Here is a 114,421-nt window from a genome sequence, read left to right on the forward strand (position 1 = left end):
GTCTCTCGGTTCGGCGCTGGCCCGCCCGTGTATCTTGGGGGGGGCGCCGGGTGATCACGGGGAGCCCCTCCTCGTATCCACGCATCCGCCCCGGACTCAGGCGATGTGGTCCTCCTCCAGCTCCGCGTTGAAGCGGTTCTGGAAACGGCTCATGTAGCGCTTCAGCTCACTGTCGGTCAGCGTGACGCCCCAGGTGGCCTCGACGTTGTTGCCGAACTCGCCTTTCGTGGGCAGCCCCTGGCCGTTTATCGACTGCCGGAACACCTGGTAGAAGCTCTCCTCGCGGGACTTCTCGTCGCCGAGCGGCGCCTGCTCCTCCCGCGGCCCGGGAATCGGCAGCTGCTCCGGCTCCGCAGCCGCGCCCTCGCCCAGCTGACGGGTGCGGCCCGGACCCGCCGGGATCGGGAAGCTCCCCGTCTCCTCGGGACCCGGCTCGAACTGCTGCGACTGCTGCTCCTCGTACCACTGCTCGTACTGCTCCTCGGGCACGTACGTGGGGTCGTAACCGCCCTCGTAGACGACCTCCTGCGGAGCCTGCGCCGAGAACCACGGGCTCTCCGGCCCCGCGTCCTGCTGCTCCTGCCCGTACTCCGTCTGCTCGGCGTACTGGTCGGCCTCGGGATCCCGGCGCTGCTCGACGGGAGACACCGCCCCGGCGCGTACGGGCTCACCGCCCGCCGCACGGGTGTCGGTGGCCGTGCCGAGCTGCGGGTGCCGCGGGGCCGGCGGCAGCAGCGCCGGCTCGATACCGGCCGCCGCGAGGCCCGCCGGGGCCGTCTCGGCGAGCGGGACACCGTACCGGGCGAGCCGCAGCGGCATCAGGGACTCCACCGGCGCCTTGCGGCGCCAGGCGCGGCCGAAGCGGGAGCGCAGCCGGGCCTGGTACACCAGACGCTCCTGCTCCAGCTTGATGACCTGGTCGTAGGAACGCAGCTCCCACAGCTTCATCCGGCGCCACAGCAGGAAGGTCGGCACCGGGGAGAGCAGCCAGCGGGTGAGGCGGACGCCCTCCATGTGCTTGTCCGCCGTGATGTCCGCGATCCGGCCGATCGCGTGCCGCGCGGCCTCGACCGACACGACGAACAGGATCGGGATCACCGCGTGCATCCCGACGCCCAGCGGATCGGGCCAGGCCGCGGCGCCGTTGAACGCGATCGTCGCCACCGTCAGCAGCCACGCCGTCTGGCGCAGCAGCGGGAACGGGATACGGATCCAGGTCAGCAGCAGATCCAGGGCGAGCAGGACGCAGATACCCGCGTCGATGCCGATCGGGAACACGTACGAGAAGTTCCCGAAGCCCTTCTTGAGGGCGAGCTCACGGACGGCCGCATACGAACCGGCGAAGCCGATGCCGGCGATGACCACCGCTCCCGCGACGACCACGCCGATGAGAATGCGGTGCGTCCGAGTGAGCTGCACTGGCGCGGCCACCGGTAATCCCCTCCCCTTGCGTGTTGTTGCGCGCAACAGGGTGGCACATGTGTACGGCGTACGGGTGGCCGGTCCGTCAGGAGCCCGGCTCGCGCGGCACCGGGCTCCTGCAAGTGGCCTGACTGGCAGGCGAGTTGAGCGACGGCTCGGCCGTCAACTCGCCCCGGCGCCGGCCCTCGGCCGGAGCCTCGTCAGGCCTTCTTGGCGGACTTGGACGGCGAGGCGGACTTGGCCGGCGAGGCACTCGCCTTGCCGGACTTCGACGGCTTCGACGAGGGCGACGACGACTTGGCCGCCGACTTCGACGGGGAGGCGCTCGCCTTGCCGCCGTCCCCGTTCGCGGCGGACACCGCGGCCACCGCCTCCTTGGCCGCCTTCTCCGTGGCCTTCACCAGATCACCGGCGTCGGGAGACTTCTCACCCGCGAGACCCGCGCCGTTGTAGTCGACGGTGATGACGACGTTCTCGACGCGCGTCACGACCGACTGCTGCTTGAAGGTGCCTTCCTTCTTCTTCAGTTCGTAGCGCACGGCCGTCGCCTCGTCGCCCGTCCCGGACACCGGCTCCGACTTGGTGTTCTTCGCGCCGGTCACCGCCTGCGCGCCCTTGACCTGCTTCTCGTAGTACGCGTGCGCCAGCTTGTCGCCCGCGCCACGCGAGTCCGAGTCGAAGCGCAGCATCGCCACGTTCAGCCAGCGGTACTGCGAGCCCTTCACGCCATTGCTGTCGAGGCTGTCCCAGTAGCAGTTGCCGCGCGTCGCGATGTCGTCGGACTTGCCTTCTTTGCCGGACTTCTTGGCCTTCGGGACCAGATCGCCCAAGGTCTTCTTCGACACCACCGAACACGGCTCGGGCAGCTTCGCGTACGCGGCCGCCGCGATCTTGCTCGGCGAAGCACTCGCCGACGCCGCACTCTCGTCGGCAGCCTTCTTCGCGTCGTCACCGGAGCCGGAGTCCGAGGAACAGCCGGCGACGACGAGCATCGCCGGGACGGCGGCGGCGCACACAAGGATGCGGTCGCGTCGCCGTACTCGCTGGTCTCGCTGGGCTCGCTGTGCAGGTCGGTGCATGGTTCCTTCACTCAAGACGGCTCGTGGGTCGGGCGCACACGGCACGTGCGACCGGTCGGTCCGAGGGGCCACGGTACGCGGTGAGCGCACGGAGCGTTTCCGGTTCAGGGGGTTCGGCAGGGCGGCCGGGGCGGCCCCGCGGACCCCCTACGCGTTGAACGCCGCGACCAGGTCCTGAGCCAGTTTCAGGGCCCTGTCCTGCGATTCCTCGCTGTCCGGGACGGCGCCGGCCTGAGCCGGCTGCTCCTCGTACTCGATCGTCACGACCACATTGGACGTGCGGAACACCACAGTCACCGTGCGCTGCTGGGCGGTCGAACCGGACGTGCTCAGCTGGTCGTCGAGGAACGCCTCGTCGCCGAGACCGTCGAGCGTGCGGGGCTGGAGATCGGCCGGGGTCCCACTCGCCGTGGCCGACCCGGAGGGGGTGCCCTCATCGGAGCCCGTGTCCCCGGCGGAGCCGGACGGCGTGCTCTGAGGCGTCGAACCCTCCGCCGAGGAGCCGGAGCCGGCGGTGTCCGACCTGGAGGGCTCGGGCAGATCCGCCGCGTCCTCCTTGGCCGTGTACACCTTCGACGCCCTGGCGGCGTCGCTCACGGAGTTGTCGTACGACACCACCCGCTCGAAGTCGACGAAGAGATGGTCCGTCGCGTCCGTCGACTCCACCTTCCAGCGGCAGCCGACCTTCCGGTCCGTGTCGTACGTCTGCGTCGCCTCGCCGGCGTACGCCTTCTCGCGCTGCTGCTCGTCCGTGAGCTGCTCGATCCCGGGCAGCAGCGAGTCCAGCGAGCTGTGGTCCACCGCGGCGCACGCCTCGGGCAGAGTGCGGTACTTGCCGGGCTGGGCCGCGGTCGCCGACGCGGTGGTGTCGCCGGCCTTGGAGTCGCCCTCCTCGCCGCCGTTGCCCGAGCTGCCGGTGCAACCGGCCAGCAGTGCCGCGAGGAGCACGGTGGCGCCGGGTACGTACGCCTTCCGCTGCATGCTGAGGCTCCTCTCGACGGGGCCCACGGTTCGGTCCTGGGCTGGTGTCCTGTGGTTATTCGCTTGCCGCACGAGGGCGGCCGCTGGGAACAATGTGTATCGCACGCACTGCCGTGACCGCTGGTCCGTTGTCCTATACGTCGACCTTGGCGCCGGATTTGCGATGTGAGACTTCTGTTGGTTTTCCGGGGGAATGAGGACGAAATGTCGTACGTGGAAGTGCCGGGCGCGAAGGTTCCCATCCGTATGTGGACCGATCCGGCCTCGGTCGAGGACGTCGCCCTGCGCCAGCTCCAGAACGTCGCGACCCTGCCCTGGATCAAGGGCCTCGCCGTCATGCCGGACGTGCACTACGGCAAGGGCGCGACGGTCGGTTCCGTCATCGCGATGCGGGACGCGGTGTGCCCGGCGGCGGTGGGGGTGGACATCGGCTGCGGGATGTCCGCGGTCAAGACGTCTCTGACGGCCAATGATCTGCCGGGGGACCTTTCGCGGCTCCGGTCGAAGATCGAGGAGGCCATTCCGGTGGGGCGGGGGATGCATGACTCTCCCGTCGAGCCGGGGCGGTTCCATGGGCTCGCCACGGCGGGGTGGGACGACTTCTGGGGGCGGTTCGACGGGGTTGCGCAGGCGGTGAAGTTCCGGGAGGAGCGGGCCGTGAAGCAGATGGGAACGCTCGGCGGGGGAAATCACTACATCGAGCTTCTCCTCGATTCCGAGGGTGTCGTGTGGCTCACGCTTCATTCCGGGTCCCGCAACATCGGCAAGGAACTGGCCGAGTACCACATCGGCGTTGCGCAGCAGCTCCCGCACAACCAGGGCCTGGTCGACCGCGATCTCGCGGTGTTCGTCTCCGACACCCCGCAGATGGCGGCCTACCGGAACGACCTCTACTGGGCGCAGGAGTACGCCAAGCACAACCGCACCCTCATGATGGCGCTCCTCAAGGACGTGGTCCGCAAGGAGTTCAAGAAGGCGAAGCCGGTCTTCGAGCAGGAGATCTCCTGCCACCACAACTACGTGGCGGAGGAGCGGTACGAGGGGATGGACCTGCTCGTCACCCGCAAGGGCGCGATCCGTGCGGGCTCAGGCGAGTACGGGATCATCCCCGGCTCGATGGGCACGGGTTCGTACATCGTGAAGGGTCTCGGCAACCAGAAGGCGTTCAACTCGGCGTCGCACGGCGCCGGCCGGCGCATGAGCCGCAATGCCGCGAAGCGCCGCTTCACGACGAAGGACCTGGAGGAGCAGACGCGGGGTGTGGAGTGCCGCAAGGACTCCGGCGTCGTGGACGAGATCCCGGGTGCGTACAAGCCGATCGAGCAGGTGATGGACCAGCAGCGTGACCTCGTGGAGGTCGTGGCGAAGCTGAAGCAGTTCGTCTGCGTGAAGGGTTAGCGGGTCAGCCACCGGGGAGCCCGCTCCTCGGTGGTCAAGCCCTTGGCCGGGACGGGGCGCCTACGTGCGGGTGCGGGTGTGCCGGTGCCGGTGCGGGTGTCGATAGGGGAGCCGGTAGGGGCGTCGGATCCGCCGTCACAGGTCTCGGTGGATCTTCGTGTTCGACGCCTGGGCCCGGGGGCGGACGATGAGGAGGTCGATGTTGACGTGGCTGGGACGGGTGATGGCCCAGGTGATGGTCTCGGCGACGTCGTCCGCGGTGAGCGGCTCGGCCACGCCCGCGTAGACCTTCGCCGCCTTCTCCTCGTCCCCGCCGAACCGCGTCAGCGCGAACTCGTCCGTCCTGACCATGCCGGGTGCCACCTCGACGACCCGGACCGGCGTACCGACGATCTCCAGCCGGAGCGTCTCCGCGAGGACGTGCTCCGCGTGCTTGGCGGCGACATAGCCGCCGCCGCCCTCGTACGTGCCGTGGCCGGCGGTCGAGGAGAGCACGACGACCGTTCCGTCGCCGCTCGCCGTCAGGGCGGGGAGCAGGGCCTGGGTCACGTTCAGGGTGCCGATGACGTTCGTCTCGTACATCTGGCGCCAGTCCGCCGGGTCGCCGGTCGCGACCGGGTCGGCGCCGAGGGCTCCACCCGCGTTGTTGACCAGGACGCCGACCGTCTTGAACGCGGAGGCGAACTCGTCGACCGCCACGCGGTCCGTGATGTCCAGCGCGTACGCCGTCGCCTGGCCGCCCGCAGCCGTCAGCTCCGCCGCCAGGGCCTCGATGCGGTCCTTGCGGCGGGCGGTGAGCACGACGCGGTAGCCCGCCGCGGCGAGCTGCCTGGCCGTCGCGGCGCCGATGCCGCTGCTCGCGCCGGTGACTACGGCGATGCGGGAGGCGGCTGAGGGGGTCATTGCGGCTGCTCCTCGGTGCGGTTGGTGCGGTTGGTGCGGTGTCTTGGGGTGCGTGTGGGGCGTGCGGTGTCTCTGGGGTGCGGTGCCGGCGTGCGTGGTGCGTGGGCGCGCCTTGCGGCCAGGATAAGTGGCGGTCCGGAGGGACGGCTTGTCGGCCGGGGTTGGGCCGTGGCTCAGTTGCCGCCTCGCGGGGCGTACATGATGACCGCCATGCCGGCGAGGCAGATCAGCGCGCCCGTCACGTCCCAGCGGTCCGGGCGGTAACCGTCCGCGACCATGCCCCAGGCCAGCGAGCCGGCGACGAACACTCCGCCGTACGCGGCGAGGATGCGGCCGAACGCGGCATCCGGCTGCAGCGTGGCGACGAAGCCGTAGGTGCCCAGGGCCAGTACGCCGGCGCCGGTCCACAGCCAGCCGCGGTGCTCCCGTACGCCTTGCCAGACCAGCCAGGCGCCGCCGATCTCGAACAGTGCGGCGAGGAGGAAGAGGGCGCAGGAGCGCAGGACGAGCATGAGGTCACCCTCGCATGCGGTACGTCCCGGCGGGTTCGCGTGTCTCACCTGATGGGCGGCGCCTGGGGGGCGTCGTGGGTGGGATACATGCGGTGACGTGACAGGTGGACTCGTGAGTGGTGGTGGCGGTGGCGACGGTCTGGGTCGCCCGCGCCGCCGTCGTGGAGGAGGAGCGGGCGTATGCGGAAGTTCTGTGCGGCGGGTGCGGGCGTGGGTGCGGGTGGAGTGCTGCTGGCCGTGGCGGGCGGGAGTGCGGCCGCCGGTGCCGCTGCCGCGCCCGAGGCGGATCTCGCCTATCACGGGTACGTCGCCATGGAGGGCGGCCGTGTCGATGTGCGGATGACTCCCCGGAACCACGGTCCCGCCGACGTCACGGACGCGACCGTACGGCTGCGGTGGTCGGCGCCGCTCGCCGATCGGCAGGAGCTGCCCGAGGGGTGTGCTCGGGCGGGGGCGCGGGCGGTGCTGTGCCGGACGGGGGCGTTGGCGGCGGACGATGTGGGGGCGGAGATTCGGCTGCGCGTGCGGTTGGCGGGGGCCGGGGTCCGGGTGCCGGCCGAGGTGACCTTGGTGATCGACACGGTGTGGAGCGGGGGTGCGGTGGACCGGAATCACCAGAACGACCGGCGGCAGGTGCTGGCGTTGGATACGGGGGATGCGTACGCGTTCTAGGGGGTGCGCTGCCGGTGCGCTGTCGCGGTTCGTCTTCCGGCCGTGGGTGGGTCGGGTCCGAGCCGGCACATCCACCCGTCGCCCTACCGGCTGTCTTGTTTGCTGGGGGCGCTCGGTTGGTTGTTCTGACGCATGGCGACGGGCATGTGATGTACCGGCACGGCCCCTTCGGTGCGTGGGCGACTGCGGGTGGGTGGGGGCGGGCGCAGGGGCACTCCGCAGCGCCGGGCCCGCCGAGCCGCGCCGGCACCCGCGCCGGGTGCCCATGCAGGAAGGGGACCGGACCTGCCTGGGCGGCACTCCGTACGTGCCGGGTTCGTCGGCCCACCCGGGCGTCGGCACCCGCTTCGGGGCCCGGCACCCGGGGACGGGGTAGTTGCGTCGTACGATTTCTGCATGGCGCAGAGGAGAGACGCGGGGGAGAACAAGAGGACGCGGCTGCTGGACGAGCTGTCGTCGGAGTCGCGCCGGTACATGGCCTCGTACGCCCTGTTCAACCAGGCGGTCGCCGACCATCTGGATCTGCATCCGACGGACCTGCAGTGCCTGAACCTCCTCAGCCTGGAGGGTGCCCCGGTGACCACGGGCCGGATCGCCGAGCTGACGGGCCTGACGACCGGGTCGGCGACCCGGCTGGTGGACCGGCTGGAGCGCGCGGGCTACGTCGTGCGGGAACGGGACGCCACCGACCGGCGTCGCGTCCTCGTGGCGACCGTGCCCGAGAAGGCGGCCGAGCTCGGGCGGATGTGGGACCGGCTGAGCGTCGGCTGGCACGAACTCTTCGACGGGCTGGACGAGGGCGAACTGGCCCTGATCATCGGGCACATGCGCCGCACCGTGGAATTCAGCGCGGCCCAGGTCACCCGCCTCCGCGACGGGATGCTCGACACCCCGGAGGCGTAACCGGGGTTACGACGCCTCGTCGTACCGCCCCCGCGCCTCGTTGACCTCCTCGATGTGCAGCTCCGCCCAGTCCTTCACGGCGGACAGCAGGCAGCTGAGGCTGTGCCCGAGCGGGGTGAGCTCGTAGTCGACGCGGACCGGCACGGACGGGGTCACGGTGCGGGCGAGGATTCCGTCGCGCTCCAGTGAACGCAGCGTCTGCGTCAGCATCTTGGGGCTGACGCCCGCGATCCTGCGGCCGAGGTCGCTGTAGCGCATGGGGCCACCGGCGAGCGCGCACACCACGAGGCTGACCCACTTGTCGCTGATCCTGGTGAGGAGCTGGTTGGTGGGGCAGTTCTTGATGAACGCGTCGTACTCGACGCGTGCCTGCTCGCGCCGCTGGGCCGCCGTCGTGGTCGCCATGCTCACCTCCGGGTGACGTACGCACCTTCAGGTGCCTACTTACCGAAGGATAGTAACTCTTCCTAGGGTTGTCGCTGCGGAAAAGAAATCGGTAGCAGCGAAGAGCAGTAGCAATCCTTTGAAGCGGGAGAAATGCCATGCGAGCTGTAGTGGTGACGTCCTTCGGTGGGCCCGAGGTGGTCGCGGTCGTGGAGACCGCGGTGCCGGAGCCGGCCGCCCGGCAGGTGCGGATCAAGGTCTCCGGCGCCGCGCTGAATCCGGTCGACGCCGGTGTGCGCGCGGGTGTCTTCGGGGGCGCGGGCAAAGCACTGGGCCTCGGCTGGGATGTGGCGGGGACGGTCGACGCGACGGGCGTGGCGACCGGCTGGACCGTCGGTGACGAGGTGGTCGCCCTGTCCTACGGCACCGCCAAACCCTTCGGCACGCACGCCGAGTACGTGATCGTGGACGCCGACGCCGTGGCGAAGGCGCCGGCCTCGGTGGACGCCGTGCACGCCGCGACCATCCCCCTGAACGCGCTCACCGCCGCCCAGGCCCTGGACCTGCTGGCCCTGGAACCGGGGCAGAGCCTGCTGGTGAGCGGGGCGGCGGGCGCGGTCGGCGGCTATGCCGTGCAACTGGCCGCGCACCGCGGGATATCCGTGACCGGGCTCGCCCGGGCGGCCGACGAGGAGTTCGTCCGGTCCCTGGGGGCGGACCGGTTCGTGTCGGGGGCCGTCGCTGCGGGCAGCGTGGACGCGGTGCTGGACGCCGCGGTCCTCGGGGAGAGCGCGCTGGAGTGGGTGCGGGACGGTGGCACGTACGTCGGCGTGATTCCGCAGGCGCACCCGGCCTCCGTGCGGGGCGTGCGGACCGACGCGGTGGAGGTGAGCGCCGACGGTGCGCGGCTGGCGGAGCTGGTGGCCCTCGTCGACGCGGGGGTGCTGACCGCGCGAGTCGCCGAGACGTACGCCCTGGACGAGGCGGCCAAGGCGCACGCACGGCTGGCGGAGGGCGGGCTGCGGGGCCGGCTGGTGCTGGTCCCCTGAGCCCACCCGGTGCGCGCTCAGTGGTGCTGTTCCTGTGCCGTGCGCGGCAGCAGCCGTACGAGGGGGCAGCACACGAGGGCGACGGCGGCGACCACGGTGAGGCTCACGGCGGTGGCGTGGGCCTCACCGCCGCCGGTCTTGAAGTAGACGGTGGTGACGGTGGCCGCCCCGACCGCGTTGCTGAGCTGCTGCACCGCGCCGAGTGAGCCACCGGCGCTGCCGGCCTCGCTCGGGGCGATGTCGCCGATCGCGACGTCGTACATCGAACCGAAGCACGTGCCCATGCCGAGACCGGCCACGAGCAGGGGCGGGACCAGGGCCCACCCGCCGGTGTCCGTGCCGGAGGTGGTGACCAGGGCGAGCAGCCAGGCCGTCCCGGCGAGCGTGATCAGCAGACCGGCGAGCACGAGCCGGCGCCCGAACCTGCCGATCAGCCGGTAGCAGGCGACGGACGCGATGACGATGCCCGCGGACAGCGGCATGAGAGCGAGGGCGGCACCCGTGGGGGAGCGGCCGAGTCCCTGCTGGAGGAAGAGGGAGATCACGTAGAGGAGTCCGGCGACGGCGGCGAAGAACACGGCGCCGACGAGGAGTCCTGAGGTGAAGCCGCGGTTGTGCAGCAGGGAGGGCTGGATCAGCGGGTTCGCGGCGGTGCGCTGACGGTGGCAGAACGCGGCGAAGAGGGCGAGCCCGGCGAGGAGAAGCAGCACGGGACTCGCGGACCAGCCGTGGGCGGAGCCGTCGATGAGCCCGGCGAGCAGGCCGAACATCGCGCCGGCGAGCAGGGCGGAGCCGGGACCGTCGACGGCGATCGTGCGGTCGCCGTCGTCGCGGGGCAGCAGCCTGGCGGCGGCGAGGAGGGCGGCGGAGCCGAGCAGCAGGTTGATGAGGAACATCGGACGCCAGCCGAGGCCGCCGAGGTCCGCGTCGACGAGGAAGCCGGCCAGGATCGGGCCGCCGACCGCCGAGAGCCCCATGACGGGCCCGAAGAGGCTGAACGCCTTTCCGATCTGGTCGCGGGGCCAGGTCGCGCCGAGGATGCCGAAGCCCTGGGGGATGACGAGGGCGCCGAACGCGCCCTGCGCCAGCCGGGCGACGACGAGTGTGCCGGGGTCCGCGGCCAGGCCGCAGGCGACCGAGGCGACGGTGAATCCCGCGAGCCCGGCGAGGAAGAGGCGGCGGCGCCCGTACTTGTCGCCGAGCCGGCCGCCGAGGACGAGCAGCACACCGAGCGCGAGGGCGTACGAGGCGCCGAGCCACTGGATCAGGGCCGCGCCACCGCCGAGGTCCTGGGCGATGGTCGGGGCGGCGATGTTGGTGATCGTGGCGTCGAGGAGGTCGAGGACGTCGGCGGCGAGGACGACGCCGAGGATCGCCCAGCGGGTCCGGGCGGGCGGATGCGAGGTTTCTTTTGTGTCATGCAGTATCTGTGTCACGCAGATAAATGTGAGGCATGAGGGGAGCGGCGTCAACCCGGTTTGCCGGTCGGGAATCCGCGATGCCCTGTGCCCGTGCCGAACCGCACGAGTGCGGCGCCCCCGCGGAGGGTGCGGCTACGGCCGCTGGTTCCCGCCCGCGTACGCCGTCGGCGGCACTCCCACCGTCGCCGTGAAGTCCCGTACGAGATGGGCCTGGTCGGCATAGCCGAGGTCGGCGGCGAGGGCTGCCCAGTCCACCTCGTGGGAGGTCTCCGCGTGCTCCAGCGCCTCGTGGATGCGATACCGGAGGATGATCCACTTCGGGCCGACGCCGACGTACGCGGAGAAGAGGCGCTGCAGAGCGCGGACCGACATGCCTTCCGCGCGGGCGAAGTCGTCGACTCGGCGGATCGCGCGGTCCCGGCGGATGCGGTCGGCCAGCGCCATCGCCAGATCGGCCTGCGGGTCGGGCGCCGGTCCGAGGCCCAGGAGGAACGCGTCGAGGGCCGCCACGCGCGCGTGCTCGTCGTCCGGAGTCAGTACGGCGTCGACGGCGGCCCCCTCCGGGGAGGGGAACACGGCCCCGAGCGGGACCCGCTCACCCGTGAGGGACGTCAGTGGCCGCTCCGGCGCGAACGGTCGGAAGCCCCCGGGCCGGAACTGGATCCCGCACACCCGCCCCCGCCCCTCCAGCTTCTGCGTGAACAGCTCGAGCCCGATGCCCGACACCTCACCGGACGGCGCCCGGCCCGCGTACCGCTGGAAGACGATGTTCACGGACGGGTGCGGGACGACATGGGAGGCGTACGGCTCCGTGAGGTCCCAGTCGATCAGCCAGTAGTGCTCCAGATAGGGCCGCAGCGGCTCGGCCGGTTCATGGCGGCGGAAGCGCACGCGCGCGAAGAGCTCCGGGGCGTCGACGATGCCTCGGGTGTCACGGCGTGGGGCGGCCATGACGGGATCGTAGGCCGGGGCACCGACAATCGGCGATGGGCCGTTGCGGCGTGTGCCCTGCGTCCGCCGTACTGCCGTACTGCCGTACCGCCGGCCGCACGTCGCACGCCACCCGGTGCACGCCGCAAGCTGCCCGCCGTAAGCCGCCCTCCCTGCGCCGCGCGCCGCCCGCCGGCGACGGCGGAATACTCGCGGCCGCCTCACCGTTTGCCGGTATAGTTGAATCGTAAACAACCTGGAGGGTGAGCGACCATGCAGTTCGGGATCTTCAGCGTCGGTGATGTGACACCGGACCCGACCACGGGCCGGACGCCGACCGAGCACGAGCGCATCAAGGCCATGGTCGCCATCGCGCAGAAGGCCGAGGAAGTCGGCCTGGACGTCTTCGCGACCGGCGAGCACCACAACCCGCCGTTCGTGCCGTCGTCCCCGACCACGATGCTCGGCTATGTCGCGGCCAGGACCGAGAGGCTGATCCTCTCCACCTCCACCACCCTCATCACCACCAACGACCCGGTGAAGATCGCCGAGGACTTCGCGATGCTCCAGCATCTGGCGGAGGGCCGGGTCGACGTGATGATGGGCCGCGGCAACACCGGTCCGGTCTACCCGTGGTTCGGGCAGGACATCCGCCAGGGCATCAACCTCGCCGTCGAGAACTACGCGCTGCTGCACCGGCTCTGGCGCGAGGACGTGGTGACCTGGGAGGGCAAATTCCGTACGCCGCTGCAGTCGTTCACCTCGACCCCGCGGCCGCTGGACGGCGTACCGCCGTTCGTCTGGCACGGCTCCATCCGCTCGCCGGAGATCGCCGAACAGGCCGCTTACTACGGCGACGGCTTCTTCCACAACAACATCTTCTGGCCGGCCGACCACACGAAGAAGATGGTCGAGCTGTACCGCGAGCGGTACGCGCACTACGGGCACGGCACCGCCGAGCAGGCGATCGTCGGGCTCGGCGGCCAGGTGTTCATGCGGCGCAACTCGCAGGAAGCGGTACGGGAGTTCCGGCCCTACTTCGACAACGCGCCGGTGTACGGGCACGGGCCCTCCCTGGAGGACTTCACCGACCAGACACCGCTGACCGTCGGCTCGCCGCAGCAGGTGATTGAGAAGACCCTCTCCTTCCGGGAGTACGCCGGTGACTACCAGCGTCAGCTGTTCCTGGTGGACCACGCCGGGCTGCCGCTGAAGTCGGTCCTCGAACAGCTCGACATGCTGGGCGAGGAGGTCGTCCCCGTCCTGCGCGAGGAGTTCGCCAAGGGCCGCCCGGCCGACGTGCCCGACGCGCCCACCCACGCGGCCCGCGTGGCCGCCGACCAGGAGGTGACCGCCGTATGAAGCTCGTCGTCGTCTCGGCGGGGCTGAGCGTCCCGTCGTCCACCCGGCTGCTGGCCGACCGGCTGGCCACCGCGACCGCCGGGCGGACCCCGGCGGAGGTCGAGGTCGTCGAACTGCGCGACCTGGCCGTCGAGATCGCCCACAACCTCACCAACGGATTCCCCGGACGGGCGCTCGGTGCCGCGCTCGACGCGGTGACGGCCGCGGACGGACTGATCGTCGTCACGCCCGTCTTCTCCGCCTCCTACAGCGGTCTGTTCAAGTCCTTCTTCGACGTGCTGAGCGTCCGTGAGAAGGACGCGCTCGCCGGAAAGCCGGTCCTGATCGCGGCGACCGGCGGCACGGCCCGGCACTCGCTGGTGCTGGAACACGCGCTGCGGCCGCTCTTCGCGTATCTGCGGGCCGTCGTCGTGCCGACCGCGGTGTACGCGGCCTCGGAGGACTGGGGCGCGGAGGGGCTGGCCGAGCGGATCGACCGGGCGGCCGGTGAACTCGCCGCCCTCATGGGGGCCGTTCCGGTCCGGACCCGGGAAGCCGGGCCCGCGGCGGTGGTCCCCTTCGAGGAACAGCTCGCCGCGCTGCGGCGGTGAACGGAGCCGGGGCCGTCAGGACGGCGTGGTGCGCGGGGCGCGCCACGCCGTCCAGCCGTGCGTGCCCGGAAGCTTGTACGGCCTCCAGTCGCGGGCGTAGTGCGGTGGCCGCCCGCCACCGGCCGTGAGGACCGCGGTGGGCTCCCGCTCGGCGCGTTGCACGATCGAACCCGCCGTCGTGGAGCGGTTGTTGCCGCTGGTCTCCGCGGACGCGCAGCCCGCGTCGTATCCCACCGGAAGCGCGTGCGGGCCCGCGACCAGACAGGGCGCGCGCAGCCCGAGCGCCCGCAGCCCGTCGGCGGCGGCCCGGTACCGCTGGTCGGTCGCGGCCACGTTCGCGACCTCGTGCCGCAACACCACGTACTGGCTGGCGAGTTGCAGCGCGAGCACCAGACCGACGGCCAGGGCGAGCGGCCGCCCGGCCCGCGCCACCCGGACGAGCACCCCCGCGACGGGCAGCGCGAGCAGCGCGTAAGCGGGCAGCAGGAAACGCGGCGCGGAGTAGCCGAGCAGCAGCAGATACGGCACCGAGAGGAAGACCGCGGCGGCCGCCGGTACGGCCGTACGGGCGCAGCCGCGCTCCCGGTCCCGTAGCCCGAGGGCCAGCGCGACGGCCGCGAGAAGCGGCAACGCCAGCCACCACAGGGTGAGTTCGGGGTGATGCGGCTGCACCGTGCACGGCCGGCACAGTTCGGGACCGTTCAGGCTGCGCCACGCGTTGTAGAAGTTGAGGTGCGGCCGCATCCCGCCCTCGGTGGCACCCGAGACCTGCAGCCGCTGCCCGATACCGCCGAAGCGGACGTACGCCTCCGCGACCCACTCGGCCGCGCCCACCGCCGGCCCCGCGAGCAGATACGGCAGGACGCGCCGCCGGGACCGTACGAGCAGGGCCGTCGCCAGCAGCGGGAGCGCGAGCCACCCCGCGTCCGGGGCCCGTACGAGCGCGACCGCCGCGAGACAGGCAGCCGTCCACCAGCCGGCGTACGGCTCCGCGGGCGCCCGGAGGAACCAGCCCGTCGCCGCCACCGCGCCCAGCGCCACCCACAGGTTGGGCATCGCCTCGGGCCCCGACAGCTCCGTGATCCACAGGCCCGCGAAGAGCAGGGCGGCGAGAGCGGTCGTCGTGCGGCCGGTCAGGGGGCGCCAGATCCGGTACACGGCGTAGAGGGCAGCCGCTGACAGCAGTGCCAGCGTCACCCGCAGCGCGAGCACCGAGTCCGTCAGCGCCAGCACCGGCGCCACCAGCACGCTCGTACCGCGCGACCGGGGCGCACTGAAGTAGGCGGCCGGGGTCCGGGGATCCACCTGCGACACGTAGACGGTCTCGTCCCAGCCGAGGTCATGCGCCAAGTGCGGCACGACGAGCACCAGTTGGACGAGCGCATAGGCGATCGCGACAGCCGCGAGGGCGAACTGCGCACGCCGGTCCGGCCATTGCGGCGGTACCCGGCCGGGGGGCGCGGGCCGCCCGGCGCGGGGGAGCGGCGCCGGGCGGTGGTCCGACCTGCCCGGAGCCGCGGGCGCGAGCCGCTGCGCGACCGGGGCTGGGCGCCGGCCCACCCCGGTGGTGCCGTCCGTCGCATGAATCGTCATCGTTGCCCCCTGGGACTGGTGCCTGCGCGGATGTGCGGCGGGTGCGGGTGCGGGTGCGGGTGGGGACGTGCGGTGGTGGTGCGGCGGGTGCGGGTGCGTGTTCGGACGTGCGGTGGCTTGCGTGTGCGGACGTGCGGTGGCTGTGGCGGGCGCGGGCGCGGGTGCGGGTTGCGGGTGCGGACGTGCGGTGGCGGGTGCGGGTGCGTGTGCGGGCATCGGGTGCCGGCCTGGGGTCGGCCACGCGCGCGTGGCCCTCGGTCAGGTCTCCCGGGCCAACGGCCACGCGCGCGTGGCCCTCGGTCAGGTCTCCCGGGCCGCCCGGGCGCCGGACCAGGCGGGCCGTACCCACGCGCGCACCCGGCGCAGTACCGCACCGGCCAGTCGGCGTGCCCAGCGCAGGACGCGGGCCCGCTCGCGGGCCCAGGCCCGCTGCTGCCGGGTGGCGCGCAGCTCGGCGAAGAGCAGCTCGTAGCGGGCGACGATCCCGGCCGCGTCGTAACGGTGGGCGCTCTGCAGCGCCGCCCGGCCCATCGACCGGCGCTGCCACTCGTCGGAGACCAGTTCGAGCATCACGTCGGCGAGGGCCCGCGCGTCACCGACGGGGACGAGCCGGCCGTCGACCCCGTCCGTGATGATCTCGCCGGGCCCCAGCGGACAGTCCGTGCTGACCACGGCCACCCCGCAGCGCATCGCCTCCACCAGCGTCATCCCGAACGACTCCGCGTCCGAGGCGCTGACCACCAGCGACGCCTGGGCGAACTCGGCCTCGATGGGCGTGCGCGCTCCCATCAGCCGTGCGTGCCCGGCGAGCCCGAGACCGTCGATCATCCCTTGCAGGTGCTCCCGCTCCGCCCCGCCGCCGTAGATCCGCAGCTCCCACTCCGGCTCCTTCGCCGCGACCGCCGCGAACGCCTCGATGAGCAGGTCGAAGCGTTTTCCGGCGACGAGCCGTCCCGCCGCCGCGATCACCCTGGCGGTGCCGTCGGACGGTGTCACCCCGGCCTCCGGCACGATGTTCGGCACCGACTCCACCCGCACCCCGGGCAGCGCCATCCGGTTCCGGTACACCTCGGCGTCGGCCGCCGTCATCGTCACGACCGCGTCCAGCCCCCGGTACTCCTGGGCGAGCACCGCGCGCAGCCGCTTGCCGTGGGCGTCGTGGCGCAGATGCTCCTGGCCGATGAGCAGGGCGCGCCGCGGTGCGAAACGGGCGACGTAGACGTTGATGCCGGGGCGGGTGCCGATCACCACGTCCGCGGTGGACCGCGCCAGATGGGCGCGGACCCGCAGGTCGGTGAGCCGGGTGTACTGGCCGTGCCGCTTGTCCGCCGCGGGAAAGTCCACGGCCGGCTCCGCGAACGCCGGGTCCGCCAGGTCCGCACTGCCCTCGCGCGTGTCCACCAGCGGTACGAGCGTGATCCGCGGGTCGATGTCGAAACGCGGGGTGTCGCGGTGCCGGGACATCGAGACGATCTCCACCTCGTGCCGGTCCGCCAGGGCCGCCGCGAGGTTGAGCGTCGTCCGGACGGTGCCACCGATGGCGTACGCGTTGTGCAGCAGGAACACGATCTTCCGGCGCTCGCCGCGGGCCCGCTCCGGTGCATCCGTGCTGTTCCTCACACGTGCGCCCGTGCTGCTCCTCACACGCTTCATGGGCTCCATGCCCTTCGTACGCTCCCAACCCGTCATGCCGTTCATGCACTGCCTTTCCCGGCGGCATTCGGCCGTCCACGCGACCTCACATACGGCTCACAGTGACCCGGCGAGGTAAGTCCGTTGCCGGGCCGGGGTGAGAGCCGGGTAAGAAGCCCGTTCGGACCGTCCTCGGCGGGCGGTTCCCGGTCGCCCTCTTGGCAGACTGGTCGGGTGCCCCACAATGTGCTGCTCGCCGAGGACGATCGCGCCATCCGTCATGCCCTGGAACGCGCACTGACGCTGGAGGGTTACGAGGTGACGGCCGTCGCCGACGGGGTGGAGGCTCTGGCCCAGGCCCACCGCAACCCGCCGGACGTGCTCGTCCTGGACGTGATGATGCCGGGAATCGACGGCCTCCAGGTCTGCCGGGTGCTGCGCGCGGAGGGCGACCGGACGCCGATCCTGATGCTCACCGCGCTGGTCGAGACGGCCGACCGCATCGCCGGCCTCGACGCGGGCGCCGACGACTACGTGGTCAAGCCGTTCGACGTCGAGGAGGTCTTCGCCCGGCTCCGCGCACTGCTGCGCCGTACCGGGACCGGGACCTCCCTGTCCGGCCCGGGTACCCCCGGCGGCGGCGACGTACCGCCGGCCGCGCCGGGGCAGGTGGCCGCCGCCGGACTGCGCATGGACGTGCAGGCGCGGCGCGCCTGGCGCGGAAAGCGCGAGCTGGAACTCACCCGCACCGAGTTCGAGCTCCTGGAACTGCTCGTCCGCAACGCGGGCATCGTCCTCGACCACCCCACGATCTACGACCGTATCTGGGGCTACGACTTCGGCCCCGGTTCCAAGAACCTCGCCGTGTACGTGGGATATCTGCGGCGCAAGCTCGACGAGCCGGACGCGCCGGCGCTGATCCACACCGTCCGGGGCGTGGGATATGTCCTGAGGGAGGACTGAGTGCCGCCCGGCGCCCGCCCCCGGCCGCGGCTGTTCCAGCGGCTGGTCCGCCGCCCGTGGCTCCGGGCCCGGCTGCGGCCGATGTCGTCCCTGCGGGCCACCTTCACCGTGTCGTTCGCGGCGGTGGCCGCCGCCGTCACCGTCCTCGTCGGCTTCCTGAGCTACGGCGCCGCCGCCCGTCTCGTCCGCGTCGACCAGCAGACCGTCTTCGAGCAGGTCGTCCACGATCTGCGCGAACAGGTGCGGCACGAAAAGCTGACAGCCGCGGATTTCGCGTCCTCCGACCCCGATCACGACGGCCCGCGCGACGAGATCATCCGCACCAGCCGTACGGCCGTACAGGTACTCGGCCCCGGCGGCACCGTCGTCGATCGCGGCAACCCCCGGCTGCCCGCCACCGCCGACGACCGGCGGATCGCCGGCTCCGCCAAGGCGGGCGAGCTGCTGGAGCGCAAGGAGGTCGAGGTCGCCGGCGACCGCTACCGCGCGGCCACCGTCTCGCTCGGCGACGGACGGGGAGCCGTCCAGGTCGCGCAGGAGTTCAGCGACACCGAGGATCTGCTGCGCCAGCTCCAGCAGCGCACGGTCCTGCTGGTCGCGGCGGTCGTGGTCGCGGCGGGACTGTTCGGCTGGTGGCTGGCCCGGCGGATCACCCGCCGCCTGGTGCGGCTCGCCGGGGCCGCCGAGGACGTGGCCCGCACCGGACGGCTCGGCATCCAGGTGCCGGTCACCGGATACGACGAGGTGGCCCGCCTCGGGCGTTCCTTCGACCGCATGCTCGGCCGGCTCGCCCAGTCCGAGGAGGACCAGCGCCGGCTGGTCCAGGACGCCGGCCACGAACTGCGTACGCCGCTGACCTCGCTGCGTACCAACATCTCCATGCTGCGCCGGATCGACGAACTGCCGCCGGCCGCCCGCGAGGAACTCGTCGCCGACCTGGCGCTGGAGTCACGCGAGCTGACCGACCTGGTCAATGAGCTGGTGGACCTCGCGGCCGGCCAGTCCGACACGGAGCCGGTGCAGCCCCTGGACCTCGCCGACCTCGCGGCGGACGTGGCGACGCTGGCCCGCCGCCGCACCGGCCGGGACGTCACCGTCCGGGTACGGGGCGACGCCCGGGTCGACGGCCGCCCCTCGGCCCTGCAGCGGGCCCTGTCGAATCTGGTCGAGAACGCGGCGAAGTTCGACCTGACGGGCAAGGCGCCCATCGAGATCGCGGTGCTGGGCCGCCCGTTCGGCGCGGACGGTGAGGCGGACGACGGGCCGGGCGGTCTGGGGGCCGGCGGGGGCGCCGCCGGGCGCGGGCCCGCCCTCTCCCGGCGTATCGCCGGTGCCGGTCGTGGGGCCGAGGGTGCCGGGCGTGGGGGTGGTGCCGGTCGTGGGGCCGAGGGTGCCGGGCGTGGGGGTGGTGCCGGTCGTGGTGCCGAGGCCCGTCGCGGCGCCGAGGGCTCCCGGCGTACGGCTGGGGCGGGTCGTGATCCCGAGGGTGACGGTGGCCCCGACCTCGGGCGTGGGCCGGTGCGGGTCGAGGTGCTCGACCGGGGGCCCGGGATCGCGGACGGCGACCTGGTGCGTATCTTCGACCGCTTCTACCGGACCGCCGACGCCCGCAGCCGCCCCGGCTCGGGGCTCGGCCTCTCCATCGTGCGCGAGGTCGCCACCTCCCACGGCGGGGAGCCCTTCGCCCTCCGGCGCGAGGGCGGCGGGTCGGTGATCGGCTTCACCGTGGACACGGGCGGCCCGGAGACCGACAACCGTGGCTGAAGCAACCGCCGCGCCGTCCGCCGGCCCGTTCTCGTCTCTTCTCGTCTGCTCTCGGCGAGCGGGGCGCCCGGGCGTGGCACGGGTGCCGAAGGGCTCCGGCGTCAGCGGGAGCCGTTCGATGAATCCGCGGCGGCGCGGCGGTACTCGGCGTTGATGCGCTGAGCCTCCTCGAGCTGGTCCTCGAGGATGACGATGCGGCAGGCGGCCTCGACGGGCGTGCCCTGGTCGACGAGCTCGCGGGCACGGGCGGCGATCCGCAGCTGATAGCGCGAATACCGGCGGTGGCCGCCCTCCGAGCGGAGGGGGGTGATCAGGCGGGCCTCTCCGATGGCACGGAGGAACCCAGGGGTCGTGCCGAGCATCTCGGCGGCCCGGCCCATGGTGTACGCGGGGTAGTCGTCGTCGTCCAGACGATCGCCCAGCGGGTTGTCTGCTGTCATCTCACCTCGTAGTGCAACGCCGTCGAGGGGCCCTGGTGCCGTACGGCACCAGGGCCCCGAAGGAAATTCAACACCATCTGCCGGCTCTACTGCAGTGCCGACCTTCTGTGTCCGCTGTCCGGCCCGGTCGAGGGGCGGGAGAGCGGGGATCGCGAATGCGTGACCGGGGACCACCTTCCAATCCGGGGTCTTGCGGTACCCGGGCCGGTTCCTGCACGTGCCCGGGCGATCCTGATGGCGTCAGGTCCCTCCGTTCTCTCCGCTGTCGTACCTGTACAAGTCACTGCTGCTACCCGGCGGTTCGTCTCCGCCAGGTCTCGTCGGACTGCGTTTACGAGAGAAACGCTAGCCACCCAGAAGCCAAATGTCTACTCTGGCGAGCACAGGTTTTGCAGGGTTGGTGCCGATGATTATGTGCGGCCCGCGTGATCATGACCTCCGGAGGGGCGGGCCGCCGGGCCTGCTGCATAGAATCCGCACTCATGTCGAACCCTGACGAACTGCTCGTTGGCATTGCCGCCACGGTGGAGTCCGAGCAAAGCACTCAGATGTCCTTGACCGTCGTCTCGGGCGGCGCCGTCATCACCGGCCGCCTGGCCCCCGAAACCGTGTGGAGACAGCGGGTGGCGGAGGTCCTGCTGGACTCCGACCGGCTGGGTCCGTTCTCCGGCATCTTCACCGCCGAGAGGGAACCGGACCGCACCGCCGGCGGCGGGGCGCCCACCCATCTGCACTTCCACGTCGCCCGGATCCTGCAGGGCACCATGGGGATTCCCGAAACCGGCGGGATGTACCGCGTGGCGATCGACGACGTCACCGCCTGGACCATGGGCGACTTCAGCTACTCCGACCAGTGAGACACCCGGGCACACGATGAGGGCCCCTGCCGGCGCACACCGGCAGGGGCCCTCATCGATCCGAACGGTTCAGTTCACGCTGTACGTGTGCCAGTGCCGGGTCACGCTGTACGCGTGCCAGTCACCGGCGTCCGAACGCTTGGTGCCCGCTGTACGCGAGCCGGTCCCGGTCACGCTGTACGTGAGCCGGTCACCGGGCGTCCTCAGGCCGCCGCGTCGAAGGCGGACGGGCGCTGGGCCGGGCGGTGCGCCACCTGGCCGGTGCGGCGGTCCTGGCCGGTGCGCCGGTCCTGGCCGGACCGGCTGCGACGGCCGCGGGACGAGGTGGCGGGCCCGCCACTGCGTCGGGGGCGTTCCGAGACCGGCGCGGTGATGACGACCGGGACGCCGGAGGGGGTCTGCGCGCCCGTGATGCGGTTCAACTCCGCCTCGCCGGAACGCACTTGAGCCGTGTGCGCGACGACGCCCGCGGCGACCATCAGCCGGCTCATCTCACGGCGCTGGTTGGGCGTCACCAGAGTGACGACGCTGCCGGACTCGCCGGCCCGGGCGGTACGGCCGCCACGGTGCAGATAGTCCTTGGGGTCGCTCGGCGGGTCCACGTTCACGACCAGGTCGAGGTCGTCGACGTGGATGCCGCGCGCCGCGACGTTGGTCGCCACCAGCACCGTCACATGGCCGGACTTGAACTGGGCCAGGGTGCGGGTGCGCTGGGGCTGGGACTTGCCGCCGTGCAGGGCCGCGGCGCGGACACCGCTGTTGAGCAGGTGCCCGGTCAGCCGGTCCACCGCGTGCTTGGTGTCCAGGAACATGAGCACGCGGCCTTCGCGGGCCGCGATCTCGGTGGTGGCGCGCTGCTTGTCGGCGCCGTGCACGTGGAGGACGTAGTGCTCCATCGTGGTGACCGCGCCCGCCGACGGGTCGACGGAGTGGACCACCGGGTCGCTCAGGTACTGGCGGACCAGCAGATCGACGTTGCGGTCCAGGGTCGCCGAGAACAGCATGCGCTGCCCCTCGGGCCGCACCTGGTCGAGAAGCGCGGTGACCTGGGGCATGAAGCCCATGTCGGCCATCTGGTCGGCCTCGTCGAGGACCGTGATGGCGACCTGGTCCAGGCGGCAGTGGCCGCGGTCGATGATGTCCTTGAGCCGTCCCGGGGTGGCGACGACGATCTCCGCCCCCGACCGCAGCACATGGGCCTGCCTGCCGATCGACATGCCGCCGACGACGGTGGCCATCCGCAGCTTCACGGAACGGGCGTACGGCGTGAGGGCGTCGGTCACCTGCTGGGCCAGCTCGCGGGTGGGGACGAGCACCAGGGCCAGCGGCTGCCGGGGTTCGGCGCGCCGGCCTGCCGTACGGGCCATCAGGGCGAGGCCGAAGGCGAGCGTCTTGCCCGATCCCGTGCGGCCCCGGCCGAGTACGTCACGTCCCGCGAGGGCGTTCGGCAGCGTCGCCGCCTGGATGGGGAACGGAGTCGTCACACCCTCGGAGCCGAGCGCGGCCAGCAGGGGCGCCGGCATGTCGAGGTCGGCGAATGTGTCGGCCGCGGGGAGCGCGGGGGTGACGGTCACCGGCAATGCGAATTCGCCACCCGGCGCGGTGCGCGAACGCGCGGACCGATTGCTCGGGCGGCTGCTGTTCGTGCGTGTGCGGTAGTTCGTACGTGTGCGGTTCATGCGGAACCTCCTTGGTGCGGCACGCAACAAGGAATTCTCGGCAGCTGAGCAGCACAGAGAACCGCGAGGACGCGCCAGTGAAATGCGAAAACGCGGATCTGGCAGCGGAAAATACTCGCGGACCGCGTCATGGAAACGCGCTGGGGCCCGCACCCCAAGGTGCGGGCCCCAGCTGCGATGAAAGCGTTGGGCGTCAGGCGGGAACGATGTTCTCCGCGGTCGGGCCCTTCTGGCCCTGCGCGATGTCGAAGTTCACCTTCTGGCCTTCGAGCAGCTCGCGGAAGCCCTGGGCGGCGATGTTCGAGTAGTGGGCGAACACGTCCGGGCCGCCACCCTCCTGCTCGATGAAGCCGAAGCCCTTTTCTGCGTTGAACCACTTAACGGTGCCACTAGCCATGTCAATTCTCCTTCTGGGCAGTCCCGGAACCCGCACTGTGCGGATTCCGATTGGTCGCGATTGCCCTCTCCGGAAAAGACCGGCGACACAAAAGCACGCCCAGCGGTATGGAAGCCGCCGGGGCGCTTGAAGTTCTGGGAATCACAACTGCAACTTTGCCGACAGTAGCACGGTGCGCTCGCCGGTGCACGATAAGCAATTACGCTCGCCCCGATACGCGCGAAACCCTCATTGGGCGTTGCGCCCATTTCTGCTCCGGCGAGCACAGATATTGTTTTCGGGAGTGCTCCGCCGCTGACTCATGGCCGCGTACGCCGCGGCCCACGTGCCGGAATTGAGGGCTTCAGGGACGCCCGGTGCGGGGTCACAGGCGGCTTCGGCCCCGAGGTGCGGGTCTGTGTCGCGGAGGCCGTCCGGGAGCACCTCGGCAACTGGTTCGAGGAGCACCCGGCGCGGGCCGCGGAGATCATCGACCGAATGGTCCGGTGCCTTCACCAGGGCTGAACGGCAGCGGACGGCCCGGTCAGAAAGCCGTGCGGAAGCGTGCAAATGACGGGGGTCCGCTCGTCGGGCAGGGCACATCGCTGCCGTCGCTCAAATCCATGTGCCCTGGCCGTCCGCCCCCGCACATGAAAAGGGCGAGGTCCGAAGACCCCGCCCGCTACCAATGAAACCCCAGGTCAGGGCCACACCAGACAGTACGGCTGATGCCCCGCCTCATGCAGCCGGTGGCTGAAGTCCTGCCACTCGTGCAGCAGCTGGTAGACGTTGAACGCGTCGCGTGGGCCGCCGCGGTCGGGGACCGTGGACCAGATGAAGGCGGCGGCGCCCACCGCCTCCTCGCCGATGCCGCGGAGGGGGTCGACGACGGTCATGGGGAGCTTGACGACGGCGTAGTCGGGGTGGAGGACGACCAGCTCCAGCGGGGGCACCTTGTGGAGGGGGACGCCCTCGATGCCGGTGAGGACCATCGCGGCCATCGTCTCCGGCTTGATCTTGGTGAACATGCCGTTCATCCCGAGCTCGTCGCCGCCGAGTTCCTCGGGGCGCATCGAGATCGGGACGCGGGCCGCCGTCGCTCCGTCGGGCGCGCCGAAGTATTTGTAGGTCACCCCCACCCGGCCACCATTCCCGCTCCCTGCCCCGAGCCGGTCTGCCCTGCGGTCCATGTAGTCCATACCGTCCATACGGGCCGACTGGTCGATTCGCTCAGGCTCACTCTGTGAACCCTGTACCTGCCGTGTCTCGGCAGCTTCCTCCGCCTCGCGTCGGTGCTTCCCCCGCCGGGCACGCCGAGGGCCGAGGTCATCGGTCCCCTCGCCCAGTCCGCCACCGCGATGCATATCTCCACCCGACTGCTTTTCTAGGACGCGCAGGCCCCGCCGCGCAACCCGATCATCGTGACAGTGACCTCCCCCACGGCCGCACGCCGAAACGTGCGCTGAAACACCTGTCGGCAGGATCTTCGCAGCCTCTGACACCATGGCTCGTGTGAGCTATCCGTACGAAGCCCCAGTTTCGCAGACTCTTTTCGACCGTGCGGCTGCCGTCACGCCCGGCGGCGTGAACTCTCCCGTGCGCGCCTTCCGCGCCGTGGGCGGTACGCCCCGATTCATGGTGTCCGGCAACGGCCCCTATCTGACCGACGCCGACGGGAGGGAGTACGTCGACCTCGTGTGTTCATGGGGGCCGATGATTCTCGGGCACTCCCGGCCGGAGGTCATCGCCGCGGTGCAGGAGGCCGTCGGGCGCGGCACCTCCTTCGGGACGCCGGGGGAGGGAGAGGTCGCGCTAGCCGAGGAGATCGTCGCGCGCGTCGGGCCCGTCGAGCAGGTACGTCTCGTCTCCAGCGGGACGGAGGCGACCATGTCGGCCATCCGGCTGGCGCGGGGATTCACCCGTCGCGCCAAGGTGATCAAGTTCGCCGGCTGTTATCACGGGCACGTCGACTCCCTGCTGGCCGCCGCGGGCAGTGGCGTGGCGACCTTCGCGCTGCCGGACACCCCCGGGGTCACCGGCGCGCAGGCCGGCGACACGATCGTCCTGCCGTACAACGATCTCGAATCCGTGCACGCCGCCTTCCATGCGCACCCCGGTGAGATCGCCTGTGTGATCACGGAGGCCTCGCCCGGGAACATGGGCGTCGTGCCGCCGCGGCCCGGCTTCAACCAGGGGCTGAAGGACGCGTGCGCGAAGAACGGCGCGCTGTTCGTCTCCGACGAGGTGATGACCGGATTCCGGACCAGCAAGGCCGGCTGGTTCGGTGTCGACGGGGTCCGTCCCGACCTGATGACCTTCGGCAAGGTGATGGGCGGCGGCTTCCCGGCCGCGGCCTTCGGCGGCCGGGCCGACGTCATGGGTCACCTCGCGCCGGCCGGGCCGGTCTACCAGGCGGGCACGCTGTCCGGGAACCCGGTCGCGACCGCCGCCGGCCTCGCGCAGCTGCGGCTGCTCGACGACGCCGCGTACGACAAGGTCGACGCCGTGTCGTTGCAGATCCGCACGCTGGTGACCGAGGCACTCAGCAAGGAGGGCGTGGCGCACCGGCTGCAGAACGCGTCCAACATGTTCTCCGTCTTCTTCACCGAGCGGGAGGTGCGGGACTACGAGGACGCGAAGAAGCAGGAGTCCTTCCGGTTCACCGCGTTCTTCCACTCGTTGCTCGCGCAGGGCGTCTATCTGCCGCCTTCGTCGTTCGAGTCGTGGTTCGTGTCCACGGCGCATGACGAGCGGGCAGTCCAGCGGATCGCCGACGCCCTTCCGGCGGCGGCACGGGCAGCGGCGGAGGCCACGGCATGACCGAGCAGGGAACCGAGCGGGCGGACGACATCACCGTCGTCCATGTGATGCGGCACGGCGAGGTGGCCAATCCGGACGGCGTCCTCTACGGACGGTTGGCCGGATATCACCTGTCGGACCTCGGGCGGCAGATGGCCGACCGGGTCGCCGAGCACCTCTCCTCGCGGGACATCACACATGTCGTCTCCTCCCCGCTGGAGCGGGCGCAGGAGACGGCGACGCCCATCGCCAAGGCGCACGGTCTCGACCTCGCGACCGACGGGCGGCTGATCGAGGCGGAGAACGTCTTCCAGGGCAAGACCTTCGGGGTCGGTGACGGCGCGCTGCGCCGGCCGGAGAACTGGAAGCACCTCGTCAACCCCTTCAAGCCGTCCTGGGGCGAGCCGTACCTGGAGCAGGTCGTACGGATGATGGGGGCACTGGACGCGGCCAAGGACGCGGCGCGTGGGCACGAAGCGGTGTGCGTGTCCCACCAGTTGCCGATCTGGATCCTGCGGTCCTTCGTGGAGCGCCGCCGGCTGTGGCACGACCCGCGCAAGCGGCAGTGCACCCTGGCGTCCCTGACGACCTTCACCTACCGCGGCGACAAGATCGTCTCCGTCGGCTACAGCGAGCCCGCCCGGGATCTGGTGCCGGCTCATCTCCTCGCGGGCGCCAAGCCGGTGAAGGGGAAGGACAAGGCCTTCGGGGCCTGACAGCTCGGCGTGCGTCCGTCGTGGAGGGGTGCGTGCGTCCGTCGCCGAAGGGTGCGTGCGTCCGTCGCCGAAGGGTGCGTACGAACCGTCACAAAGCGTACGCAGACGTGTCATCCGAGCGTTTCTTCGTAAAATCATATAAATATGTGCGAGTCAGACGGAACCCCCGTCTTCGTCGCGCCCTCTCCTTGTGTACCGGCTGGGAGCCAGCTGAGAGGGCGCGACGAATGGGGACGGAATGCGGGAGTTCAGCCGACGCGGAATGATCGGGACGGGAGCGGGCGCCGCGGCCGCGCTGGGACTCGCCGCCTGCGGTACTGCCCAACAAGAGGGGGGAAGCACCCCCGGGGGTTCCCGCAGCGGAAAGCCCGGTGCCCCCAAGACCCCGGCGCGCCCCCTCGGCGACGGGTCCACCTCCTTCACCGGCAAGCAGCCCAACCAGCCGAAGCGGCCCGTCCCGCTGGAGCCCGGCGAGACCCCGCCGCAGTTCGTGGTCTTCTCCTGGGACGGCGCGGGAGAGGTCGGCACCGGTCTCTTCGAGCGCTTCCTGCAGCTCGCCGAGGACCACGACGCGCACATGACCTTCTTCCTGTCCGGGCTCTATCTGCTGCCCGAGTCGAAGAAGCGCATGTACCGGCCGCCGAACAACACGCCGGGCGCCTCCGACATCGGCTACCTGACCGACGACCACATCAAGCTGACGCTGAAGTCCGTGCGCCGCGCCTGGCTCGACGGCCATGAGATCGGTACGCACTTCAACGGTCACTTCTGCTCCGGCTACGGCACCGTCGCCAACTGGACGCCCCAGCAGTGGCGCAGCGAGATCGACCAGGCGAAGTCCTTCGTGAAGGAGTGGCGGACCAACAGCGGCTGGACCGATCTGCCCGCGCTGCCCTTCGACTACGACCGCGAACTCATCGGCGGCCGCACCCCGTGTCTGCTCGGCCAGAACAACCTGCTGCCCACCGCCCGCGAGCTGGGCTGGCGCTACGACGCCTCCTCGCCCGGCGGGCGTCAGCGCTGGCCGCAGAAGAACCAGGGCGTGTGGGATCTGCCACTGCAGGCGATCCCGTTCCCGGGGCACAGCTTCGAGGTGCTCTCGATGGACTACAACATGCTGGCCAACCAGTCGGTCAACTCCACCAGGGCGCCCTCGTACAACTACCCGGGCTGGCGCAAGCAGTCGGCCGGGGCGTACATCGCCGGATTCAAGCGGGCATACGAGACAAACCGCGCACCGCTCTTCATCGGCAACCACTTCGAGGAGTGGAACGGCGGCATCTACATGGACGCGGTCGAGACCGCCTTCAAGCGCATCGCGCGGGAGAGGGAGAAGGGCGGGGACGTACGCCTGGTCTCGTTCCGGCAGTTCGTGGACTGGCTCGACGTGCAGAAGCCGGAGGTGCTGGCCAAGCTGCAGTCGCTGGACGTGGGCGTTCAGCCGGACGGCGGCTGGAAGCAGTTCCTCGCCGGGACCGGCAAGGGCTCGTCCACCGGGTCCTCCACCAGCACGTCCACCGGGTCCTCCACCGGGACCTCCACCGGGTCCTCCACCCGCTCTGCCGCGCACTCCTCCGGCCGGTCCTGGACGGCCGCCTGAAATGCGGGTTTCCGCCCGCAAGGGGGGTGCGCAAGATCCCCAGAACGGGCATGCGAAACTTTTCACATGAGTGCCGCCTGCCGCGCCCCCCAGCGCCTCAACCGCACGAACCGCACCGACCGCACCCGTAGCCGCGCCGCCCTGGTCACCGCCGGGGCCGCCGTCGCGGCACTCGTCCTGGCCGCGTGCAGTTCCGGGGGCACCTCCGGGGGCTCGGGGAACACCAACTTCGTCTCCGGCAAGGACGGCATCGCGACCGTCGCGAAGGGCTCGCGGGCCGCCGCCCCCGACCTCTCGGGCAAGACGGTCGACGGCAAGCAGCTCGACGTCGCCGATTACAAGGGCAAGGTCGTCGTCCTCAACGTCTGGGGCTCCTGGTGCCCGCCGTGCCGTGCCGAGGCGCCGAACTTCGTCAAGGTCGCCAAGGACACCGAGGCGCAGGGCGTGCAGTTCGTCGGCATCAACACCCGCGACTCCAGCACCTCTCCGGCCAAGGCGTTCGAGAAGGAGCAGGGCATCACCTACCCGAGCCTGTACGACCCCACGGGCCGGCTGATGCTCCGCTTCAAGAAGGGCACGCTCAACCCGCAGCTGATTCCGTCGACGCTGATCATCGACCGGGACGGGAAGGTCGCGGCCCGCTCGATGCAGGCCCTCAGCGAGGAGAAGCTGCGCGAGATGCTCGACCCGATCCTCGCGGAGAAGTGACCTGAGGTGTCCCTTCTCGCCGCGTCCACGGACATCGCGACGTCCGCGCACCTCGCCACGTCCGCGCACCTCGCCACGACCCTCGCCGAGTCGACCGGCAGGAACGAGACGGTCTTCAGCGGGGCACTGCTGATCGCCCTGCCGATCGCCCTGCTCGGCGGGCTCGTCTCCTTCTTCTCGCCCTGCGTCCTGCCGCTCGTGCCGGGTTACCTCTCGTACGTCACCGGAGTCACCGGCACGGATCTGGCCGAGGCCCGACGGGGGCGGATGGTCGCGGGTGCGGGGCTGTTCGTGCTCGGCTTCACCGCCGTGTTCGTCTCCGGCGGTGCGCTCTTCGGGTACTTCGGCTCCACCCTCCAGGAACACCAGAGCACGCTGTCCAAGGTGCTCGGCGTACTCATGATCCTGATGGGCGTCTTCTTCCTGGGCCTGATGCCCTGGCTCACCCAGCGCGAGTTCCGCTTCCACAAGCGGCCGGTGGCCGGCCTGGTGGGCGCGCCCGTGCTGGGCGCGCTCTTCGGTATCGGCTGGGCGCCCTGCATCGGCCCGACCCTGGCGTCCGTGAACGCGCTCGCCTTCAACGAGGCGAGCGCGGGCCGAGGGGCCATACTGACCGTCGCGTACTGCGCCGGCCTCGGCATCCCCTTCGTCCTCGCCGCGGTCGCCTTCCGCAAGGCGCTCGGCGCCTTCGGCTGGGTCAAGGCCCACTACGCGTGGGTGATGAGGATCGGCGGCGGCATGATGATCGTGACCGGCCTGCTCCTGCTCACCGGTGCGTGGGACAGCATCGTGCAGTCCATGCAGACCTGGTCCGACGGCTTCACGGTGGGGATCTGATCCATGAGCGAGACCGAGACCGGGACCGGTTCCATGCGTACGACTGACACCGGCGAGCCGACCGACACCAACGGGACGACCGGCACGACCGGGACGACCGGCACGACCGGGACGACCGGGACGACCGGCACGGCCGGGACGGCCGGCGCCGAGGGCACCGCGGGAGACGAGCGCACGGAGGCCGCGCGGGACGCGCGGGAACTCGGCGCGGCCGGCTCGCAGTTGTCCACCGCCCCGACGGAGACGGCGATGCCCGGCTCGTTCGGCGGGACGCGGGCTCCCGGCGTCGCCGGGTGGCTCGCCTGGACCGGCCGCGAGGTCATCGGCTGGACCCGGTGGTTCTGGCGGCAGCTGACCTCCATGCGGGTCGCGCTGATCCTGCTCTTCCTGCTGTCGCTGGGGGCGATTCCCGGATCGCTGATCCCGCAGTCCGGGACCGACGCGACGAAGGTCGCGGAGTTCCTGAAGACGCACACCACGCTCGGGCCGCTCTACGAGAAGCTCGGCCTGTTCCACGTGTACAGCTCGGTGTGGTTCTCCGCGATCTACATCCTGCTGTTCGTCTCGCTCATCGGCTGCATCGTGCCGCGGACCTGGCAGTTCGTGGGGCAGCTGCGCAGCCGCCCGCCGGGTGCGCCGAAGCGGCTGACCCGGCTGCCCGCGTACACGACCTGGCGCACCGAGGCCGCGCCCGAGCAGGTCCGTGCGGACGCGCTCCGGCTGCTGAAGCAGCGCCGCTTCCGCGCGCACGCCGCAGGGGACGCCATCGCCGCGGAGAAGGGCTATCTGCGCGAGACCGGCAACCTGATCTTCCACATCGCCCTGATCGTGATGCTGGTCGCCTTCGCCTGGGGCCAGCTCTTCAAGTCCGAGGGCGACAAACTGATCATCGAGGGCGACGGCTTCTCCAACACCCTCACGCAGTACGACGACTTCAAGTCCGGCAGCCTGTTCAGCAACGACGACCTGACGCCGTTCAGCTTCGACCTCGACAAGTTCACCGGCACGTACGAGCGGACCGGGCCCAACAAGGGCACCCCGCGCACGTACCGGGCGGACATCAGTTACCGCGAGGGCGCCTACGGCAAGGCGAAGAAGACCTCCGTCCAGGTCAACGAGCCGCTGGTGATCGGCGACTCGAAGGTCTACCTCGTCAGCCACGGCTACGCGCCCGTCGTCACCGTCCGGGACGGCAAGGGGAACGTCGTCTACAGCCAGGCCGTGCCGATGCTGCCGATCGACTCCAACGTCACCTCGCAGGGCGCGATCAAGGTCATGGACGGCTACAGGAACGCGCAGGGCAGGAGCGAGCAGCTCGGCTTCGCCGCGTTCTTCGTGCCGACCTTCGCGGGCGCCGGCAAGGGGACGATGTTCTCCCAGTTCCCCGCGCTGGACTATCCCGTGCTCGCCCTGTCCGGGTACCACGGCAGCCTGGGGGTCGACTCCGGTCTCCCGCAGAACGTGTACCAACTGGACACCTCCGAGATGAAGCAGTTCAAGGACGCCAAGGGCGACATCCTCAAGAGCCGGCTGCGGCCGGGCGAGACCATGAAGCTGCCGAACGGCGCCGGCTCGATCACCTTCGAGAAGGACATCAAGGAGTGGGCCGGCTTCCAGGTCACCCAGCAGCCCGGCAGCAGCTGGGCGCTGGCCGGCGCGTTCGCCGCGATCTTCGGGCTCGCCGGCTCCCTGTTCATCCAGCGCCGCCGCGTCTGGGTGCGCGCCACCACCGGGGCGGACGGCGTCACCGTCGTCGAGATGGCCGGGCTCGGCCGCAGCGAGTCCGCGAAGCTTCCCGAGGAACTCGGCGATCTCGCCGGGCTCCTGCACGACCGGGCGCCCAGCGCGCCCGAGCCCGATACGGTCACCCCCGGGCCCGATCCGGACACCTCCGAACCTCACGCCGTACCTGCCGCCGAAGGGGCTGAGAAGCAGTGACTCTCGCCGCCGCAACCAACGAACACCTCGCCAGCATCAGCAATACGCTGATCTACTCGTCGATGGCCGTCTATACCCTGGCCTTCTTCGCGTACATCGCCGAATGGCTGTTCGGCAGCCGCAGCAAGGTCGGCCGCACGGCCGCCGCGCTCACGCAGAAGCCCGGCGCGAAGGCGCCCGCGGTCACCGTCCAGTCCGCCGGTGGCACCGCTGTCCTGGAGCGGCCCAAGGTCGTCGTCCGCTCAGCGGCCGGCGCCCGTGACGTCCCGGACGGTCCCGGCGCGCACGGCGGTGACGAGCAGGGGGACCTCTACGGCCGTATCGCCGTGTCCCTCACCGTGCTCGCGTTCGCCGTCGAGGCGGGCGGTGTGGTCGCCCGTGCTCTGTCGGTGGAGCGGGCGCCGTGGGGCAACATGTACGAGTTCAACATCACCTTCTCCACCGTCGCCGTCGCTGTGTACCTTTCGCTGCTCGCGCTGAAGAAGAACATCCGCTGGCTGGGCCTCCCCCTGGTCACCACGGTCCTCCTGGATCTCGGTCTCGCCGTCACTGTCTTGTACACCGCGAGCGACCAGCTGGTTCCCGCTCTGCACTCGTACTGGCTGTACATCCACGTCTCGACCGCGATCTTCTGTGGCGCCGTCTTCTACGTCGGCGCGGTCGGCACCCTGATGTACCTCTTCAAGGACAACTACGAGAACAAGCTCGCGAACGGCGGGCAGCCCGGCCGGTTCGCGACCTCCGTCATGGAGCGGCTCCCGGCCTCGGCCTCGCTCGACAAGTTCTCCTACCGGGTGAACGCGGCCGCCTTCCCGCTGTGGACCTTCACGATCATCGCGGGCGCGATCTGGGCGGGCGACGCCTGGGGCCGCTACTGGGGCTGGGACCCCAAGGAGACCTGGGCGTTCATCACCTGGGTCGCGTACGCCTGCTATCTGCACGCCCGTGCGACGGCCGGCTGGAAGGGCCGCAAGGCCGCGTACATCGCGCTGATCGCCTTCGCCTGCTGGCTGTTCAACTACTACGGGGTCAACATCTTCGTGACCGGCAAGCACTCCTACGCCGGCGTCTGATCCCGCCCCGGGACGGCCGGGAACGCCGGCTCCTCGCGGCGTGCGGAACCCTCGGCTCCGGGTGAGGCTGGGGTCATGAGCGGATCCATCGAGGAGGGCCCCACCGAGACCCGCGGGGACGGGGCCGGGGCCGTCCGGCACTTCCTGCTGCGCCTGCCCCAGCCCGTGGCCGGGGCCTGGCGCGCGGTGGCCAGTCCCGAGGGCCTGGCGGAGTGGCTCACCGCCGCCGAGGTCTTCGAGCCCCGGCTCACCCGGTCCCGGCCGAAGGCCGTCGGGCCCGCCGTGCCGCCTCAACCCGTACTGGGCGGCAAGCACTCCGTCTCCGGTGGCCTGCCCTCCGGCCAGGCGATCTTCACGAAGCGGGAGCTGCCTTCCGGGGTCAGTTCCACGATCGGTACGGCCTTGTCGTACGGATTGCCGTGGACGTCCAGGCAGATCCAGCCGCTCGCCCCGTTCACCCGCAGCTGCTTGCCCTTCACCTGCGGCCACTGGAGCCCCACGTCCGCCAGGGCCGGGATCCGCTTCCCGTCCGGCGTGGCCGCGCGGATGCCGTGCACGGCGAGCCGCAGGGCGTCGTAGGCGATGATCAACTGGCCGTCGTCGAGGGCGACCGGACCGATGGGTCCGACGGGCTCGCGCTTGCTGCGGCGCAGCATGCCGTCGAGCTGCTCCGCGTCCGCGGCGCTCCCGCCGGTCTTCGCGGTGTCCTGCACCCAGGCGTCCGGGTGCGCGAGAGCCGTGTAGCGCACGGACAGGTTGTGCTTCAGGGCGCTGCGGTCCAGGTCCTTGTCCCCGGTGAGGTACGAGCCCTCGTCGCCGGTGAGCAGGGTGAAGCGCCGGTCCTGGCAGCCGCGGTCGCCCAACGCGTTGATGAACTGGCGCAGTTGGGTGTGGCGGCCGGCGAACAGGACGGTGTCCGTACCGCGTGCCGTGTCGCACAGGACGTGGGTGATCTGCTCGAAGGTGTTGGCGGTGGTGCCCTCCTTGCTGCGGTCGTCGGGCGGGGTGTACGGCTGCGGCTCGTACGGCGAGCCCTTGAGCAGCTTTCCGAAGGAGCTCTGGAGGGTGCGCGTATAGGGGTCGCCCGGCTTGTCGTAGACCAGGAACGCCTTGCCGGCCGAGACCTTGGCGAAGGAGGCGAGGGCGCGGGCCTCGTCGGTGTTGGTGGGGGAGACGCGGGCGAGCCCGGGGTAGGGGTCCTTGCCCTGGCGCCCGTTGGCGAGATCGTCCGCGGTGATGGAGGTGCCGATCACCGGGATGCCCCGCCGGGTCAGCTCCGCGACGGCCTTCTTGTTGTTGTCGGTGCTCAGCCCCACGCCGGTCACCGCGCGCAGCCGCTCGGGCCCCTTCGTCATCCGCTCCAGCTGGTCCACCGTGTGCTCCCAGTGCGCGCCACTGGCACCGGGGTTGGCGAGCACCAGCCGGATCTTCGGGGTCTGCTCGTTGGAGTCGTGGTTGGCCTGGTACTGGGCCAGATAGGCGCCCTGGAGCTCGTGCTGCACATCGCGGAGGTTGTCGGCGTCGGTCGCGGTGAAGGGTTCCAGCAGGGCGACGGTCACCTGGCCGCCGGGTGCCAGCCGGTGGTTCTCGCGGTTGATCGCCCGTACGGTGTCCGCGAGTTGGGGACGGCCGAAGGCGTACGTGGTGCTGGAGACGCCCACGCATTCGGTGCTGCCCTCGGGCTGGACGACCCCGGGCGCGCAGCTGCGGTCGTCGTGGGCGAGCGTCCGGCCGCCCCAGACCCCGAAGGTCACCAGGACGGCCGCCAGCGACAGGGCGACGTACCTCCGGAAACGTATCTCCCAGATGTCCTCGCGCAGCCACACCCAGACGTGCGCCATCACGCGTCCCCCTCGCCTTCCTCGTCGGACCCGCCCGGGATGCGGAGGGGCCGGCCGGCCAGGGCGTCCGCCGGCCAGTCCCGCGAGGCCCGCCACAGCAGGGCGGTGCCCGCGGGCCGTGTGTTGGACAGCTGCTCCAGCTCGAACCGCAGCCGCTCGCTCACCTTCGGATCCGGCAGCACCAGCGGGTCGGTCAACTGCCAGACGGCGTGCAGCAGTCGGCGGATCCGCAGGTGCAACGCGGCGTCGACCCCGTCCGGCGACCGCACCGCGGCGTCGGTGTGACCGAGGGCGACCGGGACCCGGTGGTCGTGGCCGTCGAAGTCACGGCCGTCGGGGTCGTGCGGGTGGTAGTACGGCGCGGAGGCGATGAAGACCAGCGCGGCGAGCCAGTCGTGCGGGTCGAGTCGGTGGAAGGCGTCCCTCAGATACGCGATCGCGGATTCGGCTTCGCCCAGGGCGAGTTCGTGGTGCAGCCGGTAGCGGGCGCGGCCGGGTTCTTCCACGCCGCCGGGCACGTCGGTGTAGTGGCCGATGAGCGCGCGGTGGGCGGCCCGCCACTGCTCGTGGTCCGGATCGAGGTGGTGCAGCCGCAGCAGCAGCAGCGCGCGCAGGAACGGGTCGCCGACGAACTGCCCGGCGTTCGCCGGCCGGCCCTCCCGGGCGAGCCGCTCCTCCAGGTCGAGGACACCGGAGGCGCCGAAGTCGTCCGGCAGCCGCTCCTCGGCGAGGACCCGGGCCGAGTCGCGGTCGTGGGCCGCCGCGAGCACGGTGAGTTCGTCGAGCCGGCCGCCCGGCACCAGCCGGGCGAGGAGTTCCCGGTAGGCGGGGCGCCCGTCGTGGTCGTCGTGCAGGGCGAGGTCGGCGGTGAGCAGCGCGCCCAGCGAGGCGGCGGCGGGCAGGTTCTGCCGGGCGGAGGCCGCGAGCAGGGCGACGCCGAGCGGGCTGCCGCCGGTCAACCGGTGGGTGGCGTACGGGAGTTGCGGTGGCGCCGGCAGCTCCCGGCAGGCGCCGCCCACGATGTGCAGGGTGTCGTCGGCCGTCAGCGGCGGGAGCGAGACGAGCAGCGCCCGCGAGGACGGCGAGGTGCCCGGCGTCCAGCCGCTGTGCCGGGCGGCCTCCGGGAGCGTACGGCGCACGGCGTTGCGCAGCGCGGGGTGCGCCGTGCCGCGCAGGGCCGTGAAGAAGGCGGTGTGGTCGGCGATGCCCTCGGCGCGGTCGCGCAGCACCGCCTCCATGAGGCCCCGGCCGGCCGGCGCCTGCACGTTGTCGATCAGGACGACGGGCCGGCCGATCCGCTTCGAACGCTGCAACGGGCTCGCGTACGCGTCGTCGAGATCGGCCAGCAGGGCCCGTACGAGATGGCGTTCCGCGTGGGAGCGGGAGTCGCCGCCCGCCCGGAAGTGCCCGGAGAGCAGGATGAGTCCGAGCTTGGGGTTGCCGCCCGCGTTCGGGTAGTCGCGGTACCAGGTCGCGCCCTTGCGCAGCCGCAGGTGGGTGGGCGACATCCCTTCGGAGAACGCCTCCAGGGTGGCCTCGATGATCGGCTCGACCACCGGCCCGGTGCCCGACATCGAGGCGATCATCTTGGCGACGACCTTGCCCACCCAGCGACCGGCGAACCCGGACAGCCAGGAGCCGGAGTCGTTCAGCAGCAGGATCCGCTCGGCCTCCTGGCGGATGCGCGGCAGATCGCGGTCGCTCCAGCCGCCCGCCGCCACCGCGAGCAGACCGGACGCGAGCCGCGGGAAGCTGATGCGTCCCGCGCCCGTCACCGGCTCCGCGAGCTGCTCGGCGATGGTGGTGAGGGCGTGCGCCGGCGGCGACCACGCCTCGGGCGGCCGCTCCGTCGGCGGGGCGCCGAACTGCGCGTCCTCGCCGTCGATCAGCGCGACCGGCGTATGGCCCTTGTAGGCCTCCCGGAGCTCACCGAGCACCGTGCTCTTGCCGAGCCCCCGGGCGCCCGCGAACACCACGAACGGGAGCTCCTTGGCATGCTCCAGTGGTGCCGAGCGGTGCTGGTACGGGCGCAGGCCGATGAGCCGTGGGGCGAGCCCGGGCGGATCCGTGTCGAAGAGCGCCCCCCGCCCGTGCAGCCCTCTGTGCACCGCATCTCCCCCTGTTGCGGTCCAAGCCCCACCCGCTGCCGTCGATCCCGCTGCTGTCTCTGTCATGGTTGAGGTGAGGTGTATCAACCACAGTGTAAAAAGGGGGAGTTGGTTCGGACTAGGGCGCGCGATGTCCGTTGGGTTACGAAACGCGTTCGCCTGTCAGCCGACTGTGATCGAGTCCAGCTTCTCGCGCAGGTACTCATGAGAGTCCACGGGCGGGTAGGCGACACGGCCCACGGGGGCGGGTACGGACTCCACCAGCGTGCCCGGGGTGCACTCGCCGAAGTAGACCAGGGAGATCAGCTCCTCGGCCGGGGCGTCGGCGGGCGGGGGCAGCACGCGGTGCCGGCCCGAGCGCCACCGGTCACCCGTCCAACGGGCCATCAGATCACCGATGTTGATGGTGAAGGCCGCCGGGTCGAAGGGCGCGTCCTGCCAGCCGTCCTCGTCCGTGTAGACCTGCAGACCGCCCTTGCCGGCCTGCCGGTCGAGGATCGTGACCGTGCCGAAGTCGGTGTGCGGGCCGATGCGGAACTGCCCAGGCTGCGGCTCGCCGACGACCTCCGTGCCCGGATACCAGTTGATGTTGAAGCCGTACGTCGGATGGTCCATGTGCCTGGTGAAGAAGTCCGGGGCCAGTCCCAGGGCTTCGCCGAGGAGAGCGAGGAGATGGTTCTCCAGCTCCGCCATCCGCGCGAGGTACTCCTCGCAGAGCGCCCGCAGTCCGGGTGCCTCGGCCGGCCAGACGTTGGGCGCGTACCACTCGGCATTGACCTCCGGGTCCTCGAACGGCTCGTGCGTCGCGAAGGTCAGCGACTCCTTGAGGTCCGGCGGGGTCTCGGTGCCCTCCGAGTAGCCGTTGGCCTCGGCACCCGGACCGAGCCAGCCGCGGCCGCCGACCTTCGCGGTGTACGGCTGTTTGGCCGCGGCGGGCAGGGCGAAGAAAGCGCGGGCGGCCGTTCGGATGCCGGTGCGCAGGGCGGGGTCCACGCCGTGCCCGGTGACCAGGAGGAAACCGGCGGTGCGCAGCGCGTCGTCGACGGTACGAGCGGTCCGGGCGCGGGCGCCGGGGTCCCCGGCGAGCCACGGGCGCAGATCGATCGTGGGGATACGGGGGCCGGTCGGGGCGCCCGTCCGGGCGTCCGGCTGGGGGTCACTCACCGATGTCCTCATTCCACAGTGCCGGCTGGTCCTTGATGAAGTCGCGCATCATCGCGACGCACTCGGAGTCGTCGAGGAGGACGATCTCCACGCCGTGCTCGGCGAGCCAGTCGTGGCCGCCGTGGAAGGTCGCGGCCTCGCCGACGACGACCCGGGAGATCCCGAACTGGCGGACCAGGCCGCTGCAGTACCAGCACGGCGACAGCGTGGTCACCATCGTCGTACCGCGGTAGCTTCGCCGGCGTCCGGCGGCACGGAACGCCGCCGTCTCCGCGTGCACCGACGCGTCGTCGTCCTGCACGCGCCGGTTGCGGCCGCTGCCGAGAAGGGTGCCGTCCGCGCCGTACAGGGCGGCCCCGATGGGGATGCCGCCCTCGGCGAGCCCGGCCCGGGCCTCGGCGACGGCCGTGGCGAGCCACGCGCGTGCCTGTGCCTGATCGATGCGCTCCATGACTCCACTCTCCTGTGGCCGGACCACCGGGGCAACGTGCGGAAAATACCCTCCCGCCGGCCCGCGCCCGCAGGGACGCGCTTCAGCAGCGCCGCGCCCGCGCGTACTGCCGGGCCAGCGCGTGGAAGGACTCCTTGGGCTCCCAGTGCCGGCCGGAGGACGGGTCGTCGGGACGGTCCCTGATCGTTTTCACGATGCTGTAGCTCGCCATGTCGAGGTCGAGGCGGCGTTCGCGCCGGTGCGGGGCTTCGGCGTTGACGAAGGTGTACGCCAGCGCCGCGTACAGGCCCATCGACTCGAACACCGACAGCACGTCCGTCAGATAGGCGGCCTGCGTCCGTTCGCTGCGCACCAGGTCGCCCTTGATCTCCGGCGGTTCCTTCGTGTAGTCGACGACGTCCCAGCCCATGCCGCCCTGTTCCGGGGCGCCTTCGAAGGTGCAGCAGCCGAACTCCATGATGGCGAGCGGCTTCCCGAAGCGGGTGTACTTGCGCAGCTCGCGGACGTGGCCGGACCGGCGCCGGTAGAACGAGTAGTAGTCGAGGCCGACGATGTCGAAGAGGTTCCAGTCGACCTCCTCGTCCTGCGCGGCCGCGTACGTCAGCCGCCCGTGGAAGACGGACCGGCCGACGGCCGCCGCCCGGGCGGTGAAGCGGCGCAGCCGGCGCATCATCTGTACGGGGTCGAAGTTGCCGGAGAGCAGGTTCGCGATGCGTTCCTCCGCGGTGGCGCCGGGCACGATCCCGGGCACGAAGAGCACGAACTCGCAGCCCACGCTGAGGTGGACCCCGGCGCCCTGCCGCCGCAGCCGCTCGGCGAACCGGCCGCACTCCGCGAGATGGTCGAGGATCTCGCGCTGCGGTACGTCACCCAGCGTCGGTTCCAGCCAGACGTGCAGTCCGCGCTCGGCCGCCTCGGCCGCGGTGGAGGTGAGCCGCTCGACCCCGTCCCCGGTGACCTTGACGGACTCGGCGTGCAGGTCGTGCCGGATCGCCCGCAGGTCCGCGCGCATCCGGGCGGCGCTCCAGGCGGTGGCGGGTGTGTCGCCCGCCGCGACCTCGTAGACGACTCCCCGGTGCGCAAGTCCGGGGCGCCCGGCCCCTGTTGTCGCCGCGGCCGGTGCCCCGGGCAGCAGCAACGCGCTCCCGGCCCCCGCGGCCATGCCCAGAAAGCGTGCCCGACTGATGTCCCGCATCGTGCCCTCCCATGCCGTTGTCGCCCCAGTCTGGGAACCGGCCGTGGGTCGCGCCGTCCGCCGTTGGTCTACGGCGGCCCGCCGAAGGGATGAAGCAGGGGGCTGCTTACGGCTCCGCCATGCATCCCCGCCACGCCATCCGGCTGCGATGTGAGGTACCGGGCTGCGACGTGCGGTGTCCGGCCGCGACGTCAGGTCTCGCGCTCAGACGTGCGGTGTCGGGCCACGACGTCACGTCCCCGGCTACGACGTCAGGTCGCCCACCCGCAGCAGCAGCTTGCCCGTGCTGGTGCGGGCGCCCATCAGGCGGTGGGCTCGTCCTGCGCGGGATCCGGGCGCTCAACAGCCGTCCGCCGGCTCCATGACCGCGTAGTCCGCGAAGTTGCGGCGGTAGCGGGTGTGCCGGGTTTCCTGGGTGTGTCTGCGCTGCCACTCCTCGACCTCCGCCGGGCCGTGGCAGGGGCCGGACGCGGCATCGCAGTCGGCCTCGTCGCCCGAGACGCACCGTGCCTCGTACTCGGGTTCCGCCGTCGTGTCCTGAACGATCGAGTAGGGCACGTAGCGGAAGAGCCGACGGCGGCTGCTGCCCGGCATGTTGTGGCCTGTCCGCAGATGCCGGCGCAGCAGCACGTTGGCGTCGGTCTCCTCGGTTCCGTCGCACCGGGCGCGGGCTTCGTCACGCCGTACGGCGAGGTCCTCGCACGTCGCGCAACCGGCGAGGGGCTCGGGCGGGCGGCTCACGTCGTCGCCCTGGGGCGGGGTCACGCCAACTGCCTGCCCGGAACGGCTGTTGGCGGCCCGCACTCCCGCGCTGAGCCGTTCCTCCGCTGTGGCCGGGCGGATCAGCGCCGGGTCGGCCTGCCACTCCCGGCCGCCGCCGACGGGGCGCAGCATCGCGTACGGGCCTGCCGCGTCCCGGAACTCGCCGACCTTGTCCGTCCGCGGGTCGTAGACCAACGTCCCCTTCTCCCACTGCTCCGCCATGCTCACTCCGTACGTTCGCCATCACTCTGGGTGTATCGAGCGTGGCTCAGGGGAACGGTCGGTATCAATGGCGGACGCGTGACAGTGGCCCACTGTCACGGAGGGGGTGCGGTGAGCCGACGTAATGCCGACGGGGGAGCGGCCGTCACGACTGCGGCCGTGTTCGGGGAGGTGCTGAAGCACTACCGCGAGGCGGAGGGCCTGACGCAGGAGGACCTCGCTCGCCGGATCCCCTGCGACCGCTCTCAGGTGGCCCGCGTGGAGGCGGGCGCGCGGGTCCCCCAGGACACCTTCGCGAAGACCTGCGACGAACTACTCGATACCGGTGGGGTGTTGCTGCGGCTGTGGAGCCGGATCGACTGGTATCCGCAGGTGGAGCATCCGGACTGGTTCCGGCGGCGGGCCGAGATGGATGCGGTGGCGGTGGCTCTGCGGGCGTATCAAGAGCGCGTTGTCCCAGGGCTGTTGCAGACCGAGGACTACGTGCGGGCGCTGTTCAGCCGTCGTCTCACGAACTCCGAAGAGGTGGAGGAGCGGGTCCGGGCCCGACTGAGTCGGCAACAGCGCTTCCTTGACGCCGACGGCCCGTTCTACGCCGTCGTGCTGGACGAGAGCTGTCTGCGCAACGTGGTGGGGAACCCGGCCATCATGCGTGAGCAGTGTGCGCACCTGCTGCGGGTCGGCCGGCACGCGAACATCCACATCCAGGTCGCCCCGGCCGACCTCCCCGAAGTCGTCCGTCCGAACGCCTCCATGTCGTTGATCAGGCTGCCCGACGGGCATGAGTGGGTCTACTCGGAGTCCCTGGACCGGGGCTATTTCAACGACGATCCGGCCGTCTACGGGCGCCACAGCCAGACCTATGATGTGCTCAGGGCGGACGCTCCGTCAGCCCGCGAATCCGCCGCTCTGATCAGCGACGTGATGGAGGGGTACGGGCATCATGGACAGGCACGAGCTGAGCGCGGCGACCTGGATCAAGAGCAGCTACAGCGGCGACAACGGCGGCGACTGCATCGAAGTGGCCCCCGGTTTCCCCGCCGTCGTCCCCGTCCGTGACAGCAAGAACCCGCACGGCCCGGTACTGGTCATCGACCGCGCGGCCTGGGCGGCGTTCGTGTCGGCCGTACGGCGGTAGTCAGCCTGCCTCCGGCTTCCGGGCCAGGATGAACGCCTGAGCTGTCTTCTCCGGCGCCTCAGCCTCGCGCACCAGCCAGGCGAGGGCTCCGGCCAGGGAGTCGTCCTTGATGCTGTCCAGGGCCATCTGACAGCGCCGTCGCCATATTGGATTCTGTATGCCATCCTGTGGCGATGACCTATGGCGACGACGCGACAATCGACGACATCCTCACCGGCGCCGGGGACATCTGGGCCGTGGTCGGACTGTCCAGCAACCCCGAAAGGGCCGCCTACCGTGTGGCCGAGAAGCTGCAGCGCATCGGCAAGAAGGTGGTGCCCGTGCACCCCAAGGCCGAGACGGTGCACGGCGAGCAGGGCTACGCCTCGCTCGCGGAGATCCCCTTCCCGGTGGACGTGGTGAACGTGTTCGTCAACTCCGCCCTGGCCGGCGACATCGCCGACCAGGCGGTGACGCTCGGCGCCAAAGCGGTCTGGTTCCAGCTGGGCGTCATAGACGTGGCCGCCTACGACAGGACCCGCGAGGCCGGCCTGCGGATGGTGATGGACCGCTCCGCGGGACGGGAGATCACCCGGCTGGGACTACTGGGCTGAGCCATCGGCGGATCGGTCCACGGCCTCCGCGGATCGGTCCACGGCCTCGCGGATCGGCCCACGGCCTCGAGGATCGGTCCACGGCCTCCGCGGATCGGTCCACGGCCTCGCTGAAGGGCATATCGGGCTCAGGCCTCGTCCTCGCGCTCGCGCCGCTTCAGCTCCTCCTCGCGGCGCCGCAGATCGGCCTCCCAGTCCTTCAGGAGCGCCTCGTCCTTCTTCCTGTTCTCCGCCTTGAGCGAGTTCAGGAACTCGGGGTTGTCGTCGGGCGCGAGCTGCTGGGTGCGGTGGTTGCGGTGCCACTCGGAGGGCGTGGCGCCGCCCCCGGCCGAGTGGCGGACCTTGCCGGCCACCAGCCAGGCGACCGGACCGACCAGTACCTCGCCGAAGAGCAGGATGATGATTACCCACACGACCTTCGGCAGGCCCCGGACCTCTTCCTCCGGGGTGTTCAGGCAGTCGATGAACGCGTAGATCCACAACGCCAGGACCAGCAGAAACGGCAGATACCTGAGCATGGCCGAACGATCCCCCAGTGAACGACGGCGGGGCGACGTGGGACCCCGGTGACGCGCACAGGGTAGCGGGTGCTGAATCCAGCCCCTCCGGCGTTCGAGGAGCGGGGGTCCGGGGGCCGGCCCCCGGGACGGGACGGGTAGGGGCGGCGGGGGCGAGAACCCCGCACGGGCCCCCGCCCGGGTGGGGCGCGCGCAGGCGGCGGGGCGGGCTCGGCGATACTGGGTCGCATGGCTTACGACGATCTTCGCTCCCTGCTCCGGGCGCTGGAGCGCGAGGGCGACCTCAAGCGCATCAAGGCCGAGGTCGACCCCTATCTGGAGGTGGGGGAGATCGTCGACCGGGTGCAGAAGGCCCAGGGCCCCGCGCTCCTCTTCGAGAACGTGCGCGGCTCCGCGATGCCCCTCGCGATGAACGTCTTCGGCACCGACCGCCGCCTCCTCAAGGCCCTCGGCCTCAAGTCCTACGGCGACATCTCCGAGAAGATCGGCGGCCTGCTCAGGCCCGAGCTGCCGCAGGGCTTCGTGGGCGTGCGCGAGGCCTTCGGCAAGCTCGGCGCGATGACCCACGTACCGCCGAAGAAGGTGAAGGACGCCCCGGTCCAGGAGGTCGTGCTGCGCGGCGAGGACGTCGACCTCGACCAGCTGCCCGCGCTGTTCACCTGGCCGCAGGACGGCGGTTCCTTCTTCAACCTGGGACTGACCCACACCAAGGACCCGGAGAGCGGCATCCGCAATCTCGGGCTCTACCGGCTCCAGCGCCACGACAAGCGCACCATCGGCATGCACTGGCAGATCCACAAGGACAGCCGCAACCACTACCAGGTCGCGGCGCGCAGGGGCGAGCGGCTGCCGGTCGCCATCGCCTTCGGCTGCCCGCCCGCCGTGACGTACGCCGCGACCGCTCCGCTGCCCGGTGACATCGACGAGTACCTCTTCGCCGGGTTCATCCAGGGCAAGCGGATCGAGATGGTCGACTGCAAGACGGTGCCGCTGCAGGTGCCGGCGAACGCCGAGGTCGTCATCGAAGGCTGGCTGGAACCGGGCGAGATGCTCCCCGAGGGGCCGTTCGGCGACCACACCGGTTTCTACACCCCGCAGGAGCCGTTCCCGGCGCTGACGATCGACTGCGTCACCCTGCGCAAGCGGCCGCTGCTCCAGTCCATCGTCGTCGGCCGGCCGCCGACGGAGGACGGGCCGCTGGGCCGGGCCACGGAGCGTTTCTTCCTCCCGCTCCTCAAGATCATCGTCCCGGACATCGTGGACTACCACCTCCCCGAGGCGGGCGGCTTCCACAACTGCGCGATCGTCTCGATCGACAAGAAGTACCCCAAGCACGCCCAGAAGGTGATGCACGCCGTCTGGGGGGCACACATGATGTCCCTGACGAAACTGATCGTGGTCGTCGACGCCGACTGCGACGTCCACGATCTGCACGAAGTCGCGTGGCGCGCGCTCGGCAACACGGACTACGCCCGTGACCTCTCCGTCGTCGAAGGCCCGGTCGACCATCTCGACCATGCGTCCTACCAGCAGTTCTGGGGCGGCAAGGCCGGCATCGACGCCACGAAGAAGTGGCCCGAGGAGGGCTACACCCGGGACGGCGGCTGGCCCGAGATGGTGCTGTCCGACCCGGAGACGGCGGCGAAGGTCGACCGCCGCTGGAAGGAGTACGGGCTGTGAGGTCCCTGAACAGCATGAGGGAGTACGCACGGTGAGTTCAGCTTCAGCGGCACTCCCGCAGCCGGGCCGCACCAAGGCGTTCCTGCGCCTCGTCATGATCGAGCACTCGGTGTTCGCGCTGCCCTTCGCCTACATCGCCGCGCTGACCGCGATGTTCGACTGGGACGAGAACATCCACTGGGGCCGGCTGCTGCTGGTCACGGTCGCGATGGTGGGCCTGCGCACCTTCGCGATGGCCGCCAACCGGATCATCGACCGCGAGATCGACGCCCGCAACCCCCGCACCGCCCACCGCGAACTGGTCACCGGCGCCGTGTCGGTCAAGCACGCCTGGACCGGCGCGCTGGTCGCCCTGGTCTTCTTCCTGGGCGCCGCGGCCCTGCTCAACCCGCTGTGCCTGGCGCTCGCGCCGATCGCGGTCATCCCGATGGTCGTCTATCCCTACGGCAAGCGGTTCACGAACTTCCCGCAGGCCATCCTGGGTCTCGCCCAGGCGATGGGCCCGATCGGCGGCTGGCTGGCGATCTCCGGCGAGTGGTCCTGGAACGCGGTGATCCTCGGTCTCGCCGTCGGCATCTGGATCGGCGGCTTCGACCTGATCTACGCCTGCCAGGACGTCGAGACGGACCGCGAGATCGGCGTCCTGTCCGTGCCGGCCCGCTTCGGCATCCCGGCCGCGATCTGGGGCGCCCGCGCCTGCCACGCCGTCACCACCGCGCTGTTCGTCTGGTACGGCGTGGTCACCGGCGCCGGCGCCTTCTTCTGGCTCGGTCTGCTGATCGTGGCGGGCGCGTTCCTCTACGAGCACTCCCTCGTGCGCCCGCACGACCTGTCCCGCCTCAACCGCGCGTTCTTCCAGGTCAACGGTTTCATCGGCATCGCGCTCTTCCTCTGCGCGCTGCTTGATCTGCTGGTGCGCGGGTTGTCGGTGTGAGCAACGGTGCGTAGCCAGCGTGACCACGTAAAGGACGCCCGACCCCTGTGGGCACGCGACAGCGCAGGTCAGCCCCATTCGTGAACGCCCCTACGAAGCTACGCAGCACCCCATAGACAACCGCATCGTCCCGGATGAGAGGCCGCGCTGACGGCCGACTCTGTCCACCATCACGGGGTGATCAAGCACCTTTTCCTGTGAGCTTGTGCACGGCCTCGGTCGCAGTTGGGCCGCCCTCGGTGTGGTGCGCTGCGGCTTGCAACGCTTCGACCGCGGCTGCGCGATCAGCCTCTGTATCGATGGCGACCAGGGCCAGGACGCCGGGCACCAGGAGGGGGAATCGGGGCAGAGCAGTCAGCAACTCGGGGAGCGCGGAGCGTGCAGAAGGTCCCCAGTGTCCAAGGAGTCCCAGGAGGTGTCCGGCCTCCTCCTCGCTCACATCCACCTCGACAAGGCGTGCCCGGATCGCATTGAGGAGTGTCGGGTCGCAGGCCATGGGACGGACATAGCGGATCCGGCCGCCGGCTTCGGACATGGATGTGGCCGCCAGGGCACGGGGCCGTTGCGGAAGGTACCGGGCGAGCAGAGACGGTGCCTGGGGAGCGTCCGTGCTGATCAAAAGTGCCAGCGCGCGATCCGCGGCTACGGGGTCTTCCTGGGACGCGAAGTCCACCAGGGTCTGGTCAACGGCGCTGTCGTGCTTCCTCCATCGGGTCACAAGGCCTACCACCGCAGTCTCGGGGTCGTCCACGAGAGGGAGCATTGCAGGCAACAAACGGACGCGAACCTCCGGATGCTGGTCTCCGATCAGTCGAGCGCCCCAAAGGCCTTCTTTTCGAGCATCCGCGTGCCTCGGGCCGGTGAGGTTCAGTGCGGCGTTGGCTAGATCGATGGCGTTGTTCAGTTCGCGGCGCGCGAGGAGACGTTCGATGATTTCGGGAAACGGGTCGTAGAGCCACGGGGTCCGGCCGATACGGTCACTCGCCGGCAAAAGGGATACTGCTGCCGTGGCCGACTGCCGAGTCCACGCGAGCCCAGCATCCAGGCCGGCAATGAGAGCCGCGATCCGAACTTGGTCGTGCTGGTCCGCACGGAGAGCCTCAGTTACGAGGGGTCGAGTCGCCATCGGATCCAGCAGCACGCAACCGAACAACAAGTCAGCGCGCACTGCTGGTTCACGTTCCACCGCCCAGCGAGTGGCCATCGCCTCCCAGGACGCCTCCGGCTTGCGGCAGTGAGCCACCGCCCAGACGGCAGGCTGCCGCACTTCGACGTCACTGTGTTCCAACAGGGGCAAGAGCAGAGGGAGTTGCTCGGCGACCGCGTCGCGTGCAGCCCCGGGAGGAATGTCAACCTCGTTCTCTATCGCAGCGATGCGCCCAAGCAGGTACAGCAACCCGGAAGTCCGGAAACCGGCTGCAGCCAGCCGAGCAATGAACGGAACTACTTGCACCGTAGCCGCAGTAGCAGCCTCTTGATCCAGTAGCAGTCCATAGAGCTCTTCGACGGCCTCGTCAGATCGATCAGCGTCCGCAGATGACAATGCGTGCAGCACTGCGGGAATTTCGACACAGCCGTACCGCCCCCACGGAACGCGGTCAAGCCCTTCCAGTTCCCGAACCAGGTTCATTGCCCCAGGGTACCATAAACGGAGTTCTCCCTTAACTTTCCATTCACGGCGAGCGAGGCCCGATGAGTAGACTCTCGAGACCTTTACTGTTCCTCCTCGGATCTCCCCTCCTCCATTCCGAAACTTCCGAAAAATGTTCCAGCTCTCATTACCTGTTGAAAGACTCGTCGAGTGCCAAGTTGATCGTTGAGTCGATCCTTCATGGCCTTGTCATAAATCTGCCCTTCGATAAGTCCGTTCGTACCTTTTGGAATGCGCGTCCCACTGAATTCAGTTAGGTCTTCACTGCATGCATCCGAACAGATCGTGTTAGGTGACAATGCTGTTGACACCTCACCCAGTTGGCCCCCAAGGAACTGTTCCTGCATCTCCGGACTCTTACGTAGGGACGCTCCGGCACCTTCCGAGTGCCCCTGACCTTTTCGCCCGGCAGTCGCTCTCACCTGAAATACAGGGATTCCCGCTTTGCCGAGCACCTCCAATGCTCCCTCAGGCATCTTCCCTTTGCTCAGCAGGACGATGACTCGCTGCACAGTCGCGCCATCCTCCCCTGTCACTTCAACGCGGGAAACGATGGCATTGAATCGCGCATACTGAGAATCCCAGCCAGTTCCGCCCTTCTCGTATTCGCTGTTGATTACCTGAAGGGCTGTTTCGAACTGGGTGGAGGCGCGGAGGTCACGCAGATCCTTCGGAAGATCCGGGAGCTTCGCGGGGTCATTGATGACCTTGAGGCCGTCCGGATTTCCTGTTTTGTTGCTCGGGGTCCCGGATGGCTTGTTGGGAATTCCATCTCCGTTTGGGTCGCTCTTCGGGCACGGAGTGTCCGAACCGTTCCCGCCACATGCGAGATGCAGACCCGACGGGTCACTGTAGGAGATGGGGTTGTTGTCGCTGTAGCTGTAGGAGGACAGGTTCTGCGGGCTGTAAGGGGTGTTGATGGGATCGGGGCTGAGGAAGCGGCCGAGGACAGGGTCGTAGGCGCGGGCTCCCAGGAGGGAGAGGCCGGTGCTTGTGTCCTCGCTTTTGCCGAGGAAGCCCCGATCGGTCCCCGTGGGCAGGGTGCCGCTGCGTTCGTCGCCGAAGGGGGTGTAGCGGCGTCGGGTTGAGGCGCCGGAGGCGGCGTCGACCGCGAGCTGAGTGGAGGCCTGGGTGTCCCCCATCAGGTAGGTGACCTTGCCGTTGCTGGAGGTGTTGCCGTCGGTGGTGCGCATGGCGACTGTTGTTGCGCCGACTGTGTAGTAACGCGTCCCGGTGATGTTGGTGCCGTCAGTTGTGTGCAGTTCGGTGCCGCCGAGGTAGGCGACAGTCTCGTGTGGAGTGGTACGGACCAGAAGACTGCCGTCGCCGTCGTAGGCGTAGCGGGTCAGGTCGCTGCCGCTGGTCTTGGTGGATTTGACGGTGGCGAGTTGTCCGAGCTTGGTCCAGGTGTAGTCGGTCGTCGTACCGGCCTCGACGCGTTGCTTCATGCTCCCGTCGGAGTAGTACGTGTACGTGCCAGCAGTGGTAGTGGTGCCTGCGCTGATCTTGTTGACCTTGCGGACTCCGTGTGGTTGATCAGCGTTGGCTGCGGTCCAGGTGCCGGAGTCGTCGTAGCCGGGGTAGAGATAGTCGCGGGTGACGGTGTTGTTGGCTGAATCGGTGTCGCTGACCGACTGGAGGTTGCCGAGACGGTCGTAGGTGTAAGCGGTCTGATACGGGGTGGTGCCCCTGAAGTCCGAGGTGGTCTTCGTCGTGTCGGCGCAGATGCCGGCGGTGGTGTGCGTGTAGGCGAGCGTTAGGCGGGATTGGTCGTCGTACTGAAAGCACTGGGACTGAGCGGTCTGGCCGCTGGCCTGTTCGCGCAGTTCGGTGAGCTTGCCAGTGAGGTCATAGGTGTAGCTGTCCTTCTGTGCCTCACTGACTAGGTCGTGGATGCTGGTGGTCGTGGCGATGGACTTCAGCCAGCGGGTGCCGTTGTTGTCGTCGTAGGTGTACTGACGCTTGGCCTGAATGCCATTGCCGCCGGATGCCGCTCCGTAATCACGCTCGCCCAGTCGGCCGTAGGCGTCGTAGGCGGTCTTGTCGACGTAGACAGTGCTGCCCAGGCTGCTGGTGAGCCGGCTGGGGTGGCCGTATTCGTCGTATGCGGTGGTCACCGTCTCCGCGTCGAGGTGGCCCGCCTGAGGGTAGGTGACGGAGGTGACGTGGTCGGCTGCGTCATAGGTGAGGGACGTGGTGTAGTCGCCGGCGAGGCCGTTGACGGTAGCCGGAAGGGTGATCGTGGTGTTCAAGGCCCGGCCCCGGGCATCGAACCTACCGACCTTGGTCGTGAAGGCGTTGCCGCTCGCGTCGCGATTTACTACCGAGGTGATGCGCCCCTTGCTGCCGGGGATTGCAGGGTCGTCCCAGACCCAGGCAGTCAGCTCGTCTGCGCCGCTGCGGACGGACGTCTTGCGGCCTAGATTGTCGTAGTTGTAGGTACGGGCGGTCTGTATTCCGTTGACCGTGAGGGTGGTCTGGCTGACCTGCCCGTTCTCGTCGTACGCGGTACTGGAGAATCCAGCGTCCGGGTCATCCACGCTCGTGCGCTGTCCGGCCCAGTTATAGGTGTAGAGAGTGGTATTGCCGCGTGGGTCGGAGATCTGGGCAAGTTCGCCCGTGCCGGTGTATTCGTATCCGGTGCTGTAGGCCGAGCTCTTGGTGTGCTCGACGGTCTTGGATACCTGCCCGTACACGTCGGTGTAGGTGTCGGTGGCTGTGCTGCCGAGCGGTGTCATGCTCGTGTAGTCACCTAGGTATGCGGTGTCGACGCGGCCTGCGAGCTGGGCTGTGCCGTTGACCTGGATCTGTGACGAGACAGTGCGGCCGGCCCAGTCCAGGACCAGGTCGTTGTAGGAGGGCAGGTCCGACGGCTCCGGGCTGGAGGGGCCACCGGAGCCGGCAGTTCCTTGATTGCGGAAGACTGCTGAAGTCCCAGTGAGTTGGCCGGCTGAGTCATATCTGGAGACCGCGACCTGTCGAAAAGGAACGATCTGACTGGTCCCTGCATCCAGGCCGGACGGCAGTGGGACCTGGGTTTCCCGGTCCCGGCCCAGGCCGTCGGTGTAGGAATGGGAGTTGATGTATGTCGTCCCCGACTGCAGAACGTGTGTGGCCACGTGCGGGTAGCCGTCGACCGAATCCGGCACACCGGCGCTGTTGGTGGAAGTGGGGACGGTGTAGCTGACCTTCACAGACGGAGAGTTGCCGGACTCAGTGGGCTTCCACACCTCGATGGGGCGCCCGGCTGAGTCGAGTGTCACCGTAGTGATATTGCCGTTGGGATCTCTGCTGGTGGTCGTCGTGCCCCAATATCGCGAAACCCATTGGGTGGAGGTCAGTGGGCCACGCGCAGTCGCGCTTCCGTCCGGATCCGGGCCGGTGGAGGTAATACCGTTCAGCGGCCAGGTGTTCGTCGGGCTGTATGCAATAGTGCTGCGATTGTGTTTGCCGTCTTCATTCCACAAGATGCGGCCAGCCTTGTCGTAGCCGCTCCATATGGAGCGATACGCGCCTGCCTTGGTGTAGGTGCGCTGCTCGGTGGGATTACCGTCGACTGGATGGTTGTTGGCCACGCTGTCCGAGCCGTCATACAAGGTAGAGGTGTAGGTGTCCTGGTTGCTGTCGGCGATGCTGGAACAGCCGACCTTGTAGTGCTTGAGCTGGTCCTGCAGGACGGTCCAGCGCTGGGCGCCTGTCGAGTCGTAGTTGTCGGTGTTGTAGGCGCGGCCGTACGTGGTGCAGCGGTTGTCGGAGACGTTGCTCTCGCCCCAGTCGTCGGTGCGCATGGGCAGGCCGAAGGTAGTGGTGGCTTCTTCGGTGTCGTCATAATCGTTTTCCACGACGTGTTCGCGCCAGCCGCTGCTGATCTTGGTGCTCGTGACGGTTTTAGACTCGCGGACGAAGCGGGCGTCGGGCAGGCCGTCGTACTGGGCGGTGTTGTGGTCCCAGTAGGAGTGGTAGGTGCGCTCGTGGGAGACGTTTTTATCGTCTCGCAATGAGGTCGACAGGGTGCGGCCGGCGAGCCAGGCGTGGTCGGTGTAGTTGTTGCCGTCACCGTCGTCGACAGTGACTGTCTTGGTTGCCGACGCATCGGTCTTGGATGTGCGGTCGCCGGACAGACCCCGGTACAGCCAGTACTTGTTCGTCTTTTGTCCGGTGCCCGCGCCGGTGGTGATCTGGACTTCCTGGTATCCGCGCCAGTCGGACCAGGACTCGTCCTCGTCCTTGGTCAGCGGGTCATTCGTGAACCGCCAGCCCGCTCCGTCCTCGTACGTGTACGAGGTGGTCATCACGGGCGCACCGTCCTGGTTGGTGGTGACCGTGGGGTCGACCTTCACCTGGGTGACGAGGAATTTCTTGAACCAGCCGGTCTTGGCGTCGGCGGCCCCCTCCGGCGTCCACTTCTGCCAGTAGCAGTCCTGGGTGTTCGAGGACTGGGAGGGCAGGTTGTCGATGTCGCAGGCGTTGGCGAAGCCGTAGGAGACCGTGGTGGTGGCTCCCAGGTCGCCGTGGATCTCCTGGATGCGGGGGAAGTTGAGTTCTGCGGAGCCGACCTTGTTGTCCAGGTCGATGCGGTTGAAGTTGATGACCGGGAGGACGATGTCGTCTGCGGCGCCAGCGCCGCCGTAGGCCTTGCGCTGGACGTAGTCCAGCCACAGCGTCTTGCCGATGGTGCCGTCCGGGTTGGGCATGCCGTACTTGTTCTGGTACTGCTCGACCAGGTCCCAGCCGGTTCCGTCCTGGTCGCTGACGTAGGTCTTGATGTCCCACAGCATGTCGGTGGAGAAAAACGTGGGGTAGTACGTCTTGCCCGCGCAGTTGTAGTCCGCCGACGTGCCGTCACACATCAGGTCGACGGGCACGTCCGGGTATGAGGTCGGCTTGTCCTTGAAGGTGGGGCAGGCGGCGGGCTCGTCGCGTAGGGGGTCGTTCTCCTGGACGCGTTGGATGCACCGGTTGACGTGGCTGAGTTCGACCTTGGCCGGGAGTTTGCCGTCGGGGATCTGCGAGGACCAGCCGTACTGGATTTCCTTCACATAACCGGAGGAGACGTACTCGCGGGCTTTGTCCTTGTTGGCGACCGAGCGGTAGTGGTTGTACTCCTTGTCGTAGAAGTACATGGTCTCGACCTCGTTGGCGTCCACCGCCCGGTCGAGGTTCCACCGCCAGGCCTGGGTGCACGGCTCGGGGAACTGATCATGGCACGGCTCGCCCGCGTCGTTGCCGACCACCGGCTCGGCGAACACGGATGCGGTGGCGGTGCCGGTGCGCTCGGAACGGCCCCAGCCGAAGTAGTAGCGCTGCCCGTCCTGGGTGGAGATCACCCAGTACTCGCCGTTGCGGCCCGCGCCATAGCCGTTGAACAGGCGCTGCACCCGCCAGCCCGGGTCGTCCTTGAGGTGGTAGGAGCCGGTGCCGGTATTGTCCTGGATCAGTTCCGAGGTGGTGCCGTTGAGGCTGATGACGTACTCCGCGCCGTCGGGCTCCTTGGCCGAGTTCGGCGAGTCCCAGCACATGTCGCCGATCGTCGGCAGCCCGTCCTGCGTGCAGTTGCGGTAGCGGCGCTCAATGAACCCGACATTCAAGTCCCAGCCCATGCCCGCCCACGAGGCCTGGTTGTTGGAGGCGGAGGTACGGCCGTCGACCGACTGCGAGTTGTAGCTCATGGACAGTGACGGCGCCACCCCCATCGGCGGCTTGGGCAGCTGGATCGGCAGGTTGTAGTTGAACGCACCAGACCCGGTGGACACATCCCACGAACCGGCCGGCGACAGCGTCGAGGCCCGGTAGTCACCCTGGTCGGAGGACGAACCGGTGGTCACGGCATACACGCTTACGCCACTGGTTCCCGCTTCACGCATCAATTGAGTCGAGACACCCGCAGAATCCGTGTCGGCGGCCGCGGTCACAGTTGCGGTCAGCGTGGCGGAAGTGGTGTCGTTGTCGACCGGCACGAACTCGCGGTCCGCGCAGCCCTCCGCCTCCGGCGTCTGCAGGGCACATACAGGCAACTTCACAAGCCGCAACCGGGAGGCGAAATCGGCGCCGTAGGCGTACTTGAAGCCCGAGTAGTCGATGCCGACCTGCACTTGCCCGGAAACATCCACCCCATCAGTGCGGGTGACCTGCAGGCCCAGACCGACACCGCCGACCGGAGCCACGTCCTTGCGGTCCAGCACCTGCACGTCGACCTCGTCCGGCGACGACGGATCCGAAGCAGGCTCGGACGACGCCGGGGCCGAAGGCTCAGCTGACGAGCTCCCACCTGGATCAGGGCTCGATGAACTCCTCGCCTCAGGGCTCGCTGAAGCTCCGGCAGTCGGCGAGGGATCGTCCTTCGCCAGCCGCTCAGCCGCCAGTTGAGCCGTGGTGTCTTCGGTATCGGTATTCGGTGCCGGAGCCACCTCGACGACCTCACCGACCTGCGTGTCGCCCTCACCCGCAGACGCCGAGGCAGAGGGCGATGCGGTGACCGTGCCTGGCTCGCCCGGGCCCGCCTGCGACAGATCCACCGTCGCCTCGGCGGCGCCCGGCCAACTCGGCGAGGGCAGCGGCTTGCCCACCTCTTCAGCCTGCTGCTCGGGAACCGACCCCAATGATTGCGACGGCACGACCGGCGTCGGATCATCAGCAGCCGCGGACGCCTGCTGCGGCGACACCACGGACATCGTCGACAGCAAACCCGCCAGCACCGCGCTCGCAACGCCGACCGAAACAAAGCGCGCACGCCGAACAGCCACGCGAACTCCCACCCCAGGCCCCCGCACCACGTACAGGCAGCAGCTAAATGAACCAAACCGTCAAATCCGGGCAGAACGAAGCCGCGCTCCCCAGCGCGGCACACGCATGACCTCACGCCAAATTTGATCAGCGAACCGGGACAGTAGCCGCTGTGAAAGATGTGTGAACAGACCGTATGAAGAAAGGTTCCTGCGCAGGCGGGTGAGTTACCTCACTCGCCCCGTAGCCGGTCGCCCACCACTCAGCCCCAGGGGCAGCAGAGCGGGACTCTTATCCCGCGCAGGACGGCCAGGGCGGCGGCCCACGGGCTGGGACACTCGCGAGGGTGGCCGCCGCTGCAAGCTCCCACCGCACCAGCGTGCCCCGGTGTACCTGCGCCGGCAGGACATCCTTGCCCAGCTCGCTGCCGGGTTCGGCATCTCCGTCGGCACCGCCCACGCCTACACGACAGCCGTCGATCTGCTTGCCGACCGCGCCCGTGGTCTGCTGCGTGCCATGCGCGAGGCCAAACCCGGAGTGCGTCCTGCTCGACGGCGCCCTGGCGGAGGCCGTCTTCCTTGGCGCGTTCTGGCAGAGGTGCCGAGTCCACTGAAGCCGTCAAGGAACAACCCGGTTCTTCCATAGGGCAAGCCCGTTGCTCTGGTATGAGCTTCGCCGACGACGTTCTGGACCAGCTCGCGGTGCGGTTCCAGGTCGTGTTGCCGCACCTGAACGAGCGTCAGCGGCGTCTGATGCTGGGGCAGGAGGCGCGACGGCTCGGACACGGTGGGTACGAGCCGTGGCGCGGGTTGGCCGGGGTGAGCCAGACCGCGGTCCGCAACGGGGAGTTCGAGCTGGAGGCCGGTGAGGATCCGTTGCAGGACGGGTGCGTTCGGCGTCCCGCGGGTGGCCGCAAGCCCGCCGAGGAACAAGATCCGTCTCTGATTCCTGCGTTGCTGAAGCTGGTGGAGCCGGACGAGCGGGGTGATCCCATGTCGCCGCTACGCTGGACGACCAAGAGCCTGCGCAAACTCGCCGCGGAGCTGACCGGGCAAGGGCACCGGTCCCCGCTCCGACCGTCGGCCGGCTGCTGCTGAGCAGGGCTTCAGTCTGCAGGCCAGCGCCAAGACGTTGGAGGGTAAGCAGCACCCTGACCGGGACGCGCCGTTCCGTTACATCAACGGACAGGTCAAGAGCATCAGTCCGGCGGGCAGCCGGTAATCGGCATCAATGCCAAGAAGAAGGAGCAGCTTGGTGAGCTGCCGAACCCCGGACGGCAACGGCGCCCCGCCGACGATCCGGTGCAGGCGGAGGACCACAGCTTCTACCTCATCGGCCGGGGACGACTTGGAGAGGTCACCTCGCTGAAGCGCATCGTGACGGTCAGCCTGGAGAGGACGAGGATCGTGGACGGTCTGCCGTTGCTGGAGATCGTCGGCGATTGAGCGGACGCGGATGGCGCCCTTGCGCGTGCGGGGGCCGTCAGTCGGCGCTTTCGTCCTCTAGCCGTTCGGCGCGGACGAAGGTGCCCTTGATGGGGACCGTGATGACGAGACCCTGATCGCGGAGGTCGCGGACGGCCCGGCGGATGGTGTTGACGGCTACGCCGTACTGGTCGGCGAGGTCACGTTCAGCCGGAAGTCTGGCTCCTGCGGGCAGGCGTCCCGAGCGGATCTGCTCGGCGACGTGGTGCACAACCTGGAGATACACGTAGACGTGGCTTTTCGGGTCGGGTCTCCACTCGCGGTCATCAGCCATATATGCACGCTAAGGCGCCCTATAGCGACTCACCACATGTGGCAACAACCGGATGCTTCCTATTGCTACCTAACGCTTCCTAAGGCAAGGTAGCCTCTTGAAACCACAGACCCCGGCGGCCTGGCAGGGCCCCGGGGCACGGCCAACGCTGCTTAGGAGCGTCGACATGCGCAACCTTATCCGCCGTACCGTCCACCGACTGAGCCTTCTGCTCGCCCCCGGCACCGGGACCCATCGCGCGGGCCCGCGACGGCCGGCCCTCTCCCGGCGCGCGGCCGTACGGCACCGGCCGGCACCACCCTGCCTCCCCCTCCACCGCTCCTCCTACGGCCTCGACCTCCCGCTCGACGGCGCCGCGAGCCGTCTCGTCCGCCCGTACCTCACCGCCCTCGATCAGGAACGCGCCCGTCAACAGCGCCGCCGTACCGCCCTGGTGCTCGCCGCCGACTTCGGTATCGACCTCGACCTGCATCTGATCGGTGCGGAGAAGGCGGCCGCCTGATGGAGCACCTGGAACCGGCACGGGAGCAGACGATGCTGCGCCTCCTGCCCTGGCTGTCCCCGGACGGGAAGCCGTGCCATCTGTCGACCGGCAGCGCGGGCGGGTACCTCTCGCGCCTCGCCGACGCGACCGAGGCCCGGCAACTGGCAGCGGGCGGGGAGGCGCTCGGGCACGCCCGGCAGGTGCTGGAGGACCTCATGTCCCCGTACGCCGAAGTGCGGTATGCCGCGATCCGGCTCGCGGAGTGCCTCGGCGATGCTCTGCGCGTCGCCGAGTCCCGGGGCCTGCGCATCCCGGCACCGGACACCGAGGACGCCGAGGACGCCGAAGCGACCGACGCCGACGGCGCGGAACCGGACGTGCCGAGGACGCGCCGCTGAGCCCGCGCGCCTCGACGTCAACGGCTGCACCGGGGTCGCCTGTTCGTGTGTGCGTTGCTTGATCTGCTGGTTCGGGGTCTGACCGTCTGAATAGCGGCTACCTGGAGCGGGACACCTTCCGGTACGGGGGTGAGGTTGCCGTGGAGACCAAGATCGGGTCTCTCGTCATCGACACCGCCGTCCTTCCGGTGGACCCGAACTCCTGACGCACCGCCCCTGGGTCCCCGCCGGTAGGCTCAAGGTGTGAACGCAGGAGAAACACAGCGTCGGCCTTGGATCGTGGGGGTCTCCGGCGCGTCCGGAACCCCGTATGCGGCGGCCGTTCTGCGTGCCCTCCTGGCGGCCGGCGAGAGCGTCGACCTGGTGGTCTCCCGTGCCTCCCGGCTGACCCTGCTCGACGAGACGGGCCTCGCCTTCCGGGACGCGCACTGGCAGTCCGACCTGCGGGAGTGGCTGGCCCGGGGTGCCGACGGCAAGCCCGGCACCTTCGAGGCGTTCACGGGACGTATCGACGCCGTACGGCACTGGAGCGCGGGGGATCTGGCGGCCGGACCGTCCTCCGGCTCGTACCCCTCGAAGGGGATGATCATCGTGCCCGCCTCGACGGCTTGCGTCGCCGGAGTCGCCCTCGGGCTCTCCAAGGACCTGCTCCAGCGGGCGGCGAGCGTGACCCTCAAGGAGGGACGCAAGCTGGTCGTCGCCGTCCGCGAGACCCCGCTGAACGGGCAGACGCTGAAGCATCTCGTCACGCTGGACGAAGCGGGCGCGGTCGTGCTCCCCGCCTCACCGGCGTTCTACGCGGGCGCCACGCACATTCAGGACCTGGTGGACTTCGTCGCCGGGCGGGTCCTCGACGCGGCGGGCGTCGAGCACCGGCTCTACCGCCGCTGGGAGGGCGAACTCGGCGGCGGTTCCCGCGGCACCACCTGAGCACAGCACGTAGGCCATTACTTTCAGGACTTTCAGTACCTTCAGGATTTCTTCAGCGGAAGGCTATCGATCGCATGGACGCGGTGGACAGGCAGCTCATCCAGGCTCTGAGAGAGAACGGCCGGGCCTCCTACGCGGAGCTGGGACGCCTCGTCGGCCTGTCGGGACCCAGTGTCACCGACCGCATCAACCGGCTGGAGGCCGCCGGGGTCATCACCGGCTACCGCGCGACGGTCGACTCCGCCTCGCTCGGTCTCGGCGTCACCGCCCTGATCGGCATCTCGCTCTCCGACGCCGCCGACCACGAGGACGTGGCCCACCGGCTGAAGGACCTCAGCGAGATCGAGGACTGCTGGTTCATCGCCGGCGACGACTCGTTCATGCTCAAGGTGCGCTCGGGCAACGTGGACGAGCTGGAGAAGACGATCCGGCGGCTGTCCGGGACCAAGGGGGTCTCCCGGACCCGTACGACCATCGTGCTCTCCACCAAGTGGGAGAACCGGGTGGGAGAGCTGCCCGAGGAGGAGTAGCCGCCTGCTTGGGGAAGGCCGCGCGGCTAGGCGTACGGTTGTCAGGGTTCGTCCACAGGGAGAGGTACACGCATGGATGTCGGGCTCAAGCGCGAGCTGGAGGACAAGGTCCGGGCCGGTGAGCGGCTGACCCGCGAGGACGGCATCGCGCTCTACGAGTCGGACGATCTGGCCTGGCTCGGCGGTCTCGCCCACGAGGTGCGGACGAGGAAGAACGGCGACGTCGTCCACTTCAACGTCAACCGCCACCTCAACATGACGAACGTGTGCACCGCGTCGTGCGCGTACTGCTCGTTCCAGCGCAAGCCGGGCGAGAAGGACGCGTACACGATGCGCATCGAGGAGGCCGTCCGCCTCGCCAAGTCGATGGAGGGCGAGAACCTCACCGAGCTGCACATCGTCAACGGCCTGCACCCGAACCTGCCGTGGCGCTACTACCCCCGCTCGCTCAGCGAGCTGAAGAAGGCCCTCCCGGACGTCTCGCTGAAGGCGTTCACGGCGACCGAGATCCACCACTTCGAGACGATCTCGGGGCTCAGCGCCTCCGAGATCCTCGACGAGCTGATCGACGCCGGTCTGGAGTCCCTCACCGGCGGCGGCGCGGAGATCTTCGACTGGGAGGTCCGCCAGCACATCGTCGACCACCGCACCCACTGGGAGGACTGGTCGCGCATCCACCGCCTCGCGCACGAGAAGGGTCTCAAGACCCCGTGCACGATGCTGTACGGCCACATCGAGGAGCCGCGCCACCGTGTGGACCACGTGCTGCGGCTGCGTGAACTCCAGGACGAGACCGGCGGCTTCCAGGTCTTCATCCCGCTGCGCTACCAGCACGACTTCGTGGACGTGAAGGACGGCAAGGTCCGCAACCGCCTCCAGGCGCGTACGACGATGGCGACAGGTGCCGAGGCCCTCAAGACCTTCGCGGTCTCGCGCCTCCTCTTCGACAACGTGCCGCACGTCAAGGTCTTCTGGGTCATGCACGGCGTCCAGACCGCCCAGCTCGCCCTCCAGCACGGCGCCGACGACATGGACGGCTCGGTCGTCGAGTACAAGATCACGCACGACGCGGACAACTACGGCACCCCGAACAAGCTGACCCGCGAGGACCTCCTCGACCTGATCCGCGACGCCGGCTTCCGCCCGGTCGAGCGGAACACGCGCTACGAGATCATCCGCGAGTACGACGGTCCCGACCCGGCGCGGCGGGAGTCGCCGCAGCCGATGCGCGTCTGACCGCACGATGGCCCTGCACTTCCGACTGGACCCGCCCGTCGGTCCGGAGCTCCGTGACGGCGTGCTCGCGCTGTGGACGGACGTCTCGAACGCGGGCGGCTCCGTGGGCTTCGTACCGCCGGTCGGGGTCGAGGACATCCGGCCCGAGTGGGTCAAGCACCTCGCGGCGATGACCGAGCGGCGCACGCGCCTCCTCGTCGGCCTCGACGAGGCGGGCGCCGTCGCCGCCACCGCGTTCCTCAGCCTCAACACGCACCGGCTGATGCGGCACTGGCTGTGGCTGTACACGGTGATGGTGCATCCGCGGCACCAGGGCAAGGGGTACGGGCGTGATCTGCTGGCCGCCGCCGAGCAGGCCGCCGCTTCCCTCGACGGGATCGAGGCGATCCGGCTCACCTGCCGCGGCGGGGAGGGCCTGGAGCGCTTCTACGCCTCCTGCGGCTACAAGGAGGTCGGCCGGGTGCCCGGCGCGATCCGGGTCGCGCCCGGCGACGACCGCGACGACGTCACGATGCTGCTGCCGCTCGGACTCCGCGACTGAGGCCCCCCTGCAAGATCGCCCTTCCGGCGTGCTTCACTGGACGGTGCCCTTTGGGAACGGTTCGGACGGGAAGAGTGGATTGAGATGCTCCGCTACACACTGATGCGCCTTGGGATCCTCGCAGGCTGCTTCGTGGTCGTCTGGGGTCTCGTCTACTCCGGAGTCGCCCCCCGCGGCCTCGGCGACTCCAACTACATGTGGATCGTCCTGCTCTCCCTGGTGATCTCCGCGCCGATCAGCTTCGTCGTGCTGCGCAAGGAGCGCGACCGTGCCTCGGCCCAGGTCGTCGCCCGGGTCGACCGCGCCAAGGCGAACCTGGAGGCGAACCGCAGCCAGGAGGACGCCGTGGACGACAGCGCCCGGCCGCAGCCGCAGCCCCAGTCGCAGCCGCACGGCCAGGCCACTTCGGGCCAGGCCTCGTAACGGTCGCCTCCGGCTCGCCGTTCGGCGCGAGAGGCGGTGTCCGGCGCGTTCGCGGATACGGACGAGTCCGCCGGCCCGAAGCTCAGGCCTACGCTTGACCGTATGGGTGCTGTGAAGAACAAGCGGATGCCGCGTGCGGTGCGGGAGCAGCAGATGCTCGACGCCGCCGTACGGACCTTCGGGCAGCGGGGGTACCGGGCCGCGTCGATGGACGAGATCGCCGATCTGGCGGGCGTCTCCAAGCCGTTGGTCTATCTGTACCTGAACTCGAAGGAAGACCTCTTCACCGCCTGCATTCGCCGCGAGGCGGCCGCATTGACCGCGGCCGTGCGCGCGGGCGTCCAGCCGGCCCTGCCCGCCGACCGCCAACTCTGGGAAGGCCTGCGGGCGTTCTTCACGCACACCGCGCACCACCAGGACGGCTGGTCCGTGCTGCACCGTCAGGCCCGTACGCACGGGGAGCCGTTCGCGGCCGAGGTCACCGCCATGCGGGAGGAACTCGTCGCGTTCGTCACGCAGTTGATCGTGACCGCCGCGCGCGAGGCGCACCGCGACCCGTCGTTGCCCGAGCGTGAGGTCGCCGGGCTCGCCGAGGCCCTGGTCGGTGCCGCCGAGTCCCTCGCGGAGTGGGCCAACGTCACCCCCGGCGTCTCCGCCAAGCAGGCCGCGGCGACCCTGATGAACTTCGCCTGGGCGGGCCTGGGCCAGCTCATGGAGGGCCGCGCCTGGTCTCCGTCGCAGCAGGACCGATAGCCGCCCTGCTGGTCGCCGTCGGGCCCGGCCGTCCCGGTGCCGGAGCGCTGTTCACCCCACCTCACCGGGGAGCGACCGCACCTCCCCGGTGAGGTGCAGGCGCTGCCCGCCGCGGAGTTCGAAGGCCGGGCCCTTCGCGGCGTACGTGACCGTGCTCGGGAGGAGAACCGGCGCCTTGAACTCGGCGCGGACGTGTACGGGGCCGTCGGCGGGGTGTTCCGCGAGGCAGCGGGCGACGGTCCACATGCCGTGGGCGATGGCCCGCGGAAAGCCGAAGAGGCGGGCGGTGAGGGGGTGGAGATGGATGGGGTTGCGGTCCCCCGACACCACGGCGTAGCGCCGTCCGACGTCCTTGCCGAGCCGCCAGGTGGCGATCGCGGGTGCGGGTTCATGCGGTGGCGATGTGGTGATCGCGGGTGAGGGTTCTTGCGGTGGCGATGGGGCGATCGCGGGTGCGGGTTCACGCGGACGCGATGGGGTGATCGCACGCGCCGGTTCACGCGCCTGCGTGTCCCGCTCGGGCCGGGGAGCCTCCGTCGTCCGATGCCGGGCCAGATACGTGCTCCGCGACTCCCATACGACCCGGTCACCGGCGCTCATCTCGGTGACGACGACGGCCTCCGTCCCCCGTCTGTGCGGGGTCAACTCCGCGACGTGGACGGCGAGTTCGTACTCCCCGGTCGCCGCCAGGCCGCGGTGCCGGGTGATCTCGACCGAGGTGTGGACCAGGCCCAGCAGCGGCAGGGGGAACGTTCTGGCCGCCATCAGCCGCATCGCCAGCGGGAACCCGAGGACGTGCGGATACGTGACCGGCAGCGCGTCCGCGCCGGTGGCGAACCCGCACACCCGCTCATACGCCGCCAGCCGCGCGAGATCGATCCGAACCCCGCCCAGCACCAGCCTCGTCCGCGGCACGTCCGCATCCCCGCCGGGGCGGGGGCGCTTGAACGGCGAAAGCAGGGCTCCTCCCAGAAGAACCGGCGCAAGAGCGGGCGGGGCGACGAACGTGCGAGTGTCCATGGGGTCTCCTGGTGGGTTGGGGTCAACGGTCATAGCTGCGGGCATGCGTGCCGCTGGGGGCGATGGGGGTCCCCCCCGGTCGAGCGGAGGTAGGGGACCGGGCCCACCCCGGCGCCGGCACCCGCGCCGGGTGCCCATGCAGGTAGGGGACCGGGCCCACCCGGGCGCCGGCACCAGCGAAGGGTGCCCACGCAGGTACGGGACCGGACCCGCCCCGCCGCGATGCCGGGCGCCCAAGCCCTACGCTCCGAGGAGACTCTGCCCGCACACCCGTACGACCTGCCCGTTGACGCCCCCGGAGGCGGGGTGGGCGAACCAGGCAGTCGTCTCGGCGACATCGACCGGCAGCCCCCCTTGCCCGAGGGAGTTCATCCGCCGCCCGGCCTCACGGATGAGCAGCGGCACCGCCGCGGTCATCCTGGTCTCGATGAAACCGGGGGCCACCGCGTTGACGGTGACCCCGTGCTCGGCGAGCGCCCGCGGCGCCAGCGACCGGACGAGTCCTACGATGCCCGCCTTGGCGGCGGCGTAGTTCGTCTGCCCGGCGTTGCCCGCGATCCCGGCGATGGACGCGGTGGCGACGACCCGCCCGCCGGCGCGCAGCGCACCGGCGGACAGCAGCGCGTCCGTCGTACGGAGCACACTCGCGAGGTTCACCTCAAGTACCGGACTCCACCGCTCCGCGGGCATGTTGGCGAGCCGCCGGTCCCGGGTGATCCCGGCGTTGTGGACCAGGACGTCCAGCCCGTCCGGCACCGCGGCGGCGATCCGCTCACCCGCGTCCCCGGCCGTGATGTCCAGCGCGAGCGGCAGCGCGACGTCCGCGCCCCCGAGCCGTTCCGCCACCCGCGCGAGGTCGTCCGCCGCCGCCGGCACGTCGAGGCACACCACCCGCGCCCCGTCCCGGACCAGCGTCTCGGCGACCGCCTCGCCGATTCCGCGCGCGGCGCCGGTGACCAGCGCGGTGCGCCCCGCGAGCGGTCGCGCCCAGTCCGCCGGCGCGGTCACCTCGCAGGCACCGACCTCGATCACCTGCCCGCTGACGTACGCGGACTTGGGAGAGAGCAGGAAGCGCAGCGTCGACTCGGCCGCGGCGGGAGCCGTCCCGGCACCGGCGTCGGTGAGCCGTACCAGCGTGACCGTGCGCCCCCGCCCGATCTCCTTGCCCAGCGAGCGGACGAACCCCTCCAACGCCTGCTGGGCCGCGGCCCGGTGGTGGTCGGCGGGGTCGGGCGGCGTACCGAGCACCACGATCCGCCCGCTCCCGGCGACCGAGCGCACCACGGGATGCAGCGCCGCGTGCACCTCGGCCAGCCCCTCGACGCCGGCGACACCGGTGGCATCCAGTACGAGGGCGGCGGGCCGGTCGGCGCCGGTGGCAGCCGTGCGTACCTCCAGGCCCGTACGCGCGAGTACTTTCTCCAGGTCGAGCCCCGACGCACCGGCCGTCAGATGCAGCAACGGCCCTTCCAGCACGGGCCGTTCGGCCGACCAGCGGCGCAGGGCCGTCGGCTGCGGCAACCCGAGCCGACGGGTCAGAAAGCGGCCGGGCGCGGTGCCGGCGAAGCCCAGATAGCGGTCGGCCATTGTCCAACTCCCAGCTCGGACGTAAATTTACTCCAGAGTAAGGTTACCGGCGGTAATGCTACGGCAGGGTCAGGAGCAGGTCGAGATGAGCACCCACAGTCCAGCCGGGGCGCAGGCCGCGGCACGCCTCGCACCGGCGCAGGTGCGCCCGGTCGCGGTGGTCGGCGGTACCCGTGTCCCGTTCGCCCGTTCCGACGGCCCGTACGCGACCGCCTCCAACCAGGAGATGCTGACCGCCGCGGTCGACGGCCTGGCCGAGCGGTTCGGCCTCGACGAGCCGGAAGCGGTCGGCGAGCTGGTCGCCGGGGCCGTCCTCAAGCACGCCCGCGACTTCAACCTCGCCCGCGAGACCGTCCTCGGCTCGCGCCTCGACGCCCGCACCCCGGCGTACGACATCCAGCAGGCCTGCGGCACCGGACTGCAAGCGGTGATCGCCGCCGCCAACAAGATCGCCCTCGGTCAGACCGGGTCCGCGGTCGCGGGCGGCGCCGACACGGCCAGCGACGCACCCCTCGGCGTCAACGACGAACTGCGCCGCATCCTCCTGGAGGTGCGCCGCGCGAAGTCGGCGGGAGCGCGGCTGCGGGCGCTGGCCCGTATCCGCCCCGCCCACCTCGTCCCCGACATCCCGCGCAACGCCGAGCCGCGCACCGGCCTGTCGATGGGCGAGCACGCCGCCGTCACCGCACGCGCGTGGGGCGTGACCCGCGAGGCCCAGGACGACCTCGCGGCGACGAGTCACCAGCGGCTGGCGGCGGCGTACGAACGTGGCTTCTTCCAGGACCTGGTGGTGCCCTTCCGCGGCCTGGACCGCGACCAGAACCTGCGCCCGGGCTCGACCGCCGCCCAACTCGCCGCCCTGAAGCCGGTGTTCGGCATCGACGGCCCCAACCCGACCATGACAGCCGGGAATTCGACGCCGCTCACGGACGGCGCGGCGGTCGTGCTGCTGGCGAGCGACGAGTGGGCCGCGGCCCGGGGCCTGACACCGCAGGCGTATCTGACCGCGTACGAGACCGCCGCCGTCGACTTCGTCGAGGGCGATGTGGCGGGCGGTGCGGACGGCCTGCTGATGGCGCCCGCGCACGCCGTGCCGCGCATGCTGGAACGGACCGGACTCGGCATCGAGGACTTCGACTTCGTCGAGATCCACGAGGCGTTCGCCTCCCAGGTCCTCGCCACCCTCGCGGCCTGGGAGAAGCGCGGCCTCGCCCCGGTGGACCGCGCCCGCCTCAACGTCGCCGGCTCCTCCCTGGCCACCGGCCACCCCTTCGCCGCCACCGGCGCCCGCGTCGTCGCCACCCTCGCCCAGCTCCTGGCCGAGCGGAACACCCCAGGCCGGGGCCTGATCTCCATCTGCGCGGCGGGCGGCCAGGGCGTGACGGCCGTACTGGAGCGCTTCTAGCCCGTCCGGTGTCCGAGGCCGAGCGCGGAAGCGCCGTACGGGGCCCGGGTGCGGGACGGGTAGGGCGGTAGGGGCGGTGGGGGCGAAAACACACCCACCCATACCGGCGGTAACCCGCACGTCACCCGCCCCCGAGCCCCACAAACCCCACACGCGGGCGCCGTACGATCCCCGTTCTGGACCTGGTTGCCGCAGCCCGCCCCGCCTGCGTATGAACTCCCCACCCTCCGGGGCCGTATCAGGATTCGCGCCCCCCGCCCCGGGTCCCCGCAGTCAAGGAGCCGCCCCGTGTCCGACCTCTACGCTCCCGCCTCACTCCTCCCGGAACCCGAGGTCAAGCGGCTGGGCGGCGTCGTGCGCGAGGCCTCCCTGCCCCTGCTCGTCGCCCCCGTCACCCATGGTTCGCTCGCGGACATCCCGTTCGACAACGCGGCCGCGGACCCCGGCGCCCCCGTCCTGAGCCGCAAGGACCAGGAGGGCGGCTGGACGGACGTCAGCGCCGCCGAGTTCGCCGCCGAGGTGCTGGGCGTCGCGAAGGGGCTGATCGCCGAGGGCCTCGCCCCGGGCGACCGCATCGCGATCATGGCGCGTACGACGTACGAGTGGACGCTCCTCGACTTCGCCGCCTGGGCGGCGGGACTGGTCACCGTCCCCGTCTACCCCACGTCCTCCGCCTACCAGGTCCGCTCGATCCTCCAGGACTCCGGAGCCGTCGCGCTCGCCGTGGAGTCCGTGGCCCAGGCGGCCACGACCGGCCCCGAGCGCGACCGGCTCCCCGATCTGCGGCACATGTGGGTCTTCGAGAAGGGGCACATGGAGCGGCTCGCCGAACTGGGCCGGGACGTCCCCGACCAGGAAGTCGCCGTCCGGCGCGGGATGCTGGGCCCCGACACTCTCGCCACCGTCATCTACACCTCGGGCACCACCGGCCGTCCCAAGGGCTGCGTGCTCAGCCACGGCAACTTCTTCGCCGAGGTCGACAACGCGATCGAGCTCCTCTACCCCATCTTCAAGGCGAAGACGTCGGACGCCGCCTCGACCCTGCTCTTCCTGCCCCTCTCACACGTCTTCGGCAGGATGGTCGCGGTCGCCTGTCTGCGGGCGAGGGTGAAACTGGGCCACGCGCCGAGTCTGCAGACCGACGATCTCCTCGCCGACCTGGCCAGCTTCAGGCCGACCTTCCTCCTCGCCATCCCCTACGTCCTGGAGAAGGTCTTCAACACCGGCCGCGCGACCGCCGAGAAAATGGGCCGCGGCTCCTCCTTCGACCGCGCGGCCCGCATCGCGCGGCGCTACGGCGAGGCAGTGGAGGCCCGGCAGCACGGCACGGGGCCGGGCCCCTCCCGCTCCCTGCGCGCGGCCCGCGCCCTCTACGACCCGCTCGTCTACCGCCGTATCCGCAACGCCCTGGGCGGCCGGGTCCGTTACGCGATCTGCGGCGGCTCCCCGCTCGGCCGCCGGCTCGCCGCCTTCTACGCCGGCGCGGGCATCGAGATCTTCGAGGGGTACGGCCTGACCGAGTCGACCGCGGCCGCCACCGTCACGCCTCCCGTCCGGCCCCGGCTGGGCACGGTGGGCTGGCCCCTGCCCGGCACCCGGGTGCGGATAGCCGGCGACGGGGAGGTGCTGCTGAGCGGCAACCAGGTCTTCCGCGGCTACTGGGACCCGTCCGCGGGCGGTGTCGTGCCCGCGTCCCCGGACGGCTGGTTCGCGACCGGCGACATCGGCGAGCTCGACGACGACGGCTACCTCACCATCACCGGCCGCAAGAAGGAGATCCTGATCACGGCCGGCGGCAAGAACGTGGCCCCCGCCCCGCTGGAGAACTGGCTCCGCTCGCACCCGCTGATCGCCCAGTGCATGGTCCTGGGCGACCGCCGCCCGTACATCACCGCCCTCATCACCCTCGACCCCGAGGGCATCACCCACTGGCGCCAGATGAACGGCAAGCACGGCGTCCCGCCGGAACTCCTCCTCGACGACCCCGAGCTGCGCACGGTCCTGCAGCGCGCGATCGACGAGGCCAACCGGCTCGTCTCGCGCCCCGAGTCCATCCGCAAGTTCGCCGTGCTGCCCCGGGACTTCACGGAGGAGGCGGGACACCTGACGCCGTCGATGAAGCTGCGGCGGGAGGCGATCGCCCGCGACTTCGCCGACGACATCGAGGGCCTGTACGCGAAGACCCCCTAGGCCACCGCGCCGCAAAGGCAGGAGCCCCACGCCGGCCGGCGCGGGGCTCCTTGGGTACTGCAATCAGGTCCGGATCAAAGCATTGGGCTCATGGAGCCGAAGGCTTAGAGCGGGGTGACGTTCTCCGCCTGAGGACCCTTCGGGCCCTGCGTGACGTCGAAGGAAACCGACTGGTTCTCTTCGAGAGAGCGGAAGCCGCTCGCGTTGATGGCGGAGTAGTGGACGAACACGTCCGGGCCTCCGCCTTCCTGGGCAATGAAGCCAAAGCCCTTTTCGGCGTTGAACCACTTCACGGTTCCGGTAGCCATAAGCCCTCCTTGGGCCCAAAGGGTTGCCCTGCTCCAGAACCTGCAAGTGTGTAAACAACAGCGTGTAAACAACTGCATTCATCTGAAAACGACGAGAGCCCGCGGTCACATGCTCCGCAGGCTCTGTACTGCAAGGGAAACCAAACTGCAACTTGCGGGCGAGCCTAGCATGCAGGCAGCCGAAAGCAATAGAGGGCAAGATCACGTCACCCGGATGTTTGAATCGCCTCTGCGATGGGTTGACGTCGCGGTGTCACAGGGGTTGACACATGGGGTCGGGATGGTTTCTCAGACCACACGGGGACCCGAAGCCTGCACCGTACCGCATGGGGGCTAGCCTCGCGATGTGGACAATTCCCGCACCCGGCCGCGCGTCGGCCACATCCAGTTCCTGAACTGCCTGCCCCTGTACTGGGGGCTCGCGAGAACCGGCACGCTCCTCGACTTCGAGCTCACCAAGGACACCCCCGAGAAGCTCAGCGAGAAGCTGGTGCGGGGCGATCTCGACATCGGGCCCATCACCCTCGTCGAGTTCCTCAAGCACGCCGATGAGCTGGTCGCCTTCCCCGACATCGCGGTCGGCTGCGACGGCCCGGTGATGTCCTGCGTGATCGTCTCGCAGGTCCCGCTGGACCAGCTGGACGGCGCCCGGGTCGCCCTCGGCTCGACCTCCCGCACCTCCGTGCGCCTGGCCCAGCTGCTGCTCGCCGAGAAGGTCGGCGTCCAGCCGTCGTACTACACGTGCCCGCCCGACCTCAGCCTGATGATGCAGGAGGCCGACGCCGCCGTCCTCATCGGGGACGCGGCGCTGCGCGCCAATCTGCACGAGGGGCCGAAGTTCGGTCTCCAGGTGCACGACCTCGGGACACTGTGGAAGGAGTGGACGGGCCTGCCGTTCGTCTTCGCGGTGTGGGCGGCCCGGCGCGACTACCTGGAGCGCGAGCCGGCGCTCACGCGCAAGGTGCACCAGGCGTTCCTCGCCTCCCGCGACCTGTCGCTCGACGAGGTCGGCAAGGTCGCCGAGCAGGCGGCACGCTGGGAGGTCTTCGACGAGACCGTCCTGGAGCAGTACTTCACGACGCTCGACTTCCGCTTCGGCGGCCCCCAGCTGGCGGCCGTCACCGAGTTCGCGCGCCGCGTCGGCCCGACGACCGGATTCCCGGCGGACGTGCGGGTGGAGCTGCTGAAGCCCTGAGGCACCGGGGCCGTGCGGCACTACTCTGCTGGGAGTCCAGTGCGTACGGGGGAGGGGTGGCGCCATGCAGCCGCTCGAAGCGGGCGAGCCCACGGTCGTGGGGCCCTACCGGCTGCTCGGCCGGCTCGGCTCCGGCGGCATGGGCCGGGTGTATCTGGGCCGCAGCGCGGGCGGCCGGACGGTCGCGGTCAAGATGGTGCACCCGCACTTCGCGCTCGACGAGGAGTTCCGCGCGCGTTTCAGGCGTGAGGTGGAGGCCGCGCGCCGGGTGGGCGGGGCCTGGACGGCGCCGGTCCTGGACGCCGACCCCGGGGCACCGGTGCCCTGGGTCGCCACCGGGTACGCGGCCGGTCCCTCGCTCACGGGCGCGGTCGCGGACGCCGGCGCGCTGCCCGAGCACTCCGTACGGGTCCTCGGCGCGGGCCTGGCCGAGGCGCTGGCCGCGGTCCACGCGCTGGGCCTGGTCCACCGCGACGTCAAGCCGTCCAACGTCCTGCTGACCCTCGACGGCCCGCTGCTGATCGACTTCGGTATCGCCCGGGCCACCGACGGCACCGCGTCCCTGACCTCGACGGGCGTCTCGGTCGGCTCGCCCGGCTACATGTCGCCCGAGCAGATCCTCGGCAAAGGCGTCGCCGGCGCGGCGGACGTCTTCTCCCTGGGCGCGGTGCTGGTGTACGCGGCGACGGGCACGTCCCCCTTCCCCGGCGACTCGTCCGCCGCCCTCCTCTACAAGGTGGTCCACGAGGAGCCGTTGCTCGGCGCCCTGGAGGGCGAGCTGCGGGACGTCGTCTCCCGGTGCCTGACGAAGGACCCGGCCGGCCGGCCGGCCCCGGAGGAGGTGGCCCGGCTGCTGGCCCCGCAGGGCGCGGCCCGGCTGGTCACGGCGGGCTGGCTGCCCGGCGCGCTGGTGGAGCAGGTCAGCCGCAGTGCCGTACAGCTGCTGAACCTCGAGGCCGGGGAACCGGCACCTTCCGGTCCGGTGGACTTCAGCAGTCCGTCGGTGGGCGGGACTTCGGGGGTGGCGGCCGCCGGGCCGTTCGGTCCGCCGTCGGGGGTGTTCGGGCCGGCGCCCGCGATGCCCGTGTCCTCGTCGCTGCCGGCACAGGCGTCGGGGCCGGGGAGTCTCGTACGGGCTCAGGACCACCGTCCCGTGCAGGTGCAGGACGCCGTACGGCCGCGGGAGTCCGCGCAGGCGGAAGGCGAGCCCGCGGACCGGCAGCCCGGGAAGCTCTCCATGAGCGTGGCCGCGGCCTCCGTACCGGGGGCGAACGGGCGTGGCCGGAAGCTGAGTTGCACGGTCGCGCTGGCGGTCGCGGGTGCGCTGGCCGCCGTCACAGTGGGGTCGGTGTTCCTGTTCGACCTGATGCCGGGCGGGGGCGGGTCCCAGGACAGCGGTGACTCGGCCGGGACCGCCCGCCCCTCGGCGACGGCGACTGGATCCGAGCCCGGGGGCATTCCCGCCTCCTACCTCGGCACCTGGGAGGGGAACGCCCTCGCCCTCGACGGCGCCCTGGCCGCGGGTACGATCCGGGTCACCGTCCATCAGGCGCGGGTGGGCGCGCAGTTCGGCACCTTCCGGCAGACCGACCAGATCGGCGGTATCTGCGACGACACGCTGATCCTCAAGAAGGCCACGGCCAAGCAGCTCGTCGCCACCAGCGTGGCCAAGAAGACCAACGGCTCGCACTGCACCACGGGCAAGCACGAGGTCCGGCTGACCCCGGACGGGGACGACCTCGCCTACGAGACGGACAACCCGGCGGCGGGCAACCCGACCGCGCGGATGTCCAAGGTCAAGTAGCGGGCCGGGGCGGGCGCGTGGACGGCGTGGATCTCGGCGTATGGCTCACCGCCGCGGCCGCCCTGTGGGGTGCGGCCGCCGGGCTGCTGGTGCCACGGGCCGCGTACCGCTTCGCCGTCGAACCGGACGAGCCCTGGCGGGACCGCTGTCCGCAGGGGCACGCACTGGCCGGTGCGGCGGGCGGCTGGCTGGGGCGGGCCCGCTGCGCGGACGGCACCCGGTACGGCCCCAGCACCCCCGCCGTCTCTCTCGCCACCGCCCTCGTCTGCGCCGCCCTCGCGCTGGCCACCGGCACCCGGCCCGAACTCGGCGCGTGGCTGCTGCTCGCACCCCTCGGTGTGCTGCTGGCCGTCGTGGACTTCCGCGTGCAGCGGCTGCCCGACGTGCTCACCCTGCCGCTGGCCGGCGCCGCGCTCGTCCTCCTCGGCCTCGCCGCGGCGGCGCCCGAGCACGCGGGGGACTGGCTCACCGCACTGCTCGGGGCGCTCGCGCTCGGCGGCGCGTACTTCGTGCTGTTCCTGGTCAATCCGAACGGCATGGGGTTCGGGGACGTGAAGCTCGCCGTCGGTCTGGGCGCCGTGCTCGGCTGGTACGGGTGGGGGGCCGTGGTGCTCGGCACCTTCGCCGGGTTCCTGTTCGGCGGGCTGTACGGGCTGGGGCTGGTCGTGACGCGGCGGGCGGGGCGGAAGACCTCGATGCCGTTCGGCCCGTTCCTGATCGCGGGCGCCTTCGCCGGGCTGCTGATCGGGGCGTACGCGGCCTGACCGGGGCGGTGGTGGGGGCCGTGAAGGGGTGACGGTGGCCGTACGCGGGCTGGCGTCGGGCTCCCGGCAGGGCTGGCGTAGGCTGGCTCGGTACGCCCACAACCCTTACGAAAGGGACGCTCCCGGTGACCGAGAAGACCGACCTTCAGTCCGTCCTCGACCGTGCCGCCGCGGGTGGGCGGATCACCCCCGAAGAGGCGCTCGACCTCTACCGCGACGCCCCGCTGCACGCGCTCGGCGCCGCCGCCGACGCCGTACGCAAGCGGCGTTACGCGGGCACCGAGCACATCGCCACGTACATCATCGAGCGGAACATCAACTACACGAACGTGTGCGTCACGGCGTGCAAGTTCTGCGCGTTCTACGCGGCCCCCAAGGACACCGCCAAGGGCTGGACCCGGGACCTGGACGACATCCTGCGCCGGTGCGCGGAGACCGTCGAGCTCGGCGGTACGCAGATCATGTTCCAGGGCGGCCACCACCCGGACTTCGGCGTCGAGTACTACGAGGAGCACTTCGCCGCGATCAAGGCCGCCTACCCGCAGCTCGTCATCCACTCGCTGGGCGCGAGCGAGGTCGAGCACATGGCCCGGATCTCCAAGGTGAGTGTGGAGGAGGCGATCCAGCGGATTCACACCGCCGGTCTCGACTCCTTCGCCGGCGCGGGCGCCGAGCTGCTGCCCGCGCGACCGCGCAAGGCGATCGCCCCGCTGAAGGAGAGCGGCGAGCGCTGGCTGGAGATCATGGAGACCGCCCACCGGCTGGGCGTCGAGTCGACCTCCACGATGCTCATGGGTACCGGCGAGACCAACGCCGAGCGCATCGAGCACCTGCGGATGATCCGTGACGTACAGGACCGGACCGGCGGCTTCCGCGCCTTCATCCCGTACACGTACCAGCCCGAGAACAACCACCTCAAGGGCCAGACGCAGGCCACGCTCTTCGAGTACCTGCGGATGATCGCGATCGCCCGTCTCTTCATGGACAACATCGCGCACATCCAGGGCTCGTGGCTGACCACCGGCAAGGAGGTCGGCCAGCTCTCGCTGCACTACGGCGCGGACGACCTCGGCTCGATCATGCTGGAGGAGAACGTGGTCTCCTCCGCCGGTGCCAAGCACCGCTCCAACCGCATGGAGATCATCGACCTGATCCGCAAGGCGGGCCGGGTGCCGGCCCAGCGGGCGACGACGTACGAGCACATCGTGGTCCACGACGACCCGGCGAACGACCCGGTCGACGAGCGGGTCGCCTCGCACATCTCCTCCACCGCCATCGCGGGCGGAACCGCGCACCCCGAGCTGAAGCTGCTGGCCTCCAACTGACGTCCTCGTGCTGACGATTCATGCCGCGGACGAGCTGCGGCTCAGCTGGGACGCGGCGCCCGTCAAGGAGGGCGCGGTCGCCGTCGAGGGCGACCGCGTCGCCGGTTCCGGCCTGTTCGAGGAACTGCGCGGACGGTTCCCGGACGCGCGCGTGCGGCGGTGGCCGGGAGTCCTCGGCCCCGCGCTGGTCCACGAGGGACCGCTGCCGGAGGCGCCGTCCCCGCGTGAACGGGTGCACGCCGTACTGAAGTCGGGCGCGACCGCCGTCCTCGCGGAGTACGCCGGCACCGCGGACCTCCGTTCCGCCGCGGCCCGTAACGACGTCGCCGTCCTTCCCCGTGCGCACCCCCGCGCGATCGTCGACGCCGGACGGGCCGACCTCGCGGTCTTCGACACGGACGGGGCGTGTCTGGCCACGGTGTGCGCGGGGCGCCTGGTGCACCGGCGCCGTTAGGACCTGTCCGGCGTCAGCCCGACAGGGCCTGGGCGAACGCCCCCGAACTCTGCGTCACACCACTGCAGTCGGTGGCCGCGTCGTCAGCGGACGCGTCCCCGGACGAGCACTGCCGGTCGCGGAAGGTCGACCACATGGAGACCCACGCGACCTCCTTCTCCTCGGCGAACGTGCGGAGTTGGGCGGCGTCGGAGAGGGTGAAGGTCTCGGCGGCCACGTCGTTGTCGCCGATCATCGAGGTCAGCGCGAGGCCCCGCCAGGCTCCCTCGGACGAGAGACCGAAGACCTTCGCCAGCTGGTCGTGAGCGGCCTCGGCAGAGGTCTCGGCGTAGTCACCCATGTCGTCGGTGTACGAACTCCCGTAGTTCATGGTCATGATGTTGACGGTGGAGACGTTCACCCCGTGGTCGTTGGCGGACTCCAGCAGCGCCAGGCTGTCGGCGTCGAGCCCGTCGGGCATCACCGGCAGGGTGTAGGTGACCTCCAGGTCGCCGCGTTCCTTCTGGAGCAGCGCGATCGCCTCGGAACGCAGCGCGACGGAGGCGGAGTCCGTCAGTTCGTCGCCCTCGATGTCGAAGTCCGCCTGGGTCGAGCTGGCCGCGTCAAGGGCCTTGGCGTAGGCGGCGGCGAGCGCGGACGCCGTGTCACAGGTCGAGGCGAGCTCCTTGCCGGACGCCCCGCCGAAGGAGACGCGCACACTCGCGCCGGAGTCCGTGAGGGCCGAGATCCGCGAGGTCACCGCCGAGTCGCCGATGGCGTCCGTCCCGTTCCACTCCGGCGTGCAGCCACTGCCGTCCGAGATCACGAAGGCCAGGTTGTACGTCGAGGGGGACCCGGAGGAGTCGGTGCCGGAGGCGGCGGTGGCGCTGACGTAGGGGGCGTACGAGGTGGCCGATCCCGGCGACCCGTCCGCGGTGTCCGGGGCGGACGACGGGGTTCCCGTGGACCGCGCGGCGGAGGTGCCGTCACCGCCCGAGGAGCACCCCGCACAGGCCAGCGCCACCAGGCAGACGAGCCCGGCGGCCGGCTTCAGGAAACTCCTCATTGTGCATGCACCCGCTCTCGTGATTTCTGTCTCAAGACGGAAACGCAGCGTGTTTCCACTGGGGAAAGGTGCCACACCCGACGATGAATCATGAAGACAGGAGAGACACAGAAAGGACATGGCAAGGGGGAGCGAATCGGGTGATTCAGGCACTTGAAAAGGGCATAGCAACTCATATGGTTCGTCTCTGAGTTGTACGGAGGTGCAGGCATTCTCTCAGGGGAATGACAGGTGAAGGCATTTCTCATGGGCGTCTCACAAGAGAAACCGAGTTTAGGGCACATGAAAGCGTCCTAATGTCCGGGGAATGCAATCCGAGTCCGCCATCGAAAACCGTGCCCCTGTGCACGGCCGCCGCCGCAAGAGCGGCAACGGGTCCGTGGAAGGTCCCGTGTTCGTTGACAACTCCGGACGCAGGGCACGACTGCTGCGCCGGATCGGCCTCCTCGTCGGCGTCCTCTGCCTCGGGTACGCGGTCGTCCTCGGCATGACCTTCATGGGCTGGGGCACCCCGATCACCCCGTCCTCGCTGCTGCCCTTCGGCGACCGCGGCCCGGCCGCCCAGAACGGCGGGCCCGGTGGCCGGCTGCACGGCGGCACCGGCACCCCGCGCGCGGGCTTCACCGGCGCCCCGCCGACGGGCGTGCCGACCACGGCGGCCACACCCACCTCCGTCCCGTCCGCGTCCGTGTCCGCCTCCGCGGACGCCAACTGACGGGAGCACCCGCACTCTTATGACTACGACCATGCCCTCGCGCGGGCGCCGACGCGCCCCCACCAGGATGGAGCGGGCGGCCGGCCGGGCCGCGGCCCTGCAGAAACCGCGCGTGATCCTGGCCCTGCTGCTCCTGATGGCGCTGTGCAGCGTGATGCTGCTCGACGGCTATCTGCGCTCGGAGATCGGCAACGACGCGCGGGTCCGCGACGGCGCGGCCTACGACAAGGTGCCGCAGAAGGTCCTCGACGGCGGGCCCATCCTGTCGTTCGACAACGGCGACGAGAAGACCCAGTCGGTGCCCGACAAGACCATCGCGCTGACCTTCGACGACGGTCCGAATCCGACCTGGACGCCCCAGATCCTCAAGGTCCTGGAGGAGAACGACGTCCAGGCCACCTTCTTCATGGTCGGCTCGATGATCTCCCGCAACCCGGGCATCGTGAAGGACCTGGTGGACCAGGGCAACGAGGCCGGTATCCACACCTTCACGCACGTCGACCTCTCCTACCAGAGCACCTCGCGGCTCCAGCGCGAACTCAAGCAGACGCAGCTCGCGCTCGCGGGCGCGGCGGGGATCAACACCACGCTGTTCCGGGCCCCTTACTCCTCGGAGATCAACGCCGTCGACAACTACAGCTGGCCCGTCTACAAGGAGATCGGCGGCCTGGGCTACACCAGCGTCTTCGTCGACGACGACAGCGACGACTGGAAGACGCCGGGCGTCTCGAAGATCGTCGAGTGGGCCACGCCGAAGGACAACAAGGGCGCCATCGTCCTGATGCACGACGCGGGTGGCAACCGGTCGCAGACGGTCAAGGCGCTCGGCGAGTACATCAAGAAGATGAAGGACAAGGGCTACACCTTCACCACGATCAGCGGGGTCACGGCCGAACTCGCCAAGCAGGACGCCGACAAGGCCGCCGCCACGGCTGGTAAGACCGGTGCGACCGGTGCGACCGGTGCGACCGGTGCGACCGGTGCGACCGGTGCCGCTGGGCAGACCGGTACCGCCGCCCCCTCGGCCGCCCCGGGCCGGCAGGCGGGCAGGCCGGGCGGCGCACCGGCGGCCGGTGGCGAGCTGGACGGTCAGCAGCTGAAGCAGGGCACCGCCGCGGCCGCCCTGGCCCACGCCGAGCAGGCCGCCCATTCCAAGGCCACCGGCGCCACCCTCTACGAGGGCAAGGCCCTCATCGCGGCGGTCGCGGTGGCCGAGTACGCCGTGCCGGTGCTCGCCTACTTCCTGGGCATCGTGGGCGTGGCGGTGATGGGCCGGTTCGGCATGATGCTGATCCTGGCCCGGCGCCACTACCGGCAGCGCAACAAGCGCCGCTTCAACTGGGGTCCGGCGGTGGTCCGCCCGGTCAGCGTGATCGTGCCCGCGTACAACGAGAAGGAGTGCATCGCCAACACCCTCAACTCCCTGGCGCAGAGCACCCATCCGATCGAGATCATCGTCGTCGACGACGGCTCCACGGACGGCACGAAGGAGATCGCCGAGGCGCTGGGCCTGCCCAACGTCCGGGTCATCCGCCAGGAGAACGCGGGCAAGCCGGCCGCCCTCAACAACGGTGTGCGCAACGCGCGGTACGACATCGTCGTGATGATGGACGGTGACACGGTCTTCGAGCCGGACACCGTACGGCAGTTGGTGCAGCCCTTCGCCGACCCGGCGGTCGGCGCGGTCGCGGGCAACGCCAAGGTCGGCAACCGCAACACCATGATCGGCGCCTGGCAGCACATCGAGTACGTGATGGGCTTCAACCTCGACCGGCGCATGTACGACCTGTTGCGCTGCATGCCCACCATCCCGGGCGCGATCGGCGCGTTCCGCCGGGAGGCGGTGCTCGCGGTCGGCGGCATGAGCGAGGACACGCTCGCCGAGGACACCGACATCACCATCGCGCTGCACCGCGAGGGCTGGCGGGTCGTCTACGAGGAGCATGCCAAGGCCTGGACGGAGGCGCCGGGTTCCCTCAAGCAGCTGTGGTCCCAGCGTTACCGCTGGTCGTACGGCACCATGCAGGCGCTCTGGAAGCACCGCAAGTCCCTGACGGACAAGGGGCCTTCGGGCCGGTTCGGCCGGGTCGGCATGCCGCTGGTGGTCCTCTTCCAGATCGTCACGCCGGTCTTCGCCCCGCTCATCGACGTGTTCACCGTCTACTCGATGATCTTCGTGGACTTCTGGCCGTCCCTGCTGGCCTGGCTCGCCGTGCTGGGCATCCAACTCCTGTGCGCGGGCTACGCGTTCCGGCTCGACAAGGAGAAGTACCGCTACCTCGCGATGATGCCGCTGCAACAGCTCGCCTACCGGCAGATGATGTACCTGGTCCTCATCCACTCGTGCGTGACGGCCCTGACCGGCGGCCGCCTGCGCTGGCAGAAGCTCAAGCGCACGGGCGAGGTCGGCACCCCGGCGGGAGCGGGCCGATGAGCTGGGGCCCGGAGCAGCAGGAGCCGGAGGGATACGGCTACGGGCACGGGCAACAGGCCGCGCCCCAGTACTACGGTCAGCCGTATCCCCAGTACGCCCAGGGGTACGCGCAGCCCCAGCCGTACGCACAGCCGGCGCAGCCCGCGCCGTACGAGCAGCCCTGGCAGTACGTGCCCGAGGGGGCGGGCGAGACCCCGGCCGCCCCCCGCACGGAATCCGTCCCGGCCTCGCCACCCGTTCCCCCTCCGACGGAGACGGCGACGGCGACGACGGAGAGTGCGACTGTAACGGCGACGGCGACGGGGGCGACAGCGACGGCGACTGCGGGGGCCGAGCCGAAGCCGCAGGGGAAAGCGGGCGCCCGCGACCGCTACTTCGACGCGCTGCGCGCCATCGCGCTGGTCCGCGTGGTGACGTACCACACCTTCGGCTGGCCCTGGGCCGGGCTGGTCTTCCCGTCCATGGGCGTGATGTTCGCGCTCGCCGGCTCGCTGATGGCGAACTCCCTGGAGCGCCCGGCGCTCAAGGTGATCAGGAGCCGGGTGCGCCGGCTGCTGCCCCCCTTCTGGTTCTGGGGATTCTTCGTCGTGCTGGCGATGCTGATCCACGACTGGATGCCCGGCTGGCAGATCGTCTTCTGGGTGCTGCCGCTGGGGGACCCGCCGGGCAACCGGTGGGGCATGCAGGCCTGGGAGATCCTCTGGTACCTGCGGACGTACCTCTGGTTCGTCCTCCTGTCGCCGGTGCTCCTGAAGGTGTTCCGGAAGGCACCCCTCCCGGTGCTGCTGCTCTCCCTCGTTCCGATCGTGGTCTTCCAGTACGCGTGGCAGCCGCCGGACAACCGGTTCGGCAGCGGCCTCACCGACCTCGCCACCTTCCTGTTCTGCTGGCTGGCCGGCTTCGCGCACCGCGAGGGCGTCCTGAAGCGGCTGCGGCCGGCCGCCGTGGTCCCGCTGTCACTGGCCGCGCTGGCGTACGGCGCCTGGTACGCCTTCACGCACCAGGCGGAGTACGGCGGTTACGACCTGGACGACATCCCGCTCGCGCAGACCTTCTGGTCGGCCGGTTTCGTCACCCTGCTGATGTACTTCAAGGCGTACTACAAGGTCGACTTCGCCGGGCTCGCCCGCTTCCGGCGGCTCGACCGGACCGTGACGATCTTCAACGGCCGGGCGGTGACGATCTATCTCTGGCACGAGATCGCGCTGATCCTCGCCGTGCCGCTGATCGACCAGTTCTGGAACGTGCCGGCGTTCGAGAAGTACCTGCCGCTGGAGAGCCAGTGGTTCATGTTCGGCATCGGCTGGCTGCTGATCTGGATCGCGATCCCGCTGTTCGGCTGGGTCGAGGACGTGGCCGCGAAGCGGAAGCCGAAGCTGCTGCCCTGAGCGGGACGCGGCACGCGGGACGGGCCGTACGGGCCGGGCGCCGGAGAGTCGCCGGGCCCGTACTGCCACAATGGGCCCGTGACCCGCGCATCCCTGGACAAGCAGCCGCACGAAGTCGCCTCGATGTTCGACGACGTGGCGGAACGGTACGACCTGACGAACGACCTGCTGTCGCTCGGCCAGGACCGGGTGTGGCGCAAGGAGGTCGCGAAGGCGGTGGACGCCCGGCCCGCGCAGAAGGTCCTCGACCTCGCCGCCGGGACCGCCACGTCCTCTCTTCCCTTCGCCCGCACGGGCGCGTACGTCGTGCCCTGCGACTTCTCCCTCGGGATGCTCCGGGTCGGCAAGAAGAACCACCCCTGGCTGCCGCTGACCGCGGGCGACGCCACGAAGCTGCCCTTCAAGGACGACACCTTCGACGCGGTGACGATCTCCTTCGGGCTGCGCAACGTACAGGACACGGACACCGCGCTGAGCGAGCTGTACCGGGTGACCAAGCCCGGCGGACGCGTGGTGATCTGCGAGTTCTCCCACCCCACCTGGGCGCCCTTCCGCACGGTCTACACCGAGTACCTGATGCGCGCCCTGCCCCCGGTCGCCCGCGCGGTGTCCTCCAACCCCGACGCGTACGTCTATCTCGCCGAGTCCATCCGCGCCTGGCCCGACCAGCCGGCCCTCGCCGAGCGGCTGCGCAAGGCGGGCTGGTCGAAGGTGGCGTGGCGCAACCTGACGGGTGGCGTCGTGGCGCTGCACCGGGGCTTCAAACAGGGCTGAGCCGCGCCCGCGTTCCCCCGGGCGTCCCCCTTCACCCGTAAGAGGGTGCATTGACGGGAACCGGTCAATGGGAAACTCGTGTCCGTTGATTACGTGTGATGACGCCTGACTACGTCCGGTCACGGCACGAGTCCGGCTCGAGTTCTCTGAATGACGGAATGACGGAGCTTTCCCATGGCGTCGTACTGCCCGCACTGCGGGGCACCCGTTCCCGACGAGGCGCGCTTCTGCATGAGGTGCGGCCGCGAGCGCGTACCGGCGACGGCGGACGCGCCGGCCTCGGAGACTCCGGCGCCTGAAGCTCCGGAACCGGAGACCCCGGCGACGGGTGCGCCTGTGTCGGAGACTCCGGTGCCCGGGACGCTCGTGCTCGGGAAGCCGGAACCGGGGACCCCGGCGGCGGATGCGCCTGCCTCGGAGACCCCGGTGCCCGGGACGCTCGTGCTCGGGAAGCCTGCTTCCGGAACCCCGGCGCCTGAGACTCCCGCGCCTCAGACCCCCGCGTCTGAAACTCCCGCCCCCGGGACGCTCGTGCTCGGTAAGTCCGGCGTGCCGTCGGTGCCGCCGCAGCCGTCGGCCGCTCTGCCGGTGGCGCCGCCCGTCAACCCGCCGCCTCCCGCTTACGCCCCCGTGCCCGCCAGGCCCTCCGCCGTCGGCGCCTTCGTCGGCCGTACGTTCACGGGGGACTGGGCCGGTGCCGTGCAGGCCGCGCTCTGGCCGGTCGGACTGCTGCTGATCTCGGCCGTGGCGCTGGCGATCCCGTCGTACGGGCAGGGCGACGACGTGGTCGTCGGGTTCGGCGACCGGATGCGGATCGCCCTCGCCCTGCTGTTGCAGGCGTTCGGCGGCGGCTTGGAGGTGAAGGAGGCGTCCGGTCCCGGATTCGGGGGAGGCGGCGGCGGGTTCGCGTCCGATCTCAGCGGCGGCGGAGAGCTGTCGCTGATCCCGCTGACCGTCACCGCGCTGTGGATCGCCGCGCTCTTCATCGGCGTACGGATGCTGCGCACCCGACTGGCACTGCGGGCTCCGCGAGCCGCGAGTGCCGGGCTCGAAGCGGCCGTACGCGTGGTCCTGCTGGTCACCGCTGCCGTGCTCGTGCTCGGGCTGTTCGCGCAGCCGACCGTCGCCGGCCTGGTCACGGTCTCCTCGTCACCGTGGCTCGCCGCGCTCGGTGCCCTGCTGCTCGGTCTCGCCGTCGCCGGCGGCGTACTGCACCGTGACGACCTGGCCCAGTGGCTCGCCGCGCGGCCGGGCGCACGGACCTGCGTCCGGGCGACGGGCACCGCGCTGCGCGCCCTCGCCGTCGTCCTCGCCCTGTGCTCGGTGGTCGCGTTCGTCTGTCTCGCGCAGGTGGACGACCTCGGCGAGCTGTCCGACCTCGACGGCTCGGACGTGTCTCCCCTGCTCGCCGCGCTGCTCGTGCTGCCGAACCTCGCGCTGCTCGCCCTCGGCCTGTCCTGGGGTGCGCCGGTGGAGGTGGCGGCGGGCGGCAACTCGCCGTTCGGCGGCGGGTACGAGAGCCGGGGCTTCGGGCTCCCCGAACTCGGCGACGCCGTCAACTCCTGGGCCGTTGTGGGCGCGTTGGCCCTCGGCCTGGTCTGCGCGCTGACCCTGGGTGTCCTGGCCGCCCGCCGATCGGCCGACCGGCGTGAGCAGTTGCTGGCGGCGGGGATCTTCTTCGGTCTGTTCCTGCTGCTGGCGGGGATCGGCGGATTCAGCATGCAGGTGGCCGGCGGCACGTCGGACTATGGCTCCGGCTACGGGTCCGACTACGGGTCGGACTACGGGTCCGGGTCGGGTCTGGGATCCGGTTTCGGGTCGGGCTCCGGCTCCGGGGACGCCGTCGCCGGTACGGTCTCGGCCGGCGTGAGTGTCACGAACGCGCTGCTGTTCGGGGCGCTGTGGGTCTTCGTCGCGGCCCTTCTGGCGCCGTATCTGCTGCGGATGGCCGGGGTGCGGACAGGCGCGGTCGCACCGCCGGTTCCGTCGGCTCCGCCGATGCCGGGCGCTCCGGCGGGGTACGTCCCCGGGCCGCCGCAGCCGGCTCCGGCGGCTCCTGCGGTTCCTCCGGCTCCATCGGCTCCGTCGGTGTCGCAACCGGCGGTCCCGCCGGCACCCGGTGTCCCGGCGCCACCTGGGCCGCCGGTTGCGACGCCCCCGCCGCCCGCGCCCGCCCCCGTCGCATACGACCCCCACACGGTGCAGCTCGGTCATGGCACGCCGGTCGCGGCGCCTGCCTTCTTCCCGCCGGCCGCTCCGACCGGGCCGGTCGCTCCCGCCGGTGCCGCGCCCCACAGCCGCGCGGTCGTCTGGGTGGTCACCCTGGTGCTCGCCGTCGTGGTCGGCGGCGGTGCCGCGGCCGGAGTGCTGGTCTGGCAGGACCACCAGTCGAAGGGCACCTCAGGCAAGGCGGGCGCGCGGCCCGGACCGACACCCTCGCAGAACGGCGCCTCACCCACGCCGTCCGAGGCGCCCACTCCGACCCCGACGCCGACCCCGACGCCGAGCGAGCAGCCCTCGGACCATGCTCCGGCCGGCCAACTCCCCGACGGCTACCACCGGTTGACCGACCCGATGGGCTTCTCCGTCGCCGTCCCGGACGTCTGGGGGCGCGAGGGCGTCAAGTACGGGACGCAGGTGACGTACGCGGGATCGACCGGCCTCGAGCATCTCCAGGTCGGCGTCATCGCCAACGCGGGCTACACCTCGTACGACAACTTCGTGACCCTGGAGAAGACCGCCAAGAAGAAGGACACCGACTACCGGCGGATCAGGCTGGAGCGGAACACCTTCCAGGGCCGCGCGGGGGCCCTGTGGGAGTACACGTACACGGACGAGTCCGGCCGGACCGTCCACGCGAAGGACCAGGGGTACGTCGCCGAGAGCGGCACCGAGTACGCGATCATGCTCGTCGGCCGGGACGAGCTGTGGGAGAGCAACCTCGCGGAGACGTTCCGGGTCGCTCTCGACACGTGGGAGCGCGGCTGATCTCCCCGAAGGTCACGTGGGAGCGCGGCTGACCTCCCCGAAGGTCACGGGGGGAGCGCGGCTGACCTCCCCGAAGGTCACGGGGGATCCGGCCGGGCTCCAGGAAGGTCGGCCGGGACTCGGCCGGGCTCCCCGAAGGTCACCTGAGAACCTCGAACGGGTCGCCGGGTGCGTCGAGTTCACGGCCCATCCCGCCCGGCGGCGGCCCGGACCGGCGCGGCTCGCGCACCCCCGCGCCCCCGCCGCCCTCACCCTCGCCGAAGTCGAACCACACGGTGATCACGGCGCCGCGCGGCACCTCGGCTCCGGGCGGCGGGTACTGGCGTACGACGTAGTCGACGACGGCGAGGTGGAAGTCGGGCCGGTCGGGCGCCGCGAGCAGCACACCTCGCGTCTCGGCCGTCTCGCGCGCGTCCACGGCCATCAGACCGACGAGCTGCGGCACACGCACTTCGGGTGTCTTGGGTGTCAGGCGCACGGACGTCACCCCCAGCGGTACCGGCAGGGTAAGCCCCGCCGGGGTCCTTCCGGAAGCCGTGCGGGGCCTGCGACCGGCCCGGCGCGGGGCCCGTTCCGGTCAGCCGGGAGTCGGCCGGTAGTGGAAGCCGTGCGGGGCCGGCGACCGGCCGGCGCGGGGGCCGTTCCGGTCAGCCGAGGGCCAGCCGGTAGCGGTGGCCCTCCTGCTGTGACGCCGGGGTGGTGAACCGCTCGGCGAGTTCCATGCCGAGGCGCCTCGTCACCGCGATGGAACGCTCGTTGCGTGCGTTGACCATGGCGACCACGCTCGATACGCCGGCCGCGCGCACCCGGTCGATGGTGATCTGCGCGGCCGCGGTCACGTACCCCCGGCCCCAGTACTCCCGGCCGAGCCGCCAGCCGATCTCGATCTCGCCCTTAGGGCCCCACTCGTGCGGCCACGGCTGCGCGCCGGTGAAGCCGAGCACCTCGCCGTCCGCACCGACCATCGTCCAGAAGCAGAAACCGTGCTCCGCGTCGTGCCGGCGCTGCCGCGCGGTCAGCTCCTCGTAGACCGAGAGTTCGGCCGCCCTGCCCCCGTGGAACTCCATCACTTCCGGGTCCGCGAAGATCCGGTGCCAGGCGAAGGCGTCCTCGTCGGTGGGGACGCGCAGCTGTACTGCGGGGAGAGCTCGGTTCACGGGGGCAGCCCTTCAGCCGGGTGATCTGTACCGCTGCATAGACTGCCCATGTCCAGTGCCCGTCAGCACGTATTTTTCGAACCTTGGGGAGAACCCGCCGTGACCGAGCCCCTCTCCGAAAACACCGCCGATGTCATCGTCGTCGGGGCCGGGCCAGCCGGTTCCACCACCGCGTACTACCTGGCGAAGGCCGGACTGGATGTCCTGCTGCTGGAGAAGACCGCGTTCCCGCGGGAGAAGGTCTGCGGTGACGGACTGACTCCGCGCGCCACCAAGCAGCTCGTCTCGATGGGCATCGACATCTCGGAGGAGGCCGGCTGGCTCCGGAACAAGGGCCTCCGGATCATCGGCGGTGGTGTCCGGCTCCAGCTGGACTGGCCGGATCTCGCCTCCTTCCCCGACTACGGACTCGTCCGCAAGCGGGACGACTTCGACGAGCAACTGGCCCGGCAGGCACAGAAGGCGGGCGCGCGGCTGTACGAGCGCTGCAACGTCGGCGCCCCGATCACCGACGACCGTACCGGCCGCATCACCGGCGTGCACGCCAAGCTGGGTGACGAGAAGCGCGAGGTCACCTTCCACGCCCCGCTGGTCGTCGCGGCCGACGGCAACTCGACCCGGCTCTCCCTCGCGATGGGCCTGCACCGCCGTGAGGACCGCCCGATGGGCGTCGCGGTGCGTACGTACTTCACCAGCCCGCGCCACGAGGACGACTACCTGGAGTCCTGGCTGGAGCTGTGGGACCGGCGCGGCCCCGGCGAGGACCGCCTGCTGCCGGGCTACGGCTGGATCTTCGGTATGGGCGACGGCACGTCGAACGTCGGCCTCGGTGTCCTCAACACCTCCGACTCCTTCAAGGAGCTGGACTGGCGGGAGGTGCTGAAGGCGTGGTGCGCCTCGATGCCGGAGGACTGGGGCTACACCCCGGAGAACATGACCGGCCCGATCCGCGGTGCCGCCCTCCCCATGGCCTTCAACCGCCAGCCCCACTACACCAAGGGGCTGCTGCTGGTCGGTGACGCCGGCGGCCTGGTCAACCCGTTCAACGGCGAGGGCATCGCCTACGCCATGGAGTCCGGCCAGATCGCCGCGGACGTCATCGTCCAGGCCCACGCGCGGGCGACCCCCGGCCAGCGCGAACTCGCCCTCCAGCGCTACCCGCGCGTCCTCAAGGACACCTACGGCGGCTACTACACGCTCGGCCGTGCCTTCGTGAAGCTCATCGGCAACCCGAAGGTCATGAAGATCGCGGCCCAGCGCGGGCTCACCCACCCGATGCTCATGAAGTTCACGCTCAAGATGCTCGCCAACCTCACGGACCCGACGGGCGGCGACGCGATGGACCGGATCATCAACGGCCTGTCGAAGGTGGCTCCGCGTTCGTGATCATTCAAGGTGGTGGGCGCTCGCTTTGCTGATCCGGCGGCTCTACGTCTACGGAGTTACGGCTGTTGCTCCGAGGCACCTCCGGGTCGGCGCGCCTAGTCCGTGGAACCGCTGGCATCAATCTCTCTGCTCGGGCGTGGCGCTGAGTACCCGTACTCAGGCTTTGGAGCGAGTTCGCTACTACTGTCACGGTAGTTGGCAGCAGTGTCACGGAATGCCTTGAGGGAGGGCGCGTGTCCACGGGGGACAACAGTTCTTGGGTGTCGGGCATCTTCGAGGCGGCCAGGGACGCCGCTGGTGCCGCCGCGGACGTGATGACGGAGCTTTCGTCGTTCACGAAGTTCCAGAAGCATATAGACGAGCTGATCCGGGACTTGAAGGAGTCGCCGGCCAGCGCACACCAGGTCGGAACCGACCAACCTGCCCGCGGACACTTTGGCGGTGGCGAGGGTGCCTGGGGCGCAGCCGACACGATGGGTACCGCGCACGAGCTCGTGATCGGCGAGCTCGAGAAGCTCTCGAAGCTGCTGTCGGACTCCATCGAGGGCATGGGCCTTGCGGTGCTTGCCTCGCACAAGGGTTACGAGAACGTCGACGCTGACGTCCGCGACCGGCTGCACGCCATCTCGGCGGAGGCGACGAAGAACTTCGGCGGCAGGTACGTCCCCGACCTGTCGAAGTCGCAGGGTTCGGGCGACCAGGCAGGCCATGACGCGCAGCAGCCGGCGCCGGAAGCGTCGGGCGGCGAGACCGCGGGAGGGATCTGATGGGCAACGACCCGTTCGCGAACATGTCGCACGAGGAGATGTTGGCCTGGCTCGACAAGGCCAACCCGGCCGTGGTGCAGGCGGGTGCCGACAAGCTGTTGGCGGCGGCGAAGGAGATCGAGAAGATCGCCGGGGAGCTGAAGACCCGCCCGCAATACGTGGAGTGGAAGGGCCAGGGCGCCGATGCATTCCGCGCCTGGGGCGGCGATCTGGCCAACGCCACCCTACGTATTGCCGACTACAGCGCCGACTCCGGCACCTTCCTTTCCCACACCGCGAACGCGATTGCCCGTACGAAGTCTTCGATCCCGCGTGATGACGGTGGCGCGCAGGCCAACATCGATGCGGCGAAGTCCGCGACGAACGACCCGGATTCGGCGGACGTGCTCGCCAAGGCGACGGCGCAGAAGGAGGCCGTGCGGCAGCAGGCGGCAGACGAGATGAACAAGCTGGGGCAGACGTACCAGCAGTCGGCGGAGCGGATGACGTCGATGAAACCGCCGACGATTCCGCCGCCGCCGGACGCGATCGTGCCTGGCAAGGGATCGAGCGTGGACCGCGTCAACGGGATCGGCTTCTCTGGGGGCATCGGTGGAGCGACGAGCAGCACTGGCTCGGTCGGAGCACCGGCAGGGCACGCCTCGGCTTCGAGTTCAGGGCGGTCGAATGGTGAGTCGTCGCCGCAACGAGCGGCGCATGCGGATGCGGCAGCGCGCCCGACCGTAGATACCGAACGTCCCACTTCCATGGGCATCGACTCGACTGCGACGCTGCCGGAAACGAACCGCTTGCCCTCCGGACCGATCACCAGCACCCCGTCGACGCAGGGCTCTGTTTCCACGAGTCCCATGCCGCCCACCGTTCCAGTGCCACCTGTGACCAGACCAGTAGGACGCACAGGCATCGGAACCGGCGCACGGCTGCCTGCGGTGCCTTCGACCCATGCGGGCCAGGGGCGCGCCGTGGGCACTGGGCGTCCCCTCGGACCGGGAACCGGGCGGCCGGTTACGGGCACGCCCGGATTCAGCGAGGGCCGGACGTCCCCCGTGGCAGACGGGCGCCCCTCGTCGTCGACGCCGTACGGGCGCACCCCCGGCGCTTCCAACGGGATTTACGGCGGCCACCCCTCGCAGCAGCAGACGGGTAGGGCGACGCCGTATCGCGGCACCGTCGTGGGTGGTGAGACAGAGGGCACGACCACATCCGGTAGCGGCCGGACCGTGCCCGGCGCACAGACTGGCGGTCGGCCTCTGCCCAGAACACGTGCCGTTGGCCGACCTGGTGCTTCCGAGTCGACTGTCGGACAGACTGGGACAGGACGTGGGCAGACTCCGACGGGACAGCGCACCTCGGCGCCGAGCCGAGGCGTCATGGGTGCGCCGTCCGCGCAGCTCGCGTGCCGAACGGCGGCCGGTGAACGGGCAGTCCCGGGGAGTGCGATGACGCGTGACGGGATCGCGGGCGGCTCCGCCTCGTCGCAGCGTGGCGGCAAAGAGCGCACGGGCACCGGAGGGGCCCCGACGTCGTCCTCGCCGCGGGGCCGTCAGGAGGAACGCAGGGGGGAGCGTCCGGGCTTCGTCACTGAGGACGAGGAGACGTGACTCCCGGACCGACGTCGTGTCGTGCCCCCCTGCCGTCGACTGATCCCTCGCAGAAAGCGGACCGACCTCGTATGTTCACCAGCCGTCGCCGATCGTCTGCCCACCGCGCGGTGTTCTCCGCCACCGTGGGCCTGCTGCTGGCGGGCGCCGCAGCGGTGCCTGCCCATGCCGACTCGGTCCGTGACCAACAGTGGTTCCTCGACGCCATGAAGGCCGAGCAGATGTGGAAGACCAGCACGGGTCAGGGCATCACCGTGGCGGTCATCGACACAGGCGTCAACGCCGGCCACCCTGACCTCAAGGGCCGTGTGCTGCCAGGCAAGGACATGGCGCCCACCCAGCCCGGGGACGAGCACACCGACTACGAGGGCCACGGCACCAGCATGGCCGGTCTGATCGCGGGGACCGGCGCGCGAGCAGGAGGCAACGGTGCTCACGGCCTCGCACCAGGGGCTCGGATTCTTCCGGTGCGCCTACCTCGTGATGAGAGTCTCAGCCAGGCAGAGGCCAACAAGGTCTTGGCAGACAAAGCCTTTCCGGCGGCCATTCGCTACGCTGCCGACGCCGGGGCCAAGGTCATCAGCATCTCGCAGGCATCCACAGCGAACTCGGACGCGCTAACCGAGGCGGTGAAATACGCCCTGGACAAGGGATCGCTCGTCTTCGCTGGCGTCGGTAACGAGGCGGAACAAGGCAATCCCGTCGAGTACCCTGCCGCGACACCTGGCGTCGTGGGTGTTGCCGCGGTGGGCAAGAACCTCAAGAGGACGGCTGAGTCCGAGTTCGGCTCGCAGGTCGACATGGCAGCTCCCGGCGAGGACATGGTCGCGGCCTGCGGCGCCACGACCGGCCTGTGCCGCAACCACGGGACCAGCGATGCGACTGCGATTTCTTCCGCGAGTGCCGCACTGATCTGGGCGGCTCATCCGACCTGGACCAACAACCAGGTCTTGCGCGTCATGCTGAACACCATCGGTGCGCCCGTGGACGGAGCCAAGCGGACCGATGCCATCGGTTACGGCATCGTGCGCCCGCGGGTCGCCCTGACCCGGCCGGGCGATCCGGGCCCGGCTGGCAGGTATCCGTTGCCTGACTTCCCCGTGAAGGCGTCGGCCCCTCCGTCGCCCTCTGCGACGGCGGCGGGTAAGGGCCAGGGTGGTGCCACGGCAGCGAAGGACGACAACGGGAGCACGGCGCTCGGGGTGGCGATCGGCGCGGGCGTGGTCGCCCTGCTCGGGGCGGTGGCGGCAGTGGTGGTCGCGCGGCGCCGACGGCAGACCGGCCCGGCCGGGTACGGGTCCGCGGCATCTGGTCAGTTTCCGCAGCCGGGCCCACCGTATGGGGCGCCGCCGCAGGGCGGCCCGACCAGCTCTTACGGGCAGGGCCCTGCCGACGAGCGGCGATCGTTTTAGGCCGTGGCGGAGAAGCGCGGGCGCGTTCTTCGCAAGGTGTTGGAGGTAGGTACGGATACTCAGGGCTGTTGAGTGATCCGGCGGACGTGACGCAGCGCACCTGACCCGTACCGTCTGTCTCGGCAACATCAGCGGGCACGACAGGCGTACTGGGACGCTCACCCGGGCAGGCCCGGGGCCACGGGGAGGGACACGCAGATGGCGTGGGAAGAGTGGGAACAGCTCAAGGCGCAGGCCGCCGAGCGGCACACCACCCAGATGCAGCTCAACAGCCTTCAGGGAGAGGGCGGCTACGCCAAGCCGTCCGGCGGTGGGGGCGGCACCGGCACGCTCAAGCACAAGGGCGGCCCGTGGACCAAGGCTGCCGGCACCGCGGATGATCTCCAGACCAGCACGATCACCGCAAGGGGCGACCTGCGCAGCGCCCATGGAGGCATCGGCGGCGGCCTGGCCGGTCTGTCCAGCCTCGGTGCGCTCAAGACCGTGCAGAAGTCGTGGATCGACCGACTCGGCAGAGTGCGTGGGGAGTGCAGAGACCTCGAACCCAAGCTGCGGCAGGTGGCTGTCGACCTCGGTGAAGTGGACGCCGAGGTAGGCAACAAGGCCAAGGCGGTTTCCGTACCGGGGACGAGGAGGGGCGAGTAGACCATGGCCACAGCATCCGCACTGACCTGGCAGCAGCTTCGCGACCTCAAACTGTCGAAGCTGACCGATGCCGCCGACGGCTGGGGCGCGACCTCGAAGTTCGCTGACCATGCGCGCGAACGCGTCGATGGTGATATGAGCGGGAAGCTCGCCAAGACCCAGGACAGTGAGTCCGCCCGGTCAGCCGTCAAGCGGTTGAAGCGGCTCAGCGACAACTACGCCTACGTCCACAGCGAGGCAGGGCTCATCCGCGGCACCCTCGACGCGCTCGCCACCGAACTCAGCGCACCACAACGTCAGCTCAACGATGCCCTCGACGACGCTGCCTCCCTCGGCTATACCGTCAACGACAACGGGAGCATCGTCTACCCGGCCGGCGGCAAGAACGAGATGACCGGCGAGCCGATCCCGGGTGGCTCAGTAATGGGCAACAACGGCATCATCGGCGCGGGCAACCCCGGCCTCTACCGCGACGGAAACGGCGAGTACGACCCTGCCCTCGGCCCGGACGCTCCCGCTCTGAAGAGCCCCAACCCACACCGCGCCAAAGCCCAAGATGTCGCTGACCGTATCGCCCATGCCCTGCGTGAAGCACGGGAGACTGACGAGCGGTACAGCACTGCACTCCACAAGCTCAAGGCGGCGCCCGGCCTCGCCGTCGACCGCAAGACGTGGGCCGACGTGTCGTCGGACGCCGATGCGGTGAACCAAGCTGCCTACAACTATTTGGAGAAGCAGGTTCCGCTCGACAAGACGCCTGCGGAGCGCAAGGAATGGTGGGACCACCTGAGCAAGGGGCAGCGAGAGGAATACGTCACTGCCTTCCCCGAGTTGATCGGCAACCTGGATGGAATCCCGGCGACGGCACGTGATGAGGCAAACCGGATGAATCTCCACATGCTCATCGGGGACCTCTCAGGGAAGCACGATTCCGCTTCTCAAGAAATGCTTGGTGGTCTGAACAAGATCCAGGAGAGGCTGGACAAGGGCAGCGTCCCGCCGATGTACCTGCTGGGCATCGGCAGCGAGGGTAATGGTCGCGCGATCATCGCGTTCGGTAACCCGGACGCGGCGGACAATGTTTCAGCGTATGTCCCGGGACTCGGCACAAAGTTGGACGCGGAATTCGCCGACGGTACGGTCAACCGAGCTCAGCAGACGGCGCTCGGTGCCCGTGACGTCGACAAGTCCAGCACGACCTCGTCGATCGTGTGGCTCGGTTACGACGCTCCCCAGATGACGCCGGAGGATCTGGCGAGCGGCAAGAGCGTCATGTTCCCTACCGATGCCCGAAATGGGGCGCCTGCCTACAACGAGTTCATGTCAGGTATTTCCGCAACGCACGAGGGGGGCGATCCGCACGTTACTGCCATCGGGCACTCGTACGGCTCCCTCACGGTCGGCCTCGCGGCCCAGGAGAAGGGCGGCATTCCCGGCGCGGATGACATCATCCTGGTGGGGAGTCCCGGCACGGGTGCGGACAACGCTCAAGGCCTCAACGTGGGCAAGGGGCACGTATTTGTCGGTGCGGCTGACAACGACATCGTCACCAAGCTCCCGAGTCATGCGGAAGCGTCGGGTATGACCACAGGAGCGGTCGGCGGCGGCTCAGCAGGCTTCGTTCTCGGAGCTGGTATAGGCGGCCCGCCGGGGGCCCTTGTCGGCGGCGGCGTCGGTTCCATCGTCGGCGGCATTGGCGGCTATATGGCCCAAGATGCTCAAGGTGGCCCGAGCGAGCACTGGTTCGGCACCGACCCTGCGAGCAAGCACTTCGGGGCCACTCGATTTATGACCGATGACGGGCCTACCATTCTTGAGGATCACGGAAAGATGCAAGCGCACTCAAACTACTTCAACCCCGCAAAAGATCAGATTTCGGCCGACAATATCGCCAAGATCGTGGTCGGCAGGTCCGACGAGATCACTTTGGAGACGCCTCGATGAGGAGGACTTCAGGAGCCGTTGTTATTGCGGTCGGAGCTCTGCTCCTGGCTGGATGCGGCTCATCGGGCGACTCCACAGGGCAGGGGAAGACGATGATGAACATGCAAGAAGCGGCAGACCGTGCCGACGCCATCCTCGACGGAACGTTTCAGGCCATCAAGCCGCCCGTGCACTGGACGCACGGAGAGCCGACCGAGGGCGAGTGTGACGTTCAACGTCGCCGTACGGTGATGACGATCATTTCTGAGGAGCGCAGAGGCAGCTTCCTCGGGGCGATCGAGCGGCACTGGAAGGGCGAAGGATACAAGCAGCTCGCCGTAAACAACTCGAAGACTCCGGGCATGTACTACAGGACGCCGGACGAGTTCAATGTGCGGGTTCTTATCGGCGCCAACGGGCAAGCCTCTTTTGAGGTTGCGACGCCGTGCGTGAACACTTCCGAGGTTTCCCCGCCCAAGACCGAGACGGTCGGCCCCAACTATGCGGGGAAAGAAATTCCTGACCCCAATGTCAAGTCAGATTTCTGGTCCGCGCAGAGTCCCATTCCGACGAAGTAACCCGCTCGGCATGACGGCAGCACCGAAACGGACTGCAACGTGCTCCTGCGCAAGCACCAACAGGAGACCACATGTGACGACCGACGCCTTGTCGGCAGGTGTGCCTGGTCGCCCTGCTGGCAGGTTCGACGCAACGTGCGCAGTCGGCGATCGGGAAGTGCATCACGACAGGGGTACGGCGACGTTGGCATAGCCATTCTCCGGGCACCGCGCGATACGGGCGGATCATGTGTTCGCGGCAGGAGAGATGCTCCGGTGCGTTCTTCAGGTGCTCTTCGAACCCAGTCCTGCCCCGCCCCGGAGCCCTCTCCGGGGGCGCTGGACTTCTCGCAGACGGAGCATTCCATCTTGAAGGTGATCGGCACGGCGTCGAGGCCGTCCGCGGACGCGTCACGGCGTACAGCGCCGTCGTGCGCGACCGCGCGGGCGAGCTCGGCGGACTTGGGCAATTTACGACCGCGGCCTCGGTCGGCTCGATCTGCGTGCGGAGGGAAGCGCGCGGTCGGGTTTGCCGCCCTCAATCCACTCGATCATCCGCTCGAGGTTTCGCGCTCGCGGACAGCGCGTGCCGTGACGCCGAGCGGTCGTCGTCGATGAACGTCTCGACGATCTTGACGCCGTCGCGGTCGGCGTCGGCCTGCCCGGCTTCGAGCTGCTCTTTGACGGACCGGCCGCGGTTTCTAGTCGTTTCCCCTGTAAGCACTCTTGCGCGCGTAGGGCCCGCCGCTCAGACCGGCCAGGGAACGGGGACCGGAGAACGTCTCTATGGACATGAAGATGAACCCCCTTGATCGCCCGAGTATGCCTCTAACTCGGGGGTCCAAGGTGGCCCCGAAGGCATGACCGGCGGGGCCCGCCTCCTGCCGGCCGGGCCCCGCCGCTCGTTCCGTTACCTGCTGAGCTCCGCCTCCCTGGCGGCCCGGCGGGCGAAGACGTGTTCGCGCCGGTCCGTCATCTGCCGCAGCGCGTCCCGCCGGTCCCGCCGGGAGAGCCGGTCCAGGTAGACGTGGCCGTTGACGTGGTCGGTCTCGTGCTCGAGGCAGCGCGCGAAATATCCCGTTCCCTCGATGACGAGGGCGTTCCCGTCCCGGTCGACGCCGTGTACGACGGCGCGGTCGGGGCGAGGCACGGCCATCACGGCACCCGGTACGGAGAGGCAGCCCTCGCCGTCGTCGAGCAGCCGCCGTCCGGCCGGAGCGAGTTGCGCCGGCACGGGATTGATGATGTGTCCGACATGCCGGACACCGTCGTCGTCGGGGCAGTCGTAGACGAAGAGCCGCAGATCGACGCCGACCTGGTTCGCGGCGAGGCCCGCGCCCTCGGCGACGTACATCGTCAGGAACATGTCGTCGATGAGGGCTGCGAGGTCGGGCCCGAACTCGGTCACGTCCCGGCAGGGCCGGTGCAGCACCCCCTCGCCGACTTCGGTGATGCGCCGCACGCTTCCGCGAGCGGCTTCCGGCGCGCGGGCGGGGTACGACGTGACGGGCTTTCCCTGGACGAACACACGGGGCATATCGGTCACTTCCTCGGTCGGTGTGAGGATCTGGTCCTCGTTCATCCAACCGGAACCCGGCCGCCGGCCGCCGGGGATCCCGGCCCGCGATGCCTCCGAGAGGGATCTGAGGGGCCTCTGTGGGCCCGCTGAGACACCTCTGAGGGTGCGGGACGGTGACGGGCCCGGGTCGGCCCGGACGCGCGCGAGGGCCACCTCCCGGACGGGAGGCGGCCCTCGACGGAAACCGTCGTGCGCCGGGACAGCCCCTAGAGCACCCGCACCGCGCCGGTGGCCGGGTAGCCCGAAAGGTCCTGAATCACCACGCCCTTGGAGGGGTTGGCGGCGTCCAGGTACTGGCCGTTACCGATGTAGACGCCCACGTGGTACGCGGATCCCGCCGAGCCCCAGTACAGGATGTCCCCGACCTGGACGTTGGAGAGCGAGACCGGCGTACCGGCCGTCGACTGGCTCTGCGAGACGCGCGGCAGGTCGACACCGACCTGCTTGTACGCGGCCTGCACGAGCCCGGAGCAGTCCCAGGCGTTGGGCCCGGTGCCGCCCATGACGTAGGCGTCGCCGACCTGTGCCTTGAGGAACGAGATGACCGTCGCGACAGAGCCGCTGGCCGGCACGGAGACGTCCGCGGACGCCGCGAGGGTGGTGCGCTGGGACGACCGCGAGGCGGCCTGGGCGGCGGCGGCCTTGCGGGCGGCCTCGGCCTTCTTCTTGGCCTCCGCCTTCTTCTTGGCCTCGGCCAGGTCGGCCTTGGCCTGCTTTGCGGCCTTTGCCGCGGCTGCGTCGCGCTCCGCCTGCAGCTCGTAGTTGGCCGCGGCCTGCTGCGTGGCGTCCGCCGACTGCGCGACCTGCGTGGACAGGTCGGCCGTCAGCGCGGGCAGTTCGACCGTCTGCGTCACGGGGTCGGCGGCGTAGGCCGAACCCGACGCACCGGCCACTGCCAGGGTGCTGAGAACGCCACCGGCAACTCCGGCGCGCATCGCGAGACTCGACGCGTTGCGGCGGGGCTTCCGGTGGCTGCGTATGTGAGCGGTGTGGGACATGGGTACAACCGGTACCAGGGGGTCCTCCATACCTTCAAGAAACGTGTGGTGCGCCACAGTTGTTCAATCGGCGGCCGAATCTCTCGCGCGCCGCCCTTTATTGACGCCGTAACGGGCATTGCGGACAACGGCGATCACGCCTGTGATCATGGGCTTTCCGTAATACGCCCGAATTGCCCCGCGCCTACCACTGGTTGAACCAGGTGGCCAAGCCCGGTTGATTCGGTGCACACGCGGATGTGGCACAGGTCACGGAACGGTCACCGCGGCGGGTGCGTCCCGCGCGGAAGCCGTGGCCGCTTCCGCTCGTGAACGCGCGCACGCGTCCACTTCCGTCCGCTTCGCTCCCTCTCGCGTGTGAACGGGCCCCACTATCAAGGGTTCTGGTCCAGCGCCAATTTGCCTGCGATCGGCGCGGCTTGATAATGCGGCACCGCCCCGACCAGCGACGACGAGGGAAAATGTCACCCCTTGGTGATCGCTCGGCTGCTTCGCGTATGAAGATCACCGCTCATCCGACTTCATGATCGTTCGCCTGGTGGTGGAGATCACAAAGTCGTTCCTGACCCCCGTGTCGCAGATCACAGACCGGCAGGCATAGGATGCGGGGCAGTTGGGCTTGTGACCTGCTTCACATGAGCGCGATCTTCGTCGGGGACGCACGGGGTTCGTGGGGTGTGTGGGGCGGGTGGGCTCATCTGATGCAACCGCCAGCAGTCAGCGCCGACTGAGAGGAGCGAGGAGCGTGAACGCGTATGCGCCGATCCTCGTACTGGGAGCCCTCGGGGCAGGCTTTGCGATCTTCTCCGTGGTCATGGCCACGCTTATCGGTCCAAAGCGGTACAACCGGGCCAAGCTCGAGGCCTATGAGTGCGGTATCGAGCCGACCCCCACGCCGGCCGGCGGCGGGCGATTCCCCATCAAGTACTACCTGACGGCGATGCTCTTCATCGTCTTCGACATCGAGATCGTCTTCCTCTACCCCTGGGCCGTCACCTTCGACGCCCTGGGTGTTTTCGGGCTCGTGGAGATGCTGCTCTTCGTGCTCACCGTCTTCGTCGCGTACGCGTACGTATGGCGGCGCGGCGGCTTGGAATGGGACTGAGGGGCCTTAGGACATGGGACTCGAAGAAAAGCTGCCGAGCGGATTCCTGCTGACCACCGTCGAGCAGGCCGCGGGATGGGTGCGCAAGTCATCCGTCTTCCCCGCCACGTTCGGGCTCGCCTGCTGCGCCATCGAGATGATGACGACCGGCGCGGGCCGCTACGACCTGGCGCGCTTCGGTATGGAGGTCTTCCGCGGCTCACCCCGCCAGGCGGACCTGATGATCGTGGCCGGCCGGGTCAGCCAGAAGATGGCGCCGGTGCTGCGGCAGGTCTATGACCAGATGCCCAACCCCAAGTGGGTGATCTCCATGGGGGTTTGTGCGTCGTCGGGCGGAATGTTCAACAACTACGCAATTGTCCAGGGCGTCGACCACATCGTCCCGGTCGACATCTATCTGCCCGGCTGTCCGCCGCGGCCCGAGATGCTGATGGACGCGATTCTCAAGCTCCACCAGAAGATCCAGTCCTCCAAGCTCGGCGTGAACGCCGAGGAGGCGGCCCGCGAGGCGGAGGAAGCGGCGCTCAAGGCGCTTCCCACCATCGAGATGAAGGGCCTGCTGCGGTGAGCGACGCGAACGGCAACGGGGTCAACCCCGAGAAGGACCTCGGGGCCTCCAACCTGCCCGGGCAGCGCGGCGACCAGGGTGAGGAGATCCGCGTCCAGCGCGGCATGTTCGGCGCCAACAACGGCGGCGACACCTCCGGCTACGGCGGTCTGGTCCGCTCGATCCGGCTGCCGGGAGCGGCCTCCCGCCCCTACGGCGGCTGGTTCGACGAGGTCGCCGACGAGCTGGAAGGCGCCCTGGAGGAGCAGGGACTCGTCCCCGACAACGTCATCGAGAAGACGATCGTCGACCGTGACGAGATCACCTTCCACGTCGAACGCGCGTACCTGCTCGCGGTGGCCCAGACCCTGCGCGACGACCCGGCCCTCCGCTTCGAGCTGTGCACCGGTGTCTCGGGGGTGCACTACCTGGACGACAAGGGCCGCGAGCTGCACGCCGTCTACCACCTGCGCTCGATCACCCACAACCGGCTGATCCGCCTGGAGGTCAGCGCCCCGGACGCCGACCCGCACGTCCCGTCCCTGGTCTCCGTCTATCCGACGAACGACTGGCACGAGCGCGAGACGTACGACTTCTTCGGGCTGATCTTCGACGGTCACCCGGCGCTGACGCGGATCATGATGCCGGACGACTGGCAGGGCTTCCCGCAGCGCAAGGACTACCCCCTCGGCGGCATCCCCGTCGAGTACAAGGGCGCCCAGATCCCGGCTCCGGACCAGCGGAGGTCGTACTCGTGAGCACGCAGACCCCTTCTTCCGGCGCATCCGCCGCCTCGGCCCGTGAGACCACCGAGGGGACCGTCTACACGGTCACCGGCGGCGACTGGGACGAGGTCGCCCAGTCCGCGGCCAAGTCCGACGACGAGCGCATCATCGTCAACATGGGCCCGCAGCACCCGTCCACCCACGGTGTGCTCCGGCTCATCCTGGAGATCGACGGCGAGACCGTCACCGAGGCCCGCTGCGGCATCGGCTATCTGCACACCGGCATCGAGAAGAACCTCGAGTACCGCACGTGGACGCAGGGCACCACGTTCGTGACGCGGATGGACTACCTGACGCCGTTCTTCAACGAGACGGCCTACTGTCTCGCCGTCGAGAAGCTCCTCGGCATCACGGACCAGATCCCCGACCGCGCCTCGGTCATCCGGGTGCTCCTGATGGAGCTGAACCGGCTCTCCTCGCATCTGGTGTGCATCGCCACCGGCGGTATGGAACTCGGCGCCACCACGATCATGATCTACGGCTTCCGTGATCGTGAACTCATTCTCGACATCTACGAGCTGATCACCGGCCTGCGGATGAACCACGCGTACATCCGGCCCGGCGGACTCGCCCAGGACCTGCCGCCCGGCGCGGTGGACCAGATCCGCGAGTTCGTGAAGAAGATGAAGAAGAACCTTCCCGAGTACGACAAGCTCGCCACCGGGAACCCCATCTTCAAGGCCCGTATGCAGGACGTCGGCTATCTCGACCTGGCCGGCTGCATGGCCCTCGGCGCCACCGGCCCGGTACTGCGCTCGGCGGGCCTGCCGCACGACCTGCGCAAGTCCCAGCCGTACTGCGGCTACGAGACGTACGACTTCGACATCCCGACCGCCGACACCTGCGACTCCTACGGGCGCTTCCTGATCCGGCTGGAGGAGATGCGCCAGTCGCTGGTGATCGTCGAGCAGTGCCTGGACCGGCTGCAGCCGGGACCGGTCATGGTCGCCGACAAGAAGATCGCCTGGCCCGCCCAGCTCGCGCTCGGCCCCGACGGACTCGGCAACTCCCTCGACCACATCAAGCAGATCATGGGCACCTCCATGGAGGCCCTGATCCACCACTTCAAGCTGGTGACCGAGGGCTTCCGGGTCCCGCCGGGCCAGACGTACAGCGCAGTCGAGTCGCCCAAGGGCGAGCTCGGGGTGCACGCCGTCTCCGACGGAGGCACCCGCCCCTACCGGGTCCATTTCCGCGACCCGTCCTTCACCAATCTGCAGGCCATGGCGGCGATGTGCGAGGGCGGCCAGGTGGCCGACGTCATCGTCGCCGTCGCGTCCATCGACCCCGTGATGGGAGGCGTCGACCGGTGACCACCACCCCCGAGGGTGTCAGCCTGGGCATGCCCCAACTGCCCGCGCCCGACTACCCGGACGACGTCCGAGCCCGGCTGGAGACCGACGCGCGCGAGATCATCGCCCGCTACCCGGACTCCCGCTCCGCGCTCCTTCCACTGCTGCACCTCGTGCAGTCGGAGGAGGGCCATGTCACGCGCACGGGGCAGCGGTTCTGCGCGGAGATGCTCGGCCTGACCACGGCCGAGGTCACCGCCGTCGCGACCTTCTACTCCATGTACCGCCGCAAGCCGTCCGGCGACTACCAGGTCGGCGTCTGCACCAACACGCTGTGCGCGGTGATGGGCGGCGACGCGATCTTCGAGGCCCTCCAGGACCACCTGGGCGTCGGCAACGGCGAGACCACCGGTGACGGCAAGGTCACCCTGGAGCACATCGAGTGCAACGCGGCCTGCGACTTCGCGCCGGTCGTGATGGTCAACTGGGAGTTCTTCGACAACCAGACCGTGGCCTCCGCGAAGCGCCTCGTCGACGACCTGCGCGCGGGAGCACAGGTCGATCCCACCCGCGGCGCCCCCCTGTGCACGTTCAAGGACACCGCCCGGATCCTGGCCGGCTTCCCGGACGAGCGCGCCGGTGCCGTGGAGGCGAGCGGCGGCGCGGGCCCCGCCTCCCTGATCGGCCTCCGGCTGTCCAAGGGGGAGACCTCAGCCGCGCGCGTGGTCCACCCGCGCGGCTCCGGCAGCGAACAGGACACGCAGACACACGAGCCGTCGCCGAGCGAGCACCTCAGCTCGCACGACGCGCCGCAGGACACGTCGGCATCCGACCCGTCCCACCCGGCGGGTCCGGTAGCCGAGGAGGGGGAGTGATGACCTTGTCCACTGAATATGGGGGCACCTCCCAGCCGGAGGCCGGCGGAGAGACCAGCCCCGAGAAGCTGCTCGCACCGGTGCTGTCGGCCTTCTGGGACGAGGAGAAGTCCTGGACGCTGGACACCTACCGAAGGCACGACGGATACGAGGGCCTGCGCAAGGCGCTCGCCATGTCGCCGGACGACCTCATCGCGTACGTCAAGGACTCCGGGCTGCGCGGCCGCGGCGGCGCGGGATTCCCCACCGGAATGAAATGGCAGTTCATTCCGCAGGGTGACGGCAAGCCTCACTATCTTGTTGTCAACGCCGACGAATCGGAGCCGGGGACCTGTAAGGACATCCCGCTCCTCTTCGCGAACCCGCACAGCCTCATCGAGGGCATTGTCATCGCCTGTTATGCGATTCGTTCGTCGCATGCCTTCATCTATTTGCGCGGTGAAGTCGTCCCCGTACTGCGGCGGTTGCACGAGGCTGTCCGTGAGGCCTACGAGGCGGGCTACCTGGGCGAGAACATCCTGGGCAGCGGACTCGATCTCGAACTCACCGTGCACGCGGGTGCGGGCGCGTACATCTGTGGCGAGGAGACCGCGCTGCTCGACTCGCTCGAAGGCCGCCGTGGCCAGCCGCGGCTTCGTCCCCCCTTCCCGGCCGTCGCGGGCCTCTACGCGTGCCCGACTGTTGTGAATAACGTCGAGTCGATCGCGTCAGTTCCCGCAATTCTCCACAAAGGCAAGGAATGGTTCAGGTCGATGGGCAGCGAGAAGTCCCCGGGCTTCACGCTCTACTCGCTCAGCGGCCATGTCGCCAGTCCCGGCCAGTACGAGGCACCGCTCGGCATCACGCTGCGCCAACTCCTCGACATGAGCGGCGGGATCAGGCCCGGCCACCGGCTGAAGTTCTGGACGCCGGGCGGCTCCTCGACCCCCATGTTCACCGACGAGCACCTCGACGTGCCCCTGGACTACGAGGGCGTCGGCGCGGCGGGCTCCATGCTGGGCACCAAGGCACTCCAGTGCTTCGACGAGACGACCTGCGTCGTGCGGGCGGTCACGCGCTGGACCGAGTTCTACGCCCATGAGTCGTGCGGCAAGTGCACACCATGCCGCGAAGGGACGTACTGGCTCGTGCAGTTGCTGCGCGACATCGAGGCGGGCAAGGGCGTCATGTCCGACCTGGACAAGCTGAACGACATCGCCGACAACATCAACGGCAAGTCGTTCTGCGCCCTCGGCGACGGCGCCGCCTCGCCGATCTTCTCCTCGCTCAAGTACTTCCGCGAGGAGTACGAGGAGCACATCACGGGCCGAGGCTGCCCCTTCGACCCGGCCAAGTCGACCGTCTGGGCGGACAAGCACACGGAGGTGAACGCATGACGGTTCAGCAGTCGGACAGCGGCTCCGCCGCGGGCCCGCGTCCCTCCGGAGGCGGGGAGCCGGCGATCCCGCCGGAGGACCTCGTCTCGCTGACGATCGACGGCGCCGAGCTCAGCGTGCCCAAGGGCACCCTGGTCATCCGCGCCGCCGAGCAGCTCGGCATCGAGATCCCGCGCTTCTGCGACCACCCGCTCCTCGACCCGGCCGGCGCCTGCCGCCAGTGCATCGTCGAGGTCGAGGGCCAGCGCAAGCCCATGGCGTCCTGCACGATCACCTGTACGGACGGGATGGTCGTCAAGACGCACCTCACCTCGCCGGCCGCCGAGAAGGCCCAGCACGGTGTGATGGAGCTGCTGCTCATCAACCACCCGCTGGACTGCCCGGTCTGTGACAAGGGCGGCGAGTGCCCGCTGCAGAACCAGGCGATGTCGCACGGCAACGCCGAGTCCCGCTTCGAGGGCAAGAAGCGGACCTACGAGAAGCCGGTCCCGATCTCCACCCAGGTACTGCTCGACCGCGAGCGGTGCGTGCTGTGCGCCCGCTGCACCCGCTTCTCCAACCAGATCGCGGGCGACCCGATGATCGAGCTGATCGAGCGGGGCGCGCTCCAGCAGGTCGGCACCGGTGAGGGCGACCCCTTCGAGTCGTACTTCTCCGGCAACACGATCCAGATCTGCCCGGTGGGCGCGCTGACCTCGGCGGCGTACCGCTTCCGTTCGCGCCCCTTCGACCTCATCTCGTCGCCCTCGGTGTGCGAGCACTGCTCCGGCGGCTGCGCGACCCGCACCGACCACCGGCGCGGCAAGGTCATGCGGCGCCTCGCGGCCAACGAGCCCGAGGTCAACGAGGAGTGGATCTGCGACAAGGGCCGGTTCGCCTTCCGGTACGCGCAGCAGCGGGACCGCATCGACACCCCGCTGGTGCGGGGCGCGTCCGGTGAACTGGAGCCCGCTTCCTGGCCGGAGGCCCTGGAGGCCGCGGCCCAGGGGCTGCTGGCCGCGCGGGGCCGGGCCGGTGTGCTGACCGGTGGCCGGCTCACCGTCGAGGACGCCTACGCGTACAGCAAGTTCGCGCGCGTGGCCCTCGGTACGAACGACATCGACTTCCGCGCGCGCGTGCACAGCGGCGAGGAGGCCGACTTCCTGGCCGCCCGGGTCGCCGGACGGGGTCGCGACCTCGACGGTACGGGTGTCACGTACACCTCCCTGGAGAAGGCGCCCGCCGTCCTGCTCGCCGGATTCGAGTCCGAGGAGGAGGCGCCCGGCGTCTTCCTGAGGCTGCGCAAGGCCTCGCGGGGACACGGGCAGCGGACGTTCTCGCTCGCCACGCACGCGACGCGGGGCCTGGAGAAGGCGGGCGGCACGCTGCTGCCGGCCGCGCCCGGCACCGAGACCGAGTGGCTGGACGCGCTCGCGAGCGGCGTCGGTCTGGAGGGCGACGGCGCCAAGGCCGCCGAAGCCCTGCGCACCGAGGGCGCGGTGATCGTCGTAGGAGAGCGGCTCGCCGCCGTCGAGGGCGGCCTCACCGCCGCCGTACGGGCCTCGTCCGCCACCGGCGCCCAGCTGGTGTGGATCCCGCGCCGGGCCGGTGAGCGCGGCGCGATCGAGGCGGGCGCGCTGCCCGGGCTGCTGCCCGGCGGACGTCCGGCCACCGACCCGCGCGCGCGGGACGAGGTCGCGACCGCCTGGGGAGTGGCCGAACTCCCGCACCGCCACGGCCGCGACACCGGTCAGATCGTCGAGGCCGCCGCCGGCGGTGAGCTGGGCGCCCTGCTGGTGGCCGGCGTCGAGGTCGCCGACCTGCCGAACCCGGCACGCGCGCGTGCCGCCCTGGCCGAAGTCGGCTTCCTGGTCTCGCTCGAACTGCGCCCCAGCGAAATCACCGACCACGCGGACGTCGTCCTCCCGGTGGCCGCGGTCGCCGAGAAGGCCGGCACCTTCCTCAACTGGGAGGGCCGGGCACGTCTCTTCGAGGCCGCGCTCAAGCCCGACCAGATGACGCGCCGGCTGGCGCCCACCGACGCGCGTGTCCTGCAGATGCTCGCGGACGCCATGGACATCCACCTCGGTCTGCCCGATCTGCGCACCGCGCGCCTCGAGCTGGACCGGCTCGGCGGCTGGGACGGGTCCCGGGCCACCGAACCCCTGGAGACCGCCGCCCTGCTGCCGCGCCCCGCCGCCGGGGAGGCCGTGCTCGCGGGCCACCGGCTGCTGCTCGACCGGGGCCGGCTCCAGGAGGGCGACGAGGCACTCGCCGGCACGCGGCACGCGGCACGCGCGCGTGTGTCGCCCGCCACCGCCGCCGAGGCGGGCATCAAGGAGGGCGACCTCCTCGCGGTCACCGGACCCTCCGGAACGGTCGAACTCCCGCTGCAGATCACCGAGATGCCGGACCGCGTGGTCTGGCTCCCGCTGAACTCCACCGGAGGGGGCGTCGCCTCCGACACCGGGGCGCTGCCCGGCGCACTCGTCCGCATCGGCCCGGCGACCCTCGCCGCCGAGGCCCCCAAGGAGGTGGAGGCATGACTCCGTACCTCGCCGCTGAAGACCTCTCCCTGTTCGGCCAGGACCCCTGGTGGCTGGTCGTCGTCAAGGCGGTCTTCTGCTTCGCCTTCCTGATGGTGACCGTGCTCTTCTCCATCGTGTGGGAGCGCAAGGTCGTCGCCTGGATGCAGCTGCGCATCGGCCCCAACCGGCACGGCCCCTGGGGCATGCTCCAGTCGCTCGCCGACGGCATCAAGCTGATGCTCAAGGAAGACGTCATCGTCAAGCGCGCGGACAAGGTGGTCTACGTCCTCGCGCCGGTCATCGCGGCCATCCCCGCCTTCATGGCGATCGCGGTGATCCCCTTCGGGCCGGCCGGCAACGAGGTCTCGATCTTCGGCCAGCGCACCACGATGCAGCTCACGGACCTGCCGATCGCGATGCTCTACATCCTCGCGGTCGCCTCGGTGGGCATCTACGGGATCGTGCTCGCGGGCTGGAGTTCCGGCTCCACCTATCCGCTGCTCGGCGGTCTGCGGTCCTGCGCCCAGATGATCTCGTACGAGATCGCCATGGGTGCCGCGTTCGCCTCGGTGTTCCTCTACTCCGGGTCGATGTCGACCTCGACGATCGTGGAACAGCAGCACGACCGCTGGTACATCCTCCTGCTGCCGGTCTCGTTCCTGATCTACATCGTGACCATGATCGGCGAGACGAACCGCGCCCCCTTCGACATGCCGGAGTCCGAGGGCGACCTGGTCGGCGGCTTCAACACCGAGTACTCGTCGATCAAGTTCGCGCTGTTCATGCTCGCCGAGTACGTGAACATGGTGACGGTCTCGGCCGTCTCCACGACGCTCTTCCTCGGCGGCTGGCGGGCCCCCTGGCCCATCAGCACCTTCTGGGAGGGCGCCAACCACGGCTGGTGGCCGATGCTGTGGTTCGTGGTGAAGGTGCAGCTGCTGCTGTTCTTCTTCATCTGGCTGCGCGGCACGCTGCCGCGCGTGCGCTACGACCAGCTGATGAAGCTCGGCTGGAAGGTCCTGATCCCGGTCTCCGTGGTCTGGCTGATGCTCGTCGCGACCGTACGGACCCTGCGCAACGAGAACTACGACTTCGCCGACATCGCCCTGTACGTCGGTGGCGGTGTCCTGTTCCTGCTGTTGCTGTCGTTCGTCGTGGACATCTTCCGCGACCGGGGCGACAAGGAGCAGAAGGCGGCCGTCGAGCCGGTCGCCTTCGACCCGATGGCGGGCGGGTTCCCCGTACCGCCGCTGCCGGGACAGGAACTGCCGCCGGTGCCACGGCGCCCCTCGCGCCGCGAGCGGGAGTTGATTGTCAGTGGTGGGTCCGATACTGCGAGTGACGGATCACTTGGCGGATCGCGTGACGGAAAGGAGGGGTCCGATGGCTGAGGAGCCGAAGGAGACCGGGCGGACCAAGCCCGGCTTCCAGAACCCCGTCGCCGGCTTCGGCGTGACCTTCAAGGCCATGTTCAAGAAGCGGCTGACCGAGCAGTACCCGGAGCAGCAGAAGACCACGGCCCCGCGGTTCCACGGCCGGCACCAGCTCAACCGGCACCCGGACGGCCTGGAGAAGTGCATCGGCTGCGAGCTGTGCGCCTGGGCCTGCCCGGCCGACGCGATCTACGTCGAGGGCGCGGAGAACACCGAGGAGGAGCGCTACTCCCCGGGCGAGCGGTACGGCCGCGTCTACCAGATCAACTACGCCCGCTGCATCCTGTGCGGCCTGTGCATCGAGGCGTGCCCCACCCGCGCGCTGACGATGACCAACGAGTTCGAGCTCGCCGACAGCAGCCGCGCCAACCTGATCTACACCAAGGAGCAGCTGCTCGCCGGACTCGACGAGGGCATGGTCGACAGCCCGCACTCGATCTTCCCGGGCACGGACGAGCAGGACTACTACCGGGGCCTGGTGACCGAGGCGGCGCCCGGTACGGAGCGCCAAGTGGCCCTCTCCAAGGGCGAGGTCCCGCAGGAGGCCGACTCGACCTTCGGCGAGGACGAACCCGCCTCCGGGAAGGTGGTCGGGCGATGACGGATCTCGCCGCCTACTCCACCTCCACCGGAGAGGCCTTCCAGTTCTGGGTCCTCGGCACCGTCGCCGTGATCGGCGCCCTGTGCACCGTCTTCATGAAGAAGGCCGTGCACAGCGCGCTCTGTCTCGCCGGGACCATGATCATCCTCGCGGTGTTCTACCTCGCCAACGGTGCGTACTTCCTGGGCATCGTGCAGATCGTCGTCTACACCGGCGCGATCATGATGCTGTTCCTCTTCGTGGTCATGCTCGTCGGTGTCACGGCCGCGGACTCCCTGAAGGAGACCATCAAGGGCCAGCGCTGGCTGGCCCTGGTCTGCGGACTCGGCTTCGGTGTCCTGCTCTTCGCGGGCATCGGGAACGCGTCCCTCCAGGAGTTCGACGGCCTCACCCAGGCGAACGCGAACGGGAATGTGGAGGGCCTGGCCCGCCGCATCTTCACGACGTACGTGTTCGCCTTCGAGATCACCGGCGCCCTGCTCATCACGGCCGCCGTCGGCGCCATGGTGCTCACCCACCGCGAGCGCACCGAGCGGGCCATGACCCAGCGCGAGATGTCCGAGCAGCGGGTCCGGGAGGGCAAGCACCTGCCGCCGCTGCCGGCCCCGGGTGTCTACGCCCGGCACAACGCGGTGGACATCGCGGGTCTGCTCCCCGACGGCACCCCGTCCGAGCTGACCGTCAACAAGACGCTGCGCGACCGCGGCCAGATCCGTGACGTGTCCTCCGAGGCGCTGAACGACCTGAAGGCCCTGGAACAGCGCGCCGAGGAGCGCCTGGAGCGCACGAAGACAGGGGAGGGATCGAAGTGAACCCGGTCAACTACCTCTATCTCGCCGCCCTGTTGTTCACGATCGGCGCCACCGGCGTACTGATCAGGCGCAACGCGATCGTGGTGTTCATGTGCGTCGAGCTCATGCTCAACGCCTGCAACCTCGCCTTCGTCGTCTTCTCCCGGATGCACGGCAATCTCGACGGCCAGATCATCGCCTTCTTCACGATGGTCGTCGCCGCCGCGGAGGTCGTGGTCGGGCTCGCGATCATCGTGTCGCTGTTCCGTTCCCGCCACTCGGCCTCGGTCGACGACGCCAGCCTGATGAAGCTGTAAGGGGTCGCTGAATCGTGGAGAATCTGATCGCGCTGCTGGTAGCGGCGCCTCTGCTCGGAGCGGCCGTACTGCTGTGCGGCGGCCGGCGGCTGGACGCCGTCGGGCACTGGATCGGCACGGCTCTCGCGGCCTCCTCCTTCGTGATCGGCGCGGTCCTCTTCGCCGACATGCTGGGCAAGGACGCCGAGCACCGGGCCATCGGCCGGCACCTGTTCAGCTGGGTGCCCGTCGAGGGCTTCCAGGCGGACGTCGGCTTCCAGCTCGACCAGCTGTCGATGACGTTCGTCCTGCTGATCACCGGCGTCGGCTCCCTGATCCACCTGTACTCGATCGGGTACATGGAGCACGACGAGCGGCGCCGCCGCTTCTTCGGCTATCTGAACCTGTTCCTCGCGGCGATGCTGCTGCTGGTCCTCGCGGACAACTACCTCCTGCTGTACGTCGGCTGGGAGGGCGTCGGCCTCGCCTCGTACCTCCTGATCGGCTTCTGGCAGCACAAGCCCAGCGCCGCCACCGCCGCGAAGAAGGCCTTCCTGGTCAACCGCGTCGGTGACGTGGGCCTGTCCATCGCCATCATGCTGATGTTCACCACCTTCGGGACCTTTGCCTTCGGTCCGCTGCTCGGCACGCACGAGGAAGCGGGGCTCGCCGGCGGTGCGACCGAGGGCAAGCTCACCGCCGTCGCGCTGATGCTGCTGCTCGCCGCCTGCGGCAAGTCCGCCCAGGTGCCGCTGCAGTCCTGGCTCGGGGACGCGATGGAGGGCCCGACCCCGGTCTCGGCCCTCATCCACGCCGCCACCATGGTGACCGCGGGTGTGTATCTGATCGTCCGCTCCGGCGCCATCTTCAACGCCGCGCCGGACGCGCAACTGGCCGTCACCGTCGTGGGCGCGGTCACGCTCCTGTTCGGTGCGATCGTCGGTTGCGCGAAGGACGACATCAAGAAGGCGCTCGCCGGTTCGACCATGTCGCAGATCGGCTACATGGTGCTGGCCGCGGGCCTCGGCCCCATCGGCTACGTCTTCGCGATCATGCACCTGGTGACGCACGGCTTCTTCAAGGCCGGACTCTTCCTCGGCGCCGGCTCGGTCATGCACGGCATGAACGACGAGGTCGACATGCGGAAGTACGGCGGACTGCGCAAGTACATGCCGGTCACCTTCGTGACGTTCGGCCTCGGCTACCTCGCCATCATCGGCTTCCCGGGCCTGTCCGGCTTCTTCTCCAAGGACAAGATCATCGAGGCGGCCTTCGCCAAGGGCGGCGCCGAGGGCTGGATCCTCGGCGGCGCGGCCCTGCTGGGCGCGGCGATCACCGCGTACTACATGACGCGCGTGATGCTGATGACGTTCTTCGGCGAGGAGCGCTGGCGCAACGCGCCGACCGCGTCCCCGGCCGAGCCGAGCGTGGAGCCCGCGGCCGAGCACCACGGCGAGCACGCCGAGCCGCACCCGCACGAGTCGCCCAAGTCCATGACGATCCCCATGATCGTGCTGGCCTTCGGATCGGTCTTCGCGGGTGGTCTGTTCAGCGTCGGCGACCGCTTCCTGCACTGGCTGGAGCCGATCACCGGGCACGACCACGGCAACTCGCCGGTCAGCGCGCTGACGGTCACCCTGTCCACGATGGTCGTCCTCGTCATCGGTGCCGGCATCGCGTACGCCCAGTACGGGCGGCGTCCCGTGCCGGTCCTCGCTCCGCGCGGCTCGCTGCTCACCCGGGCGGCCCGGCGCGACCTGCTCCAGGACGACTTCAACCACGTCGTGCTGGTGCGCGGCGGGGAGCACCTCACGCGCTCCCTGGTCTACGTCGACCACACCCTGGTCGACGGCGTCGTCAACGGCACGGCGGCTTCGATGGGCGGCCTCTCCGGACGACTGCGCAAGCTGCAGAACGGCTATGCGCGTTCGTACGCGGTCTCGATGTTCGGCGGTGCGGCGATTCTCATCGCCGCGACCCTGCTGATGAGGGCGGTCTGATACCGAATGTCTGGATCAAACACAGTCTTTCCACTCCTGACAGCGACGGCGGCGCTCCCGGCCCTCGGGGCGATCGCCACGGCCGCCGTGCCGGCCGCGCGCCGCGTCGCCGCCAAGTGGCTGGCGCTGTTCGTGTCGCTCGCCACGCTGGTGCTGGCCGCGGTCGTGCTGGTCCGCTTCGACCCCGGCGGCGACCGCTACCAGCTCACCGAATCCCACTCCTGGATCGCGGACTTCGGGGTGCGCTACGAGCTCGGTGTGGACGGCATCGGGGTGGCGCTCGTCGCGCTGACCGCCCTGCTGATCCCGTTCATCATCCTCGCGGGCTGGCACGACGCCGACCCGCAGGAGACCGGGGACGAGGCTCTGGGCAGCTTCGCCGCGGGGCGTTGGCGGCCGACGCAGGGCTTCTTCGCCCTGATCCTGGCCGTCGAGGCGATGGTGATCATCTCCTTCGAGGCCACCGACGTCTTCCTCTTCTACATCTTCTTCGAAGCCATGCTCATCCCGATGTACTTCCTCATCGGCGGCTTCGGGGACCGGGCGCACGAGCACGGCGACACGGCTGCGGCGACGCAACGCTCGTACGCCGCCGTGAAGTTCCTCCTCTACAACCTGGTCGGCGGCCTGATCATGCTGGCCGCCGTCATCGGTCTCTACGTAGTGGCCGGGAACTTCTCGCTGGAGCAGATCGCCGAGGCCCGGGCCAGCGGCTCGCTGCACATGGCGACGAGCACGGAGCGCTGGCTGTTCCTCGGATTCTTCTTCGCGTTCGCGGTGAAGGCGCCCCTGTGGCCGCTGCACACCTGGCTGCCGAACGCCATGGGTGAGGCGACCGCTCCGGTCGCCGTCCTGATCACGGCGGTGGTCGACAAGGTCGGCACCTTCGCGATGCTCCGCTTCTGCCTCCAGTTGTTCCCGGAGGCGAGCAAGTGGGCGACGCCGGCCATCCTCGTACTGGCGCTGATCAGCATCATCTACGGGGCGCTGCTCGCCGTCGGCCAGCGGGACATCAAGCGGCTGGTGGCGTACGCGTCGATCTCCCACTTCGGGTTCATCATCCTGGGCATCTTCGCGATGACCAGCCAGGGCCAGTCGGGCGCCACGCTCTACATGGTCAACCACGGGATCTCGACCGCCGCCCTGATGCTGGTGGCGGGCTTCCTGATCTCGCGGCGCGGCTCGCGTCTGATCGCGGACTACGGAGGAGTGCAGAAGGTCGCGCCGGTGCTCGCCGGCACCTTCCTGATCGGCGGACTCGCGACCCTCTCGCTCCCGGGGCTCGCGCCCTTCGTGAGTGAATTCCTGGTCCTGGTCGGCACGTTCACGCGCTACCCGGCGGTCGGCGTCATCGCGACCTTCGGCATCGTCCTCGCCGCGCTCTACACGCTGGTGCTCTACCAGCGGACCATGACGGGCCCGGTGAAGGCCGAGGTCGCGGAGATGCCGGACCTGCGGGTCCGTGAGCTTCTGGTGGTCGCCCCGCTGATCGCTCTGCTGATCTTCCTGGGCGTCTACCCGAAGCCGCTCACCGACATCGTCAACCCGGCGGTGCAACAGACCATGTCAGACGTACACAAGAAGGACCCCAAGCCCGAGGTGGAGGCGGCCAAGTGAGCGCAGTAGCCGTCCACAGCCTGTGGACAACCGCGGCCGACCCGATCTCGAAGATCGACGCGCCGAAGATCGAATACGCGCAATTGTCGCCCACCTTGATCGTCATCGGGGCGGCGATCGTCGGGGTGCTCATCGAGGCCTTCGTCCCGCGCAAGTCCCGTTACTACGCCCAGGTGTTCGTGTCCGTCGTCGCGCTCGCCGCCGCCTTCGCCGCAGTCGTGGCCCTGGCGGCCAACGGGTACGGCACGACGAAGGCGCACATCGCGGCCATGGGCGCGGTCGCCGTCGACGGACCCGCGCTGTTCCTCCAGGGCACGATCCTTCTCGCGGGCGTGCTCGGCGTGTTCACGTTCGCCGAGCGGCGGCTCGACCCGGAGGCGCACGGCAACCGCGTCGACTCGTTCGCCGCGCAGGCCGCGTCCGTGCCGGGCAGCGACAGCGAAAAGGCCGCGGTCAAGGCCGGGTTCACCACCACCGAGGTGTTCCCGCTCCTGCTCTTCGCGATCGGCGGCATGCTGGTCTTCCCGGCGGCCAACGACCTGCTGACGCTGTTCATCGCGCTGGAGGTCTTCTCGCTGCCGCTGTACCTGCTGTGCGCCGTGGCCCGCCGCAAGCGGCTCATGTCGCAGGAGGCCGCGGTCAAGTACTTCCTGCTCGGCGCCTTCGCCTCGGCGTTCACGCTCTTCGGCATCGCCCTGCTGTACGGCTACGCGGGCTCGGTGTCGTACGCGACGATCAGCCAGGTCGTCGACGGCACCATCCAGAACGTGAACCCGGCGCTCGCCGACACGATGGGCAACGACGCGCTGCTCCTCATCGGGGTCGCGATGGTCGTGATGGGTCTGCTGTTCAAGGTCGGCGCGGTGCCGTTCCATATGTGGACTCCGGACGTCTACCAGGGCGCACCGACACCGGTCACCGGCTTCATGGCGGCGGCCACGAAGGTCGCGGCCTTCGGCGCCCTGCTGCGCCTGCTGTACGTCGTCCTGCCCGGCCTGCGCTGGGACTGGCGGCCGGTCATGATGGCCGTCGCGATCGTCACCATGCTGGGCGGTGCGATCGTCGCGATCACCCAGACCGACATCAAACGGCTCCTGGCGTACTCGTCCATCGCGCACGCGGGGTTCATCCTCGCGGGTGTCATCGCGACCTCGCCGGACGGCGTCTCGTCCGTCCTCTTCTACCTGGGCGCGTACTCCTTTGTGACGATCGGGGCCTTCGCGGTCGTCACTCTCGTCCGGGACGCGGGCGGCGAGGCCACGCACCTGTCCAAGTGGGCGGGCCTCGGACGCAGGTCTCCGCTGGTGGCCGCGGTGTTCGCGGTCTTCCTGCTGGCCTTCGCGGGCATCCCGCTGACCTCCGGTTTCGCCGGTAAGTTCGCCGTCTTCAAGGCGGCGGCGGAAGGCGGCGCCGGCGCGCTGGTCGTGGTCGGTGTGATCTCGTCGGCGATCGCGGCGTTCTTCTACATCCGCGTGATCGTGCTCATGTTCTTCAGCGAGCCGCGGGCGGACGGCCCCACGGTCGCCGTGCCGTCGCCGCTGACCATGACGGCGATCGCGGTGGGTGTGGCGGTCACGCTGGTGCTGGGCGTGGCGCCGCAGTACTTCCTGGACCTGGCAGGCCAGGCGGGAGTCTTCGTCCGCTGAGCTGTCGTACGTCCGTGCCGGGCCCCGGCCTCCTGAGGGAGACCGGGGCCCGGCGCGTGTGCGACGGCTGCGGCGCTTGTCCGACGGCTCCGGTATGGGTGCGACAGCTGCGGTATGGGTGCGACGGCTGCGCTATGTGTGCGGCGGCCCGGCGGGTGGTCGACGGCTTTGACGCGCCCCTGCCGGAGCGCGCAGCGGAGTGGATCAGTCGCAGCCTGTGGATAACTCCGAGGCTGTCGGCGCGGAGCCCTATGGTGGCTGTCGTGGGCGAAGCACGACATACGGGGGACGACGGGCGATGAGCGGGATGGGCGGGACAGCTGTGGTGACCGGAGCGGACACGCGGACAGGACTGGCGGAGAGCGAGGCGCTGGCCACCCTCCACCGGGTCTTCGGGTACGACGCCTTCCGCGGTGAGCAGGGAGCCGTCATCGACCATGTGGTCGCGGGCGGTGACGCCGTCGTCCTCATGCCGACCGGCGCCGGAAAGTCGCTCTGCTACCAGATCCCGTCCCTGGTCAGACCTGGTACGGGTGTGGTCGTCTCGCCCCTCATCGCGCTGATGCAGGACCAGGTGGACGCGCTGCGGGCACTCGGCGTGCGCGCCGGGTTCATGAACTCCACGCAGGACTTCGACGAGCGGCGCGTGGTGGAGGCGGAGTTCCTGGCCGGCGAGCTGGACCTGCTCTATCTGGCGCCGGAGCGGCTGCGCCTCGAGGGCACGCTGGATCTGCTCTCCCGCGGCAAGATCGCCGTCTTCGCGATCGACGAAGCGCACTGCGTGTCCCAGTGGGGGCATGACTTCCGCCCCGACTATCTGTCCCTCTCCCTGTTGGGCGAGCGCTGGCCCGACGTCCCGCGCATCGCGCTCACGGCGACGGCCACGCACGCGACGCACCAGGAGATCACCCAGCGGCTGGGCATGCCGGACGCCCGGCACTTCGTGGCGAGCTTCGACCGGCCCAATATCCAGTACCGCATCGTCCCGAAGGCCGACCCCAAGAAGCAGCTGCTGTCCTTCCTGAAGGAGGAGCACGCGGGCGACGCCGGCATCGTCTACTGCCTCTCGCGCAACTCGGTGGAGAAGACCGCCGAGTTCCTCTCCCGCAACGGCATCGAGGCGGTGCCGTACCACGCGGGTCTCGACGCGGGCACGCGCGCGGCGCACCAGTCGCGCTTCCTGCGCGAAGAAGGCCTGATCGTCTGCGCCACCATCGCCTTCGGCATGGGCATCGACAAGCCGGACGTGCGGTTCGTCGCCCACCTCGACCTGCCGAAGTCCGTCGAGGGGTATTACCAGGAGACGGGCCGGGCCGGCCGTGACGGACTGCCGTCCACGGCCTGGATGGCGTACGGGCTGCAGGACGTGGTGCAGCAGCGGAAGCTGATCCAGGGCAGCGAGGGCGACGAGGCGTTCCGCCGCCGGGCCGCCGCTCACCTGGACTCGATGCTGGCGCTGTGCGAGACGGTCCAGTGCCGCCGCTCCCAGCTCCTGGCCTACTTCGGGCAGGACCCGCAGTCCGACAGCTGTGGCAACTGCGACACCTGCCTGGTCCCGCCGCAGACGTGGGACGGCACGATCGCCGCGCAGAAGCTGCTCTCCACCATCGTCCGGCTGCAGCGCGAGCGGGGGCAGAAGTTCGGCGCGGTCCAGATCGTCGACATCCTGCTGGGCCGGCGGACGGCGAAGGTGATCCAGTTCGACCACGACCAGCTGTCCGTGTTCGGCATCGGCGAGGATCTGTCGGAGTCCGAGTGGCGAGGCGTCGTACGGCAGTTGCTGGCCCAGGGCCTCCTCGCGGTCGAGGGCGAGTACGGCACGCTGGTGCTGACCGACGCGAGTGGCACGGTGCTGCGGCGCGAGCGCGAGGTGCCGCTGCGCAAGGAACAGCCGAAGCCGTCGGCCGCGCGGTCGGGTTCGGGCGGGGGCAGGGGCGAGCGGAAGGCCAAGGCCGCCGTCGCCGAGCTCCCGGCCGAGCTGGTCCCCGTCTTCGAGGCCCTGCGCTCCTGGCGCGCGGACCAGGCACGTGAGCAGGGCGTCCCGGCGTACGTCATCTTCCACGACGCCACGCTCCGGGAGATCGCCACGGTCGCGCCCACCACCGTGGCCGAGCTGGGTGTGATCAGCGGAGTCGGCGAGAAGAAGCTGGTGACGTACGGCGAGGGAGTGCTGGCGGTCCTGGCCTCCCAGGGCGGTGCGCCCGCCGGAGTCGCCGGCTCCGGCGCTGGTGAGGCACCGAAGTCACCGACGGCACCCAAGGCACCCAAGGCACCCAAGGCACCCAAGGCACCCAAGGCGCCGGAGGCACCGGCGGACCCCGACTGGCCCGAGATGGACGCGGAGCCGGAGCCGGAGCCGGAGGACTGGATATAGCGTCCGGGCGCCGCCTGCTGTGCCTGCTGCGCTCGCTGCGGCCGCTCCTCCCGCGTGGCACGGCTGGCACGGGCGGCACGGGCGGCTCGTGCGGCTCGTGCGGCTCGTGCGGCTCGTGCGGCAAGGGTGGCGGACCTACAGGGCCCGCGATGCGTACGCCCTGACGTCCGCGTCGGCGTCGGTCGTGGCCGTGGCGAGGGCGGCACGGGCGCCCTCGTGCACCCCGGCGTGCCGTACGAGCGCCAGGACCGCTGCCTTGCGGACGTCGGCGTTCGGGTCGGCGAGGACCTTGGCCAGGGCGGGGACGGCCGTGTCGGCGTCCCCGGCGGACAGGGCGGTGGCGGCGCCCGACCGCACCTGCCAGGCAGGGTCGGCCTGGGCGGCGACGGCTCGGGCGGCCAGGGGTGCCGGGCATCCGGTGGTGGCCAGTGCCTCGTAGGCGGCGCCGCGGACCAAGGGGTCGGGGTCCTCGGTGAGCCGGCCGAGTGCGCCTTCGACGTGGCTGCCGGGGCTCACGCCGGCCAGGGCCTTGGCCACGGTGACGCGGACCTCGCGGGAAGGGTCGTCGACCGCGGACAGCAGGGGCACCGCGTGGTCCACGGAGACCAGACCCCGTACCGCCGCGATGCGTACGGCGATGTCGGGATCCCGGAGGGCGTCGGCGAAGACATCCGGCTCGCCGAGGCGCAGGGCGCGCAGGGCGTCGAGGGCGGTGGTGCGGACGAGGGGGTCGTTCTGGGCGTAGTCGTTGTCGTCGTTGTCGTCGTTGTCGTCGCTGTCGTCGTTGCGGGTCAGGGCGTTGATGAGGGTTGTGTACAGGGCCGGTTCGGGGGTGAGGGTTTCGACGAGCTCGCGCAGTGAAGCCGCCGCGGTGGCGCGCACCTCGCCGTCGGTGTCGACGAGTGCGGCTCCGATGGCCGGGCCGGTGCCGGGTGGGGCCGTCTCGGTGAGCAGGGTGAGGGCGGCCCGGCGGACGGAGGGTTCCGGGTCGGTCAAGTAGGGGTGGAGGGCGGGGAGTTCGGGCTCGTTGTCGGCGAGGGCGAGGAGTTCGAGAAGGCGGGGTGAGGCGGCGGGGTCCGTGCGGCCGACGGGACCCGAGGAGTGGTCGACCGCTGCCGGGCGGGCTGCCACCGGCGCCGCG

At 70.0% G+C, this 114,421-nt stretch carries 99 protein-coding genes and 3 pseudogenes (1 of these 102 cut by a window edge); 67 read left to right on the top strand and 35 right to left on the bottom strand.

Annotation, left to right across the window (positions count from 1 at the left end; translation table 11 throughout):
* Positions 1–96: 96 nt before the first annotated feature.
* From ACFVYF_RS31200 to ACFVYF_RS31210, 3 genes are all read right to left on the bottom strand, one after another.
* Entirely contained in the window at positions 97–1,431 is a 1,335-nt protein-coding gene (locus ACFVYF_RS31200; protein WP_389460754.1) for a DUF2637 domain-containing protein, read from the bottom strand.
* A gap of 191 nt (positions 1,432–1,622) precedes the next feature.
* Entirely contained in the window at positions 1,623–2,501 is an 879-nt protein-coding gene (locus tag ACFVYF_RS31205) for a DUF3558 family protein (RefSeq protein ID WP_389460756.1), read from the bottom strand.
* Positions 2,502–2,648: 147 nt separating this feature from the next.
* On the bottom strand, positions 2,649–3,482 hold the full coding sequence (locus tag ACFVYF_RS31210; protein ID WP_389460757.1) for a DUF3558 domain-containing protein: 834 nt from the start codon (positions 3,480–3,482) through the stop codon (positions 2,649–2,651).
* A 204-nt stretch (positions 3,483–3,686) separates the two neighbouring features.
* Between ACFVYF_RS31210 and ACFVYF_RS31215 the strand changes: the two genes are divergently transcribed.
* Complete coding sequence (locus ACFVYF_RS31215; protein ID WP_389460759.1) at positions 3,687–4,880, top strand: RtcB family protein; 1,194 nt, start codon at positions 3,687–3,689, stop codon at positions 4,878–4,880.
* A gap of 135 nt (positions 4,881–5,015) precedes the next feature.
* Here the strand turns inward: ACFVYF_RS31215 and ACFVYF_RS31220 are convergent, their stop codons facing one another.
* Positions 5,016–5,783: an SDR family NAD(P)-dependent oxidoreductase gene (locus tag ACFVYF_RS31220; protein WP_389460761.1), complete on the bottom strand. Its 768-nt coding sequence runs from the start codon at positions 5,781–5,783 to the stop codon at positions 5,016–5,018.
* 173 nt (positions 5,784–5,956) lie between these two features.
* Positions 5,957–6,295 (bottom strand): YnfA family protein, encoded by a 339-nt coding sequence (locus ACFVYF_RS31225; RefSeq protein ID WP_389460763.1) that lies wholly within the window; start codon positions 6,293–6,295, stop codon positions 5,957–5,959.
* 180 nt (positions 6,296–6,475) lie between these two features.
* Here ACFVYF_RS31225 and ACFVYF_RS31230 point away from each other — a divergent pair, with 180 nt between their 5' ends.
* The gene (locus ACFVYF_RS31230; RefSeq protein ID WP_389460765.1) at positions 6,476–6,967 is read left to right on the top strand and encodes a hypothetical protein; all 492 of its coding nucleotides are present in this window, start codon (positions 6,476–6,478) and stop codon (positions 6,965–6,967) included.
* A gap of 396 nt (positions 6,968–7,363) precedes the next feature.
* Complete coding sequence (locus tag ACFVYF_RS31235) at positions 7,364–7,870, top strand: MarR family winged helix-turn-helix transcriptional regulator (protein ID WP_389460767.1); 507 nt, start codon at positions 7,364–7,366, stop codon at positions 7,868–7,870.
* Positions 7,871–7,876: 6 nt separating this feature from the next.
* On the opposite strand, the gene ACFVYF_RS31240 is transcribed toward ACFVYF_RS31235, so the two are convergent.
* A complete protein-coding gene (locus ACFVYF_RS31240) occupies positions 7,877–8,275 on the bottom strand; it encodes a winged helix-turn-helix transcriptional regulator (RefSeq protein WP_389460769.1) in 399 nt (132 codons plus the stop codon).
* A 137-nt stretch (positions 8,276–8,412) separates the two neighbouring features.
* On the opposite strand from ACFVYF_RS31240, the gene ACFVYF_RS31245 reads away from it, so the two are divergent.
* Entirely contained in the window at positions 8,413–9,303 is an 891-nt protein-coding gene (locus ACFVYF_RS31245) for an NADP-dependent oxidoreductase (RefSeq protein ID WP_389460771.1), read from the top strand.
* Positions 9,304–9,320: 17 nt separating this feature from the next.
* On the opposite strand, the gene ACFVYF_RS31250 is transcribed toward ACFVYF_RS31245, so the two are convergent.
* Entirely contained in the window at positions 9,321–10,739 is a 1,419-nt protein-coding gene (locus ACFVYF_RS31250; RefSeq protein WP_389460773.1) for an MFS transporter, read from the bottom strand.
* Positions 10,740–10,856: 117 nt separating this feature from the next.
* Positions 10,857–11,675, bottom strand: coding sequence for a DUF6597 domain-containing transcriptional factor (locus tag ACFVYF_RS31255; protein WP_389460775.1), 819 nt, complete (start codon positions 11,673–11,675; stop codon positions 10,857–10,859).
* 252 nt (positions 11,676–11,927) lie between these two features.
* Here ACFVYF_RS31255 and ACFVYF_RS31260 point away from each other — a divergent pair, with 252 nt between their 5' ends.
* Positions 11,928–13,016 (top strand): LLM class flavin-dependent oxidoreductase, encoded by a 1,089-nt coding sequence (locus tag ACFVYF_RS31260; protein WP_389460777.1) that lies wholly within the window; start codon positions 11,928–11,930, stop codon positions 13,014–13,016.
* A complete protein-coding gene (locus tag ACFVYF_RS31265; protein WP_389460779.1) occupies positions 13,013–13,606 on the top strand; it encodes an FMN reductase in 594 nt (197 codons plus the stop codon). Before ACFVYF_RS31260 ends, ACFVYF_RS31265 begins: the two co-directional genes overlap by 4 nt.
* A gap of 15 nt (positions 13,607–13,621) precedes the next feature.
* Here ACFVYF_RS31265 and ACFVYF_RS31270 read toward each other — a convergent pair whose 3' ends face one another.
* Both ACFVYF_RS31270 and ACFVYF_RS31275 read right to left on the bottom strand, forming a co-directional pair.
* Positions 13,622–15,199, bottom strand: a complete 1,578-nt coding sequence (locus ACFVYF_RS31270) for a hypothetical protein (RefSeq protein WP_389460781.1) — start codon at positions 15,197–15,199, stop codon at positions 13,622–13,624.
* Between the two features lie 300 nt (positions 15,200–15,499).
* The gene (locus ACFVYF_RS31275) at positions 15,500–16,819 is read right to left on the bottom strand and encodes a glycosyltransferase family 4 protein (protein WP_389460783.1); all 1,320 of its coding nucleotides are present in this window, start codon (positions 16,817–16,819) and stop codon (positions 15,500–15,502) included.
* A gap of 246 nt (positions 16,820–17,065) precedes the next feature.
* Between ACFVYF_RS31275 and ACFVYF_RS31280 the strand changes: the two genes are divergently transcribed.
* The gene (locus tag ACFVYF_RS31280; RefSeq protein WP_389460785.1) at positions 17,066–17,794 is read left to right on the top strand and encodes a response regulator transcription factor; all 729 of its coding nucleotides are present in this window, start codon (positions 17,066–17,068) and stop codon (positions 17,792–17,794) included.
* Positions 17,795–17,875: 81 nt separating this feature from the next.
* Positions 17,876–19,558, top strand: coding sequence for an ATP-binding protein (locus tag ACFVYF_RS31285; protein ID WP_389460954.1), 1,683 nt, complete (start codon positions 17,876–17,878; stop codon positions 19,556–19,558).
* Between the two features lie 101 nt (positions 19,559–19,659).
* Here ACFVYF_RS31285 and ACFVYF_RS31290 read toward each other — a convergent pair whose 3' ends face one another.
* Positions 19,660–19,998: a MerR family transcriptional regulator gene (locus ACFVYF_RS31290; protein WP_389460787.1), complete on the bottom strand. Its 339-nt coding sequence runs from the start codon at positions 19,996–19,998 to the stop codon at positions 19,660–19,662.
* Positions 19,999–20,480: 482 nt separating this feature from the next.
* On the opposite strand from ACFVYF_RS31290, the gene ACFVYF_RS31295 reads away from it, so the two are divergent.
* On the top strand, positions 20,481–20,855 hold the full coding sequence (locus ACFVYF_RS31295) for a hypothetical protein (protein WP_389460789.1): 375 nt from the start codon (positions 20,481–20,483) through the stop codon (positions 20,853–20,855).
* A 203-nt stretch (positions 20,856–21,058) separates the two neighbouring features.
* Here the strand turns inward: ACFVYF_RS31295 and ACFVYF_RS31300 are convergent, their stop codons facing one another.
* The 3 genes from ACFVYF_RS31300 to ACFVYF_RS31310 form a co-directional block, all read right to left on the bottom strand.
* Entirely contained in the window at positions 21,059–22,534 is a 1,476-nt protein-coding gene (locus tag ACFVYF_RS31300; RefSeq protein ID WP_389460791.1) for a DEAD/DEAH box helicase, read from the bottom strand.
* 193 nt (positions 22,535–22,727) lie between these two features.
* Positions 22,728–22,931 carry a cold-shock protein gene (locus ACFVYF_RS31305; RefSeq protein ID WP_389460792.1) on the bottom strand — a complete coding sequence of 68 codons (204 nt, stop codon included), beginning with the start codon at positions 22,929–22,931 and terminating at the stop codon, positions 22,728–22,730.
* Positions 22,932–23,611: 680 nt separating this feature from the next.
* Positions 23,612–24,049, bottom strand: a complete 438-nt coding sequence (locus ACFVYF_RS31310) for a hypothetical protein (protein ID WP_003974483.1) — start codon at positions 24,047–24,049, stop codon at positions 23,612–23,614.
* Between the two features lie 364 nt (positions 24,050–24,413).
* On the opposite strand from ACFVYF_RS31310, the gene hemL reads away from it, so the two are divergent.
* The 7 genes from hemL (at position 24,414) to ccsB (ending at position 32,581) form a co-directional block, all read left to right on the top strand.
* Positions 24,414–25,730 carry a glutamate-1-semialdehyde 2,1-aminomutase gene (hemL, locus tag ACFVYF_RS31315; RefSeq protein ID WP_389460794.1) on the top strand — a complete coding sequence of 439 codons (1,317 nt, stop codon included), beginning with the start codon at positions 24,414–24,416 and terminating at the stop codon, positions 25,728–25,730.
* Positions 25,727–26,425, top strand: coding sequence for a histidine phosphatase family protein (locus ACFVYF_RS31320; protein WP_389460796.1), 699 nt, complete (start codon positions 25,727–25,729; stop codon positions 26,423–26,425). Before hemL ends, ACFVYF_RS31320 begins: the two co-directional genes overlap by 4 nt.
* Before the next feature lie 238 nt (positions 26,426–26,663).
* Positions 26,664–28,025, top strand: coding sequence for a hypothetical protein (locus ACFVYF_RS31325; RefSeq protein ID WP_389460797.1), 1,362 nt, complete (start codon positions 26,664–26,666; stop codon positions 28,023–28,025).
* 66 nt (positions 28,026–28,091) lie between these two features.
* A complete protein-coding gene (locus ACFVYF_RS31330) occupies positions 28,092–28,733 on the top strand; it encodes a TlpA family protein disulfide reductase (protein ID WP_389460799.1) in 642 nt (213 codons plus the stop codon).
* A 33-nt stretch (positions 28,734–28,766) separates the two neighbouring features.
* On the top strand, positions 28,767–29,570 hold the full coding sequence (locus tag ACFVYF_RS31335) for a cytochrome c biogenesis CcdA family protein (RefSeq protein WP_389460956.1): 804 nt from the start codon (positions 28,767–28,769) through the stop codon (positions 29,568–29,570).
* Between the two features lie 3 nt (positions 29,571–29,573).
* Positions 29,574–31,508 carry a cytochrome c biogenesis protein ResB gene (locus ACFVYF_RS31340; RefSeq protein WP_389460801.1) on the top strand — a complete coding sequence of 645 codons (1,935 nt, stop codon included), beginning with the start codon at positions 29,574–29,576 and terminating at the stop codon, positions 31,506–31,508.
* Positions 31,505–32,581, top strand: coding sequence for a c-type cytochrome biogenesis protein CcsB (gene ccsB, locus ACFVYF_RS31345; protein WP_389460803.1), 1,077 nt, complete (start codon positions 31,505–31,507; stop codon positions 32,579–32,581). The genes ACFVYF_RS31340 and ccsB overlap by 4 nt, the downstream gene beginning before the upstream one ends.
* Before the next feature lie 290 nt (positions 32,582–32,871).
* Here ccsB and ACFVYF_RS31350 read toward each other — a convergent pair whose 3' ends face one another.
* From ACFVYF_RS31350 to ACFVYF_RS31375, 6 genes are all read right to left on the bottom strand, one after another.
* Entirely contained in the window at positions 32,872–34,422 is a 1,551-nt protein-coding gene (locus ACFVYF_RS31350; protein ID WP_389460804.1) for a hypothetical protein, read from the bottom strand.
* Positions 34,422–36,530 (bottom strand): hypothetical protein, encoded by a 2,109-nt coding sequence (locus ACFVYF_RS31355; RefSeq protein ID WP_389460806.1) that lies wholly within the window; start codon positions 36,528–36,530, stop codon positions 34,422–34,424. The genes ACFVYF_RS31350 and ACFVYF_RS31355 overlap by 1 nt, the downstream gene beginning before the upstream one ends.
* A gap of 162 nt (positions 36,531–36,692) precedes the next feature.
* On the bottom strand, positions 36,693–37,706 hold the full coding sequence (locus tag ACFVYF_RS31360; protein ID WP_389460808.1) for an isopenicillin N synthase family dioxygenase: 1,014 nt from the start codon (positions 37,704–37,706) through the stop codon (positions 36,693–36,695).
* On the bottom strand, positions 37,687–38,145 hold the full coding sequence (locus ACFVYF_RS31365) for a nucleoside deaminase (protein ID WP_389460810.1): 459 nt from the start codon (positions 38,143–38,145) through the stop codon (positions 37,687–37,689). Before ACFVYF_RS31365 ends, ACFVYF_RS31360 begins: the two co-directional genes overlap by 20 nt.
* Positions 38,146–38,227: 82 nt before the next feature.
* Entirely contained in the window at positions 38,228–39,340 is a 1,113-nt protein-coding gene (locus ACFVYF_RS31370; protein ID WP_389460812.1) for an abortive phage infection protein, read from the bottom strand.
* A gap of 339 nt (positions 39,341–39,679) precedes the next feature.
* Positions 39,680–40,324, bottom strand: a complete 645-nt coding sequence (locus ACFVYF_RS31375) for a hypothetical protein (protein ID WP_389460814.1) — start codon at positions 40,322–40,324, stop codon at positions 39,680–39,682.
* 159 nt (positions 40,325–40,483) lie between these two features.
* Between ACFVYF_RS31375 and ACFVYF_RS31380 the strand changes: the two genes are divergently transcribed.
* Both ACFVYF_RS31380 and ACFVYF_RS31385 read left to right on the top strand, forming a co-directional pair.
* The gene (locus ACFVYF_RS31380) at positions 40,484–41,383 is read left to right on the top strand and encodes a Scr1 family TA system antitoxin-like transcriptional regulator (protein WP_389460816.1); all 900 of its coding nucleotides are present in this window, start codon (positions 40,484–40,486) and stop codon (positions 41,381–41,383) included.
* Entirely contained in the window at positions 41,346–41,462 is a 117-nt protein-coding gene (locus tag ACFVYF_RS31385) for a DUF397 domain-containing protein (RefSeq protein WP_389460818.1), read from the top strand. Before ACFVYF_RS31380 ends, ACFVYF_RS31385 begins: the two co-directional genes overlap by 38 nt.
* Here the strand turns inward: ACFVYF_RS31385 and ACFVYF_RS31390 are convergent, their stop codons facing one another.
* The gene (locus ACFVYF_RS31390) at positions 41,463–41,588 is read right to left on the bottom strand and encodes a hypothetical protein (protein WP_389460819.1); all 126 of its coding nucleotides are present in this window, start codon (positions 41,586–41,588) and stop codon (positions 41,463–41,465) included. It lies immediately after the preceding gene.
* Positions 41,589–41,635: 47 nt separating this feature from the next.
* Here ACFVYF_RS31390 and ACFVYF_RS31395 point away from each other — a divergent pair, with 47 nt between their 5' ends.
* Entirely contained in the window at positions 41,636–42,055 is a 420-nt protein-coding gene (locus ACFVYF_RS31395; protein WP_389460821.1) for a CoA-binding protein, read from the top strand.
* 128 nt (positions 42,056–42,183) lie between these two features.
* Here the strand turns inward: ACFVYF_RS31395 and ACFVYF_RS31400 are convergent, their stop codons facing one another.
* Positions 42,184–42,573 carry a PLD nuclease N-terminal domain-containing protein gene (locus ACFVYF_RS31400; protein ID WP_389460823.1) on the bottom strand — a complete coding sequence of 130 codons (390 nt, stop codon included), beginning with the start codon at positions 42,571–42,573 and terminating at the stop codon, positions 42,184–42,186.
* 228 nt (positions 42,574–42,801) lie between these two features.
* Between ACFVYF_RS31400 and ACFVYF_RS31405 the strand changes: the two genes are divergently transcribed.
* Positions 42,802–44,253: a menaquinone biosynthesis decarboxylase gene (locus tag ACFVYF_RS31405; RefSeq protein ID WP_389460824.1), complete on the top strand. Its 1,452-nt coding sequence runs from the start codon at positions 42,802–42,804 to the stop codon at positions 44,251–44,253.
* A gap of 31 nt (positions 44,254–44,284) precedes the next feature.
* Positions 44,285–45,187: a menaquinone biosynthesis prenyltransferase MqnP gene (mqnP, locus tag ACFVYF_RS31410; RefSeq protein ID WP_389460826.1), complete on the top strand. Its 903-nt coding sequence runs from the start codon at positions 44,285–44,287 to the stop codon at positions 45,185–45,187.
* A 181-nt stretch (positions 45,188–45,368) separates the two neighbouring features.
* On the opposite strand, the gene ACFVYF_RS31415 is transcribed toward mqnP, so the two are convergent.
* On the bottom strand, positions 45,369–46,817 hold the full coding sequence (locus ACFVYF_RS31415; RefSeq protein WP_389460827.1) for a hypothetical protein: 1,449 nt from the start codon (positions 46,815–46,817) through the stop codon (positions 45,369–45,371).
* 83 nt (positions 46,818–46,900) lie between these two features.
* A complete protein-coding gene (locus tag ACFVYF_RS31420) occupies positions 46,901–53,581 on the bottom strand; it encodes an RHS repeat-associated core domain-containing protein (protein ID WP_389460829.1) in 6,681 nt (2,226 codons plus the stop codon).
* Positions 53,582–53,897: 316 nt separating this feature from the next.
* Between ACFVYF_RS31420 and ACFVYF_RS31425 the strand changes: the two are divergent.
* The 3 genes and pseudogenes from ACFVYF_RS31425 to ACFVYF_RS31435 form a co-directional block, all read left to right on the top strand.
* Positions 53,898–54,144: pseudogene (locus ACFVYF_RS31425) on the top strand (transposase family protein); the annotation flags it as partial.
* Between the two features lie 82 nt (positions 54,145–54,226).
* A pseudogene (locus ACFVYF_RS31430) lies at positions 54,227–54,886 on the top strand (ISAzo13 family transposase); the annotation flags it as partial.
* Positions 54,863–55,006: a hypothetical protein gene (locus ACFVYF_RS31435; RefSeq protein WP_389460966.1), complete on the top strand. Its 144-nt coding sequence runs from the start codon at positions 54,863–54,865 to the stop codon at positions 55,004–55,006. The pseudogene ACFVYF_RS31430 and the gene ACFVYF_RS31435, both read left to right, overlap by 24 nt.
* Positions 55,007–55,043: 37 nt before the next feature.
* Here the strand turns inward: ACFVYF_RS31435 and ACFVYF_RS31440 are convergent, their stop codons facing one another.
* Positions 55,044–55,319 carry a GntR family transcriptional regulator gene (locus tag ACFVYF_RS31440; protein ID WP_389460831.1) on the bottom strand — a complete coding sequence of 92 codons (276 nt, stop codon included), beginning with the start codon at positions 55,317–55,319 and terminating at the stop codon, positions 55,044–55,046.
* A gap of 166 nt (positions 55,320–55,485) precedes the next feature.
* On the opposite strand from ACFVYF_RS31440, the gene ACFVYF_RS31445 reads away from it, so the two are divergent.
* From ACFVYF_RS31445 to ACFVYF_RS31480, 8 genes are all read left to right on the top strand, one after another.
* Positions 55,486–55,821: a hypothetical protein gene (locus tag ACFVYF_RS31445; RefSeq protein ID WP_389460833.1), complete on the top strand. Its 336-nt coding sequence runs from the start codon at positions 55,486–55,488 to the stop codon at positions 55,819–55,821.
* A complete protein-coding gene (locus ACFVYF_RS31450; protein ID WP_389460835.1) occupies positions 55,821–56,201 on the top strand; it encodes a hypothetical protein in 381 nt (126 codons plus the stop codon). The genes ACFVYF_RS31445 and ACFVYF_RS31450 overlap by 1 nt, the downstream gene beginning before the upstream one ends.
* 243 nt (positions 56,202–56,444) lie before the next feature.
* On the top strand, positions 56,445–57,131 hold the full coding sequence (locus ACFVYF_RS31455) for a UbiX family flavin prenyltransferase (RefSeq protein WP_389460837.1): 687 nt from the start codon (positions 56,445–56,447) through the stop codon (positions 57,129–57,131).
* Positions 57,132–57,205: 74 nt separating this feature from the next.
* Positions 57,206–57,661: an Lrp/AsnC family transcriptional regulator gene (locus tag ACFVYF_RS31460; RefSeq protein ID WP_383282240.1), complete on the top strand. Its 456-nt coding sequence runs from the start codon at positions 57,206–57,208 to the stop codon at positions 57,659–57,661.
* A 72-nt stretch (positions 57,662–57,733) separates the two neighbouring features.
* On the top strand, positions 57,734–58,897 hold the full coding sequence (gene mqnE, locus ACFVYF_RS31465; RefSeq protein ID WP_389460839.1) for an aminofutalosine synthase MqnE: 1,164 nt from the start codon (positions 57,734–57,736) through the stop codon (positions 58,895–58,897).
* A gap of 7 nt (positions 58,898–58,904) precedes the next feature.
* Positions 58,905–59,438, top strand: a complete 534-nt coding sequence (locus ACFVYF_RS31470) for a GNAT family N-acetyltransferase (RefSeq protein ID WP_389460841.1) — start codon at positions 58,905–58,907, stop codon at positions 59,436–59,438.
* 84 nt (positions 59,439–59,522) lie between these two features.
* Positions 59,523–59,861: a DUF4229 domain-containing protein gene (locus tag ACFVYF_RS31475; protein ID WP_389460843.1), complete on the top strand. Its 339-nt coding sequence runs from the start codon at positions 59,523–59,525 to the stop codon at positions 59,859–59,861.
* Positions 59,862–59,963: 102 nt separating this feature from the next.
* On the top strand, positions 59,964–60,614 hold the full coding sequence (locus ACFVYF_RS31480; RefSeq protein WP_389460845.1) for a TetR/AcrR family transcriptional regulator: 651 nt from the start codon (positions 59,964–59,966) through the stop codon (positions 60,612–60,614).
* Positions 60,615–60,665: 51 nt separating this feature from the next.
* Here ACFVYF_RS31480 and ACFVYF_RS31485 read toward each other — a convergent pair whose 3' ends face one another.
* Entirely contained in the window at positions 60,666–61,667 is a 1,002-nt protein-coding gene (locus ACFVYF_RS31485) for a MaoC family dehydratase (protein ID WP_389460846.1), read from the bottom strand.
* A 207-nt stretch (positions 61,668–61,874) separates the two neighbouring features.
* The gene (locus tag ACFVYF_RS31490; protein WP_389460848.1) at positions 61,875–63,221 is read right to left on the bottom strand and encodes a 3-oxoacyl-ACP reductase; all 1,347 of its coding nucleotides are present in this window, start codon (positions 63,219–63,221) and stop codon (positions 61,875–61,877) included.
* An 85-nt stretch (positions 63,222–63,306) separates the two neighbouring features.
* Between ACFVYF_RS31490 and ACFVYF_RS31495 the strand changes: the two genes are divergently transcribed.
* Complete coding sequence (locus ACFVYF_RS31495; protein WP_389460850.1) at positions 63,307–64,626, top strand: acetyl-CoA C-acetyltransferase; 1,320 nt, start codon at positions 63,307–63,309, stop codon at positions 64,624–64,626.
* Between the two features lie 288 nt (positions 64,627–64,914).
* Positions 64,915–66,816 carry an AMP-dependent synthetase/ligase gene (locus ACFVYF_RS31500; RefSeq protein ID WP_389460851.1) on the top strand — a complete coding sequence of 634 codons (1,902 nt, stop codon included), beginning with the start codon at positions 64,915–64,917 and terminating at the stop codon, positions 66,814–66,816.
* 104 nt (positions 66,817–66,920) lie between these two features.
* Here the strand turns inward: ACFVYF_RS31500 and ACFVYF_RS31505 are convergent, their stop codons facing one another.
* Positions 66,921–67,124 (bottom strand): cold-shock protein, encoded by a 204-nt coding sequence (locus ACFVYF_RS31505; protein WP_010986243.1) that lies wholly within the window; start codon positions 67,122–67,124, stop codon positions 66,921–66,923.
* A 346-nt stretch (positions 67,125–67,470) separates the two neighbouring features.
* Here ACFVYF_RS31505 and ACFVYF_RS31510 point away from each other — a divergent pair, with 346 nt between their 5' ends.
* From ACFVYF_RS31510 to ACFVYF_RS31530, 5 genes are all read left to right on the top strand, one after another.
* The gene (locus tag ACFVYF_RS31510; RefSeq protein WP_389460853.1) at positions 67,471–68,319 is read left to right on the top strand and encodes a menaquinone biosynthetic enzyme MqnA/MqnD family protein; all 849 of its coding nucleotides are present in this window, start codon (positions 67,471–67,473) and stop codon (positions 68,317–68,319) included.
* 64 nt (positions 68,320–68,383) lie between these two features.
* Positions 68,384–70,123: a serine/threonine protein kinase gene (locus tag ACFVYF_RS31515; RefSeq protein ID WP_389460854.1), complete on the top strand. Its 1,740-nt coding sequence runs from the start codon at positions 68,384–68,386 to the stop codon at positions 70,121–70,123.
* A gap of 26 nt (positions 70,124–70,149) precedes the next feature.
* Positions 70,150–70,887 (top strand): prepilin peptidase, encoded by a 738-nt coding sequence (locus ACFVYF_RS31520; protein WP_389460958.1) that lies wholly within the window; start codon positions 70,150–70,152, stop codon positions 70,885–70,887.
* Between the two features lie 125 nt (positions 70,888–71,012).
* A complete protein-coding gene (gene mqnC / locus ACFVYF_RS31525) occupies positions 71,013–72,212 on the top strand; it encodes a cyclic dehypoxanthinyl futalosine synthase (RefSeq protein WP_389460855.1) in 1,200 nt (399 codons plus the stop codon).
* A gap of 7 nt (positions 72,213–72,219) precedes the next feature.
* On the top strand, positions 72,220–72,666 hold the full coding sequence (locus tag ACFVYF_RS31530) for a hypothetical protein (RefSeq protein WP_389460857.1): 447 nt from the start codon (positions 72,220–72,222) through the stop codon (positions 72,664–72,666).
* Between the two features lie 13 nt (positions 72,667–72,679).
* Here ACFVYF_RS31530 and ACFVYF_RS31535 read toward each other — a convergent pair whose 3' ends face one another.
* Positions 72,680–73,711, bottom strand: coding sequence for a chitinase (locus ACFVYF_RS31535; RefSeq protein ID WP_389460859.1), 1,032 nt, complete (start codon positions 73,709–73,711; stop codon positions 72,680–72,682).
* 391 nt (positions 73,712–74,102) lie between these two features.
* Here ACFVYF_RS31535 and ACFVYF_RS31540 point away from each other — a divergent pair, with 391 nt between their 5' ends.
* The 6 genes and pseudogenes from ACFVYF_RS31540 (at position 74,103) to ACFVYF_RS31565 (ending at position 82,010) form a co-directional block, all read left to right on the top strand.
* A complete protein-coding gene (locus ACFVYF_RS31540; RefSeq protein WP_389460861.1) occupies positions 74,103–74,426 on the top strand; it encodes a hypothetical protein in 324 nt (107 codons plus the stop codon).
* Between the two features lie 19 nt (positions 74,427–74,445).
* Positions 74,446–76,860 (top strand): bifunctional polysaccharide deacetylase/glycosyltransferase family 2 protein, encoded by a 2,415-nt coding sequence (locus tag ACFVYF_RS31545; RefSeq protein WP_389460863.1) that lies wholly within the window; start codon positions 74,446–74,448, stop codon positions 76,858–76,860.
* Positions 76,857–78,248 carry an acyltransferase family protein gene (locus ACFVYF_RS31550; protein WP_389460865.1) on the top strand — a complete coding sequence of 464 codons (1,392 nt, stop codon included), beginning with the start codon at positions 76,857–76,859 and terminating at the stop codon, positions 78,246–78,248. Before ACFVYF_RS31545 ends, ACFVYF_RS31550 begins: the two co-directional genes overlap by 4 nt.
* Positions 78,249–78,326: 78 nt before the next feature.
* Positions 78,327–79,022 carry a demethylmenaquinone methyltransferase gene (locus ACFVYF_RS31555; RefSeq protein ID WP_389460867.1) on the top strand — a complete coding sequence of 232 codons (696 nt, stop codon included), beginning with the start codon at positions 78,327–78,329 and terminating at the stop codon, positions 79,020–79,022.
* Between the two features lie 174 nt (positions 79,023–79,196).
* Positions 79,197–79,265 (top strand): annotated as a pseudogene (locus tag ACFVYF_RS31560) (zinc-ribbon domain-containing protein); the annotation flags it as partial.
* A 288-nt stretch (positions 79,266–79,553) separates the two neighbouring features.
* Entirely contained in the window at positions 79,554–82,010 is a 2,457-nt protein-coding gene (locus ACFVYF_RS31565) for a DUF6350 family protein (protein WP_389460968.1), read from the top strand.
* A gap of 139 nt (positions 82,011–82,149) precedes the next feature.
* Here ACFVYF_RS31565 and ACFVYF_RS31570 read toward each other — a convergent pair whose 3' ends face one another.
* The gene (locus ACFVYF_RS31570; protein WP_389460869.1) at positions 82,150–82,488 is read right to left on the bottom strand and encodes a PASTA domain-containing protein; all 339 of its coding nucleotides are present in this window, start codon (positions 82,486–82,488) and stop codon (positions 82,150–82,152) included.
* Positions 82,489–82,657: 169 nt separating this feature from the next.
* The gene (locus ACFVYF_RS31575; protein ID WP_389460871.1) at positions 82,658–83,167 is read right to left on the bottom strand and encodes a GNAT family N-acetyltransferase; all 510 of its coding nucleotides are present in this window, start codon (positions 83,165–83,167) and stop codon (positions 82,658–82,660) included.
* 48 nt (positions 83,168–83,215) lie between these two features.
* Here ACFVYF_RS31575 and ACFVYF_RS31580 point away from each other — a divergent pair, with 48 nt between their 5' ends.
* The 7 genes from ACFVYF_RS31580 to ACFVYF_RS31610 all read left to right on the top strand — a co-directional run bounded on the left by ACFVYF_RS31580 (position 83,216) and on the right by ACFVYF_RS31610 (position 91,479).
* Positions 83,216–84,553 carry a geranylgeranyl reductase family protein gene (locus ACFVYF_RS31580; protein ID WP_389460873.1) on the top strand — a complete coding sequence of 446 codons (1,338 nt, stop codon included), beginning with the start codon at positions 83,216–83,218 and terminating at the stop codon, positions 84,551–84,553.
* Positions 84,554–84,813: 260 nt separating this feature from the next.
* Positions 84,814–85,320 carry a hypothetical protein gene (locus ACFVYF_RS31585; RefSeq protein ID WP_389460875.1) on the top strand — a complete coding sequence of 169 codons (507 nt, stop codon included), beginning with the start codon at positions 84,814–84,816 and terminating at the stop codon, positions 85,318–85,320.
* Positions 85,320–86,921, top strand: coding sequence for a hypothetical protein (locus ACFVYF_RS31590; RefSeq protein WP_389460876.1), 1,602 nt, complete (start codon positions 85,320–85,322; stop codon positions 86,919–86,921). The genes ACFVYF_RS31585 and ACFVYF_RS31590 overlap by 1 nt, the downstream gene beginning before the upstream one ends.
* 71 nt (positions 86,922–86,992) lie before the next feature.
* Positions 86,993–88,333, top strand: a complete 1,341-nt coding sequence (gene mycP, locus ACFVYF_RS31595; RefSeq protein WP_389460878.1) for a type VII secretion-associated serine protease mycosin — start codon at positions 86,993–86,995, stop codon at positions 88,331–88,333.
* A 198-nt stretch (positions 88,334–88,531) separates the two neighbouring features.
* On the top strand, positions 88,532–88,978 hold the full coding sequence (locus ACFVYF_RS31600) for an amino acid ABC transporter permease (protein ID WP_389460880.1): 447 nt from the start codon (positions 88,532–88,534) through the stop codon (positions 88,976–88,978).
* A 3-nt stretch (positions 88,979–88,981) separates the two neighbouring features.
* Positions 88,982–90,922: an alpha/beta hydrolase gene (locus tag ACFVYF_RS31605; protein ID WP_389460882.1), complete on the top strand. Its 1,941-nt coding sequence runs from the start codon at positions 88,982–88,984 to the stop codon at positions 90,920–90,922.
* 92 nt (positions 90,923–91,014) lie between these two features.
* Positions 91,015–91,479, top strand: a complete 465-nt coding sequence (locus tag ACFVYF_RS31610) for a hypothetical protein (protein ID WP_389460884.1) — start codon at positions 91,015–91,017, stop codon at positions 91,477–91,479.
* 517 nt (positions 91,480–91,996) lie between these two features.
* Here the strand turns inward: ACFVYF_RS31610 and ACFVYF_RS31615 are convergent.
* The 3 genes from ACFVYF_RS31615 to ACFVYF_RS31625 all read right to left on the bottom strand — a co-directional run bounded on the left by ACFVYF_RS31615 (position 91,997) and on the right by ACFVYF_RS31625 (position 94,065).
* A complete protein-coding gene (locus tag ACFVYF_RS31615) occupies positions 91,997–92,182 on the bottom strand; it encodes a hypothetical protein (protein ID WP_389460885.1) in 186 nt (61 codons plus the stop codon).
* Positions 92,183–92,368: 186 nt separating this feature from the next.
* Positions 92,369–92,995 carry a peptide deformylase gene (gene def, locus ACFVYF_RS31620; protein ID WP_389460959.1) on the bottom strand — a complete coding sequence of 209 codons (627 nt, stop codon included), beginning with the start codon at positions 92,993–92,995 and terminating at the stop codon, positions 92,369–92,371.
* 248 nt (positions 92,996–93,243) lie between these two features.
* Positions 93,244–94,065, bottom strand: a complete 822-nt coding sequence (locus tag ACFVYF_RS31625) for a C40 family peptidase (RefSeq protein ID WP_389460887.1) — start codon at positions 94,063–94,065, stop codon at positions 93,244–93,246.
* Positions 94,066–94,780: 715 nt separating this feature from the next.
* Between ACFVYF_RS31625 and ACFVYF_RS31630 the strand changes: the two genes are divergently transcribed.
* The 15 genes from ACFVYF_RS31630 to recQ all read left to right on the top strand — a co-directional run bounded on the left by ACFVYF_RS31630 (position 94,781) and on the right by recQ (position 113,280).
* Positions 94,781–95,140, top strand: coding sequence for an NADH-quinone oxidoreductase subunit A (locus ACFVYF_RS31630; protein ID WP_007383963.1), 360 nt, complete (start codon positions 94,781–94,783; stop codon positions 95,138–95,140).
* 13 nt (positions 95,141–95,153) lie between these two features.
* Positions 95,154–95,708: an NADH-quinone oxidoreductase subunit B family protein gene (locus ACFVYF_RS31635; protein ID WP_018528252.1), complete on the top strand. Its 555-nt coding sequence runs from the start codon at positions 95,154–95,156 to the stop codon at positions 95,706–95,708.
* Positions 95,705–96,445 carry an NADH-quinone oxidoreductase subunit C gene (locus ACFVYF_RS31640; protein WP_389460889.1) on the top strand — a complete coding sequence of 247 codons (741 nt, stop codon included), beginning with the start codon at positions 95,705–95,707 and terminating at the stop codon, positions 96,443–96,445. The genes ACFVYF_RS31635 and ACFVYF_RS31640 overlap by 4 nt, the downstream gene beginning before the upstream one ends.
* The gene (locus tag ACFVYF_RS31645) at positions 96,442–97,785 is read left to right on the top strand and encodes an NADH-quinone oxidoreductase subunit D (RefSeq protein WP_389460891.1); all 1,344 of its coding nucleotides are present in this window, start codon (positions 96,442–96,444) and stop codon (positions 97,783–97,785) included. The genes ACFVYF_RS31640 and ACFVYF_RS31645 overlap by 4 nt, the downstream gene beginning before the upstream one ends.
* A 29-nt stretch (positions 97,786–97,814) precedes the next feature.
* The gene (gene nuoE / locus ACFVYF_RS31650) at positions 97,815–98,639 is read left to right on the top strand and encodes an NADH-quinone oxidoreductase subunit NuoE (protein ID WP_389460961.1); all 825 of its coding nucleotides are present in this window, start codon (positions 97,815–97,817) and stop codon (positions 98,637–98,639) included.
* Entirely contained in the window at positions 98,639–100,015 is a 1,377-nt protein-coding gene (gene nuoF / locus ACFVYF_RS31655) for an NADH-quinone oxidoreductase subunit NuoF (protein WP_389460893.1), read from the top strand. Before nuoE ends, nuoF begins: the two co-directional genes overlap by 1 nt.
* Entirely contained in the window at positions 100,012–102,540 is a 2,529-nt protein-coding gene (locus ACFVYF_RS31660; protein WP_389460895.1) for an NADH-quinone oxidoreductase subunit G, read from the top strand. The genes nuoF and ACFVYF_RS31660 overlap by 4 nt, the downstream gene beginning before the upstream one ends.
* Complete coding sequence (gene nuoH, locus ACFVYF_RS31665; RefSeq protein WP_389460897.1) at positions 102,537–103,913, top strand: NADH-quinone oxidoreductase subunit NuoH; 1,377 nt, start codon at positions 102,537–102,539, stop codon at positions 103,911–103,913. The genes ACFVYF_RS31660 and nuoH overlap by 4 nt, the downstream gene beginning before the upstream one ends.
* The gene (nuoI, locus tag ACFVYF_RS31670) at positions 103,906–104,556 is read left to right on the top strand and encodes an NADH-quinone oxidoreductase subunit NuoI (RefSeq protein ID WP_389460899.1); all 651 of its coding nucleotides are present in this window, start codon (positions 103,906–103,908) and stop codon (positions 104,554–104,556) included. The genes nuoH and nuoI overlap by 8 nt, the downstream gene beginning before the upstream one ends.
* Positions 104,553–105,368 (top strand): NADH-quinone oxidoreductase subunit J, encoded by an 816-nt coding sequence (locus tag ACFVYF_RS31675; RefSeq protein WP_389460901.1) that lies wholly within the window; start codon positions 104,553–104,555, stop codon positions 105,366–105,368. The genes nuoI and ACFVYF_RS31675 overlap by 4 nt, the downstream gene beginning before the upstream one ends.
* The gene (nuoK, locus tag ACFVYF_RS31680) at positions 105,365–105,664 is read left to right on the top strand and encodes an NADH-quinone oxidoreductase subunit NuoK (protein ID WP_018568277.1); all 300 of its coding nucleotides are present in this window, start codon (positions 105,365–105,367) and stop codon (positions 105,662–105,664) included. The genes ACFVYF_RS31675 and nuoK overlap by 4 nt, the downstream gene beginning before the upstream one ends.
* 14 nt (positions 105,665–105,678) lie before the next feature.
* Positions 105,679–107,643 carry an NADH-quinone oxidoreductase subunit L gene (nuoL, locus tag ACFVYF_RS31685; RefSeq protein WP_389460903.1) on the top strand — a complete coding sequence of 655 codons (1,965 nt, stop codon included), beginning with the start codon at positions 105,679–105,681 and terminating at the stop codon, positions 107,641–107,643.
* A gap of 6 nt (positions 107,644–107,649) precedes the next feature.
* On the top strand, positions 107,650–109,260 hold the full coding sequence (locus tag ACFVYF_RS31690) for an NADH-quinone oxidoreductase subunit M (RefSeq protein ID WP_389460904.1): 1,611 nt from the start codon (positions 107,650–107,652) through the stop codon (positions 109,258–109,260).
* The gene (nuoN, locus tag ACFVYF_RS31695; RefSeq protein WP_389460906.1) at positions 109,257–110,906 is read left to right on the top strand and encodes an NADH-quinone oxidoreductase subunit NuoN; all 1,650 of its coding nucleotides are present in this window, start codon (positions 109,257–109,259) and stop codon (positions 110,904–110,906) included. Before ACFVYF_RS31690 ends, nuoN begins: the two co-directional genes overlap by 4 nt.
* A 307-nt stretch (positions 110,907–111,213) precedes the next feature.
* Positions 111,214–113,280 (top strand): DNA helicase RecQ, encoded by a 2,067-nt coding sequence (recQ, locus tag ACFVYF_RS31700; protein ID WP_389460908.1) that lies wholly within the window; start codon positions 111,214–111,216, stop codon positions 113,278–113,280.
* 135 nt (positions 113,281–113,415) lie between these two features.
* Here the strand turns inward: recQ and ACFVYF_RS31705 are convergent, their stop codons facing one another.
* Positions 113,416–114,421, bottom strand: the 3' portion of a protein-coding gene (locus tag ACFVYF_RS31705; RefSeq protein WP_389460910.1) for a fumarate reductase/succinate dehydrogenase flavoprotein subunit. Its footprint extends 1,769 nt past the window's final position; only the last 1,006 of its 2,775 coding nucleotides appear in the window; its start codon lies off the right edge, out of view; it ends in the stop codon at positions 113,416–113,418.

Origin of the sequence: Streptomyces sp. NPDC058274 (genome assembly GCF_042881375.1) — a bacterium.
Taxonomy (GTDB): Bacteria; Actinomycetota; Actinomycetes; order Streptomycetales; family Streptomycetaceae; genus Streptomyces.

What these genes read in the sequence shown, in the direction of transcription:
- ACFVYF_RS31205 (WP_389460756.1), bottom strand. Translation starts at nt 2,501, where the DNA reads ATGCACCGACCTGCACAGCGAGCCCAGCGAGACCAGCGAGTACGGCGA.
- ACFVYF_RS31210 (WP_389460757.1), bottom strand. Translation starts at nt 3,482, where the DNA reads ATGCAGCGGAAGGCGTACGTACCCGGCGCCACCGTGCTCCTCGCGGCA.
- ACFVYF_RS31215 (WP_389460759.1), top strand. Translation starts at nt 3,687, where the DNA reads ATGTCGTACGTGGAAGTGCCGGGCGCGAAGGTTCCCATCCGTATGTGG.
- ACFVYF_RS31220 (WP_389460761.1), bottom strand. Translation starts at nt 5,783, where the DNA reads ATGACCCCCTCAGCCGCCTCCCGCATCGCCGTAGTCACCGGCGCGAGC.
- ACFVYF_RS31225 (WP_389460763.1), bottom strand. Translation starts at nt 6,295, where the DNA reads ATGCTCGTCCTGCGCTCCTGCGCCCTCTTCCTCCTCGCCGCACTGTTC.
- ACFVYF_RS31230 (WP_389460765.1), top strand. Translation starts at nt 6,476, where the DNA reads ATGCGGAAGTTCTGTGCGGCGGGTGCGGGCGTGGGTGCGGGTGGAGTG.
- ACFVYF_RS31235 (WP_389460767.1), top strand. Translation starts at nt 7,364, where the DNA reads ATGGCGCAGAGGAGAGACGCGGGGGAGAACAAGAGGACGCGGCTGCTG.
- ACFVYF_RS31240 (WP_389460769.1), bottom strand. Translation starts at nt 8,275, where the DNA reads ATGGCGACCACGACGGCGGCCCAGCGGCGCGAGCAGGCACGCGTCGAG.
- ACFVYF_RS31245 (WP_389460771.1), top strand. Translation starts at nt 8,413, where the DNA reads ATGCGAGCTGTAGTGGTGACGTCCTTCGGTGGGCCCGAGGTGGTCGCG.
- ACFVYF_RS31255 (WP_389460775.1), bottom strand. Translation starts at nt 11,675, where the DNA reads ATGGCCGCCCCACGCCGTGACACCCGAGGCATCGTCGACGCCCCGGAG.
- ACFVYF_RS31260 (WP_389460777.1), top strand. Translation starts at nt 11,928, where the DNA reads ATGCAGTTCGGGATCTTCAGCGTCGGTGATGTGACACCGGACCCGACC.
- ACFVYF_RS31265 (WP_389460779.1), top strand. Translation starts at nt 13,013, where the DNA reads ATGAAGCTCGTCGTCGTCTCGGCGGGGCTGAGCGTCCCGTCGTCCACC.
- ACFVYF_RS31270 (WP_389460781.1), bottom strand. Translation starts at nt 15,199, where the DNA reads ATGACGATTCATGCGACGGACGGCACCACCGGGGTGGGCCGGCGCCCA.
- ACFVYF_RS31285 (WP_389460954.1), top strand. Translation starts at nt 17,876, where the DNA reads ATGTCGTCCCTGCGGGCCACCTTCACCGTGTCGTTCGCGGCGGTGGCC.
- ACFVYF_RS31290 (WP_389460787.1), bottom strand. Translation starts at nt 19,998, where the DNA reads ATGACAGCAGACAACCCGCTGGGCGATCGTCTGGACGACGACGACTAC.
- ACFVYF_RS31295 (WP_389460789.1), top strand. Translation starts at nt 20,481, where the DNA reads ATGTCGAACCCTGACGAACTGCTCGTTGGCATTGCCGCCACGGTGGAG.
- ACFVYF_RS31300 (WP_389460791.1), bottom strand. Translation starts at nt 22,534, where the DNA reads ATGAACCGCACACGTACGAACTACCGCACACGCACGAACAGCAGCCGC.
- ACFVYF_RS31305 (WP_389460792.1), bottom strand. Translation starts at nt 22,931, where the DNA reads ATGGCTAGTGGCACCGTTAAGTGGTTCAACGCAGAAAAGGGCTTCGGC.
- hemL (WP_389460794.1), top strand. Translation starts at nt 24,414, where the DNA reads ATGGCTCGTGTGAGCTATCCGTACGAAGCCCCAGTTTCGCAGACTCTT.
- ACFVYF_RS31320 (WP_389460796.1), top strand. Translation starts at nt 25,727, where the DNA reads ATGACCGAGCAGGGAACCGAGCGGGCGGACGACATCACCGTCGTCCAT.
- ACFVYF_RS31325 (WP_389460797.1), top strand. Translation starts at nt 26,664, where the DNA reads ATGCGGGAGTTCAGCCGACGCGGAATGATCGGGACGGGAGCGGGCGCC.
- ACFVYF_RS31330 (WP_389460799.1), top strand. Translation starts at nt 28,092, where the DNA reads ATGAGTGCCGCCTGCCGCGCCCCCCAGCGCCTCAACCGCACGAACCGC.
- ACFVYF_RS31340 (WP_389460801.1), top strand. Translation starts at nt 29,574, where the DNA reads ATGAGCGAGACCGAGACCGGGACCGGTTCCATGCGTACGACTGACACC.
- ACFVYF_RS31350 (WP_389460804.1), bottom strand. Translation starts at nt 34,422, where the DNA reads ATGGCGCACGTCTGGGTGTGGCTGCGCGAGGACATCTGGGAGATACGT.
- ACFVYF_RS31360 (WP_389460808.1), bottom strand. Translation starts at nt 37,706, where the DNA reads ATGAGGACATCGGTGAGTGACCCCCAGCCGGACGCCCGGACGGGCGCC.
- ACFVYF_RS31365 (WP_389460810.1), bottom strand. Translation starts at nt 38,145, where the DNA reads ATGGAGCGCATCGATCAGGCACAGGCACGCGCGTGGCTCGCCACGGCC.
- ACFVYF_RS31370 (WP_389460812.1), bottom strand. Translation starts at nt 39,340, where the DNA reads ATGCGGGACATCAGTCGGGCACGCTTTCTGGGCATGGCCGCGGGGGCC.
- ACFVYF_RS31375 (WP_389460814.1), bottom strand. Translation starts at nt 40,324, where the DNA reads ATGGCGGAGCAGTGGGAGAAGGGGACGTTGGTCTACGACCCGCGGACG.
- ACFVYF_RS31390 (WP_389460819.1), bottom strand. Translation starts at nt 41,588, where the DNA reads ATGGCCCTGGACAGCATCAAGGACGACTCCCTGGCCGGAGCCCTCGCC.
- ACFVYF_RS31395 (WP_389460821.1), top strand. Translation starts at nt 41,636, where the DNA reads ATGACCTATGGCGACGACGCGACAATCGACGACATCCTCACCGGCGCC.
- ACFVYF_RS31400 (WP_389460823.1), bottom strand. Translation starts at nt 42,573, where the DNA reads ATGCTCAGGTATCTGCCGTTTCTGCTGGTCCTGGCGTTGTGGATCTAC.
- ACFVYF_RS31405 (WP_389460824.1), top strand. Translation starts at nt 42,802, where the DNA reads ATGGCTTACGACGATCTTCGCTCCCTGCTCCGGGCGCTGGAGCGCGAG.
- ACFVYF_RS31415 (WP_389460827.1), bottom strand. Translation starts at nt 46,817, where the DNA reads ATGAACCTGGTTCGGGAACTGGAAGGGCTTGACCGCGTTCCGTGGGGG.
- ACFVYF_RS31440 (WP_389460831.1), bottom strand. Translation starts at nt 55,319, where the DNA reads ATGGCTGATGACCGCGAGTGGAGACCCGACCCGAAAAGCCACGTCTAC.
- ACFVYF_RS31445 (WP_389460833.1), top strand. Translation starts at nt 55,486, where the DNA reads ATGCGCAACCTTATCCGCCGTACCGTCCACCGACTGAGCCTTCTGCTC.
- ACFVYF_RS31450 (WP_389460835.1), top strand. Translation starts at nt 55,821, where the DNA reads ATGGAGCACCTGGAACCGGCACGGGAGCAGACGATGCTGCGCCTCCTG.
- ACFVYF_RS31460 (WP_383282240.1), top strand. Translation starts at nt 57,206, where the DNA reads ATGGACGCGGTGGACAGGCAGCTCATCCAGGCTCTGAGAGAGAACGGC.
- mqnE (WP_389460839.1), top strand. Translation starts at nt 57,734, where the DNA reads ATGGATGTCGGGCTCAAGCGCGAGCTGGAGGACAAGGTCCGGGCCGGT.
- ACFVYF_RS31470 (WP_389460841.1), top strand. Translation starts at nt 58,905, where the DNA reads ATGGCCCTGCACTTCCGACTGGACCCGCCCGTCGGTCCGGAGCTCCGT.
- ACFVYF_RS31475 (WP_389460843.1), top strand. Translation starts at nt 59,523, where the DNA reads ATGCTCCGCTACACACTGATGCGCCTTGGGATCCTCGCAGGCTGCTTC.
- ACFVYF_RS31480 (WP_389460845.1), top strand. Translation starts at nt 59,964, where the DNA reads ATGGGTGCTGTGAAGAACAAGCGGATGCCGCGTGCGGTGCGGGAGCAG.
- ACFVYF_RS31485 (WP_389460846.1), bottom strand. Translation starts at nt 61,667, where the DNA reads ATGACCGTTGACCCCAACCCACCAGGAGACCCCATGGACACTCGCACG.
- ACFVYF_RS31490 (WP_389460848.1), bottom strand. Translation starts at nt 63,221, where the DNA reads ATGGCCGACCGCTATCTGGGCTTCGCCGGCACCGCGCCCGGCCGCTTT.
- ACFVYF_RS31495 (WP_389460850.1), top strand. Translation starts at nt 63,307, where the DNA reads ATGAGCACCCACAGTCCAGCCGGGGCGCAGGCCGCGGCACGCCTCGCA.
- ACFVYF_RS31505 (WP_010986243.1), bottom strand. Translation starts at nt 67,124, where the DNA reads ATGGCTACCGGAACCGTGAAGTGGTTCAACGCCGAAAAGGGCTTTGGC.
- ACFVYF_RS31515 (WP_389460854.1), top strand. Translation starts at nt 68,384, where the DNA reads ATGCAGCCGCTCGAAGCGGGCGAGCCCACGGTCGTGGGGCCCTACCGG.
- ACFVYF_RS31535 (WP_389460859.1), bottom strand. Translation starts at nt 73,711, where the DNA reads ATGAGGAGTTTCCTGAAGCCGGCCGCCGGGCTCGTCTGCCTGGTGGCG.
- ACFVYF_RS31545 (WP_389460863.1), top strand. Translation starts at nt 74,446, where the DNA reads ATGACTACGACCATGCCCTCGCGCGGGCGCCGACGCGCCCCCACCAGG.
- ACFVYF_RS31550 (WP_389460865.1), top strand. Translation starts at nt 76,857, where the DNA reads ATGAGCTGGGGCCCGGAGCAGCAGGAGCCGGAGGGATACGGCTACGGG.
- ACFVYF_RS31580 (WP_389460873.1), top strand. Translation starts at nt 83,216, where the DNA reads ATGTCCAGTGCCCGTCAGCACGTATTTTTCGAACCTTGGGGAGAACCC.
- ACFVYF_RS31590 (WP_389460876.1), top strand. Translation starts at nt 85,320, where the DNA reads ATGGGCAACGACCCGTTCGCGAACATGTCGCACGAGGAGATGTTGGCC.
- mycP (WP_389460878.1), top strand. Translation starts at nt 86,993, where the DNA reads ATGTTCACCAGCCGTCGCCGATCGTCTGCCCACCGCGCGGTGTTCTCC.
- ACFVYF_RS31600 (WP_389460880.1), top strand. Translation starts at nt 88,532, where the DNA reads ATGGCGTGGGAAGAGTGGGAACAGCTCAAGGCGCAGGCCGCCGAGCGG.
- ACFVYF_RS31605 (WP_389460882.1), top strand. Translation starts at nt 88,982, where the DNA reads ATGGCCACAGCATCCGCACTGACCTGGCAGCAGCTTCGCGACCTCAAA.
- ACFVYF_RS31610 (WP_389460884.1), top strand. Translation starts at nt 91,015, where the DNA reads ATGATGAACATGCAAGAAGCGGCAGACCGTGCCGACGCCATCCTCGAC.
- def (WP_389460959.1), bottom strand. Translation starts at nt 92,995, where the DNA reads ATGCCCCGTGTGTTCGTCCAGGGAAAGCCCGTCACGTCGTACCCCGCC.
- ACFVYF_RS31625 (WP_389460887.1), bottom strand. Translation starts at nt 94,065, where the DNA reads ATGGAGGACCCCCTGGTACCGGTTGTACCCATGTCCCACACCGCTCAC.
- ACFVYF_RS31635 (WP_018528252.1), top strand. Translation starts at nt 95,154, where the DNA reads ATGGGACTCGAAGAAAAGCTGCCGAGCGGATTCCTGCTGACCACCGTC.
- nuoE (WP_389460961.1), top strand. Translation starts at nt 97,815, where the DNA reads ATGCCCCAACTGCCCGCGCCCGACTACCCGGACGACGTCCGAGCCCGG.
- nuoF (WP_389460893.1), top strand. Translation starts at nt 98,639, where the DNA reads ATGACCTTGTCCACTGAATATGGGGGCACCTCCCAGCCGGAGGCCGGC.
- ACFVYF_RS31660 (WP_389460895.1), top strand. Translation starts at nt 100,012, where the DNA reads ATGACGGTTCAGCAGTCGGACAGCGGCTCCGCCGCGGGCCCGCGTCCC.
- nuoH (WP_389460897.1), top strand. Translation starts at nt 102,537, where the DNA reads ATGACTCCGTACCTCGCCGCTGAAGACCTCTCCCTGTTCGGCCAGGAC.
- nuoI (WP_389460899.1), top strand. Translation starts at nt 103,906, where the DNA reads ATGGCTGAGGAGCCGAAGGAGACCGGGCGGACCAAGCCCGGCTTCCAG.
- ACFVYF_RS31675 (WP_389460901.1), top strand. Translation starts at nt 104,553, where the DNA reads ATGACGGATCTCGCCGCCTACTCCACCTCCACCGGAGAGGCCTTCCAG.
- ACFVYF_RS31690 (WP_389460904.1), top strand. Translation starts at nt 107,650, where the DNA reads ATGTCTGGATCAAACACAGTCTTTCCACTCCTGACAGCGACGGCGGCG.
- recQ (WP_389460908.1), top strand. Translation starts at nt 111,214, where the DNA reads ATGGGCGGGACAGCTGTGGTGACCGGAGCGGACACGCGGACAGGACTG.